Origin of the sequence: Halegenticoccus tardaugens (assembly GCF_004116405.1) — an archaeon.
GTDB lineage: Archaea > Halobacteriota > Halobacteria > Halobacteriales > Haloferacaceae > Halegenticoccus > Halegenticoccus tardaugens.
This window is the reverse complement of sequence record NZ_SDIC01000007.1, coordinates 114698-230040: the sequence shown is the minus strand read 5'-3', so window position 1 is coordinate 230040 and position 115343 is coordinate 114698. Positions and strand designations below refer to the sequence as shown.

General features: G+C 57.8%; 91 protein-coding genes and 9 pseudogenes (2 of these 100 running past the window's edge). 49 read left to right on the top strand and 51 right to left on the bottom strand.

The window, feature by feature from the left end; genetic code table 11:
• From C3L37_RS18435 to C3L37_RS18420, 4 genes are all read left to right on the top strand, one after another.
• Positions 1-1612: the 3' portion of a PEP-utilizing enzyme gene (locus C3L37_RS18435; protein WP_129116042.1), read on the top strand. 260 nt of this gene lie to the left of the window's left edge; only the last 1612 of its 1872 coding nucleotides appear in the window; the start codon falls outside the window, past its left edge; it ends in the stop codon at positions 1610-1612.
• A gap of 32 nt (positions 1613-1644) precedes the next feature.
• Complete coding sequence (locus C3L37_RS18430) at positions 1645-2715, top strand: PEP/pyruvate-binding domain-containing protein (RefSeq protein ID WP_129116041.1); 1071 nt, start codon at positions 1645-1647, stop codon at positions 2713-2715.
• A 347-nt stretch (positions 2716-3062) separates the two neighbouring features.
• Positions 3063-3350 (top strand): acetate--CoA ligase family protein, encoded by a 288-nt coding sequence (locus C3L37_RS25850; protein WP_129116040.1) that lies wholly within the window; start codon positions 3063-3065, stop codon positions 3348-3350.
• 1873 nt (positions 3351-5223) lie between these two features.
• Positions 5224-6771 (top strand): class I adenylate-forming enzyme family protein, encoded by a 1548-nt coding sequence (locus tag C3L37_RS18420; RefSeq protein WP_129116108.1) that lies wholly within the window; start codon positions 5224-5226, stop codon positions 6769-6771.
• Positions 6772-7024: 253 nt separating this feature from the next.
• Here C3L37_RS18420 and C3L37_RS18415 read toward each other — a convergent pair whose 3' ends face one another.
• The 3 genes from C3L37_RS18415 to C3L37_RS18405 all read right to left on the bottom strand — a co-directional run bounded on the left by C3L37_RS18415 (position 7025) and on the right by C3L37_RS18405 (position 9414).
• Positions 7025-7900 carry a fumarylacetoacetate hydrolase family protein gene (locus C3L37_RS18415; protein WP_129116039.1) on the bottom strand — a complete coding sequence of 292 codons (876 nt, stop codon included), beginning with the start codon at positions 7898-7900 and terminating at the stop codon, positions 7025-7027.
• Between the two features lie 90 nt (positions 7901-7990).
• The gene (locus C3L37_RS18410) at positions 7991-8173 is read right to left on the bottom strand and encodes a hypothetical protein (RefSeq protein WP_129116038.1); all 183 of its coding nucleotides are present in this window, start codon (positions 8171-8173) and stop codon (positions 7991-7993) included.
• A 155-nt stretch (positions 8174-8328) separates the two neighbouring features.
• Positions 8329-9414 carry a cupin domain-containing protein gene (locus C3L37_RS18405; RefSeq protein ID WP_129116107.1) on the bottom strand — a complete coding sequence of 362 codons (1086 nt, stop codon included), beginning with the start codon at positions 9412-9414 and terminating at the stop codon, positions 8329-8331.
• A 150-nt stretch (positions 9415-9564) separates the two neighbouring features.
• On the opposite strand from C3L37_RS18405, the gene C3L37_RS18400 reads away from it, so the two are divergent.
• Together C3L37_RS18400 and C3L37_RS18395 are read left to right on the top strand one after the other, a co-directional pair.
• Positions 9565-11064: an aldehyde dehydrogenase family protein gene (locus tag C3L37_RS18400; RefSeq protein ID WP_129116037.1), complete on the top strand. Its 1500-nt coding sequence runs from the start codon at positions 9565-9567 to the stop codon at positions 11062-11064.
• A gap of 114 nt (positions 11065-11178) precedes the next feature.
• A complete protein-coding gene (locus tag C3L37_RS18395; protein WP_228546337.1) occupies positions 11179-11541 on the top strand; it encodes a hypothetical protein in 363 nt (120 codons plus the stop codon).
• 96 nt (positions 11542-11637) lie between these two features.
• Here the strand turns inward: C3L37_RS18395 and C3L37_RS18390 are convergent, their stop codons facing one another.
• Positions 11638-12873: an FAD-dependent monooxygenase gene (locus C3L37_RS18390; RefSeq protein WP_129116036.1), complete on the bottom strand. Its 1236-nt coding sequence runs from the start codon at positions 12871-12873 to the stop codon at positions 11638-11640.
• Between the two features lie 282 nt (positions 12874-13155).
• Here C3L37_RS18390 and C3L37_RS18385 point away from each other — a divergent pair, with 282 nt between their 5' ends.
• The 3 genes from C3L37_RS18385 to C3L37_RS18375 all read left to right on the top strand — a co-directional run bounded on the left by C3L37_RS18385 (position 13156) and on the right by C3L37_RS18375 (position 15726).
• Positions 13156-13962 carry an IclR family transcriptional regulator gene (locus tag C3L37_RS18385; protein ID WP_129116035.1) on the top strand — a complete coding sequence of 269 codons (807 nt, stop codon included), beginning with the start codon at positions 13156-13158 and terminating at the stop codon, positions 13960-13962.
• 271 nt (positions 13963-14233) lie between these two features.
• The gene (locus C3L37_RS18380; protein ID WP_129116034.1) at positions 14234-15352 is read left to right on the top strand and encodes an amidohydrolase family protein; all 1119 of its coding nucleotides are present in this window, start codon (positions 14234-14236) and stop codon (positions 15350-15352) included.
• Positions 15349-15726 (top strand): Rieske (2Fe-2S) protein, encoded by a 378-nt coding sequence (locus C3L37_RS18375; RefSeq protein WP_129116033.1) that lies wholly within the window; start codon positions 15349-15351, stop codon positions 15724-15726. The genes C3L37_RS18380 and C3L37_RS18375 overlap by 4 nt, the downstream gene beginning before the upstream one ends.
• 119 nt (positions 15727-15845) lie before the next feature.
• Here the strand turns inward: C3L37_RS18375 and C3L37_RS18370 are convergent, their stop codons facing one another.
• Both C3L37_RS18370 and C3L37_RS18365 read right to left on the bottom strand, forming a co-directional pair.
• Positions 15846-17306: a YjiH family protein gene (locus C3L37_RS18370; protein ID WP_129116032.1), complete on the bottom strand. Its 1461-nt coding sequence runs from the start codon at positions 17304-17306 to the stop codon at positions 15846-15848.
• A gap of 287 nt (positions 17307-17593) precedes the next feature.
• A complete protein-coding gene (locus C3L37_RS18365; RefSeq protein ID WP_129116031.1) occupies positions 17594-17983 on the bottom strand; it encodes a universal stress protein in 390 nt (129 codons plus the stop codon).
• A 266-nt stretch (positions 17984-18249) separates the two neighbouring features.
• On the opposite strand from C3L37_RS18365, the gene C3L37_RS18360 reads away from it, so the two are divergent.
• Positions 18250-19713: a DUF3179 domain-containing (seleno)protein gene (locus C3L37_RS18360; RefSeq protein WP_164974805.1), complete on the top strand. Its 1464-nt coding sequence runs from the start codon at positions 18250-18252 to the stop codon at positions 19711-19713.
• Between the two features lie 51 nt (positions 19714-19764).
• On the opposite strand, the gene C3L37_RS18355 is transcribed toward C3L37_RS18360, so the two are convergent.
• A complete protein-coding gene (locus tag C3L37_RS18355) occupies positions 19765-20172 on the bottom strand; it encodes an acyl-CoA thioesterase (protein WP_129116029.1) in 408 nt (135 codons plus the stop codon).
• Positions 20173-20598: 426 nt separating this feature from the next.
• On the opposite strand from C3L37_RS18355, the gene C3L37_RS18350 reads away from it, so the two are divergent.
• From C3L37_RS18350 to C3L37_RS18335, 4 genes and pseudogenes are all read left to right on the top strand, one after another.
• Positions 20599-23682 carry an FAD-binding and (Fe-S)-binding domain-containing protein gene (locus C3L37_RS18350; RefSeq protein ID WP_129116028.1) on the top strand — a complete coding sequence of 1028 codons (3084 nt, stop codon included), beginning with the start codon at positions 20599-20601 and terminating at the stop codon, positions 23680-23682.
• An 81-nt stretch (positions 23683-23763) separates the two neighbouring features.
• Positions 23764-24069, top strand: a pseudogene (locus C3L37_RS18345) (zinc ribbon domain-containing protein); the annotation flags it as partial.
• 165 nt (positions 24070-24234) lie between these two features.
• Positions 24235-24780, top strand: coding sequence for a helix-turn-helix domain-containing protein (locus tag C3L37_RS18340; RefSeq protein WP_129116027.1), 546 nt, complete (start codon positions 24235-24237; stop codon positions 24778-24780).
• Between the two features lie 89 nt (positions 24781-24869).
• The gene (locus C3L37_RS18335) at positions 24870-26204 is read left to right on the top strand and encodes a CoA-binding protein (RefSeq protein ID WP_129116026.1); all 1335 of its coding nucleotides are present in this window, start codon (positions 24870-24872) and stop codon (positions 26202-26204) included.
• A 471-nt stretch (positions 26205-26675) separates the two neighbouring features.
• On the opposite strand, the gene C3L37_RS18330 is transcribed toward C3L37_RS18335, so the two are convergent.
• Positions 26676-28070 (bottom strand): SLC13 family permease, encoded by a 1395-nt coding sequence (locus C3L37_RS18330; RefSeq protein WP_129116025.1) that lies wholly within the window; start codon positions 28068-28070, stop codon positions 26676-26678.
• Positions 28071-28431: 361 nt separating this feature from the next.
• On the bottom strand, positions 28432-28872 hold the full coding sequence (locus C3L37_RS18325; protein ID WP_129116024.1) for a gamma carbonic anhydrase family protein: 441 nt from the start codon (positions 28870-28872) through the stop codon (positions 28432-28434).
• Between the two features lie 209 nt (positions 28873-29081).
• On the opposite strand from C3L37_RS18325, the gene C3L37_RS18320 reads away from it, so the two are divergent.
• A complete protein-coding gene (locus tag C3L37_RS18320; RefSeq protein WP_129116023.1) occupies positions 29082-30545 on the top strand; it encodes a YjiH family protein in 1464 nt (487 codons plus the stop codon).
• A 31-nt stretch (positions 30546-30576) separates the two neighbouring features.
• On the opposite strand, the gene C3L37_RS18315 is transcribed toward C3L37_RS18320, so the two are convergent.
• The 3 genes from C3L37_RS18315 to C3L37_RS18305 form a co-directional block, all read right to left on the bottom strand.
• The gene (locus tag C3L37_RS18315; protein WP_129116022.1) at positions 30577-31542 is read right to left on the bottom strand and encodes an alpha-ketoacid dehydrogenase subunit beta; all 966 of its coding nucleotides are present in this window, start codon (positions 31540-31542) and stop codon (positions 30577-30579) included.
• A 2-nt stretch (positions 31543-31544) separates the two neighbouring features.
• Positions 31545-32696 carry a thiamine pyrophosphate-dependent dehydrogenase E1 component subunit alpha gene (locus C3L37_RS18310; RefSeq protein WP_129116021.1) on the bottom strand — a complete coding sequence of 384 codons (1152 nt, stop codon included), beginning with the start codon at positions 32694-32696 and terminating at the stop codon, positions 31545-31547.
• A gap of 619 nt (positions 32697-33315) precedes the next feature.
• Entirely contained in the window at positions 33316-34080 is a 765-nt protein-coding gene (locus C3L37_RS18305; RefSeq protein ID WP_129116020.1) for an IclR family transcriptional regulator, read from the bottom strand.
• A 298-nt stretch (positions 34081-34378) separates the two neighbouring features.
• On the opposite strand from C3L37_RS18305, the pseudogene C3L37_RS25055 reads away from it, so the two are divergent.
• The 3 genes and pseudogenes from C3L37_RS25055 to C3L37_RS18295 form a co-directional block, all read left to right on the top strand.
• Positions 34379-34522: pseudogene (locus tag C3L37_RS25055) on the top strand (IS6 family transposase); the annotation flags it as partial.
• Between the two features lie 1148 nt (positions 34523-35670).
• Complete coding sequence (locus C3L37_RS18300; protein ID WP_129116019.1) at positions 35671-36654, top strand: ParA family protein; 984 nt, start codon at positions 35671-35673, stop codon at positions 36652-36654.
• A complete protein-coding gene (locus tag C3L37_RS18295; protein ID WP_129116018.1) occupies positions 36647-37069 on the top strand; it encodes a hypothetical protein in 423 nt (140 codons plus the stop codon). Before C3L37_RS18300 ends, C3L37_RS18295 begins: the two co-directional genes overlap by 8 nt.
• A gap of 18 nt (positions 37070-37087) precedes the next feature.
• Here the strand turns inward: C3L37_RS18295 and C3L37_RS18290 are convergent.
• Positions 37088-37559 (bottom strand): annotated as a pseudogene (locus tag C3L37_RS18290) (transposase); the annotation flags it as partial.
• 57 nt (positions 37560-37616) lie between these two features.
• Between C3L37_RS18290 and C3L37_RS18285 the strand changes: the two are divergent.
• Positions 37617-38255 carry a LysE family translocator gene (locus C3L37_RS18285; RefSeq protein ID WP_129116016.1) on the top strand — a complete coding sequence of 213 codons (639 nt, stop codon included), beginning with the start codon at positions 37617-37619 and terminating at the stop codon, positions 38253-38255.
• Positions 38256-38739: 484 nt separating this feature from the next.
• Positions 38740-40023: a cytosine deaminase gene (locus C3L37_RS18280; RefSeq protein ID WP_129116015.1), complete on the top strand. Its 1284-nt coding sequence runs from the start codon at positions 38740-38742 to the stop codon at positions 40021-40023.
• A gap of 359 nt (positions 40024-40382) precedes the next feature.
• On the opposite strand, the pseudogene C3L37_RS18275 reads toward C3L37_RS18280, so the two are convergent.
• Both C3L37_RS18275 and C3L37_RS18270 read right to left on the bottom strand, forming a co-directional pair.
• Positions 40383-40528, bottom strand: a pseudogene (locus C3L37_RS18275) (transposase); the annotation flags it as partial.
• A gap of 111 nt (positions 40529-40639) precedes the next feature.
• Positions 40640-40822, bottom strand: a complete 183-nt coding sequence (locus C3L37_RS18270; RefSeq protein WP_164974804.1) for a MoaD/ThiS family protein — start codon at positions 40820-40822, stop codon at positions 40640-40642.
• Between the two features lie 146 nt (positions 40823-40968).
• Between C3L37_RS18270 and C3L37_RS18265 the strand changes: the two genes are divergently transcribed.
• The gene (locus tag C3L37_RS18265) at positions 40969-41247 is read left to right on the top strand and encodes a ubiquitin-like small modifier protein 1 (RefSeq protein ID WP_129116013.1); all 279 of its coding nucleotides are present in this window, start codon (positions 40969-40971) and stop codon (positions 41245-41247) included.
• Here the strand turns inward: C3L37_RS18265 and C3L37_RS18260 are convergent, their stop codons facing one another.
• Positions 41248-42915, bottom strand: a complete 1668-nt coding sequence (locus tag C3L37_RS18260; RefSeq protein WP_129116012.1) for an aldehyde ferredoxin oxidoreductase family protein — start codon at positions 42913-42915, stop codon at positions 41248-41250. It lies immediately after the preceding gene.
• 219 nt (positions 42916-43134) lie between these two features.
• Here C3L37_RS18260 and C3L37_RS25845 point away from each other — a divergent pair.
• The 4 genes and pseudogenes from C3L37_RS25845 to C3L37_RS18245 all read left to right on the top strand — a co-directional run bounded on the left by C3L37_RS25845 (position 43135) and on the right by C3L37_RS18245 (position 46624).
• A pseudogene (locus C3L37_RS25845) lies at positions 43135-44301 on the top strand (IS701 family transposase).
• Between the two features lie 402 nt (positions 44302-44703).
• Positions 44704-45774: a glucose 1-dehydrogenase gene (locus tag C3L37_RS18250; protein WP_129116011.1), complete on the top strand. Its 1071-nt coding sequence runs from the start codon at positions 44704-44706 to the stop codon at positions 45772-45774.
• Between the two features lie 100 nt (positions 45775-45874).
• Positions 45875-46045 (top strand): hypothetical protein, encoded by a 171-nt coding sequence (locus C3L37_RS24515; protein WP_164974803.1) that lies wholly within the window; start codon positions 45875-45877, stop codon positions 46043-46045.
• A 6-nt stretch (positions 46046-46051) separates the two neighbouring features.
• The gene (locus C3L37_RS18245) at positions 46052-46624 is read left to right on the top strand and encodes an MFS transporter (protein ID WP_164974802.1); all 573 of its coding nucleotides are present in this window, start codon (positions 46052-46054) and stop codon (positions 46622-46624) included.
• 116 nt (positions 46625-46740) lie between these two features.
• Here the strand turns inward: C3L37_RS18245 and C3L37_RS18240 are convergent, their stop codons facing one another.
• From C3L37_RS18240 to C3L37_RS18210, 7 genes are all read right to left on the bottom strand, one after another.
• Positions 46741-48192 carry a M81 family metallopeptidase gene (locus tag C3L37_RS18240; protein WP_129116009.1) on the bottom strand — a complete coding sequence of 484 codons (1452 nt, stop codon included), beginning with the start codon at positions 48190-48192 and terminating at the stop codon, positions 46741-46743.
• A gap of 139 nt (positions 48193-48331) precedes the next feature.
• Positions 48332-48559, bottom strand: a complete 228-nt coding sequence (locus C3L37_RS18235; RefSeq protein WP_129116008.1) for a hypothetical protein — start codon at positions 48557-48559, stop codon at positions 48332-48334.
• Positions 48560-49450 (bottom strand): carbohydrate ABC transporter permease, encoded by an 891-nt coding sequence (locus C3L37_RS18230; protein WP_129116007.1) that lies wholly within the window; start codon positions 49448-49450, stop codon positions 48560-48562.
• The gene (locus tag C3L37_RS18225; RefSeq protein WP_228546335.1) at positions 49431-50309 is read right to left on the bottom strand and encodes a carbohydrate ABC transporter permease; all 879 of its coding nucleotides are present in this window, start codon (positions 50307-50309) and stop codon (positions 49431-49433) included. Before C3L37_RS18225 ends, C3L37_RS18230 begins: the two co-directional genes overlap by 20 nt.
• Before the next feature lie 62 nt (positions 50310-50371).
• Positions 50372-51655 (bottom strand): extracellular solute-binding protein, encoded by a 1284-nt coding sequence (locus C3L37_RS18220; protein ID WP_129116005.1) that lies wholly within the window; start codon positions 51653-51655, stop codon positions 50372-50374.
• A gap of 117 nt (positions 51656-51772) precedes the next feature.
• On the bottom strand, positions 51773-52912 hold the full coding sequence (locus C3L37_RS18215; RefSeq protein ID WP_129116004.1) for an ABC transporter ATP-binding protein: 1140 nt from the start codon (positions 52910-52912) through the stop codon (positions 51773-51775).
• Positions 52913-52993: 81 nt separating this feature from the next.
• Positions 52994-54028, bottom strand: coding sequence for a Gfo/Idh/MocA family protein (locus C3L37_RS18210; protein WP_129116003.1), 1035 nt, complete (start codon positions 54026-54028; stop codon positions 52994-52996).
• 117 nt (positions 54029-54145) lie between these two features.
• Between C3L37_RS18210 and C3L37_RS18205 the strand changes: the two genes are divergently transcribed.
• From C3L37_RS18205 to C3L37_RS18185, 5 genes are all read left to right on the top strand, one after another.
• Positions 54146-54949, top strand: coding sequence for a sugar phosphate isomerase/epimerase family protein (locus tag C3L37_RS18205; RefSeq protein ID WP_129116002.1), 804 nt, complete (start codon positions 54146-54148; stop codon positions 54947-54949).
• A 115-nt stretch (positions 54950-55064) separates the two neighbouring features.
• Entirely contained in the window at positions 55065-55763 is a 699-nt protein-coding gene (locus C3L37_RS18200; protein ID WP_129116001.1) for a PIG-L deacetylase family protein, read from the top strand.
• Positions 55764-56092: 329 nt separating this feature from the next.
• A complete protein-coding gene (locus C3L37_RS18195; RefSeq protein WP_129116000.1) occupies positions 56093-57370 on the top strand; it encodes a Cdc6/Cdc18 family protein in 1278 nt (425 codons plus the stop codon).
• A 55-nt stretch (positions 57371-57425) separates the two neighbouring features.
• Entirely contained in the window at positions 57426-58424 is a 999-nt protein-coding gene (locus C3L37_RS18190) for a Gfo/Idh/MocA family protein (protein ID WP_129115999.1), read from the top strand.
• Entirely contained in the window at positions 58421-59434 is a 1014-nt protein-coding gene (locus C3L37_RS18185; protein WP_129115998.1) for a Gfo/Idh/MocA family protein, read from the top strand. The genes C3L37_RS18190 and C3L37_RS18185 overlap by 4 nt, the downstream gene beginning before the upstream one ends.
• A gap of 64 nt (positions 59435-59498) precedes the next feature.
• Here the strand turns inward: C3L37_RS18185 and C3L37_RS18180 are convergent, their stop codons facing one another.
• The 4 genes from C3L37_RS18180 to C3L37_RS18165 all read right to left on the bottom strand — a co-directional run bounded on the left by C3L37_RS18180 (position 59499) and on the right by C3L37_RS18165 (position 63099).
• Positions 59499-60485, bottom strand: a complete 987-nt coding sequence (locus C3L37_RS18180; RefSeq protein WP_129115997.1) for a Gfo/Idh/MocA family protein — start codon at positions 60483-60485, stop codon at positions 59499-59501.
• Positions 60482-61537, bottom strand: a complete 1056-nt coding sequence (locus C3L37_RS18175; RefSeq protein ID WP_129115996.1) for a Gfo/Idh/MocA family protein — start codon at positions 61535-61537, stop codon at positions 60482-60484. Before C3L37_RS18175 ends, C3L37_RS18180 begins: the two co-directional genes overlap by 4 nt.
• 99 nt (positions 61538-61636) lie before the next feature.
• Positions 61637-62395, bottom strand: a complete 759-nt coding sequence (locus C3L37_RS18170) for a sugar phosphate isomerase/epimerase family protein (protein WP_129115995.1) — start codon at positions 62393-62395, stop codon at positions 61637-61639.
• A gap of 110 nt (positions 62396-62505) precedes the next feature.
• Positions 62506-63099 (bottom strand): NUDIX hydrolase N-terminal domain-containing protein, encoded by a 594-nt coding sequence (locus C3L37_RS18165; protein WP_129115994.1) that lies wholly within the window; start codon positions 63097-63099, stop codon positions 62506-62508.
• 142 nt (positions 63100-63241) lie between these two features.
• Between C3L37_RS18165 and C3L37_RS18160 the strand changes: the two genes are divergently transcribed.
• Positions 63242-63541 carry a Rid family hydrolase gene (locus tag C3L37_RS18160; RefSeq protein WP_129115993.1) on the top strand — a complete coding sequence of 100 codons (300 nt, stop codon included), beginning with the start codon at positions 63242-63244 and terminating at the stop codon, positions 63539-63541.
• A gap of 91 nt (positions 63542-63632) precedes the next feature.
• Here C3L37_RS18160 and C3L37_RS18155 read toward each other — a convergent pair whose 3' ends face one another.
• On the bottom strand, positions 63633-64214 hold the full coding sequence (locus tag C3L37_RS18155; protein WP_129115992.1) for a carboxymuconolactone decarboxylase family protein: 582 nt from the start codon (positions 64212-64214) through the stop codon (positions 63633-63635).
• 40 nt (positions 64215-64254) lie between these two features.
• Here C3L37_RS18155 and C3L37_RS18150 point away from each other — a divergent pair.
• Positions 64255-64479 (top strand): annotated as a pseudogene (locus C3L37_RS18150) (transposase); the annotation flags it as partial.
• A 304-nt stretch (positions 64480-64783) separates the two neighbouring features.
• On the opposite strand, the gene C3L37_RS18145 reads toward C3L37_RS18150, so the two are convergent.
• A complete protein-coding gene (locus tag C3L37_RS18145; protein ID WP_228546334.1) occupies positions 64784-65416 on the bottom strand; it encodes a LysE family translocator in 633 nt (210 codons plus the stop codon).
• A 159-nt stretch (positions 65417-65575) separates the two neighbouring features.
• Here C3L37_RS18145 and C3L37_RS25840 point away from each other — a divergent pair.
• From C3L37_RS25840 to C3L37_RS18130, 3 genes and pseudogenes are all read left to right on the top strand, one after another.
• Positions 65576-67244: pseudogene (locus C3L37_RS25840) on the top strand (transposase).
• Between the two features lie 1131 nt (positions 67245-68375).
• A complete protein-coding gene (locus tag C3L37_RS18135; RefSeq protein WP_129115990.1) occupies positions 68376-69287 on the top strand; it encodes a ParA family protein in 912 nt (303 codons plus the stop codon).
• Between the two features lie 16 nt (positions 69288-69303).
• Complete coding sequence (locus C3L37_RS18130) at positions 69304-69744, top strand: hypothetical protein (RefSeq protein WP_129116105.1); 441 nt, start codon at positions 69304-69306, stop codon at positions 69742-69744.
• A gap of 1371 nt (positions 69745-71115) precedes the next feature.
• Here the strand turns inward: C3L37_RS18130 and C3L37_RS18115 are convergent.
• Positions 71116-72354, bottom strand: coding sequence for an orc1/cdc6 family replication initiation protein (locus tag C3L37_RS18115; protein ID WP_129115989.1), 1239 nt, complete (start codon positions 72352-72354; stop codon positions 71116-71118).
• 1723 nt (positions 72355-74077) lie between these two features.
• Between C3L37_RS18115 and C3L37_RS18110 the strand changes: the two genes are divergently transcribed.
• Entirely contained in the window at positions 74078-75361 is a 1284-nt protein-coding gene (locus C3L37_RS18110) for a Cdc6/Cdc18 family protein (RefSeq protein ID WP_228546331.1), read from the top strand.
• A gap of 548 nt (positions 75362-75909) precedes the next feature.
• Positions 75910-77202, top strand: coding sequence for a TIGR00341 family protein (locus C3L37_RS18100; RefSeq protein ID WP_164974801.1), 1293 nt, complete (start codon positions 75910-75912; stop codon positions 77200-77202).
• 489 nt (positions 77203-77691) lie between these two features.
• On the opposite strand, the gene C3L37_RS18095 is transcribed toward C3L37_RS18100, so the two are convergent.
• The 4 genes from C3L37_RS18095 to C3L37_RS18080 form a co-directional block, all read right to left on the bottom strand.
• Positions 77692-78387, bottom strand: a complete 696-nt coding sequence (locus C3L37_RS18095) for a helix-turn-helix domain-containing protein (RefSeq protein WP_129115986.1) — start codon at positions 78385-78387, stop codon at positions 77692-77694.
• A gap of 106 nt (positions 78388-78493) precedes the next feature.
• Positions 78494-79804 carry an MmgE/PrpD family protein gene (locus C3L37_RS18090; RefSeq protein ID WP_228546353.1) on the bottom strand — a complete coding sequence of 437 codons (1311 nt, stop codon included), beginning with the start codon at positions 79802-79804 and terminating at the stop codon, positions 78494-78496.
• Positions 79804-80358: a Rieske (2Fe-2S) protein gene (locus tag C3L37_RS18085; protein ID WP_129115984.1), complete on the bottom strand. Its 555-nt coding sequence runs from the start codon at positions 80356-80358 to the stop codon at positions 79804-79806. Before C3L37_RS18085 ends, C3L37_RS18090 begins: the two co-directional genes overlap by 1 nt.
• Positions 80359-80713: 355 nt before the next feature.
• Complete coding sequence (locus C3L37_RS18080; protein WP_129115983.1) at positions 80714-81829, bottom strand: amidohydrolase family protein; 1116 nt, start codon at positions 81827-81829, stop codon at positions 80714-80716.
• 244 nt (positions 81830-82073) lie between these two features.
• Between C3L37_RS18080 and C3L37_RS18075 the strand changes: the two genes are divergently transcribed.
• The 5 genes from C3L37_RS18075 (at position 82074) to C3L37_RS18055 (ending at position 86832) form a co-directional block, all read left to right on the top strand.
• Positions 82074-82859: a carbon-nitrogen hydrolase family protein gene (locus C3L37_RS18075; RefSeq protein ID WP_129115982.1), complete on the top strand. Its 786-nt coding sequence runs from the start codon at positions 82074-82076 to the stop codon at positions 82857-82859.
• Positions 82860-83374: 515 nt separating this feature from the next.
• Entirely contained in the window at positions 83375-84379 is a 1005-nt protein-coding gene (locus C3L37_RS18070) for a glycine betaine ABC transporter substrate-binding protein (RefSeq protein WP_228546330.1), read from the top strand.
• The gene (locus tag C3L37_RS18065) at positions 84379-85104 is read left to right on the top strand and encodes an ABC transporter permease (RefSeq protein WP_129115981.1); all 726 of its coding nucleotides are present in this window, start codon (positions 84379-84381) and stop codon (positions 85102-85104) included. Before C3L37_RS18070 ends, C3L37_RS18065 begins: the two co-directional genes overlap by 1 nt.
• Positions 85105-85148: 44 nt before the next feature.
• A complete protein-coding gene (locus C3L37_RS18060; RefSeq protein ID WP_394345807.1) occupies positions 85149-86156 on the top strand; it encodes an ABC transporter ATP-binding protein in 1008 nt (335 codons plus the stop codon).
• Position 86157: 1 nt separating this feature from the next.
• Positions 86158-86832: an ABC transporter permease gene (locus tag C3L37_RS18055; protein WP_129115979.1), complete on the top strand. Its 675-nt coding sequence runs from the start codon at positions 86158-86160 to the stop codon at positions 86830-86832.
• Between the two features lie 1148 nt (positions 86833-87980).
• Here C3L37_RS18055 and C3L37_RS18050 read toward each other — a convergent pair.
• The 5 genes from C3L37_RS18050 to C3L37_RS18030 all read right to left on the bottom strand — a co-directional run bounded on the left by C3L37_RS18050 (position 87981) and on the right by C3L37_RS18030 (position 95609).
• Positions 87981-88400 (bottom strand): hypothetical protein, encoded by a 420-nt coding sequence (locus C3L37_RS18050; protein WP_228546329.1) that lies wholly within the window; start codon positions 88398-88400, stop codon positions 87981-87983.
• A 1403-nt stretch (positions 88401-89803) separates the two neighbouring features.
• Entirely contained in the window at positions 89804-90070 is a 267-nt protein-coding gene (locus tag C3L37_RS18045) for a hypothetical protein (protein ID WP_129115978.1), read from the bottom strand.
• A gap of 2015 nt (positions 90071-92085) precedes the next feature.
• The gene (gene aceB, locus C3L37_RS18040; RefSeq protein WP_129115977.1) at positions 92086-93390 is read right to left on the bottom strand and encodes a malate synthase AceB; all 1305 of its coding nucleotides are present in this window, start codon (positions 93388-93390) and stop codon (positions 92086-92088) included.
• Between the two features lie 21 nt (positions 93391-93411).
• Positions 93412-94476, bottom strand: a complete 1065-nt coding sequence (gene aceA, locus C3L37_RS18035; RefSeq protein WP_129115976.1) for an isocitrate lyase — start codon at positions 94474-94476, stop codon at positions 93412-93414.
• A 323-nt stretch (positions 94477-94799) separates the two neighbouring features.
• Positions 94800-95609: an alpha/beta fold hydrolase gene (locus C3L37_RS18030; RefSeq protein ID WP_129115975.1), complete on the bottom strand. Its 810-nt coding sequence runs from the start codon at positions 95607-95609 to the stop codon at positions 94800-94802.
• A 260-nt stretch (positions 95610-95869) separates the two neighbouring features.
• On the opposite strand from C3L37_RS18030, the pseudogene C3L37_RS18025 reads away from it, so the two are divergent.
• From C3L37_RS18025 to C3L37_RS18015, 3 genes and pseudogenes are all read left to right on the top strand, one after another.
• Positions 95870-96782, top strand: a pseudogene (locus C3L37_RS18025) (universal stress protein).
• Between the two features lie 379 nt (positions 96783-97161).
• Entirely contained in the window at positions 97162-97920 is a 759-nt protein-coding gene (locus C3L37_RS18020) for a hypothetical protein (protein WP_129115974.1), read from the top strand.
• Positions 97910-99781: a formate/nitrite transporter family protein gene (locus tag C3L37_RS18015; RefSeq protein ID WP_228546328.1), complete on the top strand. Its 1872-nt coding sequence runs from the start codon at positions 97910-97912 to the stop codon at positions 99779-99781. The genes C3L37_RS18020 and C3L37_RS18015 overlap by 11 nt, the downstream gene beginning before the upstream one ends.
• Positions 99782-99823: 42 nt before the next feature.
• On the opposite strand, the gene C3L37_RS25395 is transcribed toward C3L37_RS18015, so the two are convergent.
• The 6 genes from C3L37_RS25395 to C3L37_RS17995 form a co-directional block, all read right to left on the bottom strand.
• A complete protein-coding gene (locus C3L37_RS25395) occupies positions 99824-99958 on the bottom strand; it encodes a hypothetical protein (protein ID WP_267195336.1) in 135 nt (44 codons plus the stop codon).
• 93 nt (positions 99959-100051) lie between these two features.
• Positions 100052-100228, bottom strand: a complete 177-nt coding sequence (locus C3L37_RS24510; protein WP_164974800.1) for a hypothetical protein — start codon at positions 100226-100228, stop codon at positions 100052-100054.
• Between the two features lie 319 nt (positions 100229-100547).
• Positions 100548-100844 (bottom strand): hypothetical protein, encoded by a 297-nt coding sequence (locus C3L37_RS25025; RefSeq protein ID WP_228546327.1) that lies wholly within the window; start codon positions 100842-100844, stop codon positions 100548-100550.
• Positions 100845-101085: 241 nt separating this feature from the next.
• Positions 101086-102552, bottom strand: a complete 1467-nt coding sequence (locus C3L37_RS18005; protein ID WP_394345806.1) for an acetyl-CoA hydrolase/transferase C-terminal domain-containing protein — start codon at positions 102550-102552, stop codon at positions 101086-101088.
• Positions 102549-103127, bottom strand: a complete 579-nt coding sequence (locus C3L37_RS18000; protein WP_129115972.1) for a MaoC family dehydratase — start codon at positions 103125-103127, stop codon at positions 102549-102551. The genes C3L37_RS18005 and C3L37_RS18000 overlap by 4 nt, the downstream gene beginning before the upstream one ends.
• A 493-nt stretch (positions 103128-103620) precedes the next feature.
• Positions 103621-105429, bottom strand: coding sequence for an FAD-binding protein (locus C3L37_RS17995; RefSeq protein ID WP_129115971.1), 1809 nt, complete (start codon positions 105427-105429; stop codon positions 103621-103623).
• Between the two features lie 596 nt (positions 105430-106025).
• Between C3L37_RS17995 and C3L37_RS17990 the strand changes: the two genes are divergently transcribed.
• Positions 106026-106301: a hypothetical protein gene (locus C3L37_RS17990; protein WP_129115970.1), complete on the top strand. Its 276-nt coding sequence runs from the start codon at positions 106026-106028 to the stop codon at positions 106299-106301.
• Positions 106302-106306: 5 nt separating this feature from the next.
• On the opposite strand, the gene C3L37_RS17985 is transcribed toward C3L37_RS17990, so the two are convergent.
• The 3 genes from C3L37_RS17985 to C3L37_RS17975 form a co-directional block, all read right to left on the bottom strand.
• Positions 106307-107827, bottom strand: coding sequence for an aldehyde dehydrogenase (locus C3L37_RS17985; RefSeq protein ID WP_129115969.1), 1521 nt, complete (start codon positions 107825-107827; stop codon positions 106307-106309).
• A 197-nt stretch (positions 107828-108024) separates the two neighbouring features.
• Positions 108025-108969, bottom strand: coding sequence for an alpha/beta fold hydrolase (locus C3L37_RS17980; protein WP_129115968.1), 945 nt, complete (start codon positions 108967-108969; stop codon positions 108025-108027).
• 6 nt (positions 108970-108975) lie between these two features.
• Positions 108976-109398, bottom strand: a complete 423-nt coding sequence (locus tag C3L37_RS17975; protein ID WP_129115967.1) for a hypothetical protein — start codon at positions 109396-109398, stop codon at positions 108976-108978.
• A gap of 307 nt (positions 109399-109705) precedes the next feature.
• Here C3L37_RS17975 and C3L37_RS24505 point away from each other — a divergent pair, with 307 nt between their 5' ends.
• From C3L37_RS24505 to C3L37_RS17965, 3 genes and pseudogenes are all read left to right on the top strand, one after another.
• Positions 109706-109876 (top strand): hypothetical protein, encoded by a 171-nt coding sequence (locus C3L37_RS24505; RefSeq protein ID WP_164974799.1) that lies wholly within the window; start codon positions 109706-109708, stop codon positions 109874-109876.
• 41 nt (positions 109877-109917) lie between these two features.
• A pseudogene (locus C3L37_RS17970) lies at positions 109918-110346 on the top strand (zinc ribbon domain-containing protein); the annotation flags it as partial.
• Between the two features lie 196 nt (positions 110347-110542).
• Positions 110543-111157, top strand: coding sequence for a hypothetical protein (locus C3L37_RS17965; protein ID WP_129115966.1), 615 nt, complete (start codon positions 110543-110545; stop codon positions 111155-111157).
• 458 nt (positions 111158-111615) lie between these two features.
• Here the strand turns inward: C3L37_RS17965 and C3L37_RS17960 are convergent, their stop codons facing one another.
• The 3 genes from C3L37_RS17960 to C3L37_RS17950 form a co-directional block, all read right to left on the bottom strand.
• A complete protein-coding gene (locus tag C3L37_RS17960) occupies positions 111616-112047 on the bottom strand; it encodes a hypothetical protein (RefSeq protein ID WP_129115965.1) in 432 nt (143 codons plus the stop codon).
• Positions 112048-112212: 165 nt separating this feature from the next.
• Entirely contained in the window at positions 112213-113178 is a 966-nt protein-coding gene (locus C3L37_RS17955) for a hypothetical protein (RefSeq protein ID WP_129115964.1), read from the bottom strand.
• Positions 113179-113529: 351 nt separating this feature from the next.
• On the bottom strand, positions 113530-115343 hold the 3' portion of the coding sequence (locus C3L37_RS17950; protein WP_164974798.1) for a PAS domain S-box protein. It continues 1036 nt past the right edge of the window; the window shows 1814 of its 2850 coding nt (coding positions 1037-2850); its start codon lies off the right edge, out of view; it ends in the stop codon at positions 113530-113532.

The window sequence follows — 115343 nt, the reverse complement described above, 5'->3', positions numbered from 1 at the left end:
ATTTGCAGTTCCACCAGCGATGGGTATAGATCTGCGAATCATCGGCGGTTACTCATATGCCTCACCAGTACCATGCACGGATCCAGAGTTACTCGAAGAACGTGGCTCTGTATTTAGCGACCGAAGTGGATTCGTCTATGAGAACTTCGACAAACTCTATGAGGACGAGTGGCTTCCCGCAGTCAAAGAAATCGGTCAAGAGATTCGCGATCTCGAGGTCCCGGAGCAACTTCCCGAATACGCTCCTGACGAAGTAGTCTTCGAAGCAAAGGGCCTCTATCCCGAGTCGGTCAATGTACAGAGCGCTTACAATCGGTTACAGGAGCTGACGCTCCGGGGATGGCAGCGCCACTTCGAGTACCTTAATCTGGTTTATCTGGCGTATCTCTCCTTTAAGCAGACTTGCGATGATCTCTTCCCGGATATCAGCGACAACGCCATCGGAGAGATGGTTACGGGCCTCGAAACGGACCTGTTCTTTGCTGACAAGGTTTTAAATGATCTCGCTCAACAGGCAGTGGAGTTAGGTGACGAGGTTCCGGAAATCTTGGCTTCAGATGGAACCCCCGACGAGAAAATTGCTCGTCTCGAGGAAACTGAAGCAGGTCGTGAGTTCCGCGAAGCCTTTGAGGATGTGAAAGACCCGTGGTTCCACATCACTGTTAGCAGAGGCTATCACAGTGCGGAAGGGTCGTGGCTCGATACGCTCGAACAGCCCTTCGAACACCTTCACGAGAAGGTGACTGCACTCCAAGAGGGTGAAGAAATCCGGCGTGACATCAAGGCCCTTCAGGAAGGGCGCGAGGAGGTCGTCGACGAATATCGGAGCTATCTCACCGATGATGAACGCCCTCAGTTCGATCAGGCCCATCAACTCGTGTTAAAGGTCTACAACCATGCTGAGGATCACCAGTTCTGGATTGAAAACTGGCTCCATACGATTATTTTCCAGAAGCTCGATGAGTTCGGCGAACTCTTAGTCAATCACGGCATACTCGATGAACCCCGTGATATTACGCTATTCGGGCGAAACGAGGTGCCGGAACTCCTCGCAGACCTCGCTCGCGTCTGGTCCCAGGGAAAAGGCGCACACATCCCAAACTACTGGAAAGAGGATGCAGACAAACGAAAACGCATCCTTGGTGCGGCCGAAGAATGGTCGCCACCCCCGGCGATTGGCGATCCGCCCGAAGAGGTCACGGATCCGATGGTGATTATGCTCTGGGGCATTACGACTGAAACTGTCCAGAACTGGCTCGGCTCTACGCAGGAGGAAGACAGCAATAAGATGAGCGGCTTTGCGTCCTCGTCTGGCATAGCCGAAGGGAAAGCACGAGTAGTCACATCGGGGAGTGACCTAAACAAGGTGGAGCGCGACGAAATACTCGTCTCTCCCCTCACGAATCCGGATTGGACACCGGTGTTTTCTAAGGTAGCCGGGGCCGTCACGGATAATGGTGGTGCGACGAGTCACACTGCTATCGTCTGTCGCGAGTACGGTTTGCCGGCTGTCACAGGGGCTGGGACGGCGACGTCCCGCCTCCAGACCGGTGATCGAATCCGCGTAGATGGCAACAAGGGGAGCGTTGAGATCCTTGAGAAGACAGAATAACTATTATAACGAATCAAGAGCAACAATTCACAATGGCTGATCCAACATACACCCTGAATTTCGAGTCGGAAAAGTGCAAGAAAGCGAATATTGGGCTTGTCGGTGGGAAGAATGCCTCGCTTGGCGAACTGATGGAGGCTGGTGATGATGTCCAAGTTCCGCCAGGATTCGCTGTCACCACGGACTTCTACGAAACCTTCCTCGAAAGGCAGTCACTCGATGAATACATTACTGACCGGATATCCGAAGTCGATATCGACGATGACACCGCTGTTGCAGCCGCAAGCAGCGATATCCGCGAGTACATTGAAAACACCTCATTCCCCCCGTTCCTCGCTAGGGAGCTCAAGTCATCATGGGAACAACTACAGGCAAAGACAGGAGCAAATGACTTGCAAGTGGCTGTCCGATCATCAGCAACGGCGGAGGACTTACCTGACGCGAGTTTCGCTGGGCAACAGGACACCTACCTCAATGTGACTGATTTCGAGGCAGTCACACAGCGAACAAAAGAATGTATGGCGAGTCTGTTCACTGCGCGAGCGATCACCTACCGTGAGAAGCAGGGGTTTAACCGAGATGAAGTGCTCATCAGCGTCGGGATTCAGAAAATGGTTGATGCCCGATCGTCAGGCGTGATGTTCACCGTTAATCCCTCGAACGGTGATCGATCGAAAGTTCGGATCGAATCGAATTGGGGGCTGGGTGAAGCTGTCGTAAGCGGAATCGTTACCCCGGATAGTTTCCTCGTGGATAAGCCTGTTTACAAAATTGTTGATCGGAACATTCCGAATAAAGACGTCATGACGGTTCCCACGGATGCCGGTACCGAAGAAGTCAAAATTGCTGATGATAAACGCGACGTTCCATCTGTGACGGCCGATGAACTGATCAAATTGACCGACTTAGCGAAGATGATCGAGCAGCATTACGGCGAACCGCAGGACATTGAGTGGGCCATTGAAGAACAGGGCAATGACAAACAGTTCTTCGTATTGCAAAGTCGTCCGGAGACCACATGGAACAAAGAAGTCAAACAACGAAGTGTCGACAACAGGAGCGACTCGAGTAATACAACCAACCAGATTCTTGACCACCTTTAATATATTAATAATATAATATTTTATATATAAGTGGTGTAACGAATGATAGTGGTAGCTTATCAGGCTATTTTTCTGCAACAATGAGGGGCTTCTCGTGTGCTCTGAAATTCTCTCACGTCATGTTGATCGTCGTCCCATTAACCGTCTCTAAAGAAATTAACGTTTATATCAGGAAATTCCAATATGGTGACGCTGTTCGAATTGACTGATTTTAGCAGAAGGTTTGTGCGAGTAGCCCTGTTTCGGCGATTGCTGGCTCAACGCGCCGGCAGTCAGTTGCGAACTGGCCGGTTCGTCGTTTGACTTCGTAGTAGAGAGTCGATGACATTTTGATTCCCGTATGTTTCATGCTGGAATCAAAGCCCGTGATGACGATACCCTTCTTGGGGCCACCGTGCACCATCGACGAGAAATTCGGCGGACTGCGCGATCCCTCATTCCGACCGGTCGTCTTGGTCGGACTGGGTGGCGTGTTCACCGAAGTGTACAAGGACACGAGTCGGTTACTCGCGTCAATCGATTACGTGGAGGCCCGTTCGGCCATCAACGAATTGACTGCGGCAAGCTTCTCGGAGGCTATCGCGGCGGTGAACCAGCCAACAAATCGGCGCTGGCCGATGTTATCTAGACGGTAATAACTTCGTCGTCGAGTACTACGCTATCACAGAAATTGACGTGGACCTGGTGTTGGTTACCACAGAAGACACCTTGGCACTTGACGCTCTCATCGTCCTCAGCGTGGAAGTTAACTGAAATGACCAACGGGGGTACAAACAAGGACTTGTAAGGTTTGAGGGACACATTATTTAGGATGGAATATTGTTTCTCCGCCACGCCAAGCCACGTCCACAGACCTTCGTCGACAGCCGTAAATACCATCTCTCCCACTCAATTTACAGATACTGAGTCGTACTTCCATTTGGTGATTATTTAATACCTGTTCGATCCACAGCATAAAGACACATGCGGAGTTCTGTCACATGAGGGCCCCACGTGCGTTCGCTGTGGCGGAACGACAGCCTGCGATCTTCTCGTTGATTCTTATCAACTCATTATTATATAGACCCAGATGACCATGGCTAGGTGTCGCACTCGCTTCACAAGCGTATGTTTGTAATGATTCGCACGCAAAGATGATTTTCATTTCCCGGCCCTCCAATAACGTTCTCTAACAGCGAACACCAAGATCTCCTCAATTAAGAATCATACTCGAAATAGTGGAAAATACCGTACGACTAGCCGTAGTATGATGTCATCAAGAAAATAGACTAGCTTGATGATCATTCCATTAAATCGGATAGCACTCTGTTCGCTGTTGTCGAATTAGAAATGGAAACCAGTCAACTCGGAGCGATCGGATTCACCGACCGACTCGGGTTGGTCAAAATTCACTACACATACACTCGTCAGTCTCGAACAAAATCGATACGGTTCCAGGGAAGCCGAGCAGTATCGGTTTGGGCACCGATTCTTCACTTGAAGACGAGGTGAACGAGTTGCTTGAAGCTATAACTGTTTTCGAACTTCAACTCGTCGACGGCTAGCCCGTAACTCGACTTCTTCACTCAGCAGAGAAGGCCGGGACGTACCGCGAGAAACAGCACGACGCCGAACGCATAGGTCACTTTGATGAACAACGAGACAGCACGGTCGGCACCGTACCCGCGACCGAGTCAGACCATCACGGCACCGAGGGGGAGGGGAGTCGCTATGGCGGCACAGTGAAATCGCTACGACGGACGAGATCACTGAGCTTGTCTGCGTTGCATACCCACCCATCGTCGCAAGGGCGATCCCAAATGGATAATCAATAGTCGTGGTGACCGGAGTCGTATCAGGATAGGGGACGTGGAGGAGAGCGAGCACGACAACCGGGACGGTGAGAACGGCTGCGACGACCCAAGATGTTATCCAGAGAAACCCGACACAGCCGAGGAATGTGACAGTTAAGATGATAATGAAACGTGAATCTCGGCAGGAGTAAGAGGATTGTCAGCGTCTTCGCCTCGAATGTAGTGATCGATGTACTCATCCTTGAGATGGGCGACGTACACGGTGCGACAGATCGCAAGACTATGTCCGACACCTGTGGCAACCGAGAGGTCGTCTGCAAGGAGCCCACCGAACTACGACATTGCTACCGCTGGGAGAAGAAAAACGGGTTGGATGTGAATCCAGAGCCCGCTAATCCCTCTGTTGAAGTAAGATCGAACTCGGTCCAAACGATCGTGCACGCGCGATCATCTTATGCCAGGCGTCATATATCGGTCGGATTCCCGTGTACGGAGGTCTAACACCAAGTCTATAGTCGTACTCCTAAAGGCCCAATTGGGGTGAACACACGTAGGGGCCGGCATATTGACCATTTGGTACGTAACCAAAGTGCGAGTTAGAGATTCATGACGCACGGTGGAGAACTCAGGTAGAGTAAGTTGATCGACCGCTGAAATGCGCACCATAATCATTAATGTGTTCGGTAACAGGAAACACACTCAGGCAACCAAACTGATGAAGTACACTGATGCGTTTGAACGAACAGTCCGGTGTCATCCGTCGAAAGCGGCATTCGTCACCTACGATGGCCGGTCACTGACGTACGACGAGCTGGGCGAACGGACGACTCGACTCGCGAACGCACTGAACGAACGAGTAGCTAGTCGACGAATTGCGACGCTCGCGTTGACCGGCTCGACGGCGATTGAAGCGATGCTCGCGAGCCAGAAGCGGGGAATGGGGAATGTACAGCTACCGTTCCGCGATAGTCCTGGAGCCATCGCGTCGATGCTCCGCCCGACGGAAGCTAAGATGCTACTCTTCGATGACGCGAACGCTGAGAAGGCAGTCGAGGTGCTCGACAGAACGGAGATCAACACCGGCATCCACGCGGGAGAGAAAGCGATCAATCGAGACGATGTTGAATCATACGAGGAGATCGTTGCGGAGGCATCCGCCAATCCAGTAGAGACTAACCCAGACCACGAACACGGCGTGTTTTATACAAGCGGAACAACGAGCACGCCGAAAGCGGTGCTGTTCGATCAAAAACAGATGTGGTATGGGAGTACTCAGGTAATTATGGAGATGAATATTGACGAGACAGACACGGCACTCGTCACGACACCGTGGTACCATATGGTGACGACTGATGCCTGGATTCTTCCCCATTTACAAGCCGGTGCAACGCTAGTTCTACAGCCTGATTTCGATCCGGGAGAATCGCTTCGACTTGTGGAGGACTACGACGTGACAGGGCTGCTCGCCGTCCCGACGCAGCTTCACAGGTTGGTTGAGACGCAAGCAATCGAGGAATACGACGTCACTACCCTTTCGTACGTTCGAACTGGCGGATCGATCGTAACTGATCGGCTCGTGCAAAAAGCGTCCAGGCACCTAACCGACGGCATATACAACACGTATGGGTTGACCGAGGGCGGCCCAAATTTAACGTTCGCGCATCCATCCACGCAGGAGAACCACACAGGAACGATTGGAAAGGAATCATTCACGTGGGAGATACGAGTCGTGGAAATTGCCGACTCCAACGAAGCGTTCGATCCGACGGCGATCGTTAGTCCAGGCGAGGCTGGAGAACTAATCGCCCGCGGACCAGGTATGAGTGACGGATACGTGGATAATCCTGAGGCGACCGAGCGAACGTACGTCGACGGCTGGCTTCGAACGGGCGATTGCGCCGAAGTCGATGACGAGGGCTTCCTCTACATCGTCGGACGAACCGACAATATGATCGTCAGCGGCGGGGAGAACATCTATCCGGAGGAAATCGAAGACGTTCTCGAGACCTACGAAGGAATTGAAGAGGCTGCTGTCGTAGGGCTCAAGGACGAAAAGTGGGGGCACCGAGTCGCATGTGTGGTCTCCGCCAATGGCTCGAACACCTTCGACCTCGACGATCTCGATCAATTCTGCAAAGACCATGATCAGCTGGCTGAATTCAAACGCCCGCGGAGGTATGAAGTAACAACCGAACCGCTTCCACGAACTGACACCGGAACCATCGAACGTGAGACGATCCTCGTCAAATTTTTCGACGAGTGAATCCGAAGGAGGCGAGGAGATGACGGAGCGCGATTCGGCTCGGCCCTCTCCGGCCGAAAGAGCGATAATTGACAATCAGATGTAGACGAGTCGTTTACCACAGACCGGTTGGCGACCGAGAACCAGCAGAGGTGGTGGAGCAATTCACTTCAGCGGGTACACGTCGAAAATGATCCCACGCCCTTGTTCACGATTCTCTCTGGATTGTCGTCAACGCTGATGGTGTCCGGATATCTCGACGGTACTCAATTGATCAGTCGCTTTGTTGGCTCTTTTTGACGTCTACGTCCGCAAATTCGAGATCGCGTTCAGTTACCTCGACGGTCATTGATCCGATGTCTTCGATTGTGGCGTTGATTGTGTCGCCACCGGTTATTGCACTAACCCCCTCTGGTGTCCCGGTAGTGACGACATCGCCGGCTTCGATGGTCATTCCGATGGAGGCGTACTCGACGATATCGGCACAGCTGTAAATCATGCCACCCGTGTTCTCCTGCTGTCGAGTCTCACTATTCAATTGGAGTTCCATCTCAAGGTCGTGTGGGTCGTCGAGTTCATCGGGTGTGGCAACGCACGGCCCAATAACTGTGAAGGTGTCGTACGATTTGCGATTCGATCGATCCTGATCTCCCCGAACAGACACGTCGAGAAGGATCGTGTAGCCGAGGATCGCGTCCCAAACGTCGTCACTCTCGATGTCCTTTACGTCCTCACGCATGACGAAGCCGAGTTCGATTTCGTGATCGACACGGCGGTCGTTGAACGGCAGTTCGATACCATCTTCCGGACCAACGACGCTCGAGGGAGCCTTGAGAAAGTAGCCCTTGTCTTCGATGGTGAACCACTCGTCGGTGACGATGTCTTTGTCGGCCAGTGCCTCCTCGACGTGGTTTTCGTAATTCAGCGGCGCCGCGATCACCTTGCCGGGGCGACGGACAGGCGACTCGATTGTGACTTCCTCGCGGCGATAGTCAGGTTCTTCGTCCTCGTACGTGCTCGCGTCAAGGTCTTCGCGAGCGTACTCCTTGAGTGGGTCGTTCGTCTGAAGGCCGAGTCGGTCAGTGACGTCGACGATACTGTCGTCACTCAGCAGACCGAGCCGATTATCGTTGAATCTGACGAGTCGCATGAGGGAACCACCGTGACCTTCCCACATAAATCATCCTTTCTCGGCTATCGAGTTTGAACACCACCCTCGCGGTGACTATAGGATTACAGATTAGTCGCTGGCGCGGATCTGGGCATCGAATACGTCTTTGGACTCGAAGACGCTACGACAGTCTTCGCACACCATCTGTCCGTCGATCGCGTATTCCCATAGTTTACCACCACAGTCCAGACAGTCGAAGTGCGCCTGAACGAACGGATCGTGTTCAGCGTACGGATTCTCGAAATCTGCCATATTGACTCAGTACGGCTACCAGTTTATAAAATATTCCCCCGTTTTCTCATATATGGGTGTAGGAGGCGGCCTCGTTCTTTGCTGAGAAACCAGTGACGAACCACATTCGACGCCCGACAGCTGACAAAAACTCCGTTTGGGAGGGCTGGACTGGGTTACTGATCCGCTGCGGATTCGGCGTAGAAGTTGAACGCCTCGAACACTGGCCGGTCGGTCATGCCGAGGAGAATGGCTTCGTCGTTTTCGGGTTCGTGGCGGTGAGGCTTGTCCGGCGGCACGACGAAGATGTCCCATTGATCCCACTCAAGCGTCTCGTCGTCGACGTGGGTGGTACCCGCACCCTCGATTACGAAGAAGACCTCCGTGGCATTATGGAAGTGCGCCTCCGTCGCCTCGGTGAGCAGTTGGGCGCGGAAGGACATCGTCGGAAACAGTGGCTCTTGGCCCGTTGTCGGGTTGACGTAGGCCAAGCTGTAACCGTCGTACGGGTCAGGGTTGTTGTTTTCGGCACGTTGGCGGAGCGTCTCAAGGGTCTCGGTCCAGCCGAACCGGTACGGCGGCGTCGGCTCGCGGGTGCCCTCAAACGGGCCCGGAATGCCCCCGTCGTTCGACTCGGCGGCGGGACGGGCGTGCCCGTACTGCGAGTCCCAGTAGCCCTGGGTCTTGGTGACGGGCTGGCGCTCGAGTTCATGATTCTCGAAGACGTTCGAGGAGTTCAAAGAGTCAAGAATGAGTGGGAGGTCGAGTACGTCGAGCCACATTGCTGTCTGGTCAGAGTCGTTGACATGGTCGTGCCACTCCCACTGCGGCGTCGTGATGAGGTCGTTGTTCTCCATCGGGAACTCCTCGCCTGCGACGACCGTCTTCATGTCTTCCGAGCCGTCGATGGTAAAGCGCAGTGCGTTAGCCCCGTGGCGGTGCGACGGCGCAGTCTCGCCGGGTGAGACGGTCTGGACGCCGACGTAGATGGTGTTCGAGATAGCGTTCTGCATCCCGGTATTGATGGGGACGGCGACACGCCGCTGGAAGCCCGGTGGGAGCTCCTCTATCGGCATGTCCTCCTCGACGTGATCGATCGCCTGTTTGATATCGTCCCACTTCCAGATATTGGCTTCGAGTTCGTCGTAGACGTGTCCCATCGTGTCCTCAACTTCCCACAGGGGTCGGAGGTCCGTCTCCTCCAGGATACGCCTGGTCTCGGAGGTCAATTCTATGCGCTCTTCAGGCTCTTGTTGCGCCATATCACTTGTTTCCAGAAGAATCAACATAAGTGTGTTGGAGGTTCCCGTGACGGGATCGAACTCGTCCGACTTGTCTTCGCTTTCCAAAACGTGTCTGACTCTCGGTCCCATTTTCCAAACCTTGATTATCGATTCATCCGATAGCACAGTATGGCACGAGGACAGCCAGCAGCATACGGCATCGACGCCGACTGGAGTCGATTATACGTCGACGGCGAGTGGCGGAATTCGGCCAGTGGGAAGACGATAGACGTCGAGGATCCCTCGACACGCGAGACGGTTGCGACGGTGCCGGCCGGGACCGAGGACGACGTCGACACCGCCTATGAAGCGGCCGCCGCGGCACAGGAGGAATGGGGACAAGCGCCACCGGCTCGCCGTCAGGAGGTCGTCCAAGAAGTGCTCGGATTACTGAGCGATCACGAAGAGGAGATAATTGGGCTCTTAACCCACGAAGCCGGTGGCACCCGCGGGATGGGTGAGACATCGCTCCACCTCACGTCCGACCAAGTCGCAGAGGCCGTGACGCTCCCTCGGCGGCTGAAGGGCGAACATGTAGCATCCAACATCCCGGGCAAGGAAAACATCGTCCAGCGTGTACCGCAGGGCGTGGTCACGGTTATTTCGCCGTGGAATTTTCCGCTGAACCTCTCGATGCGAGCGGTCGCGCCGGCAATCGCCGCTGGTAACGCTGTCGTGCTCAAACCGGCGACGAACACCCCTATCGTCGGAGGACTCCTGTTTGCACGCTTGTTCGAAGAGGCGGGACTACCCGGCGGGGTACTGAACGTCGTTACCGGACGTGGTTCCGACATCGGCGACCGCGTCGCCAGCCATCCTGAGAGCGACGTAGTCGCGTTCACTGGGTCGACCACGGTCGGCCGCCGCGTTGCCGCAGCGGCCGGTGAGAATCTTGCGGTCGCCGCGATGGAACTCGGAGGGAACAACGCCCATATCGTCACTGTTGACGCCAACATCGACGCCGCCGTCGACGCTGCCGTGTTCGGGAGTTTCGTCCACCAGGGGCAGGTCTGTATTTCTATCAATAGACATTTAGTCCACGAGGATGTCTATGATGAGTACGTTCAGAAACTCACCGATCGCGCGGAGGGTCTCCCAGTTGGCAGCGCCCACGACGAGGTGGCCGTTGGACCCGTTATTGACGAGTCGCAGCGCGACGAGATGCTCAACTACGTTGAAAAAACCGTGGCCGCTGGAGCGACGCTCGAAACCGGCGGCGAAACGGTCGAATTCGAAGGCATTGACGATTCGCTGGTCGTTGCGCCGACAGTGCTCTCTGACGTGACCAATGAGATGGCGGTCGCATGCAACGAGCACTTCGGTCCGATCGCGCCGGTTATTCCCTTCTCGGATGTCGACGAGGCCGTCGAACTTGCCAATGCGACCGAATACGGTCTTTCTGGGTCGGTCCACGCGGGTGACGTCGGCGCGGGAAAACGCATCGCCGATCGCATCGACACCGGGATGATCCACGTCAACGACCAGCCAATCAACGACGAGGCGCACGTTCCCTTCAGCGGCACCGGTGCCTCTGGCGTCGGCGGCTACAACAGCGAGGACTTCCTAGACGAGGTCACGGAGAAAAAGTGGATCTCTCTCCAGCACGAACCCCGCGAGTTTCCCTTCTGAGTTGCCGGCCCGCACCCATCGAGAACGTCCCGTGAACGAGCAAGGTCGGTACATCCGTCGCCCTTCTAGGGACGTCTCGCTTCGGAAGCGACACGTCGTCACCAACACACGAGGATGAGGTGGATTTACAAGGTATCATCGCCGAACGAGACCATGGTGTTAGACCCGGATATCGAAACGGTCGCCGAGCAGCGTGACACGCTTCCGGAGGCCGGCAACGTCTACGACCATGACGAAACGCTTCTCGTCACCGACCTATTCGACACGGCGTTCGTCAGAGCGCGCACTGAGTTCGAGTCGTTCGACGAGATGGTCGCAGCAAGCCCCAGCGACGCCGATTCCGCCGACGAACTGGAACGGATCCATCACGGGGAATGGGACGAGTTTGTCGCCGAGACGAGCGACTTCGAAAACGAAAAGGGACTGGTGATGGCTGCCCGAGACTACTGGGTCGCTAAAAGATTGAATCTGACCTGAGAAGATCACACTCTTCGCGGTGCTTTACCTGTACGTCTCTCGCCGAGTTGTTTGCTTTGTAACCGATAAAACGAGAGAAGATGTCGGTAGGCCGATTCAGTAGTTTCCAGTCGAGACGATCGGTGGCGCGCCGTGTGGACCGTACGGCGCATCGTCGAGCCACTCGCCGGCGACCTCGAAGTAGTCGGCGAGTTCGGCGGCTGCCTCCTTTCGCAGGATCGTCACGGGGTCTTTGCCCTGGAGATATTCGAGAGCCTGACCAGCCGCATCGAGGTTGTACTCAGCCGCCTTCTCGCGGCGGGCGGCGAACAATTCGACTTCGTCGCGCGCAACCGCCTCCGTGCGCGCATTTAGCGCCACCGCGATCGCTGAGGCGGCCTCGTCGGCATCAGCGATACCGGAGTTCATCCCACGGGCGCCGAACGGTGCCAGCAGATGGGCCGCCTCGCCAGCTAACAGCACCCGACGGTCTTCGTCGACGAACGAGTCTGCCATCACCTGAAGGAAGTGGTATGTCGAGACCCACTGCAGGCTATCGGCGTACTCCTCCCCCATAATATCGCGGACAAACTCTCGCATCCGCTCGGTGCTGCTGAGTTCTTCGGGGTCGTCGCCTTCGATACACTGGATGTCGAGACGCCAACCGCCGGTGAACGGTACGAGCAACACGTTTCTGCCGTCGGCCTCAGGCGCGTCGTAGTGGAACAGCCGTTCGAGGTCTGGGTGGTCGTCGTCGATCCCTTCGTCTTCGATGTCGGCGATGATGAAGGCGTTCTCAGACTGATCGCCCTCGAAGTTCGATCCGATCTCTTTGCGGACGGTCGAACCGCCACCGTCGGCACCAACCAGATAGTCGGTCTCCCACTCCCGACCGTCTGCCGTCTCGACGTGGACGCCGTCTGGTGAGGATGCAACAGAGCTGACTTCTGTCTCCCAGTGAATGTCGACCCCAATGTCGGCAAGCGCCTCCAGCATGTACTGCTCGGTGACGACCTGCGGGACGCTTGTGAAATGTGGGATGTCACCTGACCCACCGGGAGAGTCGTACGTCCGGTTGAACACCTCTTTCCCACGGTACAGCGTTCGGCGAGTCGGCCAGACGAGACCCTCGTCGACGAGATTCGTTCCCAAGCCGGAATGGAGACGTTCGAGCGTCCGAAGAGTCGAACCGTGGACGTAGATGGCCCGACTCCCCGATCGATCTCGGTCTGCGGGTTCCGCCTCGAGAATGGCCGTTTCGACTCCCCGTGCGTGCAACGCGAGCGCCGTTGTCATCCCGACTGGTCCGGCGCCCGCTACAAGTACTGGTACGTTGCTCGGATCACCGCTCATGAGAGACAGTGACGAAATACGATGACATAGTATTTGTGGTCGTTCACCGAACGGCGTGGAAGATATTACAACAAACGATCCAAGGGACGACGGGGTTACAATCCACTGGATTCGTTTTAGCGCGGTCGTACTCGTGGTTCTTCGACGGCTCACAACCGTATTTTGGAGTCGACGCTCTCGCGGGATCACTGCGTCGTAGTGAGCCACTCCGTGAGGGTCGACGCTGACGATGGATTTGAAATGATCAAAAGAGTGTTGCACCTCAAGGACGTCCCCTCGCTCATGAGTTCGGACGACAACCCACGACGGATCCAATCCGCCGATAGGGTCTGTGATATCCTCGCGCACGTGCGAGAGACGGATCGGACGACGGTCTCGGAACTCGCCGAGGCGGTCGGACTGTCGCCGGGGACGGCCCACACTTACCTCACGACGCTCGAATCGCGTGGGTTCATCCGCAAACACGAGGGAACGTACTCACTCGGCCCCGAACTGCTCCCGTACGGCGAACACGTCCGACTCCAGAATGACCTCTACAGGGCCGCCAAGGCGGAACTCCACCGGCTCGCACACAATAGCGACGCCGCTGCCCACCTCATGACCGAGTACGACGGGCGACTGCTCGTGTTACACGAAGCGTTCGGCGAGAACGCCATTGGGACGGAGTTTCACCCGCAAAAACGAGGACGGCCGCAAACGCACCTCCACTGTACGGCAGCCGGGAAGTCGATCCTCGCTCACCTGCCGGATTATCGGATCGCCCAGATCGTCAAGAACCACGGACTCGTTTCCTATACGTCATCGACGATAACGGATGAGACCGAACTCGCCATCGAACTTGAGTCCGTCCGAGAACACGGATTCGCACTGAACAACGAAGAACAGATGCAAGGCATTCGGGCGGTCGGCGCGCCGGTGTACTACGATGGCGATCTCGTCGTCGGTGCGGTCAGCCTCTCGGGATCAGCGAGCAACTGGAGCGGCGAGCGGTTCCGTCGGGAACTCCCGAAGACGGTTATGCGGACCGCCAACGCAGTCGAGGTGAACCTCCACTCGAACCTCGATGGGGGGGCTCGACCGCTGGTTTGAGATGTTTGATTTGCTCAGGAGATTGCGTTTCGCCGCGGTTGCAGAGTCGACTCCCCGTTTCTGGTCCGTTCTTAGCTGGTTGCGCTGTTCGAGTCGATGTAATCCGAACAGAGACAATAGCGGAGTGCTGACGTTCGGTAACCCAAAGCATTTGTTTTGAGCACATCAAGACCGACGCGGAAAGACCACGAATACGTATAATTAGGCGCGGATAGAGGAAAGTGACTCCGTGGGGCGCAAAGATATACGTCAGAATGGATGTTGTACGACCATGCTAGAGTCCATCCAGGACCAACCGAGACAGGAAGCGTTAGACCGGTACTACGTCGTCGACGGCGATTGTCACTACATGGAGTCGTTCCACGACGTCGCCGAGTACATGGAGGAGCCGTGGAAGACGAAGTTCGCGGGCAGCAACTTCGACAAAAAGGGGGCAAAACAGAACCTGAGTTCCTTCTTTCCCTTCTCGACAGGCGACCGACAAGCCTACGGGAAGATCAGCCGCGAGCACTCGTCGTACCCCGACGAACCTGAGACGCCAGAGCGCATCCGCGAGGGAATGGAGTCCATCGGCGTCGACGAGACGCTACTGATCTCGCACCTCATTCTCGCCGGGGCCGGGACGACTGCCGACGACGATCGCCAGAGCGCGTTCGCGAAAGCGTACGTCGAGTACATGCTCGAAGAGGTGCTCGATCCTGACGACGGGATTCACGGTCTCGCTCCGGTGCCGTACGGCGACCTCAATGCGTCGCTAGAGATACTCGAGCGCATCGAGGACGAGGACGCCTACGTCGGCGCGTGTTTCGTTACCGCTGGTGCGACACCGCCTCTCGGTAACCGCAAGTACGATCCTCTCTACGAGCGCTGTGAGGACCTCGGGTTGCCGGCGGTGTTTCATACCGGCGGCGCTGGTCTCGACGAGTACGTCCGCGCGGGCTACCAGGAGATGATCGAGACACACACGCTTGGTTTCCTCGAGTCGAACATGTCTCAGATCGTCAGTCTCGTCTGTCAGGGCATCCCGGAGAAGTTCCCCGACCTGGACATCGTTTTCATGGAGTCGGGAATTACGTACATTCCTGGCCTAGTTTCGCGCCTCGACGAAGAGTATCTCAAGCGCCCTGAGGAAGCGCCGCTGCTCGAGAAAAAACCAGGACAGTACATCACCGACTTCTACTACGGCACCCAGCCGCTGGAGGTCTCCGCCGAGCGCAACTACCTCGAACAGTGTTTCGAGATGGTCGGGACAGACAGCCTGATGTACGCCTCGGACTACCCGCATTGGGACTATGACCGTCCGACGACGGTCACCGACCTCCCCTTCCTCTCAGAAGCCGAAAAGAAGCAGATCCTATCGGAGAACGCGATGGAGGTGTTCGGCCTGTGAGCACGCCGGAACGGGTCAAAGTCAAACCCGATGCGACGTTCGACGACGGCGACAGGGAACTCGTCGAGGTTGACGGCGTTGAGGTCGGCGTCCTCCGGATCGACGGGGAATACTATGCGGTCCGAAATCGCTGTCTCCACGACTGCGGACCGGTCGCTGATGGTGCCGTTGGGCGGAAACTCGTCGGTGAGTTCGTCGAACCCGGTAAACGCATTGAGAAAAAGTACGCTGATGACGAACCGATCATCTCCTGTCCGTGGCACGGCTGGTCCTACGACCTCTCGTCAGGCGAGCAACTCGCCGACGACGATCTGATTCTGCCGACGTACGACGTTATCGTCGAAGATGGCGTTGTCTACGTTGACGGACGGTAATTCAAGCTCGAACTATCGTTCAGCGTATTCGACTCGCTCAGTTAACCAGTAGATGCTCGGGTTTTCGAAACTAGAGAGACTCACCACAGAAGAATCGAACAGCAGTTGACGGCGTTAGATTAGATGAACCCTGCGGCTGCAGCGCCGTGGGTCAGTACGGCAGCGATGGGAATGAGCAGCACCGTTCGGAGGATCAGCAGTGCGGTGAGATCACGGAACCGCATGGGGATGTCGTCAAACATGTCGACCATCATCGGGACCGACGCGGCGAAGAAGATCGCCTGTGCGCTCGTGACGACCACGACGAAGACTTTCGTGATCAGATCGGCTTCGACGACGAGCGTCGCGCCGATGAAATACTCACCGGCACCCGCGAGAATAGCCGTTGCGGCCATCTGCGGGTCCGGGATGCCGAGGACAGTCATCACAGGAACGAGCGGTGTTGCGAGGTACTCGAAAAACGGTGTGTACGCTTCGAGCGCGAGCACGCACGTTCCGATCGTCAGCACCGTTCCGAGGATCATCGCGGTGAGTTTCGTTCCGTCGACGAACCCGTTGTGCGCAGCACGGGGAATCGATTCACCCTCTCGAGCGGTTCTAACACCCTCGTTGAAGGCGAAACGGAGGTAGTCAGCGGGTGTCCCGGTGAACGTCGGTTCAGGGTCCGGCTCGGCGACGTATTCTTCCGGGACCGTCGAGAGCGGTGGAACGCGAACGAGGACCGCGGCGACGATGAGCGTTGCGATGAGGTAGAGCAAGACGAGGACGGGAAAGACATCAAGCAGGTCCAAGATAGCGGCAACCGCGCCGACGGTCCCAAGATTGGCGGTCGCAAAACACGTACAGATCACGAATACGTCGCGCTTGTTGTATCCGCCGCGGTCGAAGACATTGCGGGTGAGGTAGTACCCGATACTGAACGATCCGAGCCACGACGCCGCGCTGTCGAGGGCCGAACGGCCTGGAAGGTCAAATAGCGGACGCATGATCGGTTGAGCTAACGTACCAACGAACTCAAGACCGCCGAGCTCTGCGAGTAGGTTGACGAAAACTCCGCCGAGCGGAATGACGAGTACGATGGTGATCATGAGGACTTCCCAGGCGATGCCCGCGACGGCGTCGCCGAGCAACCAACCTGGACCGACACGGAAGAACATCATGAGTCCCAGGAACATCGCGGTGACGCGAAAGGTCCAGAACAGGTTCGACGTTTGCCAGTAATCGACCTCAAAGAGCCTCTGGGTTCTCTCGCTTAGGGTGATCGTCCCTTGGTAGTGTAGCATCGAGATGGTCGTCAGGATACCGCCAGCGAAGAGAACGAGCAGCGTGAACACCTCAACGACAAAGATCGACGTATCGGTAATAAGCGTCATCAAAACATCAAGGGGGATTGTCGTCTGTCCTTCCCATTGAATTGGGAAGAGGAAAAAGAACGCGCCGGTCGCGAATGCGACGACGAACTTCAACGTCGAGTGTAAATCTTTGTCGACGAAGTGTACCTCGTTGATCGATTTCTCCGTGGGTGTCACTGTCTCACCCGATATGTGATCGTCATCTTCCCAGCTCTGGCTACCGAACATATTCCGACAAACCGTATTATGGGTCATAAAAACACCGATCACATGTCCACTAATATTCTAGTAAAATAATCGTTGAGGAAACTATACTACAACTGAATTCTACGATTGACATCCTGCCGCGCCTAAAGGCGCGGGTATTCTCCTTGTTCTTTATAATTGGTATCATAGGTCTGGTTACCAAGATAACAGGGAGACCAATTGGAACGACCAGTCCTGAAGAAACGGTAGACTCAGTTTCGTAGTTGACTATTCAACCTCATGAAGCTGAGTGGTGGTATTGAACGACGCTACCCGGCTGTACTGAGTATCACTGGTCTCTCAGATTTGAGAATTACGTCTTGCGTGACGCTCCCGAAAAGTGCTTTTCCGGTCGGCGACCGCTTTCTGCCGGCGATGCTTATCACATCGGCGTCAAGTTCGTCGGCCGCATCCAGGATCTTTCGGGTCGCGTCACCGCTCGACTGTCGTACATTGACGACGAAACCTGCCTCCTCAAGCCGCGTGGTGGTTTCTATGACCGATTTGAGTTTCTTTGCATCTGCCTCATCACCGCCACGGAAGACATGGAAGACGATAACTCGGACGCGGTCGGACTCGAGCGGTAGCGTGGTAAGCGACGCGACCTGGTTTTTCGCCCGTTCGACCTCAGTGTCGATGCAGAAGAGTACCGTTTTCATCTACTGATCACCCGATCCATCTGGTTCATTGTGGATTCGACCGATCGATTCGTGATCTCCCATCTGTTGAACATCGTGTTTGTACCCAATTACTTCCGACCGTTATATTATTTTTGTCATTTTGCAGTACAGTTCGGTTGTCTCCGTATCTCACCCACCAAAAAACGGCCCCAATAACGGTCTTGGATGTCAATTTGGAGCGTCGGCGACTGGTAACCTGCAGACGAATGGTGTAGTTTTTGTGCGTGACTACCGCATGGATGGGCGTGTCACAACCTGCCAACGATAGATACGACGACCTCGACGAACTCGTCGCGAATCTCTTAGTTCGTGACGCGGACGTCCATGCAGCGGCACTCGACGAGATCAATACGAAGGGTGATCGACGTGTCGTGCCGCACTTGATCGAGATACTGATGATTCACGAGATAGCCAGCAACTGGGACCAGTTTGGCTTCCCTGAGGTGCTTCGAGAGCACAGTCCACCGCGGTACCTCGAACTGCCGGAAGCACGCTGGCCAGGCGCCCGCGACGCATTGCGGCGCATCGCTGAACCAGACTACGACTCCAAGTACGCTTGGGTCGAGTGGGAGAGCTGGTACTCACAACAGGATATCGACCCGCTTGAAGGATTCGATGAATGGAAACTACAACTCTACCGGTCGTTCCTTCCACCGGTTGGTCGACTACTCGACGCTGAACCGCGAGCGTTCGACCTCCGAGATGTTCGCTGGGGGAACTGTGATCCGTCGTTCCTCGCTGCGTGTAACGAACCAAACTTTGTTCCCGGCGACGCCGTCTCGATAGACATAGAAGGAAACGAGATGGAGGGAGATTACGACCGTTATCTTCGACCAACTGACACCGTCTTCGGCCTCACCGTCGATGACACCGCTTACGCTGTTCCCCGATGGGTGCTGTTTCCCCACGAACTTGCGAACCTCACGCTCGAGGATGAATCGGTGACACTTAGCTTCTGTACGCTCTGTAACGCTCCCATCTGCTACGACCGGAACGTCGGCGACCGAACACTAACATTCAACAATACGGGAATGTTGCTCACAGGGAACAAGATTATGTTCGACGAGCAGACCGAGAGTCTCTGGAGCCAACATCGCGGAGTGCCGATTGCGGGCGAGTATCTCGATGATAAGTCCGACGTCCGTCTCGATATCCGTCCGGTCACGCAGACCACGTGGAGAGAGTGGCGCAAAACGCATCCCGAGAGCTTCGTACTTGACATCGAAACTGGGTACGACTTTGACTATTACTTCTACGAGAACAACATTGGGTTCTTCCGCCACTATTGGAATGACGAGAATGCAGTACAGCCTGGGTTAGGGACCGAAGAAGGGCAGTTACCGGAGAAAACCGACGTCTACGGAGTAGTCACCGACGACGGGGCGACCGTCCACGTCTATCCAATCGAAGAAATCGACGAAAACACCGTCGAGACAGACGTGATCGACGGGCGGGCGATAGTCGTCCTTCGCGATCCCGCAAACGACGTCGCCGTCTATGAGGCCCCACCGACACCGGTTGAGCGCGACAGTGAGACACTCGTCGACGACAATAGCGAACGTTGGAAAGTCGCTCACGACGCGCTTGTGAGTAAGGCGGACAGCCGAGAACTGTCTCGCATTCCCGGCCGCCATGGTCTATTCTTCGCGTTCCGGTCACAGTACGACCACGTCGAAGTTGGGTCGAAGGACCGTCCCCGCTTTCAGTGAATCATCTGTTTGCGCGTCTTCCGGCGATGTTCACTCAGCGCCGAAGGTGGTTCAACTGGTATCAGCACCGCCCTCCAGGGCGTCTCGCAGGTCATCGGGGATCGTAACGCTGTGGTCGCCGCTGACCGGAACACAGACGCGGTGTTCAACTCCGTCGAAGACGACCTCACCGTCGTGGGTCGCGCGGTAGTCGAACCGAACACTAGACTCTCCGACGACCGTCTGCAGTTCGATCTCGACCTCGTCGCCCCCCTTCACTTGTCCATGGAAGTCGAACTCTATCGAGACAAGAGGGAGACCTAGTTCGTGTCGCTCGTGGAGTTCCCAGTAGGGCCAGCCGATTTGCTCCATGAACATATCTGAGGTCTCGTGGAGTGCGTCGATCATTCGCGGATAGTGTGCGATTCCAAACGGGTCCGTATCCGAAAATCGAACGGTCCAAGTACGTGTGAAACTCATGCGTCGATACTCGAAACGAGTCCGGGGATTGTATAAGTCTATTGCCACGCCCATGGGCAGGAGATAATCTCTGATAAAGAGTTGAGTTTAAGTATGATTAAAAACATTTGTCAGGGTTATAATGAGTGAATTTATAACTCTTACCATGCAACACACTGTCATAGATGAACACTAACGCTGGGAGACGACCGACTCAGGCGATGTCTTGTCACCTTCGTTGAGAACGATTTCGAAGGGATTCCAGGATTGGGTTCGGCAGGTCGATTGGGTACCACTGTCCACGAACCGAAACAGCAACGTTGCTTGCTCGTCTCATGAACCGATGACCATGGTGCGACACGGACAGATCGAACCGGTGCACGACAGAACGGAATCCCATCGGTTCGGTGCTACTCTCGTTGGCCGTAGTCGTCATCTGACCGAGTTATGACTACGAACCCTACCATTGCTGGCGACGATACCGATACTGAACCAACGGCGGACGCGCGTGCCGAGTATGACTACGTCTCGGACGATGTCGACCGACCGGGTCTCGTCCGCGATCTCGACTCGTGCGTTGACGGTGACGTGCGCTTCGACCAGTACACCCGGCAGCTGTACGCGACCGACGCCTCCGCCTACGAGGCGGTCCCTATCGGCGTCGTCTTCCCGAGATCGACCGCAGACATCGCGAGTATCGTCTCCTACTGCGCCGAACGAGAAATTCCTGTTCTCCCGCGCGGTGGTGGGACGAGTCTCGCCGGACAGGCAGTCAATGAGGCGGTCGTCCTCGATTTCACCCGGTACATGGACGATATCGTCGACATCGATCCCGATGCCCAGCTGACGCGTGTTCAGACCGGTGTTGTTCTCGCGGACCTCAACGAACAGCTCGCGCCGCACGGTCTGAAGTTTGCGCCGGACCCGGCGGCGGGCGACCGCAGCGTCGTCGGCGGCGCTATCGGAAACAACTCGACAGGTGCGCACTCGCTGATGTACGGAAAGACGGACGCGTATGTCGAAGAGTGCGAAGTCGTGCTCGCCGACGGAACGGTTGCCACGCTCGGCGAGGTAGATGTCGGCGACCTGCGCGAGCAAGCGGATCCGGGAGGGAATATCCTCGAACGCGTCTTCGCGGAACTCGTTCGCCTCCTTGACGATGAGAGCGACGAGATCCGAAACCAATTCCCGAACCTGAAGCGCAACGTCTCCGGCTACAATCTCGACGTACTCGTTAAGGAGGCCGAGACAGGAGCTGTCAACCTTGCACGGTTGCTGGCCGGGAGCGAAGGCACTCTCGCTATCGTCACCGAAGCCGAACTCTCGCTCGAACCCCTTCCCGAGACAAAGGCGGTGTCGCTGTTGTTCTACGAGAGCGTCCTTGAGGCCGTGACCGACGTCCAGTACGTTCTCAAGCACGACCCAGCGGCGGTCGAACTTATCGATGACGTCCTCATCGGTCTCGCTCGCGAAACGGCCGAATTTGAGGAGGTCGCAGCGCTCGTTCCCGACGGTGCCCAAGCCGCTCTGCTAGTCGAGTTCTACGCCGCGGATGACGATCACGGGCGCTCACAGACCGCCAACCTCCTCGCCGACCGCGCCCCCAAGGACGACGGCGAGGCGACTGAATCCACAGATCGTTTGGACGACGACGAGACGCTCTCCTTTGAGGGCCTTGAGGCCCACGAGGCCACCGAGCGAGAGAAGTTCTGGAAGCTACGCAAGGCAGGACTTCCAATACTGCTCTCGCGAACGTCCGACGAGAAGCACATTAGCTTCATCGAGGACTGTGCGATTCCACCTGAGCACCTTCCCACGTTCGTTGAGCGGTTCCAGTCGCTGCTCGTTGAGATGGGTCGCGACATCGACGCGGCGTTCTACGCCCACGCTGGGCCCGGCGTCCTCCACGTTCGCCCGCTGATAAACACAAAAGCCGGACGCGACCGCGAGGACATGGTTACCATCGCCGATGAGATAACCGACATGGTTGTCGAGTTTGGCGGCTCCGTCTCCGGCGAACACGGCGACGGCCGAGCGCGCACCCAGTGGAACCGGAAACTGTACGGCGACGAACTCTGGAAGACGTTCCGCAATCTGAAGACGGCGTTCGACCCCGACTGGCTGCTTAACCCTGGAGCCGTCTGCGGAGACCATGACATGCTCGAGAACCTCCGGTACGACGATGCCTACAGTTACGACGCTGGCTTCGAGCCGACGTTGAACTGGCGAAACGAGAACGGAATGCAGGGGATGGTCGAACTCTGTCACGGGTGCGGTGGCTGCCGGGGTGAACAGGAGACCACCGGCGGCGTCATGTGCCCGACCTATCGCGCAGCCAACGAGGAGATCACGGCCACTCGAGGTCGCGCGAATCTCCTTCGGCGTGCGATGAGCGGCGACCTTCCGGACGACCCCACTGACGACGTGTTCGCCGAGGAGGTACTCGACCTCTGTATCGGCTGTAAGGGCTGTGCGCGTGACTGTCCGAGCGAGGTCGACATGGCGAAACTGAAAACCGAGGTCCAGCACGCCCGCCATCAAGAACAGGGAGCGAGCGTCCGCGACAGGCTTTTCGCCAACTTCGACCGACTCGCCCCTCTTGGCAGTGCACTCGCACCGCTTTCGAACATGGTGAAGTCGCTTCCCGGTGCCGGAGCCATCGCCGAGCGAACCCTAGGTATCGCCCGCGAGCGCTCACTGCCGACATTCCACCGCGAGACGGTCCGAGACTGGTTCGAGGCCCGTGGCGGCTCGCGCGTCCCCGAAGCCGAGGCCAAGCGAACGGCCGTCTTCTTCGTCGACACGTATACCAATTACAGCCACCCCGAGGTCGGCAAAGCGGCGGTCCGCGTCCTCGAAGCCGCCGGCGTACACGTCGACGTGGCCAGCCGAACCGACAGCGGCCGACCAGCGCTCTCGAAGGGGTTCATCGAGAAGGCTCGGGAGACGATGCGCTCGAACGTCGCGGCACTCGCACCCTGCGTTGACGACGGGTGGGACATCGTCCTCGTAGAACCCTCCGACGCAGTGATGTTCCAGTCTGACGCGCTCGACCTCCTAGACGGTCGGTCCGTAGAGTCTGTCGCAGCGAACGCCTATGGAGTCTGTGAGTATCTTGACGCGTTCCGCCTCGACGAGAACATCGACTGGGACGCGCCCACTGAGTCGCTGGCCTATCACGGCCACTGCCACCAGAAGGCCACGAAGAAGGACCACCACGCTGTCGGCGTCCTCCGTCGTGCGGGCTACCAGGTGGACCCGCTCGACTCGGGCTGTTGCGGCATGGCGGGGTCGTTCGGCTACGAGGCCGAACATTACTCGATGAGCCAGTCCATCGGCGATATCCTCGTCGACCAGATCGCAGACAGCGACGCCCACGTCGTCACCGCACCGGGCACGTCCTGTCGGACGCAACTCGGCGACAGACGCCTCGATCCAGTTCCCGAAGATAGTTCGCTGGCTGACAGTAGCATCGACGGTGAGGAACCGCCGACGCCGATCGAACTGCTCGCCCACGCGATCTCGCGGTGATAGGTACATCAGCAGCCGTCTTTGGTGATGCTCCGTCGACCGATGCCGTTGACGCCAGCGTTCAGATTCGAACGGGGGACATCAGAGCGGGATACGTCGAAAACGTGTTCTGCGTGTGGGCGCTCGGATAAGCGTCAACGCGTCGAACGCGGGTTGTACGTCTGCGAGTGCGGGTTCGTCGGAAACGCGCACGGTAACGGTGCGAAGAACATCAGACGAAAAGTACTCCCGTATCTTATCTTCGATTAGAGAGATAGGGATACCGGCTGGATGGTACAGCCACCGGTTCGCCTGTTCGACCGTAGTGAGGGCCGGTTCGCCCCGCGAGAACAGGTTGCTAACTGCGAACCATACTATCCCAACCTGGAGGGAACCCCACGACTTTAGTCGTGGGTGAATGTCAAGTACAGACAACCCGACGATCACCCTTCTCGATCACTCGAATCTCGCCCAACTGTTGTAGACGCTCTGCGTCGGTAGCGTCCCAGTCCGACACATCCAATCTTCCGATTGGAGAAGCTTTTTTATGGTGCCTTTCACAGATTCATCACGATGAACGACAACTCATTCGACGTTTCTCCTCGTGATATTACGATTCTAAAGGCGCGCGTCGCCAATCCCACAGCGTCGACGCGAGAACTCAGCGAGATTCTTGAAGAGGAATACGGAATCTCGCTGTCGCACAATCGTATCAACGAGATCCTCCGGATGATGTCTGAGGAGGAAATCTTCCGTGAAACGATTCTTCCGAACCGAGAGATGTTCCGCCACTACCTGTTCCGTCTCTCGTTTAACTTTCCGAAGTTTGAGGAGAATTGGAGCGAATGTTATGATGTTCTTCAGAACGATCCGCACGTCCTGATGTTTTTCACGGCAGATAGTAACTACCAGTGGCACGTTATCGCGCAGTTCCGGACAGACAACAAAATGGAACGCTGGGTGCACGAGTTCTTCGTCAAGCATGGTGAACTCATCGACCAGTTCCACAACACGATGCTCCACAGCGTCCACAAGTTCAAAACCGAAGCGGCGATCTTCGACAACATCCTTTTGGAAACTGAAGAAGGACAAAAATATCTCGAGTACGAAAAGGAATGAAGTTACAATTATCAGAATAATCGGTTGATCACCGGCCGTCATAATCGTTTCTTCGTAAGCTATATTACAACATTCGCCATTCCACCGATATGGGAGTAGCCGACTTCTTAGATCCGAACGGAATTGCCGTCATCGGCGCGTCGAAGACCCCCGGCAAACTCGGGAACGACGCAATGACTAATATCCAGTCGTATGACGGTGACGTTTACCCGGTCAATCCTTCCAGTTCGGGGAGCGTCTACGGATACGAGTTCGTCGACTCAGTTAGTGAGGTCGATGCCGACTTAGCGTTGTGTTGTGTGCCTAGCCCCATCGTCCCGGAAGTCCTCGAAGAGTGCGGCGAGAGCGGAGTCAGCGCAGCCGTGATATTTGCTGGCGGATTCGCTGAAGTCGACGAGAACGGCCAGAATCTTGAGGAGGAGGTCATTCGGATCGCCACAGAGTACGATATCACAGTTCTCGGACCGAATACAGCAGGGTACTGCATTCCTCATTTGGACCTGTACGGTTCGTTCGTCCCAGAAATCCGCAAGGTTGAGACAGGAAACGTCGCGATCCTCGCCCAAAGCGGCGGCGTCGGCATCACTTCCGCGTTTCAGTTTGACCGCGAAGGCTACGGCGTGTCAGCGATGTTTGGACTCGGTAACCGGGCGACCGCTGACTTTGCAGAACTTATTCCGGTGCTTGATGATGATCCTCGGACCGAGGCGATTGCGGTCCACATCGAGGGTACTGACGATATCGAGAACACGCTCGAAGCCTGTCGAAACGCAGAGACGCCGATCATCGCCTATAAGGTCGGTAGTGAGAATCTCAGCGAGTTCGTCCGGTCTCACACCGCCGCACCGATTCAAAGCCGCGTAAGCTACGAAGATGCACTCACTGAGGAGGGAGTCGTATTTGTCTCGTCGGTGACGGAACTGCTGGACGCCAGTCGCGTTATCGCCAACTCGCCCGTTCCGAATGGCCGGAACGTCGGCGTTGTCACGGCGCAAGCAGGCCCGGGGATCATCATTGCCGACGAACTCGACGAACGCGGCGCCGAATTCCCCAAGCTGACAAGCGAGACCCAAGAACGAGTTGACGACCTCCTACAAGGAATCACCTACACGGGAAACCCGGTCGACACCGGTCGACCGTTACCCAAGTTTGGTCAGGTCATCGACGCTGTCGCCCGTGACGAGAACATCGACATCGTCATCGTTTACGAGATCTACGAGGACTCTCTCGGGTATCCCATTGAAGAACTTGAAGCTCTCGCTGAGGAGGTCGATAAACCCATCCTCTTTACAGTTGCCGGACCAGCGGACTCTCTTGAAGAGGAACGTCTCCAGATGGAGGAACGTGGTATTCCGACGTTCCAAGCGCCCGAACGGGGCGCGCATGCCGTTGCGGCACTGATCGGTTTGATCGACGACGCGTAAGTCGCTGAACGGACTGAAGAGCTGATTTCGGTCCCTTCGCCAATGGTGACTACGGCGCGAACACGCTTAGAAATGGTTCTAAAACGGAATGTGCGACTAGTGAACTACTCCGGCCTCCCGCATTCGGGCCTACCCGGCCCTCGCTTGTTGAGGTCGGAGCTTCCTGTTTCTGCGTCGGAACTTATACCCGAAGACACAGCGGTTCCAGACTCCGCAGGCGACTTTCCGTTACGGGCGGGTCGGGGTGTTCCACTCCTCCCGACTCGACACTCGGCCACACGACCGATGCACGCGTGTGTGTGTGTGCGTTCTTATATCGGACGCATCCTGACCGAGCATCTTACTCCTCCAGACGTCCACAGAGGTAGGAAGCCTGCCGAATTCGTGGATTCAGACGATGACGGTGAGTGTATCCCCTCCCTATCACTCACTTCGCTCGCGAGTGAGGGAGGGGCCTTACCCGCCTGCAATTCAGTAAAGGAGGGTGAAGAACGCAAACTGAAGCGGGAGCAGGACAAGAATCGATGCGATCGAACAGGCGACAGTCGTCCGGATGACTTCCCTCGTATCAGCAGTTCCTTCAGCTAAAATCATAACAAGGACCGCCGACTGGTAGGGGAAGAAGTATGAGCTCAACGCCAGCGCTTCCGACATCAACACAGGTGTCAGCGGCAGTCCCGCATTCTCTGCGTACGGAATAAGGATGGGTGTGAGGACGCTTGCAACGGCCAATCCCTCCATTAAAAATGTGAGCAGGAACGTGATACCGAAGACGACCGCGAAGATGATCGCCAACGATGCATCCGTCGGAATCAACTTGAGTAGGTAATTGGCCGCATCATCGGTAAAGCCCGTATGTGCCAGCCCGTCACCGATTGCAAACACGGCGCCGATGAAAAACAGAATCGAGAAATCGGTGTCGCCCACGCGCTGGAAGTCAGCTACACCAATGCCTGGCAGGAACGCGAGCATGACAACTGTGACCGCACCGACGACCGGGTGGAACCCGTGGAAGAAGTCGGTCGCCCAAATTCCAGAGCCTAGGAGAAGAAAAACGAACATGCGCCGCTCGGTGCTTGCCGCATCGCCTTGGGATAACTTCGGGAGGTCGACGTTCGAGGTGGGGTCAGGTCGGAACAGATAGTAGACGACACCACAGACGACTACTACGCGCGTCAATCCCATAAGAGGGTACATGTGAAACAACCACTCTGTCCAGGAAATGTGATGGTTCGCGATCGAGCTTCCGAATCCGGTGATCATGATGTTTGGTAGGTCCGCGGTGAGAACGCCCGAGGAACCATAGAATGTGGCAAACGCAGGGCCAAGGAATAACCCGACCCGTGCCTCTCGGTCGTCGAAGATCTCACCGATTTCCGTGAGGATCGGCGCAATGATGAGGACGCGAACGAGTGACGAGGGAATGAGAAAGGCAAGAGCGTGACCCCCGATTGAAAGGGCAACCAGAAGCCGCAGATAGGTCCGTTCGGTCTGGCCACTGGCTGATTCAGAGGTGGTATGGGCGGTAATACGAGTCCCTGCCCAGTTGGCGAGACCGCTTCGGCGAGTCGCTTCGCCCATCAACAGTCCGAAACCAATGAGCCATGTGGCTGGTTTTTGAAACCCAATGAGCGCACGATTGGTTGAGAACACAACGGCAATGAGGCCAATACCGATCAATCCAGTGTAAGCGGGCTTAATCGGCGTAGAAATCCAAAGGACAATACAGAATGCCGTAATCGACAGCATCAACGCGACGTTCCCTTTTCTAGGAATCATCGCATAGGTCATCACAGCGATAACCGTCGCAAGGAGGAATGCGATAGGCGGGGATCGAAGTTCCTTGATCAATGTCCAGCGATCCATCAGGGATAATCAGTCATACCAATAGGTTAAATTTGTCGGCATAGCTGCATTCATCTCCGGAAAAAGGCGATACTGACGTCTCTGATCGAGTTGTGTTATTCATCACCCATTGTGGATCCTACCTTTAACTCAGGACGCTCTCCTCGCTCACCAATCGATTGTGGCGTTTACTGGTCGGGACCGCTCAGCTATGCTCATCTTGTTCGGCGTGGCTAAACCTGAGATGTACACGGTCCACTCGGCCACCTTACTCGGTGTTGGGGAGGCGCGTCAGGACTGAATGTGCGCAGGAACTCCTCATGTGGGAGCTATGGTCGGTGCGTTTTCCTTGACCCTGAGGGCTCTCCTAGCAGAGTCGCAACTAGTCGGCCGATTCGATCTCTCGGAACTGCTGACCAAGCGTGACATAATGGTCACGGGTACGCGTAATCTGGTTTCGTTGGTCTTCTGTGAGCGGTCGAGTGTCTGCCGGAGTTCCATACGCCAGATGCCCTGAGGGAATCGTCTGGTCCTGCAGCACCACGGCGTTTGCCGCGACGATAGCGTGTGATTCCACTATTGCACCGCGCATAACGGCGCTTTGCATACCGATCAGCGAGTTGTCTTTGACGGTCGCATAGTCAAGGACCGCACCATGGCCCACGGTTACCCCATTACCCACCTTAGCACCGTGGATCATGCTGAACTCTTGCACGTTTGTTTCATCGCCAACTTCGACGGACCCTGCATCCCCACGGAGACAGACGAACGGCCAGATGCTAGACCGGCGTCCGAGCGACACATCCCCGACGAGGTAGCTCATCTCCGAGATGAATGCATCGTCGGCCGCCGTGGGAGTGGCACCGTGGTATGGGTATGTTGGACACATATCTCAATCTGTGTTCTCGTCTATTCGCCCTAATTCCATCGATAGCGATGGTTCCGTGGAGGCCGAGTGTTCTACTGAGCCAACATATGACGTGCCGATTGTGAACAGATAACATTTATAATCCTCGATTACGATGAACAGCCATGTTCAACTCGAGACCGTGGCAGTCCGAGGAGCAACGCACGTGGCACCCCAGCGATGAGGCTGGTAAAAAAGCGACTATTCATGATGTCGATGTGACGAACATCGAGCCTATTCCCGGACTGCGATTCCTATTTGGGTTCGGACTCGGCGTGTTCTTCTTTCTCGTGCCCATTTCCTGGAACGGTCAATTGACCGTTCCATTCGATGTCGCTGCCAGCGCGATTACCGCACAATTCCCCGTGATTGTTGGCATGGTTGGTCTTGCGGTGCTCACACTGGGTGGTGTCATGACGACCGTCGCACAATTACATCGGAATGGCGTTATTTCACTCTCTGACGATATTGTAGAACGACTTGATCTCCCCTATTGGGAAACCACTCCCTTTTTCTGGATACTTCGACTTTTCGGCATCGGTGTCGGGGCATTGCTATTCTTTAAACTGGGCCCAAGCGTGCTCCACACGGAAACAGTTGGTGGATTGGTGTGGAACGTTATCGTTCTGAGTGTAGTCGTCATCATCCCGCTCGGAGCGGCCTTTGTGAATCTGCTCGTCGAACTCGGCGGGTTGGAATTTATCGGCACTCTCACGCGGCCGTTCATGCGACCGTTATTTCGCCTACCAGGGAGAGCAGCACTTGACTCGGTCGCATCTTGGATTGGGGCGTTCACCGTTGGCTATTACGTGACGTACAACGTCTTCAACCGTGGAGGCTACCACAAGCGCGATGTCTTCGTCATAGCAACTTGTTTCGCACCGGTGAGTATCGGCTTCGTCGGCGTTATCGTCTCGACGGTTGGATTACTACATCTATTCCCAGTGATCATTGTGTCTTGGCTGGTCGCAGTAGGCATCTGCGCCGTAATCCTCGTCCGTATTCCGCCACTCAGTAATGTTCCCGAAGAGTATATTGCCGAACCAGATCCCGAAACTCCCTTCACTGGATCGCCGACCGACTACTTCCGCTTCGCTATCAGCGAAGCCATGGACGAAGCCCAAAACGGACGAATCTTCCAAACAGCCGTTACAGGCTTAATTGACGGGCTGAAAGTCACCGCCGTCATCCTCGGCACGGTCGTCACAATCAGTACAGTCACGCTCTTACTGATCGCCGAGACCAACGTCTTTCAGCTTATTTCTGCCCCACTCGCGCCGCTAATCGCTGTGTTCGGGATTCCCGACGCGAACCTGGTCGCGTCCGCAATCCTCATCAGCGGTGTCGAGCAGGTTTCGGCTGCCGCAGTTGTCGCTCAGGCGAGCGCGACAGCCCGCTTTTTCGTCACAATCATCGCCATTTCGCAGATCATCTTCTTCGCGGCGTCTGCCCCGATGATGGTAGATATGTTCAACAACATTCCAATTCGATTCCGTGATCTCGTCATCGTCTTCTGTCTCCGGACAGCCATTCTAATTCCCATCGCCGCGGCGCTCACCCATGGGGTAGCCTGGTTAGGACTTCTCTGATGGGTGACATTGGCTGTCAGTGCTAGCTGTGTCAGACGTTTAGGACGCGATTGATTCCCTCCTCGATGCGTGGCGGATTTGGCAGGTAATAATCCTCCATCGAAAGCAGTGGGACTGGCACGTCAAACCCAGTGATTCGTTCGATGGGCGCCTCAAGGTACATCAGCGCTCGATCGTTGATGCGCGCGACTAGCTCCGACCCGAATCCGCCAGTCCCGGCCGCCTCATGGACGATCAGCGCTCGCCCGGTCTTCTTGACCGACTCTACGACCGTTTCATCATCAAGTGGCGAGATGGTCCGAAGGTCAATCACCTCTGCATCCACGCCAAGATTCTCAACAGCCTGCAGTGCAGGGTACATCATTGCCCCCCACGAAATAACGCTCAGTTCGGATCCCTTCTGTCGGATGGCAGCTTCGCCAATGGGCTCTTCGTAAGACTCCTCGGGCACTTCACCCCGAAACGACCGATAGATCTGCTTCGGCTCCATGACCAGCACTGGATCAGGATCACGGATAGCGGCTGTCAGGAGCCCTTTTGCATCCCATGGCGTACTCGGAACAATGACCTTCAGCCCTGGCAGGTGTCCATAGACACCCTCTAAGCTCTCCGAGTGGTGTTCAAGTGCCTTGACGCCTGCGCCGTAGGGCGTTCGAATGACCAGCGGTGCGCTCCACTCACCACGCGTCCGCCAACGGATTCGGCTGGCGTGCGTGACCAGTTGGTCGAATGCCGGAGGCAGAAAGCCGGAGAATTGAATTTCAGCCACTGGGCGGTACCCGTACATCGCAAGGCCAGCGGCGCCGCCAACAATAGCGATCTCCGACAAGGGTGTATCAAGAACGCGATCGTCACCGAAGCGCTCTTTCAACCCATCAGTCGCTCGGAAGACACCACCGCTCTCTGCGACATCCTCACCGAAGATGAGCACCCGCTCGTCCGCGTCCATCTCCGAGTGCAGTGCATCGTTAATCGCACCGACGATTGTTTCCTGCATGGTCACCCTTTCGCTCGCTGGTCGATGTGGTCGTACGCATCCGGGCGATCCTCGAGAAACGCCTTGAACTCCACGAGTTGTTGTTGCAGAGATGATGGCAGTTCCGCATAGAGGTAATCAAACATCTCGTCAACATGCCGCGGTTCGTACTCATCTGCTGCTTGCAAGGCAGCATCGAACTCGTTATTAACGTCTTCAAGAATGGCCTCACGATTGATCTCGCTCCAGAGTCCCTCGGACCGGAGGAATGATTCATACCGGTCTAACGGATCACGTCTTTTCCAGTGTGTTTCTTCTGTACGGTCTCGATACCGAGTCGGATCATCGCTTGTCGTGTGTGCTCCTAATCGGTACGTCATAGATTCGACCAACATCGGGTTGCCGGCCTGGGCCGCCTCACGGGCCTCTGCCATAGCCTTATAGACGGCAAGCACGTCGTTTCCGTCGACCCGAAGCCCGTCGATTCCATAACCAACGGCCCGCTGTGCCAAGGAACGCGCTTGTGTCTGCTTCTCAAATGGCGTTGAGATTGCGTACTGATTGTTTTGGCAAAAGAACACTGCAGGCGCACCAAGAACCCCTGCAAAATTCAGTCCTTCGTGGACGGCGCCAGTACTACTCGCACCATCGCCGAAGTATGCCGCGACGACCGAGTCGGCATCGTCTAGTTGCATCCCCCACGCTGCACCGGTCACCAACGGAAGGTGTGAACCAATGGAGATAGCGATCATCTGGTTTCGTTTCGCCATCTCCCGATTGGCGTCCTCAATACCACGCCAAAACAGGATCATATCACGCATCGGTAGTCCCTGAAGGAACATTGCGCCGGCTTCTCGTCCCATCCCGAGGAGCCAATCCTCATCCTTGAGTGCATATCCCGAACCGATGATGCTTGCTTCCTGTCCGTACCCCGAACCAAACGTTCCAAGCTCACCGCGCCGCTGAAGCTTCACCATCCGCTCGTCGAAGGTGCGTTCGAGCAGCATCCACCGATAGAGATCACACAGTTGGTCATCATGGAGGTCAGGAACCTCCTCCGAGGCGTATGAACCATCCGGTTCGACAATTTGGAGGAGCCCAACATCGAAATCGTCCTGTGAGACTCGGCCACTTTGTGGCCCTATTGACGTTTCATACATTCCATCCTTGTCCATGAGCTATTGAACACCTGCTGTCCTGAAAATCGGGAGATCAATATATAAAACCATCGTGTCATAGGACCTATCACCATTCGAGTAAAAAGGGACTGAACAGCGTGGACCTCCCATGAGGAGGCCGTGAAATCACAAGGAAAAATGCGAAATGGCGGAGTTAAAAGGTGACTTACAACTCATGAATTTATCGAGGTATGCCGCTTCGGCATGAATGCTGTCTCATCATCTCATCGCGGCCGATTTGTCCCGATCGATGTATTGTACTTGAAGACAACGTAGAATTCGATAACCGATAAATATGGAGAAAAACTTGGCAGCTATCGACGAATACGTCTGATTGCGTGACAGCGAACGTTATCCCTGCTTATTACATTATTAGTGTTGTAACACTAGATGGCGCTATGAGGTACCTCACCTCACCTACTCATTATTTGTTCGCTGTCAGCGAACAGACGTCAAAGGAAGAAAGGGTACGTTTCGTTGTAGGTGAAGCTCGCATCCCAAACGACGACTGGAAGATACACTCACTTCTCAACAAATGATAAAAGAGCGTCTGCTATCTACATCTTTTCTGTGCGTTAACAATGATCGATGGATCATTGGGAGATTTGTAATCTGTTCATTTATAAGCCAAGTTCAATTCGACATCGTCAGCGGCAGCGAGTAGTTGAGTGGAAATCTCGTTGGCACAACGTTCCTTCGTGAAGCGGTGAGCAGGACCAGCAACAGAAAGCGCACCGTGGACCCTCCCTTCAAAGAGGATGGGAACGCCAACCGCTCGAATGCCTTCAAGGTCCTCGCCCATGTTCAGTGCAAATCCACGATCACGGACTTCTGCCAACTCCTCGAAGAGTTTCTCAGGATCAGCAATTGTTTGTTCTGTCTTTGCTGGTAGACCGCGATTGGCGACGATCTCCTCAACTCTAGAACGAGGCAAATGTGCTAGGATCGCTTTCCCACCTGAGTTGTAGTGCATATATGTCCACGTGCCAACGATTGTATCGACGTTCAACTCCGTGTCACCTCCTGCGCCGTAGAGGTACATCACCATGCCGTTCTCGTGGGTGATTAACCAGGCCATCTCGCCTGTCTCTGCTGCTAACATCTCCACTTGCTGTTTCGATGCGTGATAGACCTCATATTGATTCCGTGCATACTCGCCGTAATTGAGAAATTGAAGTCCAATCTTATACTTCCCTTCCTCATTTACAACGAATCCATGATCTTCCATCGTTTTTAAATGCCTATGGATGGAGCTTTTTGCTAGATTCAATTGTTTCGCTAGTTCCGTTACGCCTGCTCCATTCGATTCCTTGAGTGCTTTCAGGATAGCGAACAGGGTCTCGTCTGATTTGATCCGACGAGGTGCGTTGTTTGTTCCCATACGTCAATTACACGCCCTAAGCCCCTTTCAATACATTGATTCATAACCTATACGTTGAACACCTTCACGAAATACTCTCCCTTATCGTTTAATTATGATATAAGCTCCAATATTAATAAACGAATTCAAGTCATCAGTTGGAATTCATTCACGAACGGGCCGCCCTGATATTCTAGTGTTTTAATGCTAATATCAGGATCCGGGCCACCATTTAAAATTATAGTCCATGGTGCTGTGGTCGCTGTTAGCGAACGAACGAATCCGTAACTACGTAGGCCATTTCTCGGTTGGGTCTGACAGTCGGGCCGACTACGGAGACCGAAAGGTCATCGAAAAGTGGATTCAGACGCTGAAAATGAGGACCAATCGTTTCCACAATTCAAGGAAGGGCAGTCGACTGAACGCCCGTCAGTGGCTTGCACCGTTCGCTCATTCTTATTGATTCCACCAACTGCATTAATCGTTCGACGGACGAACACCAAATCAGGAGGTTATTTAGTCTGTGCTTTAAGCAGTTATTCTTTACGTGTTTGGCTTCAGTTGTACAGATTCTGTATAGCAATATATCCTTTATCGGACTGCGGGGCCTCACAATCCGTGGAGTGGAAGTTCACACGGACCAATAGTGTCTGTATGTATCCAAAACCAGTATGAATAATGATATAACCGCTTCCTCGATCGAAATCAGCCTTCTCAAAATTCCAACTCACACAGCGAGAGTCGTACTCACCCTCCAGCCACGGCAACTCCAGGACAATGTGGGGGCTCGATCGTAACAGACGTCTCGCCTTCACACTGTGACTAAATCACGGAGAACATACAATCTGAGACTCTTCAAGAAACAGGTATATAGATATAATTGTAGAATATAGCACGTCGCAACTACAAAGTATCCTTGTCCGGGGCAAGTGTTGTATTTCAAATTAGCCTACTAATCGGACTGTAATCCACCTGAACGGCCCGATTAGTGAGAATTGATGGGTTAGGTTTTGTTTAATCACGCTATCGTTCAAGGAATCACCGAAACTAACGGATTTATCTGATATATACTTAATATACATGATTCTATGGATGATTACTGAACGAAGTATAGATCATAAACGTCCTTTCTGTACCGACCATCCGATTCATCTCGTCCAATTATTTTTATCACATGGAACTCTAGTGATCTTACGCCATGATAGAAGACGTCATTCAGATGATGATACGGGCTTTATAAGCAGCTACAGTCGGTAGACCATTCATTTAGCCTCAATTAGTGTTCGAAGAACGCTAAGGTAGGTGACAAAGGATACTTAGTGAGCTGTGCTGAGTTAGCCAACTTAGCTAACTTAGTAAACTAAGCAAGGCCAGATGACTTCCTCTACTATGCTAGCTTTGCAAAAGAAGCTGTGTTAATGAGGCTCGCTGTGTATACCTGGTTTGCGGACTTCTCACAGTAAGCTGACTTATGTCTGACAAAGCTTTATCATTCAAACCCAACGAATAGGCGATTATGCAACGAAGGTCATCAGATGGGGTTCCTCGCAATGAACGGATCATATCATTATTATCATATTATTGGATCCGGGGTCCGGAAGATCGTAGTCAGTGCACGAACTCATCCCCATTGAATTCGCTCATCTCGACGCAGCCCCAACCATGACCGCCAATACTTTAGGAACCCAAGAGACCGAAGCAGAACCAATTACCGGCCAAGCTGTGAGCGTAAATATGCTCAAGGGCGGCGTCGGGAAATCTATTCTCGCACTCAACATCGCCGATCGACTAGCCGTACGCGGCCACGATGTTCTCTTCATGGACCTCGATCCAAACGGCCACATTACCGAGAGCCTCGGATATGAGGATGTATTCTCGAATCCAACGCATGATCTAACGAATATTGTCATCCATGAATACGGAGAGTATGATGAGTACATCTATCCCAGTGATTGGGAATGGGACTTCGTCCCTGCATCGGTTAAGCTGAGTACGCTCGAAAGCGAACTGAGCGATACAAGCATCACACTCCTCAAGAAAAACTTCATCCAGCCACTCCTCGACAGTGGCGAATATGATTTCATTATCATGGATGGGGGAGGCGAGTGGAGTCACATTGCCAAAGCTGCATACGGAGCAGCAGCGCGGACGATAATTCCGATCCCTCCAGGGGACATGAATCGGTCAGGATTCAAACGGACCTATGAACGAGTCATCAGTGAGATGCCTGAGGAACTGGATTTCAAAATTCTCGCCATTGTTCCCAATATGATAACCGAGTACATCAAGCACGACAAAGCGGACAGACGACTCCTTGAGAGCTTAAATCGATCAGCAACATTTTCGAAATATCTTCCATCATTTGCCCGTATTCCACCGGAAGAGTGGGATGCTATCGATGCGGGCGAGATGGAAGTCCCGAAACCAGGACTACGGAAGAATTCAAACCTCGAGAACGCCCTCGAAGAAGAGAATATGCCGTTCGGGCGGTACCTTGAGATGCAAGAATCAATGAGTGAAAACGACAAGTTGACTCTTGAGCATGTGGACGAATTAGCCCGCATTATCGAGCGTGGAGGCGTGACCAATGAGTGAGTTCGACGATTTCATCGACGACGAGACAACGGAGAGTAAAACGCATCAACCGAAGAAACCAAAGAGCAACTCAGCGACGCAAGAAGAGCCTCAGAAGCAGTCTCTCCCTTCGAATACTGAAGCCCAGAACACGGATAGGGGGTTACAGTCGGTGCAAAATCAAACCGAGGAGATCGCGAACAGCATACCAACATCATGGGACCGAGAACAGTTCGCGATGTTCTTCAAAGAGAGCGAAGTGTTCCGGTATGAAGATCTAATGCACGATGCTGAGGGGCATCTAAAGCGTGGATACAATGTGAGGAATGACAGACGGTACGAAATTGATCAAGCATTTATCGATCTGGCGCTAGAGCGTGTAACCCCGGAAGAAGTCGCCGCACGCGTCGTTGAAAATCGTGGGTACGATCCGTAACGTCGTAGAGGACAATCGATACGCAGATTCTACATCTTCAACGACATCGCGGATCTGCTTGCCTTTCAAAGGGAATGGCGCGGCCGCGCCATTCCTGTAATTCCGCCGTATCACCAGATTTGCGATCTCCTTCAGCAGCCTCACGAAGTAACCGTCGTTCTCGTCGATCAACGCGAAACGGCGGTACGTAAAGTACGCTAAGTCGAGCAGAAACAGCCGACTACCAAGCCACGACTCTATCCTGAACGACGTGCTGTCATGCGTTTTCTCGTCGGTAACGTTAAGTCGTTCAATCGTCTGATCGGTAGGATTATGGAGCAGGCGGTGCTTCGCTCCAGCCTGCTCCTGGTGACGGGCTTGGAACTGCTCAGAGAGGAACTCGTGCAAACGCAACACGGTTCTATCGGCGATTATCACGTCTGAATCGGTCGATATCAGTGTCAGCAGCATCGGGATCAGGAACATAGTCGAGACTGCGCTCGACGTGGTCGGAGCGGATACGAACACCGGTCAACATAAGTCAGTTACACGGGAATTACGGATAGACATGGTTGAACTTGCCACGCTTGCTGCGTTTGTCCCCGCCGTTCTCGCAATCATAATCGCGCCCGGACCCGACACGGTGTACACCGTGACGCAATCGCTCAGGGGCGGGCGCTCTGCGGGATTCATCGCAGGGCTTGGGACGGCGACCGGGGTATTAGTCCATACGGCTGCGGCTGTGCTCGGTCTGGCCGCGCTCTTACGTACGAGCGTGCTCGCCTATACGGTCGTGAAATACGTCGGTGCCGCGTACCTCCTGTATCTCGGCGTCCAGATGTTTCGGAGCGACGAACGGTTCGAGCTTCAAACCAACCTCGCGGAGCAGGATTACTCACTCGCAGAATCTTACCGGAAGGCGGTCGTCATCAACGTCTCCAACCCAAAGGTCGCGGTGTTCGTCCTCGCGTTCTTCCCCCAGTTCGTCCCAGCGACCGCGAATGCCTCACTCCAAATGTCGATTCTAGGGATGCTCTATGCAGGACTCAGCGTCCTCTACCTCGGTGGCGTCGCACTCTTCGCCAGCCAGGTCCGTCACCGCCTGCTTCACTCCGACGCTATTCGCAAAGCGGTCCAGTACGTCAGTGGGAGCATACTCGTCGGGTTCGGAGTGAAACTCGCACTTGAGAAGCATTCAATTAATTGATAATCTCCGCCCTGACGAGCAAGAATTCCCACGAGCAGAGGCTCGCTGAGTTGGGATATTTCAGGTTCGCACTCCGACGAGCTGCTGGCCATGCCACGTGGCCGGTACTCCTATCCTCGAATCGGCTGCCCCCACTGTTTCCGGCAGGATACGACCGCTTGTCGGCGGATTCGGAGGTACTTGGGTATTTAGCGTCGGTACCGGCACTGCCGAGAGGCTGATCAATCCTTTTCGTTCGTCTTTCGGAACGTAATCGAGCGGATAATTGGGGTCGGGGAGGTCTTGTTGATCAAAGACGATTCACCGCCAGTTGAATTCATCATTATATGTTGACATCATTCACAACAGACCGTACAATCATAATTTATCTTTCGGTCCGGAGTGAACAAGTAATAATATACATCAACTATCGCTCCGAATCAGAAACGTAGTGCTCGAACGGTTGACCCAGAACTATTTATATACTTCTGAGAATACGGTTTGTATGACGAGATATCTCATTATCGATGCAACAACGCGCGATGGCTCATCGGTCGACATTGCGATCGAAGACGGCACGATCAGCCGTCTCGAGGATGCGGGTTCGATCGATCCGTCGATAGTCCCGGACGATCAACGGTACAATGCAGACCGCAGACTCGTGACGTCGCCGCTGATTGAACCTCACCTCCACCTCGACGCGACGCTCACCGCCGGTGAGCCGAATTGGAACGAATCAGGGACTCTCACAGAGGGAATCGGTATCTGGTCTAAGCGAAAGCAGTCGCTCGAGGTAGCCGATGTGAAAGCACGGGCCGAAAAGGCGATCGAATGGCTCGCAGCCAACGGCGTCACACGCGTTCGAACGCACGCAGATACGACCGAGGAATCACTGAGCGGTGTTCGGGCACTACTTGAGCTTCGCGAGGAGGTCGATGATCTGGTCGATCTTCAGGTCGTCGCATTCCCCCAAGACGGGATCTTCACGAACGACACTAACGAAGATCTTCTGCGGGAAGCGCTTGAGATGGGAGCCGACCTCGTGGGTGCAATTCCGCACAACGAACACACGCGCGAAGATGGTGTCGCTTCGGTCGAACTTTCGATGGATCTCGCCGAGGAGTACGACCGACCGGCGGATCTCCACATCGACGAGACGGATGATCCCGGTTCGCGTTTTACTGAAGTACTCGCGAGCGAGGCGATCAAGCGGGGTATCGGTGATCGAGTGACCGCCAGTCACACGACCGCGATGCACTCCTACCCGAACAGTTACGCTGCAAAGGTCATTTCGCTGCTTGCCGAGAGTGAGGTGAGCGTCGTCACTAATCCACCGGACAACTCGGTGTTACAGGGACGGTACGACGACTATCCGCGTCGTCGAGGGCATACCCGCATCGACGAGTTGCGTGAGGCCGGCGTAACCGTTGGACTCGGCCACGACTCCATCATGGACCCTTGGTATCACTACGGACGGGGGGATCCGATTGACGCTGCGTTCGTCTTATTACACTACGCGCATATGAACGGACGAGACGACGTGGGCTCACTCTGGGAACTTCTCACCGGTGCGAACGCGGATATTTTCGGTGTCAGTGAATACGGTCTCGCTGTCGGTCAAGAGGGATCGCTCGTCATCTACGACTCACCGGACCCGTTCAATGCGCTCCGAACGCGCGCATCACGAACACTGGTACTCAAGGACGGCCGTGCAATCGCACGAACCGAGCCCGAGAGTACGACGGTCGTTCGTGACAATGGTGAGCGCTCGATCGATTTCCACCGCTGAGAGCGACGAAGAATCGGGAAGTGTGGGACGGGACTAAGACGGTTGAAACGGATCAGACGGTTAAGTTCCGCCCCGTCGCGTTTTCTTCGCTACCTTATCGTTGTCCTCACCGGTGCTTTCTTACTCGCGGAAGAACCTTCAGACTAGATTATCAAATCGTTTGTGATTGGATTTTACGGCCATTAGCTATCAAAGGTATAGAGCTATCGGTCTTCATGGTACTATACGAGCCTCTCATTATATCCATTAACTCGTCCGACGAAAGCTATCGACTTCCTGAATACCGAAATCAAATCTCATGTAGCGTTTTATATAAACAGTCCAGCCGGGAAATTCAGTGTCAAGGTCAGAATGCATCCACAATCCTTGCAGCGATACCGCTGATACGCTACTCTCAATAGCTGCCGTACTTGATCACCGATGCAGTCCGGCAGCGCGGGCACTGGAGGCCATCGCGCCAGCGAACCTGCTCCAGCAGGTTTGCGGTGCTCACCTCCAAATTCAGAGGTTCAAATGGGAAATTTGCTCCAGATAATGAGTGCGCGTCACCCTTGTTCGCTACGCTTCACAGCGACAGCGCTTCTCAACCAATAATCGCCTTCCTAAGAGCGATCGTTCATTCGTCGATCGTATCGGCTAGGACGAGTCGGTCGCCGTCGTTGAGCCGTCTCGCGTCACGGTCGAGATGTTTGACGTGAGTGCCGTCCTTCATGACGACGAAGTCGTTCGTGGTGACGCCATGGTCGTCGGCCAAGTTCGACAGTACGTCTCCGATGGTTGCTCCATCGTCGACGGCCACCGTGAGTTGTTTATCATCCAACGCGAATCGCGCCATCCCGTATGCTCGCACTTCGATCTGCATGGTCGTACTCCGGGTGGAGGGTCCATGTGTTTTTGGAAAGTCTATCGGTAGTATAACAAGTACTCGTGACTAACTCATAGACAATGCAGGTGCGATGTCACTTTTTTGGGCCGCTCCGAGAGGGGATCGGCGAAAAGACCGTCGAACGTGAAGTTGAGCCGGGGATGACAGTTGACGACTTCCTCGCGATGGTCACCGCTGACCACTCCGAACTCGAAGAGCTGCTGTTCATGAATGGTGAACTACGAGATTCGATAACAATCACTCGGAATGGGAAACACGTGAGTTACCAAAACGGGCTCGATACAGAACTAGAAGCGGACGACGACATTCGCGTCACACCGTCGATCCAAGGCGGGTGATCAGTCGTTCGCGGTCGCGACGTCACTGACGTCACTCTCAGGGACTGTGCCGTCGTCGTTCCAGCCTCGCAGCTCGTAGTACTCCTGGATCGACTCCTCAAGATCCGGCAGGTCGTAGGGAATGCGGTCATCCTCTGCGTCCATACCGCGTTGATTGTTGAAGTGCCGCTCGAGTTCGATTATCCGCGAGCCGACCTCAAGCAACGATTCATAGTCGGCCTCGAAGAGAATCTCCTTTTGCTCCTCGGTGAAGTAGTCTCCTGAGAACGCACAGAAGATTCCGCTATCGCGGATTGCGTGGTGGTTCTCTTGTTCGATTAGGACTTCGGCCTTACCAGCGGTTCCGTCGGGGTTGATCTTGCCGTCATACTCCAGGCTGAGCATCGTCGAGTACATGTGGTCGGCACCGCGATTCGCGACTGCGTAGGACAGGCCCTGGCCGTGGAGAGCACGGCCGTCGTGGGCGGCGAATTCCATGCCCTTCACGGTGAAGTTCTTGACGTCGAGCTCGTCGTGGGATCGATTGACACCCTCCGCGAGCATATCGCCCTCGTCCTCCCGGTAGGCGATCTTCTCGACCAATTCGTGCACGCGCTCTGCATTACCGAACTCGTCGTGGGCCGCGAGATATGCGGCGACGCTGTTGCCACATGAGATGGTGTCCATCCCGTAAATGTCGCATAGCTCGTTGGACTGCATCACATCGACTACGTCGTCGATGCCGCAGTTCGACCCGAATGAGAACACCGTCTCGAACTCGGGTCCCTCGGTCACGAGGCCGCGCTCCTCGTCCTTAGTTGGGAGCTTACATGCGAACGCGCAGACCGAGCACGCTGCCTTCTTGTACTTTTTCTCCTCGACGGCGTCGCCGCCGATGGCTTCGACGTGTTCGAACGACTGCTCGGAGAAGTACCGCGTCGGCAGTGAGAAGTTGTCGTTGATGAACTCAGTCCCCGAGGTGGTGCCCTGCCGCTTCATCATGTCGTCAGTGGTCGCTGCCTCACGATGAAGTTCTGACTGGACATCTTCGTCGATCTCGACTGACGGTTCTGAATCGCCCCGGAAGGACACTGTTTTAACGTTTTTGGAGCCAAGGACGGCACCTAGACCACCACGGCCGAACGCCCGACTGTCATAAGTCATTGGGCAGGCGAACCGAACGAGATTCTCACCGGCAGGACCTATTGTTACAAGGTTCTCGCTCTCAAGTTCGTGGCGTTTGTTCATCGCGTCGGTGACCTCGGGGACAGTCGCTTGCGCGAGATCAGATACTTCCTCGAACTCGACGCCCTCGTCTGTGACATGAATCGCGAGCAGCTCGTCGCTCTGACCAGTGATCTCGACAACACTGTGACCGGACCCGACGAAATTCCGCGAGAGGTAGCCGCCCGCGTTGGTCGATAGTAGGCCGTCAGTTAGCGGTGACAGCCCAGTCATGTTCATTCGGCCGGTGAAGCTCATCTGGGTCTGCTGGAGCGGACCGGCCGAGATGTACACGCGGTTCTCCGGGCCAAACGGGTCAGCGTCGAACGGAATACGGTCGTGGGCGAGTTTCGTCGCTGCACCTCGACCGCCAATGAATTGCGAGAGAACGCCCTCAATGTTGGTCGTCGACGTGGAACGGTCACTCACATCAATGGTGAGGAGAACTCCTCTAGCGTGAAGCATTACAAGATAAAACAATCCACTATGATAAAAAACTAGAGGACGAGGTTCTTGTCGTGGAATCGCCGCGACGTCCTCGTCTACGTTGGACGAGCTAGGGTGGCGCGGTCCGACTGGATGGCATGTTCGAGTTCCACCAGGGAATGCCCTGAACGGCATTATCTAATTACTTAACTTTGCACCTTATGCCAGCTAAGCGCGTAGAGCTAGCGTGAATCGCTGATGCTTTTAATCACGTCGTTCTTGTCGTGTACCGACCCAATCGACCGGCTAGAGTGATTCTTAACGAGACAGAAACACCACGTCAAGCCATACGTTACAGGTCTTGTTGCCGCCGGCAACAAGACCGTTCAGGGCATCTCGAACCACGTTCTTCCCACTAAAAGCGACCGGGCCTTGAACAGGTTTCTCACAGAGTACGACTGGGACGAAGACCAATTCAATAAGAACGGTTGGCGCTTCTTCAACAGATTAACGACACAAAGTGGAGCAGTGAAGGTGGCTTATCATCAATGATACCTTCACGCACAAGACCGGTGAGCAGATCTCTACCGCTGGGAATTATACGACTATACCTCTCCCGGCTACATCTGGGGACAGAATCTGATCTACGCACTCTACGCCGACGAAAAACCACCTCTCCTCTTGGACTTCGACTTTACGAAAAAGGGGCACAGCGACGCGTCGAACTGACCATCGAACTTGTCAATGAACTCATCGAGATAGGTGTCCGCCGGGACACCTATCTTTTCGACATGACCTATGTTTCTGAGGAGTTTGTAATCCACCTCGAAACCTACGGAAAGGAGTGGGTTTCAGCGGTCAAAAGCGACGCACGCGTCACCTATGGAAGTGAGCGAATCCGTGTCGATTCGCTGGCAGAGCGCATCAACACGGTCCCGCGAACGATCGCCGGAGAAACATACCACATCTAGACACAGAACGTGACGTAAGCCGCCTCGGCAGTGTGAAACTGCTCATCACCACGAAAGAATCGAGTGAGGAAAACGAGGAACCAAACGTCAAGTATATCATGTCGAACGAGATCGGCGCGCCGGCAAACCATCTCATCACGTTGTATGCGATGAGATGGCGAGTTGAGACGTTCTTCAGAGACATCAAGCAGAATCTTGGTTTTGGTGGCTGCGAGCTCCGGCATACCGCAGGTGCCAGTGGCGACTGGCACCTGCTGATGCTGGCCTACAATCTCCTGAAGCTCGGTACTGCACACAGCGCTCTTGGAACAATTCTCGCCTGAGCAACGTCGCTTCACAACGACATCAAACGATTCTTCGGTGGAAGTATCGAGAACCTACTTTTCTGGGCGCTCAGCCGTCCTAACCGAAGCACGACGAATTAATGCAAGAAATCGAGACGATCTTCGGCTAACGTGCGAAGTCAAGTATCTAGACAGTGCCCTCCGCTCCATTGCGGCAGCGACGCTTTACGTGGCCGCTGCAGGAACACGAGAGCGCAGGCCGTCGAGTCCGTACGTCTCTATTACCCGACCGACTTTACACTGCCGCGACGATCGACGGGGACCGGACCACTCGTCGACCCCTCCCGTCTCGTTCTCAATTACGACCGAGGAGGCGCGTTCGTCGGTAAAATGGTTAGTCCCGAACCCGTCGGCATCAGGTTCGACTCCTGCTTCACCGGCCCGTCGTCCGACTCCGTCGGTGCGTTTATCACGAGTGCCGAGTAACCAAGGATCATGCCAACGAGTGGCGACGAACGCGATCGCGAGGCAGCGACGGCTGGACTGGCGACTCCGGTCGGGAGGGCCGTCGGATGAAAGCCATCACCGTCGAGGAGGGGAACTCCCACCCGACACTGAGAGACATTCCCGAGCCGACGCCCGGATCGGGTGAGGCGCTCCTGCGGACACTGCGGGTCGGTATCGACGGCACAGATCACGAGGTGATTCGCGGATACCACGGCGGTTACCCCGAAGACGACGACTACCAGATTCTCGGCCACGAGGCTGTCGCCGTCGTCGAGGACGCCAACGGGACCAAACTGGAGGAGGGGACGCTCGTCGTCCCGACGGTCCGGCGACCCCCGGGCGAGACGAACGGCTACTTCGAGCGCGGCGAACCCGACATGGCTCCGGACGGACTATACGTTGAACGCGGTATCGTCGGCGCCCACGGCTACATGTCCGAGTTCTTTGCGAGTTCACCGGAGTTTCTCGTCGCCGTTCCCGACGAGTTCGCCGAGCACGGGTTCCTCATCGAACCGATATCGAATACGGAGAAAGCGTTCGACCACGCGTTTGCCTCCCGTTCGGCGTTCGAGTGGGACCCCGAAAGCGCACTCGTCCTCGGGAACGGACCGCTCGGATTGCTCACACTCGCCGCATTGGGAACGTCGTCGCTTCCCTTTGAGCGGACGTACTGTCTCGGTCGCCGCGACCGACCGGACCCGACCATCGACATCGTCGAACGACTCGGCGCAACGTATGTCGACTCTCGCGAGACGCCAGTCGATACGATAGCCGACGTACACGAGGCGGTCGACTTTGTCTACGAGGCCACCGGTCACGCGAAACACGCCTTCGAGACCGTCGACGCGCTTGCGCCGAACGGCGTCGGTGCCCTCCTCGGCATCCCGAACGACTGGGAGTTCGAGGTCGACGGCGGCCGCCTCCACCGCGAACTCGTGTTGGAGAACAAGGCGCTGTTCGGCAGCGTCAACTCGAACGTCCGGCAGTTCGAGGCCGCAAAGCGGCGACTCGCCGAGTTCCCCGGCTGGTTCACCGACGCGCTCGTCACGGGCGTCTACTCGCCGGAGGAGGCGGAGACGGCGTTCGAGACGGGCGACGACGTCATCAAGACTGTCGTGGAATTCGATACGTTGTGACTGCGGTGCCGGCGGTTTCCCGGTTGCACGCTCCACGAACGCCTCGTGAGACTCGTCTGACGGCGAGCGACTAAACCCGGTCTGCCGTACTCGAATTCAGATGGACGACCACGACTACTTCAAGACGTTTTACTTCCTCTACTTCGCGGCGTGGAGCGGGTTCGTCGTGTTCCGAAACGCGTACTGCGAGGACATCGGACTCACGGGCGTCGAGATGGGGGCCGTCGACTTCCTCCTCCGGACGGCCGGCATCCTCGCGCTGCCCGGGTGAGGGTTGTTGAGCGACCGCTTCGGCGCTCAACAACGAACCCTTCTCGTGAGCGTCGTCGTCGCGGGCGTGCTAGGGTCGTCGTATCCGGCTGTCGCGGCGGTATTTCCGTTCGTCGCCGCCGTTACGGTCGGATTCTCGGTGTTCCGTGCCGCGATTCGGCCGGTAGCGAACGCCATGTTGCTCTCGGCGGGGCTGTCGTACGAGAGTGTCCGTGCGTACGGGAGCATCGACTTCGGCATCTCCGCAGTGGGTGCCGGGGTCGCCAACGCGCGTCTCGGCTCCGTCGTCTTCTGCGTCTTCGGCGTCGGCATGGCAGTTCTCGCGGTCGTCCTCCTGCGGATTCCCGTCGACCGCCGTCCGCCGACCGAGAGTGTCGGTCTCCGTGCGGCGTCGCTCGTGCGAGACCGCAACTTCGCCGCCCTGCTGGTCGTGGCGTCTCTGATGGGGACGCTGTTCCCCGCGATGAGCGCGTCCCTCTCCGTCTATGTTCGGAGTCTCGACGGGAGCGACGCGCTCACTGGACTCTCCGTCGCCGCGAAGACGCTCGGCGAAGCGGCTGTCTTCCTCACCGCGGCATAGTTCTCCGCGTCGTATCGCCCACTCCTCGCATAAAGTCACCAGGGAGGATGACGACCGTAACCACCTGGGCGCCGTCCCGCCCGCTACGCCGACCGGCTCGTTAGGTCCACCACCCGTTATGCCGACCAGGTGGCGTCCTCGTCGAGCGGATAGATAGGCCGCGGTACTCGCTCGTACGGCAGTTCGGAGAGTCGCTGATTCGTCTCGCCGGGCGTCAGCGCGAACAGTCGCTTCGCGGCGACCGCCTTCCACGCCGGGCTCAGGTAGCCGCTCTTCAGCACGACCAGCTCGCGGTCGCTGGGGTCGACGTCAAGTCGCCGAAGGAACGTCGGGTCACGGTGGACGTTCGTTCGGTGCTCGGCGACGACGACGTCCGCACCGTCGACCGTGACGAGTGCGGTTCCGACTCCGTCGTCGGTATCGGTGTCGGTGTCCTCGACGTCCAAACGCTTGACTCGGGCCCCAGGCAACTTCAGCGGCGTCCCGTCCGGGTAGCTGCGTCCGAGTTCGAGCGAGACGGTCGCTTTCTCGCCCGCCGCGCGACAGCGGTCGGCGCTGTCGGCGTCGGCGACGACGGCGACGAGCGGCGTTCCGAGGTCGTCTCGGTCGAGTAGCTCCGCGAGGAGGTTCGCCGTGTTCTCGCTTGCACCCGCGCCGGGGATGTCGCCCGTGTCGGCGACGACGACCGGTTGGACGTCAGTCTGGGTGACCTCGTCCAGCGCCGCGGTCGGCAAGTACGCCTCGGTCGTGAAGTCGAACTCGGCGCGTCGCCGCCAGAACGCCCGCGCGAGGTCGGTTGCCGTCTCGTCGACGACGGCCGCCGAGGAGGCGTCGCCCGTCACGAGCGTGTGACACCCCGCGTGGGGGTTGTCGGCCCATGGGAACCCCAGAAAGTAGTTGGCGTCGTAGACGCCGTCCGCTCGGTCCGCCTCGCGGAGCCGGTCGATGAGGCTGCGCATCGGTTCGGCCTCCGTCTCCGACTGCTCGCCCGCCAACAGTATCGGCAGTCGCCGCCAGCCGAGCGTAAGCGACTTCTCGCCGCGGACGGCGTCGAGCAGCAGTTTCGCCGCCCGGACGCCCGTCTCCGCGACGTCGGTGTGCGGGGCGGTTCGGTAGCCCGCGACGCCGTCGAGGTGTTTAGCCATCTGCTCGGTTATCGTCGCGTGCATGTCGAGCGCCGCTGTTATCGATACTTCGGGACCGACGTGCTCACGAACGCTTGCGAGGAGTTCGCCCTCCGGGTCGGGTTCGCCCGCGACGAACATCGACCCGTGGAGGTCGAGACAGACCCCGTCGACGGATTCGCCGTCCAGCCGGTCGAGGAGTTCGCGTTTCATCCACTCGAACGCCTCCGCTTCGACGGTCGGTGCGGGAAGCGCGCTCGCACCAACCGTCGGCAGTAACTCGACGTCCTCGGCTTCGAGCGTTTCGACGATGCCGCCGAACGACCGCCCGACCTCCGCCTCCAGTAGTTCGTCACCGGTGGCAGTTGCGAAGGTCTCGATGCCGGTCGTCCCTTCGGCGAACGTGTTAGTCTCGTGGCTCACCACACCGACTGCGATTCGCATGCTCCTTACTGAGCAGTGTAGTGTTATGGATGTTACGAGGCGAAAACCCCGCCTTCAGGGTGGAGGGGATGTCAAGAGTGATTCGCCGCCGTGGTCGGCGCGCGAAAAGTGAATCGTTGACGCGGGTGATCTCGCCGGTTCAGTGCGGCCACGGTCGCATCGGCCAGAAGTACGCGAGCAGCGCCATCCCTAGCAAGAGGAAGCCACCGATCTTCATCACCAGTCCAGCGTCCATCTCGTCGCGGACGAACGAGAGGTATAGCACGCCGACGGCGGCGATCAGGAAGACGAGCGCACCGCCGACTACCGGCTCGTTCTGCCCGGCGTAGCCGAGGCGTAACACCACGGTGGGAACGTCGGGCGACATCTACCCTTTCCCCCCTGTGAGCGCGATACCTTCCATGAACGTCCGCTGGGCGAGTAGGTACGCAGCGATGACGGGCAGTGCGGCGAGGATGACCGCCGCCAGCAACTGCCCCCACTGCGACCCGTACCGTCCGGTGAGCAGACCGATACCGACCTGCAGCGGGTACATCGACGAGTCGTTGAGGATGACAAGCGGCCAGAGGAACGCCCCCCAGACGAAGATGAATGTGAACACGCCGAGCGACGACAACGCCGGTTTCGCCAGCGGGAGCATGATACGAGTGTAAATTTGGAACGTGCTACATCCGTCCATCCTCGCGGCCTCGATGAGCGAGTCGGGCACACCGAGGAAGAACTGTCGCATCATGAACGTGCCGAACGGGTTGGCGATGTACAGGACCATGACAGCCCAGTACGTGTTCGACCAATTGATGGCGTTCATCTCGAGGTACAGCGGGACGAGCACCACCTGCGGCGGGATGACGAGCGTCCCGATGACAAGCGTGTAGACGAATGACTTGCCCCTGAAGTCACCCTTCGCGAGCGCGTAGCCCGCGAGCGTGTCCAGAAGCAGCGTGAAGAACACGACGCCGACCGCGAGTATGAGGCTGTTGAGTATCCATCGGTCGAGCGGGTTCTGCATCCAGACGTTGACGTAGTTGACGAGCGTCGGGTCCGACGGGATGATCTGCTTGATGGTGGTGAAAATTTCGTTCTCGGGCTTCAACGAAGTGAGGAACGCCCAGATGAACGGAATCGTCATGATGGCACTCGCGGTGAGCAGGATGACGTGAGCGACGACTTTCGCCAGCGTGTCGTACCACGAGCCCTCGTGCTCGACGCTCGGACGGTCGTCGTCGAACCGGAGTTCGTCAGTACTCAACGTCGTCACCCCACGTCCGCTGTTGGAGGATGCTCAGTCCAAAGACGATGAGGAACAGCACGACGGCGATGGCGCTGGCGTACCCCATCTCGAACTGCTGGAAGCCGGCCTGCCAGAAGTAGTAGACGATGGTATACGTCGACCGCACCGGCCCGCCCTGCGTCATCACGTACACCTGCGTGTAGACGCGGAACGAGAAGATGAGCGTCACGATGAACACGAAGAACGTCGTCGGCTTTAGAAGCGGCAGCGTGATGTACCGGAACCGCTCCCAGCGGTTTGCCCCGTCGATGATGGCCGCCTCATAGTAGTCGTCCGGGATACCCTTCAGTCCGGCCAGGAAGATGACCATATTGAACCCGATGTGCTTCCAGACGCTCATCAGCGCGATCGACGCCAGCGCTGTGCTCGAACTCTGGAGCCACGATAGCTGTGGCAGCCCGATAGAGCCGAGGAAGGTGTTCAACAGCCCGTACTCAGGGTTGTAGAGCCACGTCCAGATGAGCGAGACGACGACCCACGAAGTCACGACGGGGAGGAATATCGCCCCGGAGTAGAACTTCGTCCCGCGAAGGTTCATGTTCAACAGCAGCGCGAGCCCCAGTGCGATGGGTACGTCGAAGACAAGTAGCGCGACGCTGTACCCGGCAGTGTTGATAATCGCGTTGTAGAATATCGGGTCGTTGAATAGCCGCACGTAGTTGTCGAGACCGATGAACGGGTGGTCTTGTGCCAACGGCGCCCACTCGTGGAGACTGATGTAGAACGCGCCGATGAACGGCACGAGCAGAATCGCCGCGAACAGGATCGCCTTCGGTAAGACGAGGGCGTACCACGAGAGGTCGGTTTCGGAGGTATCGACGCCCATATCGGAGACATAGCCACTGAAGCGTCGACGAACGCGCTGTAACTCTTGTGACTGCGCCATGGTTAGAGGAGCGCGTTGATATCCTGCGCCGCCTTATCGAGCGCTTGTTGTGGGTCCGCACCCTGCCACATCGCCTGCGCCTGCGTGTGGACCGTGTCCCACATCTTGGACACCTCGGGGTGGCTCGGGAACGGCTTCGTGTTCTCCATCTCCTGGGCGACTGGTTCGAGTTTCGGGTTGTCTTTGATGAACTGATTGAACTCGTCGGTCTCGTAAGCGTCCTTTCGACCGGGGAACCCGCCCATCGACTTCGTCACGCTCCGCTGGACTTCCATCGAGTTGATGTAGTTCAGCCACTCGAGCCCGATCTCCTGGTTCGCACCGCCGCGACTCGGAACCGTGTAGAAGACGCCAGCACTCCAAGTGTGGCTCGTGTCGATCTGCGGACCACTGGGATAGGGGATGTACTGCCAGTCGAGGCCGCTGTCACGCAGGCGCGGGTAGTGCCACGAGCCGGCGAAACACATCGCCGCCTCTCCGGCGAGGAGATCCTCGATGGCGTCCGTACCGCCGGGGTTGCGCGCAAGAACTGTTCCGTCGTCGACGATCTTCGGCTGCAGGTAGTTCGCCGCCTCGACGGCGGCGTCGTTGTTGATGATAGCCTCGGTACCATCTTCGTTGATGAATCCGCTCCCGTTCGAGAGCGCGAAGCAGTCGAACCCCTCGCCCGCCGACATCGAGAACGCGGCCTTCCCCGACTCTCCGAGCGCGTCGATCCACGACGCGAACTCTTCCCAACTGGAGCGGTGCGTGGGGTCGGGAACCTCCAATCCCGCCTCCTCGAACATCGACGTGTTGATGGCGATGAGGCGGCAGTCCGCGTACCACGGCACGGCCCACAGCGTCCCGTCGTAGCTCGCGTTGCGCCGTGCCGCCGAGACGTAGTCGTCGGGGTTGAACCCGTTCTCTTCGAGGTTCAACGCGACGCCCTGGTCGGCGAAGCGCGGCACCCAAAGCACCGACAGCGCCAGACTGTCCGGGGCGTTCCCGGCTGGAATGGCGGTCGTCGATTTCGCCAGGTAGTTCTCGAAGGGGTAGTACTCCCAACTCGCGTCGGAGATCGTGTCGCTCTGTTCTGCGATTTCGTTGGCTTGTTCCTCGCGAATCGGTGCGAGACCCGGGTCGTTCCACGCCCAGAACGTCGCGGAGCCGTCGCCGGAGCCGCCACCGCCGCCGGAGCCGTTTCCGCCGCCGGCACCACCGCTCGAACAGCCAGCCAGACCCGCCGCGCCCATCGAACCGGTCAGCGCGAGGAGCTTGCGCCGAGTGAGATTTCTGTTGCTCATACTAGCCTCAGAGGAACAAACAGAGGGTATACAATAAATCTTTGGTATACGATACCATAACACACGAGAGACTCACCAGTGATCGAACCGGAGCGAACGCGCCGCAGGGGACTGCACTCAGGCGCGAGCGTTGACGTCGACGTTCGTCGCTGCGGAGACGCTCCGCGATTTGACCGTCTCGCCGGTTTTGGCGTCGAATAGGTGCATCTTCTCCTCGGGGATGACGATGTCGAGCGTTGTCCCCGGTTCAACCACCCGCTCACCGTCGAGCGTCACCGTGTACCGCTCGTCGCCGATGTCGACGTAGACGTACGTCGTCTCGCCCATCGGCTCCGTCACGGAAACGGGGGCTCGAATCGAGTCGTCGCTGCTACCTGCGTCGACGATTTCGATGCTCTCCGGGCGGATGCCGAGCGTCAGCGGTCCCTCGCGTCCGACGAGTTCTTCGCGTGTCGCCTGCGAGAGTTCGTACCGGAACGCGTCATGGACGAGTGCACTGTCGGCGTACTCCACCTCGAAGAAGTTCATCGATGGTGAGCCGATGAACCCGGCGACGAACCGGTTCGCAGGTTCGTAGTAACACTCCAGCGGCGTACCGAGTTGCTGAAGTTCGCCACCGTCGAGGATGGCGATGCGGTCGCCCATCGTCATCGCCTCCGTCTGGTCGTGCGTCACGTAGATGGTCGTGACGCCCAGGTTCTGCTGGAGGTTCTGAAGCTCCGTCCGCATCGTCGTGCGGAGCTTCGCGTCCAGGTTCGAGAGCGGTTCGTCCATCAGGAACACCTCGGGTTCGCGGACGATGGCGCGGCCCAGTGCGACGCGTTGCTGTTGCCCGCCGGAGAGTTCGCCCGGTTTCTTGTCGAGGAGGTCCTCAATGCCCATCATCTCCGCCGTCTGCTGGACCCGGCGCTCGATCTCGTCTTTCGACATGTCCGTCGACATTTTGAGCCCGAAGGCAATGTTTTTTCTAGCCGACATGTGCGGGTAGAGCGCGTAGTTCTGAAACACCATCGCTATGTCGCGCTCGGTCGGCGGTTGTCGCGTGATATCGTCTCCGTTCAGGAGTATCATCCCCTCCGTGGCCGTCTCCAAGCCGGCGATGCACCGAAGTGTCGTCGACTTGCCGCACCCCGAGGGGCCGACGAAGATGAGAAACTCGCCGTCGTCGACGTCGATGTACAGATCGTCGACCGCGACAATCGATCGGTCTCCGTCCGCGAACACCTTCTGTAGGTTGCGGATGTCTAGCTTACCCATGCGAACTCACTGCGTGGTGAATTGTAACAGTCCCTAATAAAATTACAGGGTGATTCGAACCGCTGGAGCTCCGCGAGTCGGTCAGTCCAACTCTGTCCGTTCGCCCGTCTCGGCGGCCTCGCGCGCCGCGAGCGTCAGTTCCAGCGTGTTCACCGCGTCGTCGTACGTCGAACGAACGTCGGCCGAGCGGCCGTCGTCTCCGCCGTGCCGACCGAGCGTCCCCGTGTCACTGGCCGCCGCCCGAAGAAACGCCTCGAACTCGCGGCGGTACCAGTCGCCATCGGCCTCGAAATGGACGCGCTCACCGTCGATAGTCCCCGACAGCGTATACCCGAAGTAATCGAGTTCGAGGAACGCATCTTCGGCGGCGATACGGACGACGAAGCGTGGGTCGGCGGTTCCGCAGGCCGACGAGACGTGCGAGACCGCACTCGATTCGTGGTCGAGCGTTACCGACGTCGCGTCCTGGAAGTCGACGGCGTCGACGAGCACACCGTCGGTCCCGCTGCCCGTCGCGGCGGTCACCTCTCCGAGGAGGTATCGATGGAGGTCGTAGACATGCGTCGACTGCTCGATTATCTGTCCGCCGGAGCGCGCTCGCTCGTACCACCACTGCGTCTCGGGAAGTGGGGCCCAGTAAGTGCTGTCGACGTGGCCGACGCGGCGACCGTCGAGTAGGTCGAGCGCACGCTCGGTTATCCCCGCGTATCGGCAGACGTAGCCTACCTGCGCCAGAATCCCTGTGTCGTCGATGTGACGACCCGTCTCACGTGCCGCGTCGACCGTCAAGTCGACCGGTTTTTCGACAAACAGGTCGACGCCGTGTGCCGCCGCCGCCCGTTCGTACTCGCCGTGAGCGAACGGCGGGACGGCGACGACGAATGCGTCGAGCGACTCCGACTCGACGAGTTCAACGCCGTCGGTGTACGCCTCTGCGCCGCGGGGAACAGCCGCCCCCCGCGCTCGCGTCTCGTCGACATCGGCGACTGCCGCCAGTTCGACGTCGACCACGTTGCCGTCGCTGTCCACGAGTCCCGTCTCAGACGCGTCGTCGAGCGTCTCTAAGTGAACCGATGCGATACCTCCCGCGCCGACGAATCCGACCGAAAGTGGCACGAACTCACGTGAATCACACACCTTGTTAAAGCTATCCGCCCGAACGACGCCGCTCTACCGTCGCTGTGAGGACCGCCACACGAATCTATAAATCACCGCGGAAGGGAACTGCTGTGCATGAGGTTCGCACTCAACCAGATGGGGTTCCCTGAGCAACGCCTCGACGTGAACGTTGACCTGCTCGCTGCGACCGGGTACGACGGTATCGAACCGAATCTGACCGCCGACGGTCCGTTATGGGACGACGAGGCTGTCGACGAACTCGCCGACCGAATCGACGCCGCCGGACTCGACGTCCCGGCCGTCTCGACGACGTTACACTGGGAGCGGACGCTGTCGAGTCCGGACGAAGAGACGCGCGCGGCCGGCATCGAGGCGGGCGAGCGGATGATCGCGCTCGCAGACACGTTTGACGCCGGTGCCGTCCTCATCGTCCCCGCCGTCGTCGACGAGGAGACGCGCTACGACGACGCTTACGAGCGGGCGTTGGAGTCGGTGCGCAGACTCGCGTCGGTCGGCGCGGAGTACGACGTGACCGTCTGCGTCGAGAACGTCTGGAACGATTTCCTGCTCTCGCCGCTGGAGTTCGCCGAATTCGTCGACGAGGCGTCGACGGCCGGTCCGGTCGGGGCGTACTTCGACGTCGGAAACGTCAGGCGGTTCGGCCGCCCCGAGCAGTGGATCCGTATCCTCGGCGACCAAATCGAGCGCGTTCACGTGAAGGATTTCCGAACCGACGTCGATACTATCGACGGCTTCACCTACCCGTTGGAAGGTGATGTCGACTGGAGCGCCGTCGTCGACGCGCTCGTGGCGGTAGGGTACGACGACTGGGTGACCGCTGAGGTACCGCCGTACCGGACCGCGCCGGAGCGGATGCCGCCGCGGGTGCGCAGTGACCTCGAACACATCTTCGCGTAGCCACCCGCGGCTTCCGCGCAGAGAACGGACAGCGGCGGACTTGGCGACCGACCGAACCTCTGACGAGGCGCGCTCGTCGAAACGCTTAATATCGGCTTGCCTTACTGAATTGTGTATGCATCTCACAGCAGTAGTTGCACATCCCGACGACGCCGACGTCTTCTGCGGCGGGACGCTCGCAAAGCACGCCGACCGTGGCGACGACGTCACTATCGTCTACATGACCCATGGCGAGTACGGGGGCTTCGACACGACCGAGGCCGAAATCGCGGCGACACGCGAGCACGAAGCCAAGGCTGCCGCGGAGACGCTCGGCGCGGAGGCGGTTTTCCTCGACTTCGAGGACGGGCGCGTGACCTACTCGATGGAGAACCGACTCCAACTCGTCGACGTTCTGCGCAAACATCGTCCGGACGTCGTCCTCACCCATTACCGAGACGACATGCACCCTGACCACCGGGCCACGTCGAGGCTGGTGACCGACGCGTACTACATGTGCTCACTCCCGCTTCTGGAGACGGAGTACGAGCCGTGGGACCCGCAGAACGTCTACTACTTTGGAAAGCCGACGTCCTCGTTCGAACCCGAGACGTACGTCGATATCGGCGACCACCAGTCGACGAAAGAGGACGCCATCCTCGAACACGAGTCGCAAGTCGAGTGGCTGGAGGAGCACGGCGGTATCGACGCCGAGTTCGACGGACTCGTCGAGGGTATTCGAGCGGAAGCACGAGTACTCGGCCGGACCAGAGGTGCGGAGTTCGCCGAGGGGTTCGTCGCACTCCACAAGAGCGCGACCGAGTACCTCGACTGAGTCGACGCTCCCGGTTCTGCGATACGCTACTGCACCGACGCTCGGCGAGCGGTCGCTTTCGTGCTCGCTCTCGCCAGTAGTTCACCGTAACACGAGTAAATTTCGAGTGAGTAATTGTCCCACAATCCATTACAGATCTATATCTGTAACGGATTTCAGATGAAACGAGGGGGGGCCGAGGTGATATGCAGGAGAGCGAGGCGTCGTCGCGTACGACTCGGTGTTTTGACTACCCTAGTCCACCTCTCCATTCTTCGGGTTCCACCGAACGCCCTCGAACTGCTCTCCTCCCGATGCGTTTATCATTCATGTATTGGTACTGTTAGCGCATGGCACGGCACGACGAATCGGTCGAGAACGCGGGTGCCCTTGAGGACGCCTTCGAGGGTCAAGACAGAATCTTCACGGAGAAGGGGCGGTTGGACGTCGGCTACGTCCCCGGTCCCGACGGTATCGTCGCCCGAAACGACGAGATTCGACGTCTCGCGACTGCACTCAATCCCGCGGTCACGGGTGGAACGCCGAGCAACGTGTTTCTGTACGGGAAGACCGGCACCGGCAAGTCGCTCTGCGCACGGTACACGACGGCGCGAATCGTCGACGCCGCAGCGACGAGCGACGTCTCGGTCGGCCGCGTCGTCGTCGACTGCTCGCAGGACGACACCGAGACTCGGGCGGTCAGGGCGATCGTACGGGCGCTGAACGACCCTGACACGACCGACTTCACCGTTCCGGAGACCGGACTCGGTCGGTCGCGGTACTACCGCCTCCTCTGGCAGGTACTCGACGCTCGCTTTGACGTGGCGCTCGTTGTTCTCGACGAGATAGACCGATTGGCGAACGACGACCTGCTCATGCAGCTATCGCGCGCGGCGGAGACGGGAAAACTCGACCGTTGTTCGGTAGGCGTCGTCGGTATCAGCAACAAGATAAGGTACCGGGACCGGCTGGAAGAGCGGGTCAAAAGCAGCCTACAGGAGCGTGAGATCGTCTTCACGCCCTACGACCGCCGAGCGCTTCGTAAGATAATCCGAAGTCGCGCCGACGCCTTCGTTGGCGACGCGCTCTCAGACGACGTGATCTCGGAATGCGCCTCACTCGCCGCCGAGGAACACGGCGACGCGCGGAGAGCGATCAACCTACTACGTCACGCCGGCGAACTCGCCACGTGCGACGACGCCGACGCCATCACCGTCGACCACGTCCGGCGCGCCGACAGCGTGGCCGAGCGAGACCGAGTCAAGGCGCTGCTGGTGGGTGCGACTACCCAGCAGAAGGCGACGCTGTTGGCCGTCGTCTCGCTGGCGCTCGTCGAGAAGACGCGAACGTTCGAGACTACCGACGTGTACGCCGCGTACGAGAACATCTGCGCCGAGGTCAGTCTCGACGCACTCTCCAAGCGCCGCGTCCACGACCTACTGCGCGAGTGGGAGTTCCTCGAAATGCTCGAAATCACCCGTACCGGCGGCGGCCGCGGCCGCGGGAGCTTTCTGCGCCACCGACTGCTCGAAGACCCCTCGGTCATCCGGTCGGTGTTCGACGAGAGCGACCGATTCGCAGGGGCGGGCTTCACCTCCGGGACGAACACTACGTGGTCGAACATCTAGGACCGTGTTGCCGCTACAGAAGTTTTAATAACTGTAGTTCCGCACCTCTGAGGTGATGCAACGAATCGGGTTAGTGGGAAGTGGTTTCATGGCCACGACTCACGCTAACAGCTACCAAGCGATAGCTAGCGCGGAGGTCGCCGCAGTCGCGTCGCTCGGCGAGAACCGAGCGGAGTTCACGGCAGACCACGCGCCGAATGCCGACGTTTACGCCGACGCCGAAGAGATGATGGACGACGCCGACATCGACGTCGTCGACATCTGTACACCGACGCCGACTCACCGACCGCTCGTCGAGGCCGCCGCCGCTCGCAGTCTCGATACGTTTTGCGAGAAACCGCTCGCCCGCACCGCCGAGGACGCCGACGCCGTCGTCGACGCGGTCGAGGAGGCAGAAATCATCTTCATGACCGGGCACGTCCTGCGGTACTTCCCCGAGTACGCCGAGGCGAAACGACGCATCGACGCGGGCGAGATCGGGACGCCGGGAACATTGCGCACCGAACGGCTATCGTCGCCACCTCGGTACGGGAGCAACTCCTGGTTCGGAGACATAGCCCAGAGCGGGGGCGTCCTGCTCGACATGGCGATTCACGACTTCGACTACCTACGGTGGGTCGCCGGCGAGGTCAAGCGGGTGTTCGCCCGGACCGCCGAGTGGGACGACGGCCACCTCAACCAACACTCCTCGGTTGTTCTGCGCTTCGAGGACGGGACGGTCGGCCACGTCGAGGCCTCGTGGGGGTATCCCGAGGGTTCGCCGTTCATCACCAGCTACGAGCTCGCCGGCGACGAGGGGATGTTGGAGTTCGACGCCCGTGACGAGAACGCCATCCGCATCTCCGGCGGGGCCGAGGGTGCGAACGCCCCCTCGAGTCCGCTGGCGAAGAGTCCCTACACGGCCGAGCTCGAACATTTCCTCGACTGCGTCGAGACCGGCGCGGAACCCGACATCTCGCCAAACGATGCCCGGGAGGCAGTCAAAGTCGCGCTCGCGGCCATCGAATCCAGCGAGTGTGGTGAACCGGTATCGCCCGCGGAGGTGAAAACGTGACCGTCCGTATCGGTCTCTGTTCGGCCGCGCACCTGCACGCTGACTCCTACGCCGCCTGTCTGCACGACCTTCCGAACGCCGAGCTCGTCGGTGTCACCGAGTCGGGCGGACGTGTCGACGAGGGCCGACGGAAGGCAGACGAGTACGGCGTCGACTACCTCGACCCCGACGCGCTGCTCGCCGACGTCGACGGCGTCATCGTCTGCTCGACGAACGCCGACCACCTCGAGTGGGTCCGCCGTGCCGCCGCCGCCGGCGTCGACGTACTCTGCGAGAAACCGCTCGCGCCGAGCGTCGAGGAGGCCCGCGAGATGGTCGACCGCTGTCGCCGCGCCGACATTCACCTTGGCGTCGCGATGCCGCTCCGGTTCAACCAGCCCGTTCGGAACGCGAAGACGGCCGTCGAGAACGGCGTACTCGGCGATATTCGCTTCCTCAGCGGGACGAACCGGGGACAGATGCCCGGCGGCTGGTTCGCCGACGAGGACGAGGCCGGCGGCGGTGCCGTGATGGACCACTCGGTACACATCGTCGACATCGTCCGGTGGATAACCGGCGAAGACGTCCACGAAGTGTACGCCGAGACCGGGACTCGGTTCAACGATATCTCCGTCGAGGATCTCAACCTGCTGTCGATGACGCTCACCGACGGTACGGAGTTCGTTCTCGACGGGTCGTGGAGCAAACCCGAGGAGTGGGACTTCTGGGGCGACGCGACGCTCCGACTCGTTGGCACCGAGGGCATCGTCTCCATCGACTGCTTCGACCAGAAGCTAAAGCAGACGCGAGACACCGGCGACCCCGGCATCCGGTCGGTGTTCTGGGGGTCGAACCCGGACGAGGGACTCGTCGCGGACTTCGTCGAAGCCGTCGCCGAGAACCGTCCGCCGCTGAAGACCGGTGCCGACGCCGTCGACGATGTGGCCGTCGTCGAGGCTGCGTACGAGTCCGCAAATCGCGCCGAACCCGTCGACGTGGAGACGAGCGAGATCACGTCGGCGACGAACTGAGCGCAGGCGGACGCAACAGAGACGGCGGGCGCGGAGAACCGACCGCACACGACGACCGACGCGGTCAGTAGGTCACGTCGACCGGTTCGCCTCGTTCGACCGACTCGTAGGCGGCGGCAATGACGGCGGCGGTTCGAACGGCGTCGTCGAACGACGCCGCGACCGTCGATCCACCCCGTATCGCGTCGACGAACTCCCGAAGCAGTCCGTTGTTCGGGTCCGCACCCCAGTAGACGGACTCGTTGTGTGCCCCGTGGCCGACGTCTCTAACGTGGCTGTAGCGGTAGCCGAAGCAGTCCGCCGACAGCGTCTGTTCGGACCCGACGAGTTCCACTTCGGCGTCGCCCCAGAAGGGGTTCTTCTGCGGCGTGCTCCACGACCCGTCGAGGAGGAACGACGCACCGTTCGAGAGCGTCATCGACAACAGGTTCACGTCTTCGACCGGTATGTCGTAGAATCTCGTGTCGGTCTCGGCGTACACCTCTGTTACCTCCTCGCCGGTTATCCACCGGACGATGTCGACGATATGGTCTGTGTGGTCGGCGACTGCGCCGCCGCCGGCGAGTTCCGGGTCGACGAACCAGCCGCCGGGCATCCGCCCGCGGTTGACCCCCGACACCGCGAGGAGGTCGCCGACCGCTCCCGACGCGTAGCGCTCCTTGAGCCGCTGCATCGGTCGGCTAAACCGTATCGGCATCGCCATCTTCGCCACGACGTCGCGTTCCGCACAGCGGTCCCGAATCGACTTCGCCGCCGGCAGCGACGTCGCGAGCGGCTTCTCACAGAGGATGGCGACGTCGTGTCGGAGCGCGAGGTCTATCAACTCGTCGTGGTCGGCGGTCGGCGAACAGACGACGACGCCGTCGGCCACCTGCATCAGTTCGGAGTGCGACATCGCAGTCGTCCCCACTGCGTCGGCGCGCCGGCGAGTCCGCTCGGCGTTCCGCCCCGAGATGCCGATGAGGTCGGCCGACGGAAGCTTCGAGAGCAACGCCGCGTACACCTCGGCGTTGACGTGAGCCGTCGAACAGATGCCGACATCGACAGTCACGGCGACCCCTCCACGAGCGTAATCGGCCGGCCCTCGGCGGCGGAGCGGCGTGCGGCGACGACGACCCGCGAGGGCGTCGCCGGTGCGACGCCTGTCGGCGGCGCTTCGGTCCCGTCAAGGCGGTCGAGGAACGCCCGGAGCGCGCGCCCCCGACAGTCGTCCTTTGGCGGGTCGACCGCCAGCGGCGTCGTTTCCGACCGGAACGCCGTCAACGCGTCGGCCTCGTCGAAGTCGAGTCGGCCGTGCTTGCCGCTGTACTCGACGCCGACGCGCGGAGCGGGCGTCCCCGTTCGGTGCCACCGTACCTCGACGGTCGCTCGGCCGCCCTCCTGGAACGCAAACACCGCGTGAGCGTGGTCGCATCGCTCGCTCTCTCGCGTCCGGACGAACGTCCGTTCGACGGGCCCAAACGTCCACTCCAAGACGTCGACATCGTGCGCGAGAACGGAACAGAGCGCCTCCGCGTGACTCTCGACGGCACGGACTCCGGCGTACGAGACGTTCCACCGTGGACCGTCGAACGGTGCGGTTCGCCCGACTCTCGCGACGCCAATATCGCCGATCCCACCTGACTCGACGGCCGAATGGAGCCGGTCGTATATCCGCGAGAAGCGGTGCGGAGAGTGGGCGACCAGCCATCCGTCGCTCTCCGTCGCAGTTGAGACGAGGCGGTCGTGTCGCTCCGCGTCGAGGGCGAACGGCGGGTCGCAGCGAACTGGTACCCCCAATTCGAGGGTGGTTTCGAGCGCGTCGGCGTGTGATGCTCCTGACCCACAGATATCGACACCGTCGACGTCTGCACTGCGATCGGTCGTTTCGAGCGCCTCCGGAAGCGACTCGTATCTCGGTGCGTCGGGAGAACCGACAGTGTCTCCTCCCTCGGAGTCGTCAGCGCCGACGGTCCACTTGGAGTCGACATTCGATTCGGCGTCGACGCTCGGTTCGGTGTCGATACCGACGATACCGCAGACGGTCGCGTCGTCGAAGCGGCGGTACCGTTCGGTGTGCGCTCGCACCGCCACCTCGGTTCCAACCACGACGATGCGTTTCATGGGCGCACTTCACACACCGCATAGGATAAACATTGTGACCCAACGACATTGGGGTGTCGGCGGATTCGACTCCGTCGGCCGACTCCGAGCGGAACTCGGTCAGGCCCCGTCGAGGAGTTCTCGGACCCGGTCGGCGCTCGATTCGAGCGTCGCTTCGGGGTCGGTCGTCAGTCCGTTCTCGTGGACGACCCAGTCGACGTCTGTGGAGACGGCGGCGTCGACACAGGCTTCGAGGGCGACGACACCCTCGTCGAGTTCGACGTGGAGCGCATCGTCGTCGCCCGGAACGGTGTCGGTGAGGTGGACAAGCGAGAGACGGTCGGCGTAGCGGTCGAGGTACGTCACTGGGTCGACGCCGCCGTGACGTGCGAGTCCGACGTCGAGCTCCTGACCGAGGCGGTCGTCCGACCGGGTGGCGAAGGCGTCGTAGGCGGTATCGAACGCCACGTCGTCCAGCGCCGCGAACTCGTACGTGTGGTTGTGGTAGTGTGCCTCGAAGCCGTCGTCGGCGAGTCGGGCCGCCAGAGACGACAGGTCGTCGGCCGTCTCGGCGGCCGACGCGGCGGAGTCGAACCCTTCCTCGCCGTACGTGGGGACGACGATTCGGTCACAGTCGAGCGTTCGATACGGTTCGACCGTCGCCTCGTACTCCGTCTGGAGTTTGTCGAGTCCGACGTGTGCGCCGACAGCTACGAGGTCGGTATCGACGAGTACGTCGGCCAATCTCTCAGGCGATTCGTCGCCGAGACCGGCGAATTCGACGCCTTCGTACGTCGTCTCGTCGACGCGGGGGAGGGTTTCCGTCAACGGTTCGTCTAACTCACGAAGTGTATACAACTGAATCGCCGGTCGGACCATCTCTCCGAAAGTTGTGATCCACCCACATAGTCGTTCCGTCCGTTATCGTACCAGACGCCGGTCGCGTCCGTCTCCTGTCCCCGAATCAGTCGTCCGACCCGCTGGTCGTCCTACCGGCTGGACGTCTCTGTTGCCGCGTCGAGCGCGGCTCTGGCGTACGTTTCGTGCGCTTTGTGCCAGACGGGAACGTCGGTTATCTGCCAGTACCCGAGCGCCTCTCCCTCGTGAGAGAGTTCGAGCGACCCACTCTCGACCGCGCAACGGTAGAGTACGTCGACGCGGCCGTGCGGCCCGAACCGCTCGCTCGGCGCATAGTGATAGACGTCGACCAGTTCGATCACCGAGACGTCAAGTCCCGTCTCCTCGCGCGTCTCTCGAACTGCGGCCTCGGCCGGTGATTCGTTCGGGTCGACCCACCCACAGGGAAGACACCACGTCCCGTCATCGGCGCGTCGCATCAGCAGGATGCGGCCCTTCGAGTCGAACACCGCCGCCTCGGCTCCGATTTTCGGCGTTATGTGTCCGAGTTCGGCGGCGAAGCGGTCTCTGACGTCGTCGGACGGGATGTCGAGTGCCTTCCCGTAGTACCGACACGTCAGTTCGAGTATCCGCTCGTACCGCTCCTCGTCGTAGGGGTTGTCGGCGTACTCGAGCCCGTTCTGACTCAGCACGCGCAACTCGTCCAGCAAGCGCATGAGGTCCATCTGTACGTTCGAGCGCGACTTCGAGTGGACGGGTGTTAACTGTCACGGCGGGTGTGCGAGAACGAGGCGGTTCTGGCGAGTGCGATGCGCACGCCGGCGAGAGAAACCACTAAGAGTGCAGCGAGTTTCGTCACCGACGCGCATGGAACAGATACACACGGACGCAGCACCGGCCAGCATCGGTCCGTTCTCGCAAGCGCTTCGAGACAATGACCGTATCTTCGTCTCCGAGCAGGGCCCCGTCGACCCCGACTCCGGCGACGTCGTCAGCGACGACATCGGCGAACAGACCGCACAGACGCTCGACAACATCGCCGCCGTCCTCAAAGCCGCCGGGAGTTCGTGGAACTGTTCCAGTCCCACTACACGAACGTCCGGTGCGAGAAGTCGCTGTCCCGCCAGACGACTACGGGCACTCCCCCCCCACGGTCAGCAGCACTGATCGTCGAGAGCGCGTCGCCTCGCGGTAATCCCACACCGGCCGCGACGTTCGCCTGCCACTTGTGCGAACGCGGGCTCCGATGGTTGTGACGTCAAAGGTTCTCGAGGTCCCAGCCGACGAAATCGGATTCGAGATCGACGTCGAGCGCCTGGAGCACGCGCGCCAGTCCGAGGTAGCACCCGGACAGCATCCCGATGCCGATGATGACCGCTTCGTCATAGTGTTCGGTGAGCCGCTTGTGGGTCTCGTCTGTTACGCGACCGTCGACGAACCGTTCGACGTACGCGTTGATTGCCGCGTGTTCGGGCGGGAGGCGGTCCGTCTCTTCGCGAGAGATGGCGAGGAGCTGCTCCGGTTCCATTCCGGCGTCGAGAGCGACACGGACATGCTGTTGCCACTCGTAGGACGATCCGGCGTGATAGGCGATCGACAGGATGACGACCTCACGATCGTGGGGCGAGAGCCCGCTCTCTCCCCAGGCCACGGAGGCGTACGACCGGAACCCCTCGAGCAAGGGGAGATTCCGACCGATCGCTCGGTAGACGTTCAGAGTGCCACCACACAGCGAGTGCTCTCGTTCGCCCTCCTCCGGGACGTCGTCAGAGAGGGTATCGAGCAGCACCCGCTTGTTGGCCGGTAGGTCCTCTGGATCGACGTACGAGGTTCGAACCATAAGTCGGTATACCGTCCGATTGTAATATACGTGCGGGATCGAACGGACCAAATCTCGATGGTCCACACTGACGAGTTACGCTTTTTCGAAGGACTACCGGGTGCGGCTGTTCTATGATGTGTTCGCAGTGCTGCTCCACATCATCTGGCGGCTCACAGATTTCCTGTTGAAGGCATGTGTCGGCGGTAAGTTGGACTACGCGCCAGTTCTGACAGCTGGTGCGTGTGCCGAATTGGTTTGCTCATCACTGATCCCATCGGATTAGCTCTCTATACCAACTCGGACTGTCTATCGTGGGTTGCAACGCTCTGCGAGATGCCGAATGTTTAGTTTTTGCGCATTTAATGTGTCTTAGCGATTATTTTGGTTTAATCCTGTCGATGTAGTCTATTTTATCCACGTTTATTCGGATATGTCATAAAATATATATCCTCCGAAATTGTGGGGTACTTCGAATTCACGCAAAAGTTGAGACCGGAGTTCTCAATGCATATGGTCATTAGATCGTTCACTGGTCATACTAGTCATTTGCAAAAACTATTTAGGATGGATAGTTGATGTCTCAAAAACTACGATGTGACCCGTCGTTCAAGCGCGAGCTTGAGCCCGAAGCCGATGAGAACGCTTCCGCTTACAGCACGGAGGATCGTCTGCACGAGTTCGCGTTCGGTGATGGCTCGCCGAGCCCGCGCCGAGAAGATTGCTAAAAGTGCTTGATAGCAAAATCCAAGTGTCGCAAAGAGGACTCCGAATGTAAACAGCTGGATAGCAGTCGAACCACTTGGCTGAACGAACTGCGGGAGAAACGCGAGAAAGAATATTGCAACCTTTGGATTCAATACGTTGATCATGAGTGCACTTTTAAACGATTCGTTCGGCGTGAAGCTCGTACTCTCTGGTGTGATCTCGAACTCCTCCGAGCTTCTGAATGTCTGTATGCCAAGGTAGACCAAGTACGCTGCACCGACCAATTTGACGATGGTATATGCAACAGCTGATGTTTTGAGAATAGCTGAGAGCCCGAGAACCGCGGCTGTCGTGTGGACGATGCTTCCAGTTGAGGATCCCAATGCAGCAGTAACGCCGACGGTCCGGCCATCACTTATGCTTCGAGTCAGCGTATAGATGCTGTCAGGCCCCGGTGAGATTATCAGCACCAAGGCGGCTGGGATGAATGCGAGAATGATGTTAAGGTCGAACACGAACCAAAAATCACTGATAAGTGGGATAAAACAACGGGTTGCCGTCATACGTTGCCTCTTTTGTCTATTTAGTTGCAGATTCAACTGTTATATGCCAGTATACTTGATTTTCGTGGACGATTGAACAAATATCATAGAATAAGTCACTAGTATTCAGCAATGCCCTCTACACGAATATCTCGACGCGAGGTTTTCCGAACAATTGCGGTAGCATCCTACTTCGAATGGCCAGCCTACGGTTCACACCACTGTACGACCAGAGTTCACTCGGCGGTCACGAAGAAGACGTTCGAACCGTCGCCAAGGTCTGGTTCGAGCACGATGCTCACGAGTCAGTTGAACACTTTGTGTCTGACATTCCGCTGGCGTACGTCGATTTCCGCCCCCATGATCGGTTCACTGGATCGACACGATACGACATGACCTTGCTGGTGCGGCTGTTTTTGCTCAAAGTACTCCATGGGTGGAATCACGAGACAGCCCTTGTTGAGTTCCTCTACCAGCGCCCGTCACTGTGTTGTCGACTCTATACCAAGTCGGTGCCCGACCAGTCAACGCTATGGCGGAGTTGGCATCGACGGTTCACTACAGATCTTAGAGGCACGATCAAGACGGCTGCGAGGACAATCCTGATCAAGGCCGCTCGAACGGGTGTATCTGTCCCACGAGAGCTACCAGATACGTGTCGTCACCAGCGGAGTGATGAATCGCGACTTGACGAGCAGTCCGTTCTTGAGTGCGCCAGGCAGCTCACGAACCACGTCAGCCAAATCGTTTATCGCGGCTTTTCGTTGGATCGAGGTGAAGGCTGTGAAATTCACGAGCACGCATTCACGGATCTGCAGACCTATCTTGGGTTACGTGAGCGTTTGGCAGCGAATGAGGGTGCTCGAAGCTTCGCCTACGACTCACAGCGAGACCGAACACCGCTGGGACACGCTCATCGCGAGCAGATTCGGGATCTTTCCGTCGAACGGATTCGCGAGATGTATCGCCGGTCCCGTGACCGACTTCTAGACCGGGTGGCTGAAACGACGGTGTTTCATCGAGCGGGAATCGTTGCAATCGACATCATCGAGGCTGATCCATTCACTGGCGACCGTTCTGGTCACGAGGCCGAGATCATCGGCACGAAAGAAGCGAGTGACGAATACGCTTACCAGTGGGCGACGGTGCAGTTGGTCGGCAATGCGGTCCCGCTCGTCCTCGATGCGCGGCCAGTCCGACGGGATGAGTCACGAAAGGGAATCGTCGAGGATCTGCTTGACTCCGTCGAAGACCTCGTTCACGTCGATAACGTGCTGATGGACCGGGAGTTCGACAGCCAGCATATGCTGGAGATGGTCAGCCAGCGCGGGCTCTCGTACGTCGTGCCGAAGAGGATGCGGACGAGTGAGAAAGCCCAGGCCAAGCGGTTGCTCCGGCGTGATCAAGACCGGTACGAGACCGACCGCAGGCTCCATCTCGGCAAGAACGAATGGCACGAGACGACGCTGATCTACCGTCGGAAAGAGGACTTCGCGCACGACGATCACCGGCAGTATTCGGTGTTCATGACGAATCGGGGGAGCGGACATCTCAGGAGTACGGCTACCGGTGGGAAATCGAGAGCGGGTACAGGTCGATAAAGCGGTTCATGGCCGCGACCACGTCGAAGAATTTCGGGCTGCGGTTCTTCTACTTCGCGTTCGCGTGTCTGCTGTACTCGATCTGGCGAGCTGTCGATTTGCTCGTGCAGGTTGAGTTAATCGGTAAGTATGAGCACTCACCGGTGATTACAGCGGACAACACGCTGACGCTGCTGAAGAAGGAGACAAGAATCGGGTAGTGAGGGTACTCTGTTCGGGTTAGCGGGCCGTCTGAGTGGCTACGCTGCTGGAAGTCTCGAACATTCGCCCATATGATTGGTGGTGTAACAAGAATGGTCGTTTGGAGAGCGATCTGAGGTAGTTTCCGCTGACCGAATCGGTCAAATTCACGCATCACAGCCCTGCTAAACCCGCTGTAGTCTCAACTTCCAAATTCATGGATTTAATATATCATTATGTAGTTTATACATGAGTCGAAAGGGGATAGATTGTCTGTAAGCAGCGATATCGTTCAATTCAGCGATTCAAGTATCTACTGTGCGTTACTATGGTAACGCACAGTGAATTCATCTACCTCCACACTGTACCACAACCCAACTCCATGGAACCCACTGATTCCACTGCTACTCCCGGGTCATACCCTCAAAACGGTCATCGACAACTTTCCCGACTCAGGCAACAAAGCGGGATACTACTCCGACGCGCTCGCTCGCGTCCCCACTCAACAGCTGCAGTATCTCCACGAGCGATTTGAGGGTAAGCGGCCGAGTCCGCAGCTCTATCGTCGCTTTTAGTAAGATACCTATAGAGCAGTCATCGAAGGCGTCGACGAGATAGCCGCAGAGCAGGGTAGTAGCGTCCTCGGGTGCTGATGTAAAATTACCGTCTGATTCATGTTCTCGTCGAGTCCGTAGCGAGTTCATGCGAGACTAACTGGACGTAGCCTTCGGAGAGAACACACAGAATCGGGCGGCATATGCGATTCAGAATCTGTCCATTAAAGATATGTGAATCAGAGAATCATGGAATCCAAGAGTAATGGAAATCAAGAAGCCTTGACTCTGTGGCTATTAGATTCTTGATCTCCGAAAGCGATTTGAATACAAGATTCTCGGAATTCTTGAATCATAGAATCATCGAATCTTTGAATTAGTGAACCAAGGAAAATTGTAGTACTGGAATCACTGTATCAGTGATTCAATGAGATAATGAAGCAGTTAATCAGTGAATCCATGAGCCAATGAGGGTTTTTTGAAATCGAATCTTTGCTCTTCGGGTGCCCTATCCCCCCAATTCTAAGTTTCCAGATTAAGACAACACAACCGAACGTCTGACGTAGATTTATGAATCATTGATTCAATGATCGAATTATGACCGAGTCACCTCGTGGCTGGGGCGTCACACCATCGACTGGCATCCCCACGATCGCCTTCGGGAACCAGAAAGGCGGGACCGGGAAGACAACGGCGACGATTAACAGCGCAGCGGCGCTGGCCACTCGCGACCACGATGTTCTTGCGATCGATATGGATCCCCAAGCCGACATGACGAAGGGGCTCGGACTAGGTCCGGGCGACGACAACGACCCGTCAAGTCCGAAAAACGGCCTTCCCAACACACTTGTCACCGATGACGCGAACCTCCTCGACGTTCTCGTCGATAATCCGCGCACGCACGATACCAGACTCTCAGAGATCGTGATTGAGGCCGACGAGTACGACCACCTGCACTTCGATCTGGTTCCCAGTCACAAGGATATGAGCCTTGCGCGAGATTGGATGGACGATGCAAACGCCCGTCTCTCGCTGAAACTCGCCCTCGAGGAGCTGGTTGAAGACGGATACGACTACGATTTCATCTTAATCGACTGTCCTCCGGACCTCTCAGTTCTGACGGACGCGGCGTTCATCGCGGCTCAGAACGTCTTCCTGGCTGCGCAGACTCAAGCAACGTCACGGGATGCGCTGGACGACTTGTGGGACCAACTGGAGTCGATCGAGGACAACCAGCAGATCGAGATTGCAATTGTCGGACTACTGGCGAACATGTACCGGGATGACGGTCAGTCACAAAAGTTCCTCAACGCATTCGACGAGTCCTTCGCGGCGATGGCTCGGATTTTCAAACTCCCGATGCGAGTAGCGATTCAGCGTGCGTGGGATAACGGACGGGACATTTTCGAATGGGAGGACCCGAACGACCAGCAAGTAGAGCGTGACCTCTTCTTGGAAGTTGCAGAGACGATGGAACGGGCGTTCGACAAGACACAGGTGGAGGCGTAAAAGTATGCCTCGGGGAATGGATGAGCGATTCGAGGATCCCTCAGACGAAGGGGAAGACAAGAACGCCAGCACCGAAGAGGAGGCCACGGAGACGTCGGCGGAATCAGAAGCGGAAGGCCGCGATGCTGCAGCGGCTACTGAACATCAGTCGAATCAACAGCGAATCGCATCCACGAGCACCACCGAATCTTCCGCGAGCAGAGCAGGAGTATCAGACGACGAACCGCTGAACATCCGCAAGGATTGGGATTCAGCCACGATATACGTGGAGCCGGAGCAGAGCGAGGACATCGAGATCACATTTACTCGCCTGAAAAAGCGACTGAAACGCGAGGACGTCACGCTGCAGAAGAACAAACACTTCTATCGTGGCATCTTTGAAGTGGCGTTCGGCGAGTACCCAGAGAAAACGAAAGAAAAAATTCGCGAACTCGCAAAGCAAGACGTCGATCAGTGATTCACTGAATCACTGAATCGAGAATGGTATGAGCTAAACGGTAGCGCAGAGCCCCCTTCCTCACCGAGCGCCGATGGCGCGAGGAGGGAGGGGAGGAGCGCGTTTCGCAAAGGGTTAAGCCGGTGTGCCGCCTCTCCTGAGTTACTGCTCTCCCGGCAGAAGTCTGGGTGGGTAGGCGTCGCCAGTAAACCGACGCCTGTGGCGCGAGAGTATCGCGTCCTCTACTCGGGAACTGTGACCGCGAACGTGATGCCACTGGCCTCTCCGTCCCCATCTTGGGGTAGAGCGTGAGAACACCGGGAATGAAATCAGCGGGACAACTTCCGGGTGGGTCCGGTAGGCAGGTCGCAGCAACCACGCCGACCTGTCGTCCACCCGGATGCAGGAAGCCGGGCCGCGTCCATGCATGGGGGTGCAGGGTACACTGTCGGTGCGGTAAAGCCCCACCCTCAAGGAGTGACCGATCGCCGTAAGGCGGGAGGGAGCGAGTAGGGCGGGGTAGTTTACTATCGACACTCCCCTATCCCTTGAAGGCTAAAATAAACCGTCATTCACTATACTATCGAGTCGTTGACGGGGGCCAGGCTGCTCCTCTTGAGCGGAGAACGTGAACCCCATCGAGAGTCAGTTTCGTATACCAATTATCCTGGGAGGTGAGCGCTGCATTCGCAGATTTTGCCCGTCTCGCGATGGTCGAAGAATTGGACCTACTCCAACTTTGGGCAGCAGGTTCCAGCACCAAAGCGGTGAACTACCCTGTCCTACTCGCTCACGGCTTGCGCCGTTCGCTCCGTGAGGGGGGGCTTCCCGCTTCCATAACGCGCTTTGCAGGAACCGAAGTGGTTCCCGTAGGGAGCGCAGTCTCCACAGGCATTGAATCGGAGTGAACCACTTCTACTTTCGTGATACCGCGAGAAAGTCTCACTACGTGCGCGCTATACGTACTAATGCGTATACGTGTTGCAGAACGTGGGCCTGTGGGCCTGCTACCGAACACGTTTGAGAACTGTGCGGGCGTCGCCAGAACGCGGAAGCGTTCTGGCTGCCAACCAGAAGCCTACGGCTTCTGGTGACGTTGACGAGACGCGTAGCGTCTCGTTCGCGCACAAGAGCTTCGCTCTTGTACACGCTGTATCCCCTCCCCGCTCGCGCCTTCGGCGCTCATTGAGGAAGGGGGCAGCGCCTCAATTTAGCTAACAATCAGGTCCGAGACTGGCTGACCGCATTGGATCTTGGTCGTACTCTGTGGATATACGATGAATCCCTCCACACGGAGCTCAAGGATGAATTCAACGACTGGCTTCAAGGATTGCTCGAAATTACACACGAAGAACTCGACAACTGGAACGAGGGATAAGAGGTACTCCTGCGCTACATTGTAGTAAACTCTTCACCGGAGTCAGGAAGGTAATCGATGATACTCCGATGAGCACCGAATTCGCTGATAATCGTTTGTAGCGCATCGACGACAGTCGCGATGTCGCGGTTGAGTTCATGCTCACGGTACGTTCCACCGTCCTGACCACGGTGTTCCATGTGCGAGAGCGTTAGATTGAGAATCTCGAAGTCGGACAGGAAGCTGCGCATCCGGCGGGCAGTACGGGGATCCCGACCCAAGAATTCTGTGAGTTCTTTGTAGCGCTGGTAAACGATCCGCGACCGGGCTGGTGTAGCATCCTCCGCAGCCAGTGTAGTCAGCGCATAGAGTGTGAGTTGCTCGTGTTCGGTGAGGTCGCGCATGATGTCCATGCTCTGCTGTGCTTCAAGTTTCTCCTGGGCACGTTCAACGTGGTCGGTCGTAACTGAATCCGCGTTTTCGGTGCGTGCGAGATCGCCAGCCTTCCGAAGAAGCGTGATTGCTCGTCGGGCGTCTCCACCATCCTGGCGACCGAGGGCAGCACACAACGGAATCACTCCTTCTTCGAGTGCGCTCTGGTGGAATGCGATATCTGCCCGTTGTTCGAGGACCTTTTGAAGCTCTTCCGTGCCGTACGGTGGGAACGAAATCTCGGTTTCACACAGTGATGACTGAACCTTCGCATCGAGTTGCTCTCTGAACGTCGAGTCGTTACTGATTCCGATGAGGCCGAGCTGGATGTTGTCGATGTATCCGTTGTTGTCTGCACGAGTAATCTGGTAGAGGAACGTATCGTCCGTGATATGGTCGATCTCGTCGAGAACAAGGATCACGGTCCCAGAGAGCTTATTGAGTTCATTCCAAAGAAGGCGATAGACTTTGGATTGTGGGTGACCGGTTTCGGCGATATGATGTTCGGGTTCTCGGAGGTTGTTCACCAGACTAATCGCGGCCTGGTAACTCGTACTAAGGCCATCACAATTGACCGAGATGACAGAGAGGTCGACTTCAAAATGTTTCGCTGATTCCTGCAGTTCGTTCAGCAAGAAGTTCGTCACAGCGGTTTTCCCGACGCCGGTCTTGCCGTAGATGAAGATATTGTCGGGGTACTCACCGTTGATGATCGGCTGCAGGGCTGCTTCGTACTCCTCAATCTCGTTATCCCGCCCAACAATATCGTCCGGGACGTATTCGACTTTGAGCGTATTCCGACGCTTGTAGAGCGTGTCGTCAGGCTGGAATCGAGGAGTCATATTGTGCTCGACTGATTCAGGCTAGCCTGATAATTGTTTCGACCGTTGTTTCCGCTATTTCCAGTATAACTACCACAGGGCATTGGTTCCACTATTCGATATTGACCCCGTCGTTTCCAGTGTCAGGTACCCACGACTAAAGTCGTGGGCTCGCTCCGCCGGTGGACCACCCATGGGAGCAATGTAATTGACTGCGAGACTCCGACTCTGCCGTCCAAGGACGGGGGAGCATGGAGCTACCGCTCGCGTTCATCGTCTCGGTCTTCCGGGCCTCCTGACGAGCGACCCAACCCACGAGGAACGCGTCTCTCGGCCGGACGTGGCCACCAGGTCTCCGAAAAACGGATGGAGGGAGCCCAACCGCTTGAGGCTCTGTGGCCCCGTGGTACAATACAGCGTATCCATGCTGGACCTCGGATGCCTCACGAACAGGGCCGACGACCGTCCCACGAAGCGGTTTTCACTCTCACGTCGGGCTGCCCGGAGAGTGTGCCTTTGTCGGACGGGCTTCTCGTTTGGAGCATCCCAATCAGCCGATAGAAAGTTCAACGCGCACGGTAGTAACGCTTCCGGTGCGGTTGGCGGAGTGCCATCGACGGCGGTCCGCTTGCCCATTGTCGTATTTCTCCCACGGCTCAAGCCGTGGGCTTCCTGCTTGAACTACTGTGACCCCACCCCACTATTTCCAGTAAACGCCTCGATTCACGAGTGGTCGAACCCACCCCACCATTTCCAGTAAATCTTGGTGGCTGCAACAGGAGGGGTCACGAGAAGGAAAACCACCAGGTTCCAGTATTACCAGTAAGTGTCTCTTTATATAGTGAACAGACCCCATCGTTTCCAGTATACTCGACAGAAAACAGAATCAGCAGACATCGGAGGGAAACGGTAGACAAGAATGACGCAACACCCCCTCCCCACTATTTCCAGTAAAGCACCACGAAAGAGAATCACATAGCGAAAGACAACTCTAAATATGGGAAAAGTTTATTACAACGGCGTTCGAGCTATTCCGTAGAGTAGCTAAAGCGTAGCCGTTATCAGAGTCAATTCTATCGAAACAAAAAACGCAACAGCTCTATGGACTTCCGTTGCTCGTTTTACTGGAAATAGTGGGGGGAGAGTGGGTGGGTACAATCGCCAACATCCATCGTGTAAGTGTATTAGCGGAAATAGTGGTGTCCGACATACGTCAGATGGGCTGGAGAGGTTAACCAACGTGAGGCGGAATTCCGTTCGTTCGTTGGTTAATCTTCATCCGTAGAAGCAGCCTCCGACTGGCCGAGGTCTCGTTTTCTCCCCTCTCACACAGCGGTTTTCCTGAGTTATCCACGCGAAGGTTGGGGTGGGATGATCCGCACCACCCCCCAGACAGCAGTTTTCCCGAGTTACTCACTGAATTCAACACCATCCATTTCGTGTGGAAGTAGCGCCTATATTATACTAGCCTATAAATGTATTGGTAGTGGTGAATATAGCTGGTTCATGGAAGAAGCAAAAACAAGAGACGTAGAGGTGTCTGACAGCGATTTTCCTGAGTAAAATGTCGTAAATACAACCGTTATTTATATACCACAACCTTCGAGAAGTGGCTTGGCTGGTGAGACTGACGGCTGGAACTCAGGAAAACCGCTGTGTGAGAGGGGCGAGTTCACGGGGACTCAGGAAACTCAGGAAACTCGGGAAAAGATTAATGCCGTTGGACACGGCATTCAATTCTATCATGGACGATGTTGACTCGATCTTCGCGGACGACGTCGAGTTGATCAAGAACGCCGACGTTCTTGAAGAGGATTACACGCCCGAAGAGATTCTCTGCCGGGACGAGGCGCTCAAGCAGTACACCGGTGTTTTCAAACCGATCTACAAGGGTCGCCCGCCGCAGAACGCGTTTCTCTACGGAGATACGGGCGTCGGAAAGACCGCCGCGACGAAGTACCTCCGGGAGAACCTCGAACGCGACATCGAGCGGAAGAACGAAACGCTCCCCGAAGACGAGCAAATCACGCTCAATGTCGTCTGGATCAACTGCGAGAATTTCACCACGGGGGACCACAAGACGTCGTCGTACCAGGTCGCGGTCGGAATCGTGAACCGACTCCGGGACACGGGGAATCGGATCACCGGGACTGGCTACGCCCCGCAGGACGTCTACGACATCATGTACGAGGAACTCGACACCCTCGACGGAACCGTCCTCGTGGTCTTAGACGAGGTCGACAAAATCGGGAACGACGACACGCTCCTCTACGAACTCCCGCGATCCCGTGATATCGGCTACGTCGAAAACGTCCGCGTCGGCGTCATCGGCATCAGTAACGACTACACCTTCCGAAAGAACCTCTCTCCAAAGGTGAAAGACAGCCTCTGCGAGACCGAGATCAAGTTCCCCGCCTACAACGCCGAAGAACTCTCAGAAATCCTCCGCGCCCGCGCGGAGCTAGCTCTCTATGACGACGCCTATACCCAGGAGACGATCTCTCTGTGCTCGGCGCTCGCGTACCAGGAGGCGTCCGGAAGCGCTCGCAGAGCGATTCGACTCCTCCGCCGGGCGGCGGAGATCGCCGAGGAGCACGGCTCGGAGCAGATCGACGAGGGCCACATCCGACAGGCCGACAAGGACCTGGAGTACGGCAACATCGTCGAGTCGATCGTCGACCAGGACGACGAGAAGCTCTACATTCTGAAGGCGCTCGCCCATCTCGACAACGCCGGCCTCACGCCCGCTCGAACGCGGACGATCCACGCCGCGTACGCCCGCGTGGTCCGCGCGTACAACGCCGCGACCGGAAAGGATCCGCTCACGCAACGCGGGATGTTCAACCACCTCTCGAAGCTGGTGATGTTCGGCTTCGTGAACACCATCGACCACAACAAGGGCGTCGGCGGCGGACAGTGGAACGAACACGAGTTCAGCGACGACGTCGACTCCCAGAAGGTGAAGGATGCGTTCGAGGATCGGAACCTCGAGTGGATAACGATCGACCTGCGAGGAGTCGAAGAGTAACTCAGGGAAAATCGAGGTGTAACTCAGGAAAACCGCTGTGGGGTGAGGTCGATGGATCGTTTGTTTTTAATCTCGAGGACATTCTCAGCACCATTCCAATCGATCGCTTTTTCAACGCCCACGGCGTCGGCAAACTCTGCAAGCAATTATGTCGTTATCCAAATACCATTATGGAAGCAATTGAGCACAAGGTTCTCATCGGGTGAGTGGTTGTTCCCGTCTTCGTTCGCGTACGGGATCGTTATCACTGGAAGGTTCAGGCCACACTCAAAGACGGCCGTTGGAAGTGACCCACCGAGTGTCGGCTTGAGGATGGGTTCGGGTCCCCAGGCATCGGCGACGGCAGCTATTACGAAGTCAGCCGATCTGTAAAAACGAGTACGTATTTTTCACCTCGCGTTGATCGCGTAGTATGACAGTTGATACCGTCATCCACAACGCAAGGATCGTAGATGGGGCTGGGGCGCCGTGGTATCGCGGTCTCAACTGGCGTTTGAATGACTACTGGCCAAACGATCTATACAACTGAAGGGTCTTTTCAGATAGAGATGAGAATTGTCCGGACACTCATTCAGGCGGATGAGAAAGAGCACGTATTTCAAATCTTAGACGAGGAGGATATCGATTATATCGCCTCAGAAGACATCAGCGATAGCGAAAATGGAATCGTTGTCGAATTCCCAGTTCCAGAGCAAGCGCTTGAAGTAGTTTTAGAGAAATTCAACGAAAACGGATACGGCGAACACAGATACACCGTGGTCGCTGACGCGACGTCTGCGCTTTCGCAGAATATAGAGGATGTCGAAGATCGATTCATTGTCGGAGAGGAGCAAGACGACAGTATCGCCAGTGAAGAACTCCGGTCAAAGGCGCTTGAACTCCTCCCGAACGCCTTTACATACTATCTCATGACATTTTTAAGCGCAGTAGTCGCGACCGCTGGTCTTCTTCTTGACTCTCCGGCATTGGTCGTTGGCTCAATGGTCATTGCACCATTAGTCGGGTCAGCTCTCACAGCAAGTGTTGGAACAGTACTGAGTAATCGACAAATGATTCAAAATGGGATACAGACGCAAGCCTATGGGCTGGGCATCGCCATTATTGGCGGACTGGCTTTCAGTTTGTTCCTAAAATATGGACAATTTTTCCCTTCGTCATTGCACCCTGCAGCGATCAACCAAATTGCACAGCGTATCTCTCCTGGTCTCCTTTCGGTTATTATTGGGGTCTGTGCTGGTGCTGCAGGCGCAGTTGGCCTTGCCACTGGTATTTCAGTAGCTCTCGTCGGTGTGATGATTGCTGCAGCGCTTATTCCGGCGGCTGCCGCTGTCGGAATTGGTATTGCATGGAACATTCCGGCAATCGCACTCGGAGCGTTTATTCTTCTTGTTGTTAATGCAGTTTCAATTCATGTCGCGGGGGTTGTGGTATTTTGGGCATTAGGCTATAGACCTGAAAAATGGGTGAAATCCAACGTACGGGCAAACCTCTCCGTCGATCGTCTTGGCCCCTCGCTGGGTGTTGCAATTTTTCTCGGAGTCTTACTGCTTACCGCAGGAAGTGCGGTCGGGACTCACGTTTCCTTCGAGCAGTCCGTTAATACTGCTGTTGAGAATGTTCTCAGTCAGGAACAATACCGTGATCTCGAATTGATAGAAATCCAGACGGAATTTAATGAAGGACCAATGTTCGACCAATCTCAAGACGTGACTGTGGTCGTAGAACGACCATCAAATAAGGAGTATCCAACCGTCGCCACTCAACTGAAACGACAGATTACAGCAAAAACAGATCATGGCGTCACCGTGAATGTTGAATTTGTTGAACACCAAACAGCGTGATCGGCCACTGTCTAGATAATCTTGAAGCGACTCTACTGATAAGCAAGGCGAGTGCCTCGGGGCTTGATCCTGAGGGTGAAGCCGACACAGAGTTTATATAACCACTTGGTTCGACGCAGTTGATACAGTCAGAGAACCTCAAAGACGGGGTAAAGACCTTAATCCAATGCTGACTGAGCAAACTATGGAAATGTGGTGTCTCTCAAACCCCGCGTCAGAGACGTGGTGAGACGGACACTATCGGGTCGTGGTGGAGCGACCGACCCTCACGGACGCACCGAGCGTTCGGGTGTTGATTCCAGCCGATCTCATCCGGGGAAGGTCGAGGGGAATTACATTTGCCTGCGGGTGCGGTGCATACCCTAACCGGTGAAGCCTCGGGGCTTAACCCCGAGGTACTTCACTTGGGGCAGATGTCTTTGAGTGGAGGCGCACCCTATCAGTGTGCGCTGACGTCAAGGACGCTGAATCGCCGTCTTCGATTTACTTTCAATCGCCATTCGCGGCGAGATTAATGTACGGAAGCAGAACCTGGATAAGTTTCCGTTCGGCCTTTCGCAGGTGATTCGAGGCGGTCGTTTTCGTGATATCCATCTCGTCGGCGAGGTCTTCGAGCGTGACCTGCCGCGGAATCTCGAAGTACCCACGTTCGGCCGCCACGTTCAGGAACTCGCGTTGGCGAGGCGGAATCGAAGAGAGGAGTTCCTGCCACTCGGCCCGACTCGGCATCACCTCGCGACGGAAATCCTCCGTGATCCGCTCGACGGTGACGTCGCCGAACTCGTCGAGGAGGTCGATGGCTCTCGAAAGTTCACTCCGATCATTCAGCAGGAGATCGAAACACTCGCGTCCGTCAACCAGCTCCGTCGGCCCGATCGGAAGGTACCCCTCGTACATGATCGCCTGCATCGGCGTCACCTCGGTGAGTCGGCCGCGGAGGAGAAAGGTCGCCGCACAACGGCCCTCGTGCGTCTCGTACCGTTCGACGAGGTCGACCGTCTCGACCGTCTTGTGTTCTCGAACGACGTCAAGGACGGTCTCACAGTCTCCGGTCTCCACCGCCAACATTCCAATGTAGCGGTTGTTTCGGAACGTGGATGCGACGAACTCGCCAAAGACGTCGTGATCGGCGAGTTCGGACGTCCAGTCGCCGTCGTACTGGACGCACACCTTCGTTGTGAGCATCGTTCGGGGGGATGCCAACCAGCCGTATAAAAACTCTGTGTTGATACACCACGTCGCACTGGTCGTCGGACGCGGATGGGTATCACTTGGCCGCGAGCGACTCGCGTCAGGATCGCCAGGAGTTAGTCAGTGACGCGACCGATCGCCGTCCGTCGTCCAGCCGCATCTCAAGGCGGTCAATCACCGTCATCGGTAGTGTCGGCGAGACGAGCCGCCGAGCTTTCTCCAGTCGCGCGGCGTCCGAGAGTGGATCGTCGCGTGCCCCGCGCGCCTTGGTAACCCCCGATTCGTACGTGGCCTCTGTGGTTTCGATCTCGACGCGGGCGAGACACTCGTGGGGGAATGCTGCGTCGAGCGCTTCGTCGACGAGTAGCTCGACACGTTCAGCTGTATCGAGTACTTCGGGGTCCGATTGACCCTCTGCAGCGTGCTCTGCCTGGGTGAATTGGCCGCGAACGAGCGCTGCGGTAACGGGATAAGGGTACGAGTACTGTGCATCTTCTGGACTCGTCGGGGCGCACGTCTGTAGATAAGTTACTTCCTCGAACGTCGCGACTCGAATCCGTTCGACCGAGCCTGGATCGAGTTCGTTCTGCGACACGAGGCCTAAGACGGCTTCAACACCGGGCTGTGCCCACCGACAGCACGGGTGTGGTTTGAGGTACCCCCGAGTGACGTGAAACGGACCGTCGAGAGAGTGGCGATCGTTGATGTCGTCGAAGTTCGTTCCGGAACCGGTGAAGCCCGACGCGGCGAGATCTGCAGCAACGACACCGGCGTAGCTTCCCCACCCGATTCCGTCTTTCGTCATGCCGGGACGTTCGACGCCGCGCATGATCGGCGTCCGAGGAGCGTGATATTCCGCAACACCGAGCGCGTGGGCTGTCTGTTCTTCAGAGAGGCCGTTCAGGCGAGCCGCGGCCGCCGCGGCTCCGAGTGCACCCCACGATCCTGTCCCCGTGTAGACACCGTCGAGCTCGTGAATTGCGAGTCCGGCTCGAACGGCGAGTTCGTAGCCGATGTAGACGGCGTCGAGGAAGTCCCGTATCGTGGCGTCCGCCACCTCGGCGGTAGCCATCGCCGCCGGGATGACGACGGCTGCAGGGTGTCCTTTCACCTCACGGTGGCCGTCGTCGACGTCCAGAGCGTTCGCAGCTGTCGCGTTTGCAAGGGTCGCCCCCGCCACGGTCAGCGCGGTCCCAGTTCCGTCTAACAACGTCGCCCCGCGCGAAGCATCCGACTCGGCGTGTCGCTCGATCGCGTAGTCGCGAACGATGTCCACCCCCTCCTGTCTGAAGCCCGCGGTGATCGCGGCGAGCGTGTCGAGCACGCGGATCTTCACGTGCCGTTCGACGTCTGCCGGTGCGTCTCGGATGGTGGCCGAGCGAGCGAATTCGACCGCGCGGTCGGTGTCTATTAGAGATAAACTACGACAAATTCGTCCTCGACCGTGACGTCGTACGTGTCGACCGGCGGCTCCTCACTAGCGAGCCCGACGCCGCAATCACACCCGGATCCGGCGGGCACCTTCGCGTTCGCGACTCCGCTACCTGTCGCGGTTCCGGCGGTGACGTCATTTTCGCTCGGCCCATCCGCGGTCTCGTGCGCATCTGCCTGCTCACTCAACGCTTCGACGGTGGTATCGAATGACCGGGCGCGTACTTTGTGCGGGTTGAAGACGGAGCGTCCAGTTTCGATGTCAAACTCCCAGCCGTGCCACGGGCAGCGGAGAATATGGCCGTCGTCCTCCCAGTTGACTTCATCTGGTACCGTCGCGGTTGTCGTTCCGGTCACCTTTCCCTGACAGAGCGGCGCGCGCTGGTGAGGGCAGTCGTTTTTCAGGGCGTAGTACTCACCGTCGACGTTGAACACGCCGATCGAATAGCCGTTTAGTTCGACGATGGTGCGCTCACCCGGTGAGAGGTCTTCCGCCGGGCAGATTTCGAATCTGTTTTCGCTTCGGTTGGTCATCGATTGACCTCCTGCCGCGCCTGAAGACGCGGGAATCCGACCATCGGATTCGGGCGGTCGACGCCCTTCGGTTCCAACCCGCACTCGGAGGGAACTGGCGACACGCCGGGGGAACTCTCGGTTGTCTCCCTCGGAGGGCTGTGGCCCGGCCACTGAGGCCCCATCGGATTCCATGTCATCGCCGTGCGAACCACCGCTGGTTCGCCGCCCCGTGTGGTTCGGAGACGGCATCTCACCGAATCCGTAGCGTCCGTGCCAATGAGGGCCACAGGCTTAACCGTTCTGTGGCAACCAAACTGAGTGTCGCTCGATCTCCGCCTGAAGACGGAGGTATGCACTTGAATCTCTATCACGCTCACGTAGTTGGAAGTTGACTCGGATCGTTCGGGAGGCCGTACAGTTCCTGCGCGTTGCGCGCCATGACGCCCTGCTCCATCTCCTCGGGCATCGGTGGGAGCGCGTACAGCGGCGAGTCCGTATCCCAGTGGGGGTAGTCGCTCGCGAACATCACCGTCTCTGCGGCGTCCATCATCTCTAGGATCTGCAGAAGCTGGTTTGGATCGTCCGGCTCCTCGATCGGTTGTGTGGTGAACCGGACCTGGTCTTTGACGTACTCGCTCGGTAACTTCTGGAGATAGGGAACCTGCGCGCGAAGCGCCTTCCAGTCTTTGTCCATCCGCCAGAGGAAGTGGGGGACCCAACTGAGGCCGCCCTCGATGACAACGAACGTGAGGTCGGGAAACTTCGCGACCACGCCCTCGGCGATGAGGCTGACGAGTTGGCCCATTGCGTAGGTGCCCAAGAGCGTGTGCCACTCGAAGTACGTGCTCGGATGCCCGGCCCCCGTGGGCGGACGCGTCACACCGTGGCCCTCCGTGTAGGGATGCATCGCGATCGGCAGCCCCATCTCTTCGGCTGCCTCATACATCGGCCAGTAGTACTCGTGTCCGTAGGGGAGCTGCGCCGCCATCGGCATGACGACCTGGACAACACGCGGGTGAGCGCCCAGCTCACGAATCATCTCGGCCATCCGATCGGGCTTCTGCGGGGCCGCTAGCAGCGAGCCGACGAACGGCCCGCCCTCCGACAGCCAGGTATCGATAACCCACTTGTTGTTCGCGACCGCGAGTTCGGCCGCGTAATCGCGGTTCGGCAGCGCTGTGAGGTTGAGATACGAGTTGCCCGTTAGAATCGCATAATCGACTCCGAACTCGTCGAGATGATGGTCTCGCATCTTCTCAACATCAGAGCCGGCGGGACTCCCGTCGTCCGGGATGGCGTCGCGTCGCGAGAATTCCGCGACGTTGTCGTAGAGGATCTCGGGTGCTTGCACGCCGCGGTCTTTGTACCGCTCGGGAAGGTACTGGGCGACTTCCTCTGGGTCCTTCCACTTCTGGTGGATGTCGCAGTCGATTAGGGTCGGCTTCGTCTCGTCCGACGCGGGTGGGGGCTGGGCTTGTCGTCTCGACATCGGCTGTGAAGAATAGAAACGAGTCGTTCGGTTATACTTCAGGGCGAACTTGTAGCGCGTATATATGTGGTAGCCGATTTCGGTCGCCCCTTTCTATCTGGATCGATCCGAGTCCGTAAAGAGCTGAGCCGATGATATTCTCAATCACCGGTGAAAAAGGAAGAGAAATGTTGGTGTCAAAAGCTACCGTCGTGCCACTTGGAATGCCCACTATGCAATCTGCGCGAACCCGAGCGAGGCGACTATGAGTGGTCACCGCGTCGCAGCCTGTCAATTCGAACCGACGGTGGGCGATCCGGAGGCGAATCTTAAACAGATTCGAGAGAGATTGCGCGCACTGCCGACTGCAACCGCCGTCGCCGTCTTTCCGGAGCTGTGCGTGACAGGCTACGATCTAGATGTCGTGTCGGCGACGAAGACGCAGGTTCCTGGGCCTCTCACGGACCAAATTGTTGCGATTGCCGATGAGACGGAGATTGATTTGGTCGTCGGCCTCCCAGAGAAAAATGAGCCGACCATCTATAACTCACTGTGCTACATTTCGTCGTCCGGTGTTGAGGCGACCTATCGAAAGCGCCGACTCTGGGGAGCGGAAGCAGAATCGTTCGTCGCCGGAACCGAACCGGTCACCGTCGAGACATCGGTCGGCCGACTCGGACTATTGCTCTGTTACGATCTGAACTTCCCCGAACTCGCGCAGGCGTACGCGGTAGAAGACTGTGACTTGATCGCCGTGAGTGCCGCGTGGCGACGCGCTTTCGAGCGCGACTGGCGATTACTCTGTCGCGCCCGCGCGCTCGATCAGACCTGTTACGTTATCGGTGTGAACCACAGCGGCTCGCAGTCGGGGCGCCAACACGCAGGTGAGAGCCTCATTGCGGGTCCTCGCGGGGACATCGTCGCCAAGACCACCGCTGGTTGCCCCGTCGCGTCCGTAGAAATCGACTCGGACGCGCTGGTGATGGCGCGAGAACTGAATCCAGTTCGAGGGACGCGCAGGGCTGACGAAGACGCCGAGGGGTGGTACTGAGCCACGTGTGACGGCCTCGACGGTACTCCTCGCAGTGAACAGTACTGCCTGCGGTGAGACACGAGACGATACTGACATGGATCAAGCGGAAGCGCACGACTGTAGTCGTGGGTCTACACGATAGGCACGGCCCCTCTACCGCAAGATTTCGGCCGTCTGGGATCGTGCCGGTAGATAACTCTACAGGGAAAAACTGGGGTTGGATTGGGGCCCCCATCACCAACAAGCAACCCTGCCCAACCGAGTCGGGTCGATGACACCGCCAATAGGGTGTTAGCGGGGCAGTCCGCATCCGCGCGGACTGGCGTCACCATGCGCTCACCGCCCCGACGCACCGCCTACAAACCGTGACCGACCACCACGGTCGGGAAGGTGCCTCCGTCGGGGTGGTCTGCATGACAGACCCCGAGCGCGAGGAATCCCACGACTTCAGTCGTGCGGAGGATGTCAAGAGCACCGTCTGCAGACTGGCTCGTCGAGAAATGTGGTGACTTTCATAATGTGGCTTATAAATGATGTACTATTTTGGGTCAATCATTAGGGTCCTCATTCCAGAAAGACTGGGTATGCCAAGTCCAGACACACGGCGAGCGTTCCTCAAGAGAGGAGGGGGGCTCGCCGCAGCGGGAGGCATCGGTGGGACGACCGGCTGTCTCACCCTCTCCACTCAGTTGCGCAGTGATTCGGTCAAAGTCGGATCGAAACGATTCACTGAACAGGAGATTCTCGGCTACATTGCATACGAAGCGCTGTCGGCGAACACCGACGTCAACGTCAGCGATCAGATCGCGTTGGGCGGAACGACGACGAATTTCAAGGCGCTCCAATCGGGGGAAATACACCTCTACTGGGAGTACACGGGCACGGCTTGGCTAACGCTCCCGCCACAGCACGAGACGGTTATCACGGATTCGCAGAAGCTCTATCAGAAAGTCAAAACGGAGTTCGAGCAAGCGCACGACCTCACGTTCCTCGATCGAGCACCCCTCAACAACACGTACGTCATTATGGCGCATCCCGACTGGGTCGAGAAGACGGGCGTCGAGACGTTATCCGGGTTTGCGACGTATCTCAAGGAGGGACGCAAGAACCCGACCGTCGCGCTGAACGCAGAGTTCCAGAGTCGTTCGGACGGGTGGCCGGGACTCGCCAACCATTACGGGTTCAGCGACGCTGCGAAGGACCTCGAGATAAAGAACATCGAATCCGGGCTGTTATACCAGGTCGTCGGCAATGGCGCCGCCGACATCGGCGTCGGGTTCAACACCGACCCGCGGATTCTGCAGTTCGACCTGGTTGTCCTCGAAGACGAGAAGAAGTTCTTCCCCGTGTACAACGGGGCGCCGATGGTCCGGATGTCGACGCTAGAAGAGAACCCGTCGATTCGAGAGCCGCTAAACCGAGTCAGCAAGGAGCTCACGACCGAGAACATGCGTAAGCTCAACCGGCGGGTCGCGCTCGACAAGGTGAACTCACAGACGGTCGCGAAGGATCACCTCGAACAGACAGGGGCAATCTAATGGCCTCCCCGATTTCTTCGCAGGCGCTCGTACTCGGCGTGGTGGACGGCTTTGTGGAATATTCCTTCAAGAACGACCAGCTCCTCTGGGAGCTCTTGCTCAACCACATACTCGTCGTCGTCGACGCCGTGTGGCTCGCACTCGTGATCGGTGTCCCGCTTGGCGTGCTCTGCACCTATAACGATCGACTCGGAACGGCCATCCTCTGGACCGCTGGCATGCTGATGACCGTCCCGAGTATCGCGCTGTTTGGGCTCCTCATTCCCTTTGTTGGCATCGGCGAGATCCCGGTCGTCATCGCACTTGTCCTCTATGCGCAGTTACCGATCGTCAGGAATACCTACCTTGGACTCACGCAGGTCAGCTCGGCGACCATCGAAGCTGGGCGTGGGATGGGAATGACGCAGCGACAGCGACTCTGGCGGCTCCAGTTCCCGCAGGCGATCCCCGTCATCATGGCGGGTGTCCGTAACGCCGTCGTTCTACTGGTCGGTATCGCCGCCATCGGGGCGTTCATCGGGGCGAACAACCTCGGCGACCCGATCTTCAACGGCATCAGCGAGGCCTACCCGGCCGCGATCGTCGTGTCGACAATACTCGTCTCGCTGCTTGCACTGGCATTCGACTACGGCTTCCGGGTCCTTGAACAGCTTTTCCGGCTACAGAACGGCGAAGACGTCGAACTTACCCTCCTCACGCGACTCGTTCAGGGGTCGATAGCATGACCGACACGAACACCATATCCACGGTGCAAGGCGCATCGACCACGATGATCGAATTCGAGAACGTTACCAAGATCTACGACGACCAGACGGTGGCGATCGAAGACGTCACCTTCTCGGTCGAGCGCGGCACGACGACAGTTTTGGTCGGCCCCTCCGGCTGCGGGAAGACGACGACGATGACGCTCGTCAACCGAATGCAGAACGCCAGCGAAGGGACTGTCTACTACGACGGGACCGACGTCCAAGAGCTCGACAAAGTCGAACTCCGACGGAACATCGGATATGTCATCCAAGAGATCGGCCTCTTCGACCACATGACCGTCGGTGAGAACGTCGCAACCGTCCCGGAGCTGCGCGGGTGGGATCCAGAGCGCATCGACGCCCGCGTCGACGAACTCCTAGACCTGATGAGTCTCCCTGCAGAGACCTACCGCGATCAGTACCCTAGAGAGCTCTCCGGTGGTCAACAGCAGCGCGTCGGCGTCGCCAGAGCGCTTGCGGCGGACCCAGACGTCATCCTGATGGACGAGCCGTTTGGGGCACTCGACCCGATAACGCGGACCGAACTGCAAGACGAGTTCCTACAAATCCAAGAGCGGATCGACACGACGATCCTGTTCGTTACGCACGACATCAATGAAGCGCTGAAGATGGGCGACAAAATCGCCATCTTCGACGTCGGCGAACTCGTCCAATACGGGACACCACGGGAGATTCTCACAAACCCGAACAGCGAGTTTGTCGCGGAGTTCATTGGTGACGACCGCACACTCAAGGAACTCCAGATTACGCCAGTGATGGATGTCATGCAGGCGAGAGCAGCCGACGAGGGACAGCAAGTCGCCGCCGTCGACGGGGGTGGGGCCGACGGTGCTGCACTTGGGAGCGATGACAAAGCGCGCGTCGCTCCGACAGACACCGTTGACGTCGCGCTCTCAAAGATGATTCAGACCGACACCGAACAGGTCGCGGTCGTCGAGGGCAGCAACATGGTCGGCGTCCTCACGGAAGCCGACATCCGCGCACACCAGGCTGCGAAGGAGCGTGTCTAACATGAACGTGCTCGGTCCGTTCGGTGCCGCGTACCGGTACCTTGGTACGCACTTCGACGAGTTTCTGAACCTCCTTGTCGAGCACCTGACGCTCGTGTTGGTCGCGGTCGGATTGGCGATCGTCGTCGCCGTTCCCTTGGGCATCCTTGCAACGCGGAACGAGCGAGCCAAGAACGTGGTGATAGGCTTCGGAAACGTCTCACAGACGATTCCGACGCTCGCCATTATCGCGCTCGTGTTTCCACTTCTCGGTCTTGGGTTCCTTCCAGCCCTTGTCGGCCTCTTCACCTACGCGCTGCTCCCCATCTTGACGAACACGGTCGCCGGCCTCGAGAACGTCGACGAGAGTACGGTCGAGGCAGCGCGCGGTATGGGGATGACCGACACACAGATCCTCCGGCAGATACAGCTCCCGCTGGCGCTGCCGGTCATCTTCGCGGGGATTCGAACGAGCGCGGTTCTCAGCGTCGGGACGGCGTATCTCGCCTTCTTCATCGGTGGTGGCGGACTCGGCGTCTGGGTCATCACGGGGATTTCGTTATTCGACACCGCCCAACTCCTTGCTGGCGCGGTTCCGGGAGCATTGTTGGCGATCGGTCTTGACTCGCTGTTCGCGCTCGCAGAGAAGCACCTGAGCACTGAGCGGCACAGTCAGCAGTCGTCGGCAGTCAACTAATCGAAACTAAGTGAATGGTTCGGGCCGGTGCCATTTCGGGAGCAATCACTTCCGGCTATCCCACGAAGCGACAACAGAGCACCGTTGTGGGTTAGCCCTGAGTATCACCTTAACCGCTTCCACGTAGCTCATGAAAAGCGGGGGGCGACACGTCCCTGTTAGCGTCGGTAATCCGTGCACCGAGCTTCTCTCGCGATTCTCATCCAACCTTTTTGCCGTTGGGAACACAAGTAGAGCGCGTGTACGACGATATTTTAGTGCCGACAGACGAGTGATTGAGCGTCTCCTCACCCTCCATCCATGGGTCAAAAGCTACCGCTCCGGTGCTGGAGACATATCCGCAGCCATGTAACGGGATGACAATTCCGAGTGCGATTGCCCGGTGAGGAACTGGCGACGTGACAATGCGACTGTGGTGGTCTCTTCGGGTTGTCCTCGCAGTTCCTCAAACATGTTCTATGAATAGCTATACCTACCGTGCCCTTTATTATCTTTTCTGATACTACACAAGTGCTCACGTAGGTAATTATGAGAGCATAATGTAAAATCATTTATCTAAAAATTTAATTGATAAATATAGATAATACGATCTTTCCTTTCAGTGATCTCTTAGACTATACTCTGGACAGTAGGTGATTTACACATTTGGCACGACACTCTCGCCATATGCACCTCTGTTGACCTCCTCTCACGACTACAGTCGTGGGATTCCCACGAGCGAACCCCGTCTGGGGTGAGCGAAGTAGGGTAGTTTACCTGAATTGCAGGCGGGTAAGGCGCCTTCCTCACTGAGCGCCGACGGCGCGAGGAGGGAGGGGATACGCCCGCCGTCATCGTCTTTCTGACGTGTGCGATAGCGTGATGTACTATCTCACCGTAGTGGTTTTCGTGCGTAATAGTAGAACGGGTTGGAACCCCCAACCCGTTCGACGCACTGCGCAGTGCGGTCAGATAGGCATGGGACGGGCCGAATCCACACCTCCGGAGACTGCGACCGCTGTGGATTCCGTGTGAATCTGCACGTCGCGTCACTGAACGAGGAAGCCCCCACCTCACCACGCGAAGGGTGAGTAATCCCGAGTGCGGTAGGTGAGGGTAGTTCACAACTGCTAATCCCTCCGATAACCGCGAATTGAGAGCTGTCGCCGTCAGCCGGTAGGCTGGAACCAATCGGTTATAGCGGCCCATAACACGACGAGATCGAGAATCATGGGCAGCACCTTCGTGGCTCCGAAGAATCCCACCATCAGTAAGAGCGACAAGATAGCTCCTCCTCCAGCCAGCACCCTCCACCAGCTGAACGGAACCCAGATTCCAACCACTGCTAGGGCTGCAAAGAAAAAGAACGTCGCCGCGAACCCGGCGAGGAATATCCCCGAGAGCGGTATGCCAGAAGCCACCGTGACCTGGCCCAGCAGCCCACTGTCACCGCCGCTCCAAGGCCAGACCCACCGCAAGAGGCCGCCAAACTCTCCTTGAGACTTTCTGTCCAAGGGTACGTAGTACGAAGCCGCGAAGTGGGCCTGTAATATTAGAAGCGCCGTGAAGAGCCATTTTCCCGCCGCCATACCCACATGTTTGCCGTCAGACTACAAATTTCTACCTGCGCTGGCACAACAGCACCACTGCGATGATCAGTCCGAACACCGCTTTTCAGGTCGTGTCGTCGGTTGTTGTCGTTTTAGCGAGATGGGCGTACGACCGCTTGGTGGGCCAAATCATCATGTTGATTACTTGTTTTAAATCCATGATCATTGGTAATACTGCCATGCACGTTATGCGACCTCTTTTCAAGAGGGCGATGAAAACATAATTTTTAAATATTATATATTTCTAGATATATTTTAGTCGATGAAAACACTCTCCTTCGAGTGAATGGCTCCGATTTGAGCTTGTTTTCAGTGATTTGGGAGCAATTTGCTTCTTAATCGTCAAATCGAACTGAGCGAAACCTATTTATTTCACAAACAGTAATTTTGCGGTGTACAAAGGGTTCTGTCCCGTCTCTCTTCGTCCGCCCATCGGATCGCCGCCATTGCGGGGGCATCCTTCAATGCCACACGCAGCGGGATGCCACATCGGATGGTGAGCTGTCTGCGGTTCCCGTGGGTCTCCCTGATGAGACGGGGCACGACCCGATCATCCACCTATGAATGAAGTAGACATCCCTTGTTCGGACTGCGGTATGGAGCTTGTTGAGCGGACGGTCCATGTGCAGGACTTACCCGTCTCGACAAGTTGGAAAGGACACGTCCAAATTGCCCAGTGTCCCTCCTGTAATGCCCGGTATTATCCGAACCAGACAGTGTCACTGCTGGCCGGATCGGCAAGCAATCCTCGCCCGCGTAGGGATAGCTGAGAATTTGCCGGACGTTTCAACGGGCGGTAGCGAGGAATTATCTTCCTCACCGAGCGGCGACGAAGGAGCCGTGAGGAGGGAAGGGAGGAATCGAGTTGCAAAGCAGGGTGAAACAGTGAGTATCTGCTGGCCCGTCGTCTTCTGTAGTCCATACCGGGCTTCAGACAGCCCTGCAAAGGGTGCCGATACCGATAGTGCGGGAGGCAAAGGGACGGTATCTCGGGATGGACGGGCCGCCGTCAACCGACCCCAAAGGACGGACCGACGACGCGACCGCTCCGAGCCGGCTCGGCCGGCCGCGAAGTCGCCGAGGTCACGTCCAATTAAATTGTCTCTGCCGACTGACCGCATCGGCACACAAGTCGGTCCGGGACCACAACTTCCGACCGACGCCACGCAAGCCCTGTCCTCAGAACGCCGAAGGCGTTCAGGGCGGGGGAGTTGACCAATGCCGTCGACTCAGAGACCTTGCAGGCCGATCTGCTCCCTGCCAGTCTGAACGAGAGATGCGCTTTCATTGGTTGTACAAAATGTGTGAGGGGTAAACTCGGGGAAATTCTGCGGTATTCCCCGCAGTCGAATTCACGTACTGGCTCGTAGCGACTGCCTGCTTTATTTTTTACAAGGCTTATCGCCATGTCCGAGATGCGCCTTGTACGCATTCTTACTACCGACGTGAATCTTCTTTGCGTTGTCAGGGTTGCCCGGGGGCTTGTGGATCACGCAGTACTTCTTTTTTGAGTCTTTGTCGTCTTTGTCGTCTTTGTCGTCCTTGTCATCTTTGCCGTCATCGTAATCTCCGGCAGATACGGCACCGACACCACCGAAGGTTAATCCAATAACGACGAGTAGGGTAAGTATTGCTACTTTACGTTTCATGTTTCTTCTCCCTTTTGGTGATTCCTCTCTCCGAGAGGTAAACGCGGTGAGACCACGCTCGATGGGCGTGTTAGCGCCTTTTGGGTTACTTCGCGAACCGAACTAACCCGCATCAACAGACACCACGGTCCTATTTCAACCCCGACCTCTGTTACCATTGTTCGAGACGTCCTCAGGCAGTCTAAACCGGAGATAAAAAACGGAGCGATTTCGATTTTCCCTCGTGGGAGAGGCTTAAGAGAGGAAAAGGATGTTCCACCACCCATTGTCAAAAACACAACATTAATGTTTATTTGGGAATCTCCGTTTCATCCGATCTCATTGACTGTTTATACTGTTTCGGGAAAGATGATAGACTGCGCTTCATCCAAGGTGTAGCGCAAACTGCGCATTAACCGTTATTATTCACGGTTATTTGTCCGCTATCAGCAAATACTCATTTTCATCCTTTATTTTAGAAGGAATTTAGCACCTATAGTATATGTTATAATCATGTATATATGCGCAATATGGTGCTTTCTGTGACTACTTAACGTACTCCACTTGCACCGAAGATACACATTCTCGAGGATAGGACTTTAACTTCCCACGTCAAGACATGCAGGAGTGCTCTCCGCTGCGTTCTCCACTCTTTGCGGAATTACACATAATCGAGCGCATGCCCCCGCCTTCAGGCGGGGGTCGAGAGGACACGAAACCCTTCCGACCGCGAGAATTAGGCCCCTGGGGTTGGTTTAGACGGCAAACACAACGGGAAAAGTTGGCGGCTGGTTCGGGGTCTGCCCGGCCGACGAAGGATCCCAAACCGTTCCCCTAAAGGCGTCGCCGGGGCTGTCGAAAGACGGCAGACAAAAAGCGAACCCATCCCGAGTGTGCTGTCCACCGTGGTCGTTCGAAAGACGCGAAGCGTCTTTCGTGATGACGAGACGGCGAAGCCGTCTCGAACCACCACGCTACCAGCACTCCTATCATTGGTGTGTTCAGAATCCGTGTTTCGGGTCCGACTGCCACGAAACACGGTGTCGGTGGATTCGGAGGTACGTGCTTTGGATCGCACTCGGATGCGCCAGCAGGGGTCTACCTTCCGTTCGTTTGTTTGGGTTGGTGGTTGTGTTCGTCCGAGACACTGGGGACGGCGGGTATCGACCTAGCTGTTTCGCACCCAAAGACGGCGTTGTATCCCCGTCCTAAAGAACGGGGCTTTAGTGCCTGTAATAACGGGTGTTACCGTCGGCACAGATTGATAAGTATTAATAGTGATGATTGCGTGAGAATAAGTGTACTATGTATACGATACGGTGTGAAACCTGTGGAAAGATTGGCTTTCATCCGTCACGAATAGGGGCCGAATCACAAGCAGAATCGCATGTCAACGAAACCAGCCACAGATGTACCGTTGAGGCTTTGTAGTTTGAGTGACTCCTCCCCGCCCTAAAGGGTGGAGTTTCCTGTTTCTACGACGCGATTTGCAGACACCACGGTGTCCATGACATCCTCCTCGACGTTTACGGCGAGGTTTCCCCATCCGTACGCTCGGGGTCGAACCGGCCATCGCACCTCGCAAAACGGTGCATGGGACCCAGTCCGTCCGACGGGGGCAAATCAACCTGCTTGCGCGGGGTGTCTCGGTTCGTGCGCCGTACGTGAGTCCCGTGAGGGATGTGGCGGGTTACGCGTCCACCCGGACGCGGTATCTCCTTGCACCGTACGTGCGTCCCTCCCACGAGGGGAGTCCGTGGATGCACGCCCCCGATCGACGCATTTCTCGTCGGTCGGGCACAGGCCGTGCCATTAGCCTGCCTGTCCTTCATATGGTTCGAGAGATCGAAGGTCTTTCGTCATCACGAAAGACGCGGAGCGTCTTTTCGAACGACACTGTCAGCTGTCCCCAGCCCCCTCGTAGGACTGCACTCGGAGATTCTACCTCCGACTGCGGTGATGGAGTGCAACCCTATAACCACCCAACCCAGCACGCCTGGCGTGTGGGAAGCCCGCTGTTTACGCTTGGGAGGATGTCACCCGACGTTCATTGCTCGTTCCACGACGTTCCTCCCGTACATCTTCTTCAATTCCTCATGTTGATCTAAACGGTTTTCGTACACGTCCTGGAACAGGGTGATGGGTGTTTGAGCTGCTTGGTAGGTCGCTTCGTCCCACATCCGATCTTTCGTGATGTTAATCTCGGTCCTGTCGATGAGCAGTGTCACCGACTGCTCCATCGCGATGGCACCTTTCCCAGCTTCCTTAGCCGCCTGGAACTTTTCCATCGAGTCGACGATATCGTTCATACTTGGAACGTATTCGATCAGGTCCAGAAGCTCCTCGCGTAGCTCGTCTGCGTTGAGTTCTCGCTCGTCACCGTCGACCCGCAGCCTGTACCGTCCGTCACTTGTCTCCTCGAGTTCCAGCGCACTTCCCTCGTAAACATAGCGGGTGTCTTCCTCTTTGAGTTCGGCAGCGTGGTCGTTTGTATCGAGGAGCCAGCTCCCAGTTTTCGGTGGTAGCGGAGCCTTGTTTGCTTCTACCACCTGTCCGGGCGTCAGTGACCAGATACCGAGCATTCCCTTGGCCTGGTTGTCGGTCATGCGCCCGTGGTATCCTTCGACGTCCCGGATATCGTCGTACGGGCCGTCAACCGCGATGAGCCCATTAGCACTCGCGCCCCGAGAGGTGTTGTGTCGAAGTTCCGGCCACGATGGTAACTCTCCTGTCGGGGTAATAGCCCGCATGTCCTTGGTGTAGTCGACTTCACCATCTACGAGGAGGAACAGACGTCCGAGGTTATTCGTAGGCTTGCTTATTTCGTCGCGGAGATCAGCGAGGGCTAGTTCGGCCTGTGCGCTCTCGACAATGACCGACATGGCCAGGCTTCCCTCCTCTAGGCCGTGCTCTTCTTCGACGATGGTGATAAACTCGTCAGCTTTCTTCCAATCGTCGATGTCACCCACTTCTGGAATTACAAAGCCATCGATGAACTCGACGGCCCTCTTCTCGGGGTCGGTGATTTGTAGCATGTGCTGGAACCCCCGATATCGGGTATTGGGGTCGTTCCGATGCCAGACAACGCGAGGGTGAATCTGGCCGGGGAAATCGGACCCGTGCTCCGAAACGACGTCGACAATATTCTCGGCGCCTTCGTCGCGCATCGAGGGTGCTGTCGCGTCCTCGTTGTCCGGGACCCAGACGTCTGGTGCTTCCATGCCACGAAGTTGGGCGGCACGCCGCAGCATCTTCGCAGAGTCGTCCTCTCCCTCCACTGCTGTCGGGGAGGTAAAGAACGTTCGTACGAACTCTCGGTAGTGTTGGCCTTGAACACTCATATATTATATTTGATATTTTAATCAGTCGTTATCCGACGTCAGCGGATCGGACTCTTCCTCAGTGAACCCTGCCGATCCCTCGATACGGGATTCTGCCGTGGGATCGAATTGCGTCTCGATGTCTTGGAACCGCGAAACGAAGGAGAGCTCGTGGTGGCTTTCCGTCTCGTGGCCCAAGTAGCGGTTCTCAAGGTCAAATTGACCCTGCTCGTCGTTCTCCGCAATGTTCTTGAAGTCCTCGTAAACGGCGTGTGCCCCGCTGTGAAGTCCATATAGCGTTATGAAGATGTACTTGTAGCCGAGATCAGCCAACTCTTCGAACGTGATTGGATTCTCTTCTTCGCTCCACGCAAAGCTGGAAGAGTAGTTGAAGGCGAGGTCAGCTTCAGGATGGGTCTCGTGGAGCTGCTCAGCGTACTCAGTTGCGTCTTCGCGCGACGGATCCGGCATCTCCGGCCAGACAAGGTCGACACCACAGTCCAGATACAGTCGACCACGCGCGAGATGTTCTTCCCAATCACCGTTCGCGGATCCATAAGCGTCCGTCCGTGCGATGATGATCGTGTCCTCGCACTGCTTAGCATCGACCGCTGCGGAAAAGCGCGCTTCTGCTTCCTCACGGGAGACAATCTGCTTGCCCGCGATATGTCCGCACCGCTTGGGTGTCGTCTGATCCTCGATGTGGACGGCTGCGACACCAGCCTTTTCGTACTCGCGGACCGCACGGCGAACGTTGTGGACGCCACCGTAGCCAGTGTCACAGTCGGCGATAACTGGCAGATTCGTCGCCTCGACGATGCGCTTTGCATTCTCAACCATCTCTGTCATCGTCACCATTTCAAGGTCCGGAAAGCCGAACTGGCCCAACACTGTCGAATAGCCCGACATGTACGCCGCATCTAACCCAGCCATCTCCGCAAGCCGCGCATCAAGCGCATGGTAGAGACCCGGCGCGAATACAAAGTCTTGCTCCTCAAGCTTCTTCCGCAGGAAGCGGGCAGCGGGGTTGTCAATATCTCGCGTCAGTGCTTCCGTGTTGTGAACCCGGTTCGCAACCGGATCCTCTCTAATGTTCTCCTGTGTCATAGTTGGTTTCCGCGTGGCGAACTACGCACGCATTTCTCGCTCTACAGAGGAGGCACAAAATTGTTATGAATTATAATGATAATATTCATTAATGGATAATACTCCTTTATTTCTCGTTTATTCGTATTATTGATTGGTAATCTCTGACACGGATCACAAAATTCGGTAGTTTACAGAGGTTCGAGGAGAAAACCCACGACTGTAGTCGTGGGAGACTATCACAGAATTCAAGGAGGATGCCCCGAGACGATCCACCACGCCAGATCCCATCATACATCTTAGCGAGGAAGAATCCAAACCTGGGGTGAACGATCGTCAATCCGTTAGCTCGATTCATGGATGAACGCGAGCACTTCGTCGATGAAGAGTTCCGGCGCGGTATTCATCGCGGCGTGTCCGTGCCCAGCAAAGATAGCAGTCTGGCTGTTCGGAAGTGCGTCGTTGAGCACGGCAGCCGCGTCCGTGAGAAACGGAGCGCTCTCGTTCCCGGACAACAGCAACGTCGGGAGGGTCAACCCTGCGAACTGCGCAGCATCGAACTCGTATCCCTTACGCGCCTGTTCCTCCCGGATGACCGTATGGACCGCGTCCACTCGGGCTGGCCAGTCCTGTGCTGACCTGTATGCGTCGAGTTCTGTGGGGGAGGAGCCGACGACCTCGCGGAAAAACCGTATGAGTGCCTGCTCGTTCTTACCTTGGTCCACGAGGGCCGTCATCTCGTCGAGAACGTCCTCGGTGTCGGGGTCGTGGTCACTGACCGGCAGTGGCGGTTCGTACAGGATGAGGTTGCGCAGATTGTTGGTTCGCAGGGCCGCCTCCAGCGAACAGAGCGCACCATAGGAATGGCTGAGCAGGACCACTGATTCGTCGATCGAATCGACGACAGCAGCGACGTCCTCGGCCTCCCGTTCCAGCGCGTACTCGGCAGCGTCGCCGCTCTCGCCGCGGCCACGTCGGTCGATCGCATAGACTGTCGCATGTTCCTCGAACGCAGGGCGAATCGATTCCCATCGGGTTCGATCCGCCGTCGTTCCATGAACCAGTACGAGCGGTGGTCCGCTTCCCGCTCGATCGAATGCTATCTTCGTTCCGTCTGCTGACGTCACTGTGCCCAGGGTTGTTGTGGATACCATGGTCTCTTCCCGTCGTAGCGCTGCACTCGACATATCTCGTCACCAGCGACCAACGAATCCGCGTCGTGAACGCTCTGTACTATACGTCACGCGACGAAATGACCGTGTCTATTGTCACCAAGTAATAGTATATGAGTTCATACCCGATTTAATACCATTGTATCGTCATATTCTCAGTAGATTGATAATATAACTACTCGTCCGCTGCAGTCGCTCTGGCAACGGTGAAGGGAGCGGGACTGGAATGGAAATGTAGGAGAATGTTTGACCGAATCGTTATCGCGGTCGATGGAAGCGACGAAGCCAAACACGCCGCAACACATGGTCTTGACCTCGCAAAGATACTCAACGCAACCGTCGATGTCCTTCACGTTGTCCCACAGAAGGCACTCCGGCTTACGCAGACCGCTGACGAGCAGACACGGCTTCGAGACCGCGGTGAAGCAGCTCTCTCTGAAATCGAAGAACTGGCGTCAGAACGCGACTATCCCATTATGTCAACACTGTCTGAAGGCAAACCGGCTGCAGAGATCAATGAGTACACAGCCGAACAGAACGCTGACCTCATCATCATCGAGCGTCAGGGGATGACAGGGCTGGGTAAGCGTCTCCTCGGCGGCGTCACCGAGCAGGTTCTCCACCAGAGTGATGTGCCAGTGTTTGTGGTTCCTGATGCTGATCAGATGATCGAGGGGACGACCGAATACGGTCGGATTCTCATCTCGACGGACGGGAGCGAAAATGCCGAGGTAGCGACGCAATACGGTACGGCGATTGCCCAGCCCTACGATTCAGACATTCACGTTCTGAACATCGTCGACTTACAGGCTGCAGGTGGTGCGTTTAACGCAGGTGGCCTCGAAAAGGAGTTCCTCGAACGACTCGAAACGAGAGGCCAGGAGGCTGTCGAGCGGGGTGAAAACGAAATCGAGGACACTGCACCTGACCTTGATGTGGTGACTGCTGTCGAGCGGACCACGTCATTCGAAGGGGGCTGCTGCCGGCGTCCGTGAATACGCCGAGAACAATGATATCGACCTTATCGTTATGGGATCCCATGGCCGGTCGAATCTTCGCCGTCAACTGCTCGGGAGTGTCGCCTCGTCCGTACTTCGGACGGTTGACGTTCCAGTGTTGATTGTGAAAAGGGATACACGAGAGAACGACCTGTGAGGCGACTTTCGTCTTAGAATTGGTCACTTGGTCTGCCTTCGTCAATCGTGCGGTAATGACATGGATCAAGCGGAAGCGCACGACTGTAGTCGTGGGTCTACGCGATAGGCACGGCCCCTTTACCGCAATATTTCGGCCGTCTGGGGTTGTTTGTGAATCTGACTCGACAGGGAAAAACTGGGGTTGGATTGGGGTCCCCATCACCAACAAGCAACCCTGCCCAACCGAGTCGGGCAGATGGCACCGCCAATAGGGTGTTAGCGGGGCAGTCCGCATCCGCGCGGACTGGCGTCACCATGCGCTCACCGCCCCGACGCTCCGCGTACAAACCGGGACCGACCACCACGGTCGGAAAGGTGCCTCCGTCGGGGTAGTCGGCGTGACCGACACCGAGCGCGAGGAATCCCACGACTTCACTCGTGTGGAGGATGTCAATTCGCGCCCTGTATTCAGCACGACCGCCGGGTTCTGTCACCAGGAGAGGATTTCAACGGAGCCAAATATCCGACTTTATGGGATAACTCAAACAGTCCGATCTGTCCTCCTCGCGAACGACTCACTCAGTATCCACGAAACCGTCCCAAAGGCGGTACATCTCCAACGCGAGGCACTACTTGGGACAGAGCGCGTCGACGATCTCGACACAGAGAACGAAATCCTTCGCGACGAACTCGAAGCGTACCGCGAACAGAACGAGAAAGGACAGGCCGATATCCGACGGTGGATCGCCGGGCTAGAGGACTTACTCGGCGAGACGGCCCGTGTCGAGACGGAAGCGGATGCATCTCGATCCGCTTCCCTCAGCCTACCGGTAGAGCAGATCGGTGCCCTGCACGATACGATGGCTGACGAGGAGTTGACGGCAAACCAAGAGCACGCATGGTTCGTCGCGAGGGACGGTTTCGATGTGCCACGCCACCTTTCGATGGAGGAGGTAGGCGACCATTTCAGGATTTCTGGCCAGACTGCCTCAGAACGGGTTCGACGAGGAATCAAAACACTCGTCATGAACACCCTCGGTGAAGCAGAAAGCTGCTCAACTCGCGATATCGCCACAGATCACAAACATACTTACGCTTTCTCGGGAGGACATGTATACGAAGATGGCCAGCTCGCACTCCGACTCCATGTCCGCTGACGAGCCTGGACCCGACGAGGAGCAGGAGGACGACGTGCTCACCGACCAGTTCTCCACCGACGAGGTCTACCAGCGGGTGGTCGCTGACGCCGACCATGAGGTCACCTCTGGGACGCGGGAGCTGTTCTTCAGTGCGCTGGCTGCCGGCTTCGCGATCACCGTCACCTTCCTGCTGTACGCTTCGATGACGGCGACCACCGAGACAAAAATTGGTGGCGTCCTGCTGTACCCGCTGGGGTTCATTTACATCATCATCGGCGGCTACCAGCTGTACACGGAGAACACGCTGCCGCCGGTGGCGCTGACTCTGGAACGGTTGGCCTCGGTCCCTACGCTGCTCCACCACTGGCTGATCGTGCTCTCGGGCAACTTCTTGGGGGGTGGGCTCGGGGCGCTGGCACTGGCCTACGGTGGGGTGTTCGACGACGCCACCACGGTGGTCGCGGTCGGCTTCGCGGAGAAGGGGATTGCCACCCCTGCCTCCACCCTGTTCGTCAAGGCCGCCTTCGCCGGACTTATCGTCGCCGGCGTGGTCTGGATCAACTTCGCCGCCCGGGACACCATCTCCCGGCTGGTAGTCGTGTACTTGGCCTTCCTGGCCATCCCCATGGGCAACTTGCACCACGTCGTGGTTTCGTTCACCGAAGTGGTCTACCTGACGCTGGTCGCTGGCACCAACCCGGTGCCCGCGCTGGGTGGATTCGTACTGCCGGTACTGCTGGGTAATACGCTCGGCGGGGTAGTGCTGGTGACGGTGGTCAACTACTACCAGACCTCCGGCCGGCGCCTGGAGATCGACCGCTTCCAGAACGTCCGTCGGCTCTCGGTCCGGGAGTGGCTGGCGGGCTCGCTGGCAGGTCGCTCGTACGTCCCGGTGATAGACACCGTCGAGGAGATCGTCCGCGATCCAGAGACCTACCGCATCCTCGTCCCCATCGCTAACCCCCGGACTGAAGCCGGGGTTGTGCGGCTGGCTTGCCAGCTGGCCAGCAGTCACAAGAAGGGGAAGGTTCACGTTGTCCATGTCGTCCAGGCGCCCCGGCGGTGGTCTCCGGACACCGATCGCCCACAGTGGGACCAGATCACGCACGAGTCCAAGCGGCTTCTGGAAAACACCCGCCAGATCGGTACCACGTACGAAGTCACCCTTGAGACCTCGACCGTGGTCAGCCCACGGTCGTTCGAAGAGATTTTCATCCTGGCCAGACGGACCAGTCCCGACCTGGTGGTGATGGGCTGGGACCAGGAGGGCCTGTGGAGTTCGGCCCGCGCGGAACGCCCATTGGACGAACTGACTAACCGACTGCCCTGTGACTTCCTGATAGCCAACGACCGCGGACTCGACCCCTCGCGGATTCTCCTGCCGACTGCCGGCGGCCCCGACTCCGACCTGAACGCGGAGGTCGCCAAAGTGCTCCGGCAAGTCGCGAACGCGGAGGTCGAATTGCTCCACGTCGTCGCCGACGAGGCCGACGAACGCGCCGGGGAGGCGTTCCTCCGGAACTGGGCCGAAAAGCGCGGCCTTGAGGACGCAGCGATCACCGTCGACTCCGGCGACATCGAGCACGCCATCGCCCGGGCGGCCTCCGACAGCACGATGCTCATGATGGGCGCAACCGAGAAGGGCCTACTTTCCCGACTGGTCTACGACTCGCTCCACCTGGAGGTCATCAACGACGTGGATTGCTCGGTGCTGTTGGCCGAACGACCCTCCGCGCGGTCGATCCGCGAACGACTGCTCGGTTCTTCAACCCGGAAGCGCCACCCTGCACGGGCGTTCCGGAACCGTGTCGAGGAGGCCGTCGGCTCCGAGTCTCCCGAGGCCGCCGAGCCTGCCGAGAACACGGCCGAGCAGGATTAGAAAGCCAGGTGGAACTCCCCGCTTGCTTCCGATCGGATACCCTCAGAAGGGCGATGTCGATATCTCCACTGTCTGATCGACCTCCTCCCGCGCCTCAAGTCGCGGGAGGAGGTCAATAGAGAGTAGCAGTAGAGAAATAAACGAGGTGAGGACGAAGAAGTCGATTTCTCGGATCACACACGCTGTGATGAGTGTTTAGCGCGAAGTCGGTGAGCCCCGGCGATGGATCCGTCGAGCGACAGTGGCATGTCGACGAAGACGGCGCCTATGCTACTTCGCACCCCCGGCTTCATCGTTCAGGAACCCTACGAGACGGTTCAGGGTCTGGTTGGCAGCTTCGACGCCGTCGAATTCCTCCAACGTCTTGCGGTCCGAAGAGGAGTCAAAATCCATCCGGAACGCAAGGTCCGTCCCACCGTTGGCCCCCTCGTCGAAGGTAACCGTCACGTAAACTACCCCGCCCTACTCGCTCCCTCCCGCCTTGCGGCGGTCGGTCACTCGGTGAAGTGAGGGCGGGGCTTTACCACACCGACATTGTGCCCCGCGACCCCATGCATGGACGCGGCACGGCTTCCTATCACCGTCCACGCTTCGGGCGGGGGCTTTTGGGCCTTCCTTCGACCGTCCGCGTGGATTGTCCCGCCGATTTAATTCCCGGTGTTCTCGCGCTCTATCCCAAACGTGGGGACGGGAGTCGAACCCGTTCGCGGTCACAGTCCCCGAGTGCAGGGTGCGAACACCACGTCCTCGCACCACGGGAGCCAGTTTACTGGTGGCTCCTACCGACCCCGGCTTGTGCGAGGACGGCAGTAGCCGATATATGGGGGTGAGAGGGGCTAAGCCTTGCGGTTTCGCCCAACTTCGCAACGCGCTCCTCCCCTCCCTCCCGCTCGCTTCGCTCGCGCTTGAGGAAGGGGGCTCCGCGCTCTCCGCTAAAGCTGAAAAGTTGTTCTAGATCCTCGTCGTTGTAGTTGACCAGCAGGCGATCCTCGTCCTTGAACGTCCGTAACACGATATTCGTGGTCGAGTTCTCGACTCCTTCCGTCTGAATGCTCTCCTCCATGAGCGTCTGGAGGTGCTCTGGTCTCGGACGCGAGAAATAACGTAGAACGACAACTCACCGAGCATCACGATCAAACCGCTGAACGCCCGATAGCTCACTGAGACGCTCAGCAATCTCCTCGTAGCTGGGACTATCGTAGTCCGCATCGATCTCAGTGATGATCGTGAGCCCAAGCCCAAGCGATCGGGCGTGGTGCTTGGTGCCGATCCAGTGACATCTTTCAGTCATATAACAGGGACGATTATTCCGCTGAGCGCCAGTCGAACGCAGTCTCCAGGTCGTGTGGAATATGGCCGCCAGTCCGCTCTGCGCGTTCGACGTACGCTCTGAGGTCCTCACGAAACGACGGGTGAGCGCACTCCGTTATGAGTTCCGCCGCGCGTTCTCGCGGCGCCAATCCCCGGAGGTCAGCGACGCCCTGCTCGGTGACGACCACTGACACGTCGTGCTCGGTCAGGTCGACGTGCGTCGCCATCGGAACTATCCGGGAGACGTCGCCGCCCGCCGCAGTCGACGGCAGCGCGATCACGGAGACGGCGGCGTGTCGGCTGAAGTCACTGCTCCCGCCGATGCCATTCACGACGTTCGTGCCGCGGACGTGCGTGGCGTTCACGTGCCCGTAGAGGTCAACCTCGACGGCGCTGTTCACCGCAAGCACGCCCAGCCGTCGGATGATCGACGGCGCGTTCGAGACGTTCGCTGGGCGAACGACTACCTGGTCGGCGTACGCGTTGAGGTCCGCGAACAGACGGTCCTGTCCTTCGACGGTCAACGCGAGCGATGTTGCGCTAGCCGACGAGAGAAGGCCGGCGTCCAACATGTTCAAGAGTCCGTCCTGGATGACTTCACCGTAGTAGACGAGATCTCGTCCGCCGACGTCGATCGACTCAAGTTCGCCCATTAGCGCGTTGCCGATGCTGCCGACGCCGAACTGCAGGTGGACAACGTCCTCGCAGACTGGATTGCGGCGGACTTCATCGCTGAGGAACGCCCCGAGGTTCGCAGCGAGGTCACGCACCTCTGGCGTCGGTTCCCTGAACGTGTACGTCGCGTCCCGTGTATCCGTCCGGACGACCGCGGTGAGCGCGTCGGCATCGAACGGAATTCGCGGCGTCCCGATCCGCTCGTCCGCTCGTCTGAGCGGGATCGGCTCGCGGTGCGGCGGCATCGCCGGGAGATAGACATCGTGGAGTCGTCGGAGGTCCAGTGGCTGTGCGTCGTTCACTTCGACGACGAGGCGGTCCGCGTTCCGGACGAACGACGGCGTCTGCCCGATCGATGTCGACGGGACGAACCAATCCTCGCCAACGGAGACGGCCTCGACGACCGCGACGTCCGGCGTCGGAAGGGTACCGAACGCGACATCGTCGCCGAGTCCCGCGATGTGGCGGTCGTGGAACGCAATCGAATCCTCGTTGATCGCGGCGCGGGACGCCGCCCGCGTCTGAAACGGGTACCGGCGCGCGATCGCACCCGCCTCGACGAGTTCAGTGTCGATCTCGTCGCCAACGCTGCCGCCGGAGATGATTGTGAGTGAGAGGTCGCGCCCGCTCGCCGCCAACGCTTGCGGGACCGCTTTCGGGTAGCCGACGCTCCCGAATCCGCTGACAGCGACGGCCGCGTCTTCCGCGATTGAGTCGGCCGCTGCCGCGGCGGTCACCACCCGCACGTCGCCCGCGATCCGATCGGCGTCACTAGGCACGGTCACGTGAGGTCGTTCGGCTGTACGCCGACGCCCTCCGGCCACCCGGTCGGCCGCGCGGCGCTCGGTCGGGCGTACTCGCGTTTCAATACCATCAGCGTCCGCTTCAGCGAGAGCACTTTCTCGCCCTCCTGGTTGTACGCCCGGAGTTCCGTCTCGACGATGCCGACGTGCTCGCGCGACTCACTCCCGCGTTTCGACAGCACTTCACTCTCCGCGAACACCGTGTCCCCGTGAAAGACCGGTGCGTGGTGACGGACCTCGTCGTACCCGAGGTTCGCGGTGGCGTTCATCGATACGTCGATCACGCTCATTCCGACTGCGAGTGCGATGACGAAGGTCCCGTCGACGAGCCGTTCGCCGAACTCTGTCTCCGCCGCGTACGGCTCGTTGAAGTGCATCGGATTCACGTTCATCGTCAGGTTCGTGAGCCAGACGTTGTCGGTCTCCGTCACCGTTCGCCCGTACGGGTGCTTGTACACGTCGCCGACCTGGAAGTCCTCGTAGTACCGGCCCTGCCATCCTGCGACAAGCCGTCGCTCGGACGGGTCGTCGTGCTCTCTGTCGGTCACGTCCGTCATGATAATAGTTGTGGTATCGCTGACGGTCGGCAAAATCGTTTGGATTAGACTGACGGGAGGGGAGTCGGGCGACAGCGAGAGTCCGTCCGTCGCGATCGACTCTGGTATGCCGACATCGCGGGACGCCTCGCTTGACATCCTCCCTCCGCGTTCACGCGAAGGAATCCTCGCGCTAAGGGGTCGGTCATGCCGACCACCCCGACGAAGGCAGCTTTCCGGCCACGGCAGCCGGTCCGGGTTTGTAGGCGGTGGGCGCATGGTAACGCCAGTCCGTGCGGATGCGGTCTTCCCAGTTAACACCCTACGGGCGGTGCCATCACCCCGACTCAATCGGGCAGGGTTGCTTTTTGGTGACGGAGACCCCACGCCACCTCCAGTTTCCCTGTCGAGTTATCTACCGGTACGATCATAGAGGGCCTACTTCTTGCGGTCGGACAGGTTTCGTGTCCGCTCGACCCCCGCCTGAAGGCGGGGGCATGCGCTCGATTATGCATCAATACTGACGGACTTTCGGGTGGTACGTCCCCACACGACCCTCGAGGATCACCGGCCGATACCACTGGTCGGGTTCGCCGTCGTTCCACGACAGCATCGTGTGCTTGAGCCAGTTCTCGTCGTCCCGTTCGGGATAATCTACGCGCCAGTGGGCGCCCCGCGACTCGGTTCGGGCGCGAGCGCCGAGCGCGATCGCCTCTGCCACGTCGATGAGGTTCCGCGTTTCGAGTGTACACACGAGGTCGGTGTTGAACGTCCGCGAAGGGTCCGAGACGCTTACGTCCCGGTATCGGTCGCGGCAGTCGGCGAGCACGTCGAGCACCGCCGCGATTTCGGCGTCAGTCCGGAAGACGTTCAGGTGGTCGCTTACAGCTGTCTGAAGCTCTCGTCGGACCGTCTCGTGGCGTTCGCCGCCGTCGCCGTCGAGCAGCCGCTCGACGCGTGTTCGCTCCGACTCCCAGGCTCGACGGATCGTCTTGACCGCGACGTCCGTGTCCCCTCCACCGGTCGCGGTGGAGGTGTCCCCGCGGGTCGTCGCAGCCGTCGTCCGTCCCGTCCGAATGTTCGCCTCGCCGAGATCCGTGCCCGCGGCGTGCTGGCCCGCGCGCTTGCCGAACACGATGAGCTCCGGCAGCGCGTTCCCGCCGAGGCGATTCGCGCCGTGGACGCTCACACAGGCGCACTCGCCGGCCGCGTAGAGTCCCGAGATACACGTTTCGCCGTTCTCATTCGTCTCGATGCCGCCCATCGCGAAGTGTTGGCCGGGGACCACTGGCATCGGGTCCTCCAGCGCGTCGACCCCTTCGAAGTCCTCCGCGAGGTGGAGGATGTTTTCGAGACGGTCGATGATGCGCTTTTCGCCGAGGTGGCGCATGTCGAGGTGGACATACTCGTCCTCGATGCCGCGCCCCTCGTTGACCTCGGTGAGCTCCGCGCGCGAAACCACGTCGCGGCTGGCGAGCTCGCCGTCGTTGTTCGCGTAGCCGTGTTCGAACATGAAGCGCTCGCCCTCGACGTTGTAGAGGATGCCGCCCTCGCCGCGGACGCCCTCGGAGATGAGCACGCCCGTGGAGGGGAGCGTTGTCGGGTGGAACTGGACGAACTCCATATCCTCCAGCGGGACGCCCGCGCGGTAGGCCATCGCCTGTCCGTCGCCCGTGCAGGAGACAGCATTCGTTGTGTGGTCGTACGCCTGTCCAGGACCGCCAGTGGCGAGGATGACGCCCCTGCGCGCGCGGAAGCACGCGACCTCGCCCGTCTGAATGTCTATCGCAACGATCCCGTGACACGTCCGGTCCTCCGGACGCTCCTCGCCACTCACCGCCAGTCGTGTCACGTACCACTCATCGTATACCTGGATGCCCCGTTTGAGCAGTTGCTGGTAGAGCGCGTGTAGCAGCTGATGGCCGGTCTCCGCGCCGGCATACGTCGTCCGCGGGGCCGAGTGGCCGGCGAGCGGCCGCATCGCGACAGTCCCATCGTTGGCACGCGCAAACGCCAGTCCCCAGTGTTCCAGCTGAATGACCTCGCGCGGTATCTCGCGGCAGAGCGCCTCAACGCCCGGCGCGTCTCCGAGGTAATCTGCTCCTTTCATCGTGTCAGACGCGTGTGATTCCCACGTCCCCCCCTCGTGAAGCGCGGCGTTGATCCCACCTTCGGCCGATCCCGTGTGGCTCCGGACAGGGTGGAGTTTCGTGACGATGGCGGCGTCTGCCCCCTCCTCGTGCGCCGCGATCGCCGCGCGAATGCCGGCTCCCCCGGCGCCGACCACGACAACATCGTGCGTCGCTTTGATGTGTTCTCCCATACCACACATACCCCCGGCTGTGACTTGACTTTGCGTCCGTGCAACGAGAATCGACCGCCGGTCATTCAATCCAGCGGTTAGAATCGTTCCGGCGAAACAGTTAACCGATACGAATACTCTTCTTCCCAGTAATCGTCTGGAACAACTCCATGAATGTACTGCCAGCCACACCGAGATCGACGTGAACAAACCGCCATCCCTTGCGTCTGAATCCAGTACCGTGATTGACCTCCTCGCGCGCCTGAAGACGCGGGAATCCGACCATCGGATTCGAGCGGTCGACGCCCTTCGGTTCCAACCCGCACTCGGAGGGAACCGGCGACACGCCGGGGGAACTCTCGGTTGTCTCCCTCGGAGGGCTGTGGCCCGGCCACTGAGGCCCCATCGGATTCCATGTCATCGCCGTGCGGACCACCGCTGGGTCGCCACCCCGTGTGGTTCGGGGACGGCATCTCACCGAATCCGTAGCAGTTCGTGCTTTATGGGGCCACAACAAAGAAATTCCGGTGAAAGAACGAGGCCGAGTGTCGCTCGACCCCGCCTGAAGACGGGGGTATGCGCTTGAATCTCTATCATTTCCTCACTCCCGAGTGTTGATGCGCGAACCAAACATCCAGATCACGGAGCGTCACCGCCAGCAGATGCGGGCGCCGCGCGTCGAAGTCCTCGCGTGGTGGTCGCTTTCGGACTACGATAGGTACGTCTTCGTCGAAACATCGCCCGCGTGGAGGGTGCTCGAATTCCACGACGGGCTCAGGACGTATGAGACCGAGTACGGGCTGCTCACTGAACGCATCAGCAGGAAGGACGTGCCGCCTTCCATCCATCAACGACTAGCGGAGAAAGGATACACAGTTGGCGTTGACGGGTGATGAGATCACCCGAGCTTGAACGGCGAGGACACCTCGCCGGCCGTGTCGATCCAGACGCTCTTCGTCTGGACGTACTCTTCGAGTCCTTCCTCACCGTTTTCTCGACCGAGTCCGCTCGCCTTGTATCCGCCGAACGGCGAACTGTACGTGAGCGTACGGTACTCGTTCACCCACACGGTACCTGCTTCGAGGGCCTCGATCAAGCGGAACGCCTGCGGCATGTCGTTCGTCCAGACGCCCGCGGCGAGGCCGAACTCCGAGTCGTTCGCCTGCTCGATCACGGTTTCCTCGTCCGGGAACGTGATCACCGACGCGACCGGGCCGAAAATCTCCTCGCGCGCGACGCGCATGTCGTTGTCGACGTCGGTGAGCACCGTCGGTCTGATGAAGCACTCGCCAGGGAGATCTTCCGGCTGATCGCCGCCGAAGGCGACCGTTGCGCCCTTGTCCTCGGCGAGGTCAACGTAGTAGTTCACCTTCTCCCACTGGTCGCGAAACGCGACCGGTCCCATCTCGGTTTTCGGATCCATCGGATCGCCGAGTTTTACGGCGGCTGCTCGCTCGACAAGTCGATCGACAAACTCCTCGACGACCTCCTCGTGGACGAACACGCGCGATCCCGCGAGGCATGTCTGGCCCGTCGCGGCGAAGATTCCCTTGATGACGCCGTTGATTGCGTTATCGAGATCGGCGCTCGGGAAGACGATGTTGGGGCTCTTTCCCCCGAGTTCCAGCGACACCGGCACCGGTTTGCTCATCGCCTGCTGTCCGATCTGTCGGCCGACTTCCGTGCTGCCCGTGAACGCCAGTTTGTCTACATCATCGTGTTCCGCGAGAGCGCGCCCCGTCTCCTCACCGTACCCGGGTACGACGTTGTACACGCCCGGGGGGAGGTCAGCTTCCGCCGAAAGCAACTCTGCGAACCGCAGCGCACTCACCGGCGTCAGCTCGCTCGGTTTGTGTACGAAGGTGTTACCCGCCGCGAGCGCGGGCGCGAGTTTGAACGTCAGGAGGAGCAGCGGTGAATTCCACGGCGTAATCGCTCCGACGACGCCCAGCGGTTCCTTGCGGGTGTAATTAATCATCTTCCCGTCCTTATTTTCGACCGGGATCACCCGTCCTTCGATCTTGTCGCAGAATCCGGCGTAGTACCGGTACCACTCGCCAAGTCCCCGCATCTGCGAGTCCATCTCCCGAATGAGTTTTCCGTTCTGCCTCGTCTCGAGTTTTCCGAGTTCCTCTGCGTGGTCATCGAGCACGTCGGCGACGTTTCGAAGGACTGCGGCGCGTTCGCTCGGCTGTAAGCCGCCCCATGCGTCGCTCTCGAACGCTCGCCGGGCGGCCCGAACGGCGTCGTCCACGTCCTCGGTGGTTCCATTCGGAACGGACGCCCAGACCGTCCCATCGTACGGGTATTCGACTTCAATGCGGTCTTCGGTCGACGATTCCCGGAACTCGCCGTCGATGAACGAGTTGTACTCCCGAAGCTCCGGTTCCGTTCGATCGCTGCTTTCATCGGGCACCATGGTGGTGGATGGGCGCCCCACGGCGATTAACTGTGCTGTCGTGTAGCATGGACAATCGCCCAGACTAATTGGTCGAGACAGCGACGGTGAGTATCAACGAAATGATGGTAAGTCGCACGCCCGGTGTCACAATGGGGACCAGAAACCAGGTGGTGTACGCCGAATCGACCACAAAAAATCGTGCGCGGAGTGGGCCCTTAACTTGGCTTCGTTCCGGCTATGTCGACGCCGACATCCGCCGGCGTGAGCCGCTCCGGCAGCTCGACATCCTCGCCTTTGATATCGTTCAGGACGGGTTTGATGTACTGGTTGAACAGTTCCGGGTTCTCCGACATCGGGAAGTGTCCGATTTCGCTCATCTCGATCGCCGTCGCCATGTCGCCGAGACCGTCAGCAACTTCTCGCGCGTCGTCCGGATCGGTCGCGAAATCGTACTCGCCGTTCATCACGTACACCGGACACTGCGGCTCGACCTGGTCGAGCTTCCCGCGATAATCGTGGTCGACGGAATAGTAGTACAGGTCGCCCCGGAACAGTCCGTTCGACCCCTGCTCGTAGAGGTGCATCGTCTCCCTTCGCGCCGACTCAGGTCCCTGTGGCGCCATGAGCCCCCAGCAGGCGTACGCGCTCACCTCCGCAATGTTGACCTGGGGATGATTAAACCAGTCGAGGAAGTATCCTGGACTGTAGACGCCGGACTCGAGGCCGATGAGCGCCCGGAACCGCTCGGGGTACCACTCGGCGAGTTCCATGATTATGTTCCCGCCGATGCTCGACCCCATGTACACTGGATCCTCGAGCTCCAGCGCATCCGTGACCTTGACGATGCTCTCGGCGAACCGCTTCGAGTCGAGCATGTAGTCCTCCTTCCACCACTCGTGAGCCGTCGGTGGGAGGGATTTGCCGTGGAATGGTAGGTCGTGTGCGATCACTCGGAAGTCCTTCGTGATCTCTTCGTCGGCGAGCAGATGCCGCCATTCCTGTCCGTGATTTCCCGCCGTGTGCTGACAGAGCAGCGGGATTCCGTCCTCCGGACCGTTCTCCTCGTAGTAGACGCGGTAGGTCGTTCCCTGGATCTCGACGCCGACATAGTGGCCGGTGATGTCTTCGACCACGCCGTGTTCTGGTTGTGCTGCGCTCATGTTGAATTACCCCGTGTTGTGTGCGACCCGCATCAGATCCAGCGACCGCTGGAACGGCCGTAGGTTCTGGAAAACTTTCTTGTTGTTCCCTGTCAGTTCGAGATGTCCTTCCTCGTTCTTGATCTTCGTTCGGTAGTCGGAAGCGATGATCTCGTTGTTGTGTGCCGGCGGGATCTCCTGGACGAATTCCTCCCAGGCCTCGCGCGACCCCTCGACGCCGAACTCCCACCAATGATTCAGGCTCGGATTGGGGATGACGTCGCGAACCCGCCCCCCGTCCATCTGGATCAAGAACCGCTCGTCGCCGATCTCGACGTAGAAGTTCGCGTCGAACTTATCATGTCCACGAACCCGCATCTCGGGGTCCTCGTTCACCGTCTCCTTGTACCGTTCCCACCATTCGTGACTCGCTAGCTCCGTGTCGTTCATTCTGACCAGCTCCCAATGCTAACTCGACTCGCATGGTAATGAATCTCAATTCACGTGTGACTGAATAGCAAAATCGATGGACATCTTCGCTGGACAGTCGCCTCACTACCGTCGGACGTTCACCGGCTTTCTGACCGAGACAAACGACTCGTCGGACTCACGGCGAAAAGCGAGAGTCGGCGTCCCTCGTCGCGTCACGCCAGCCAGACCGGTAGTCTCGGAATCTTGTAGTCCGCGGGCTCTCAATAGCGAGACACCAGCGTCCACTCGCGCGTCCGCATCACCGCCTCTCCCCGTCGTACCGCCCGTGAGCCCGTCACCCTCGGCACTCACTCAACTCCTGTGTGACGGACGCATCGGAATCACGCAGGACGGCCAAACTCAACAGACCTGGCCCGTCCTCGTCTCGCCCACCATCATCGAGACCACCCGCCGAACGCACGTCACCTACCAGTCAGTCCAGGAGATGCCCGAGTGAGCGCTCACTCTTCCAGAGGTCACTCGAACGCGTACGGCAAAGAAGATCTCGACGCGAAAGAGGCGATGGAACTCCCGTCGAACAGCTGAAGCCGTGCCGGCGCGGCGTGAGGGACGTTCCTGCGGATGCTCGAATACGAGTGCGAACGCGAAGGGACGCACTTCGTCGCCGTGAATCCGCGCGGAACGACGAAAGAATGCACGTCATGCGGCGTTTCGACGGAGAAACCGTTGTGGGTGCGCGAACACTCCTGTCCGGCGTGTGGTTTCGAGGCGGATAGAGATGCGAACGCGGCGTGGAGCATTCTTTCTCGCGGTGTCAAGAAGCGGTTAGGAGCGGGACGCTCCAAATCACTGCCTGTGGAGACTGCGCTCCCTGTGGACACCTCGGTGTCTGCAAAGCGCGTCGTTGAAACAGGAAGCCCCACCCTCATGCGCGAGGGCGCCAGCCCGAGCGGTAGGGCGGGGTAGTTCACTAATAGGCGACAGAGGGAAACGTCCGGCCAGCGTACGTTGAGTAGGAGAGAAACACCGCCGAAACCAGTAGCTACCCAGTGCGGTGGCCGAAGTGTTAGCCGACATTCATCAATTACCGATCATATGTGCGGGCGGCAAAGTAAGCACTGCGTTGCTCGGTCTCGGATCTAATGACACATAGAACGTTATCATGAGTAGAGAAAATTTCAACCAGACGGTAGTGGTTCAGACGATCGATGGAGTCGATGCACTGGTTAATACGGACCCAGGAGAGATCTTCATCGACCTCCCAGCGTCGAATCCGCGCTACATTCGTGTTCAAGAGGGTGACCATATTCAAGAAGGTGATGTTCGCACAAGAACGTCTTCGGAGATGAATGGCCCACGGCTCACGAAGTGGCGCGTCGAGTCGATCTCAACTGAGACCGTCACGGGAACAAATACCAACACGGGTGAGACGAGGGAATGGGAGAGAGACTGGTTGGTCCAGCGCCTCGGTGCCGGCGAATTCAGCGCCGAACTAACGACATTCGACCGGGTGAGTGTGACTGAAATCGATGAGTGGCGCGAGAGGCATTCAGTCGAAGATATCGACGAGGTAAAACCGTACGTGATTGTCATCGCGTATGGAAATAACGGAGAGAAATTCACGAATCTGTACGCCGCAACTGAACCCGGCGATTGGGACTCGTTAGAACTAGTACAGCAGGATCAGAGCGTCCAGAACTTCAGCGGAGAGTTGCGAGAACGGTTCGATGAGGCCGTGCACAAGACTCTCAAGGTCGAACAGCGGTATCAAACATAATTCAAAACGGGAACCCACAACTTTAGCTTCTGCGGTGAGGTCGCTAAGCCCCCTTCCTCTACGGAGCGAGTGGAGCGACCGGAGTAGGGAAGGGATACAGCGCCCGCACGGGTCACGTTCACTGTCTGCGGCATCTTTACTACCTGTGCGGTAAACTGGAGAGTAAGACGCTCACCGCGCTTCCACTGGTGTTCAAACGTGGTTCGAAACGGCGAGCCGTTTCGTCATCACGAAAGGCGCGTCGCGCCTTTCGAGCGACGACAAGACGCGTGCTCGGCGGGTGTGGCCCGAGTGTCGCACCCGGGAGAAGTGGGACACTCCGAACCACCCAGCGAGGGAAACGCCTGCGGAGTCTGGAACCGCTACGCCCGTCCGTGCGACGGATGCAAGTCCTGTCGCAGAACCAGGAAGCCCCGACCGCACCGAAGGCGCGAAGCGCCGGAGGAGGGCGGGGTAGTTCACAGCGGCATTTCATCGAAGAACCGACGTTGAAGGTGCTCATACAATGCACCACACGTCGGACAGCGGACAATGATCAGGTATTCCGTCTCTATTTCGAAGAGAGGGAGACCTCTGTCATCGCACTCCCGACAGACCCAATTTCTTGTATGAGCTACCGGTGTGACTAAGCTTGCATTGACGAGCTGATACACTTCGCCATTTTCGACGAGTTTACGGAGGGTTCGGGTATCCTCATGGGACGGGTTCGCAGAGGTGTCGAACGGTACGATAGCTAGATTGCCAGTGCTTTCTGTCACCCAGATTCCGTCCTCGTTTACGTTCTCGACCTGGAGACGATTCTCGTAGACGAGATCGATCGCTGGGATCTCGTAGACGTTCCCCTGTTCGAACTCCTCGACGAGGTGGATTACCCGTCTGTTGGTGGTCATGTCTCTCTCTCCAGCGCTTCGAAGCGCAGTCCCCACCTCTGGCTTGCACAGAATGTCAGCGTCGCACTGAGCGGGGGGATGTCGGATCCAACTCACACCGCGCGAGCGGGTTCCGACGCATTCGCCGGTTCTGCCGTATCTGGTTTTCGATCGGAGGGTGCCGTATCAGTTACCGGTCTCCTCGACCTCGACGAGGTCGCCGTCACCTTCGACTTGGAAGCCGTCGCGGCCTTCGACATCAAGCTGGCCATCGGTATTCTGCTCGATGTCGTGGTCGGCGTCTTCGAATTCGACGTCACCGTCGGAGTTCTCGAAGTCGAGATCGTTGTCCGTGTTTTCGACTTCCAGGTCGTCCTCGTCGTCCTCGATGTCGTTCACGCCGTCGTCGAATTCGACCTCACCATCGGAGCTCGAGTAGTCAACGTCGTCATCCGCATTCTCGAACGAGAGACCAGCATCGTCCTCTTCGAGTTCGCCGCCATCGGTTTCGATATCAACCGTTCCGTCGGAGTCGATCTCGATTTCAACAGGACCGTCGGTGCTTTCGAAATCGAGGCTGCCGTCATCGGCCCGTTCGTAGTCGACGTCGTCGCTACTGACCGAAGAATCGTCGTCGCTCTCCTCAATCTCGTAAGCGCCACTTTCGACGTCACTACCGTCGTCGGACGTTTCGTAGTCGAGGTCGCTGGCCTTGTCCTCGACCTCGGTGTCACCGTCGGCCTGCTCGATCTCGTGATCGCCGTCGGCGCTCTCGACGTCAACACTGCTACCGTCGTCGGCGGTCTGGTAGTCCAGGCCGGTGTCGGCGTCTTCGACCTCGAGGTCACCGCCGACGCGTTCGACCTCCTGGCCGTCGGAGCTTTCGATGTCTAGATCGTCGCCGTCAGTATCGACGTCGGTGGTGCCATCGCCGTCGCCACTATCGCCGTCGCCGTTGTCGTTGCTATCGCCGTCTCCGGCATCGTCGCTGTCGCCGCCGTTGTCCGATCCGTTTCCGTTGTCATTAGACATCTGCGCGGGGCCGGCCACTTGCGCAGCGCCTGCTGCCGCGAACCCGACGATGAGAGCTACCACGAGGAAGCCCACCAGCGCGGGTCGGAGTGTTTCTCGTATACTGGTTTTTCCGGTCATATCAGTTTATCCTGCCCCGCTCGACTTTGTACCCGGTTCGAACGGAGACAGTTTAAGCTTGAACCGCTACGCATGAGTAGTGGTTACCTACCACCCTAGGAGAGCGGAAGCCTACGTCGCTAGGACGAACAAACGGTACATTCTCTCTCAAATGATGTCTGCCTAATTCTGAGATGGATGACGACCTAAGAAATCGCTAAAACACGAGTAGTTACAGAATGGCAGGCAAGAAAGCCCACGGCTTTAGTCGTGAAAGGAGGTCAACACCACATTGTCAGTTCGTCTCGGTTGCAGTTCGATCCGCTCCGTTCCGTTGGAGCGCGCTACATCGTGCGTGGGCGAGCGTACTCGTCACACGCCGTTGATGAACGTTTCAAGGAGCTTGCGCTCGGCGTGTCGGAGGTGCTGGTGGAGCGTCGGTGCCGAAATCCCGAGGGTGGCGGCGAGTTCCGTGGCCGTGTTTTTCCGCGGCCAGTCGAAGTACCCGGAGGCGTAGGCCGACTCGATCGCGGCTATCTGTTTGTCCGTGAGCCGGTCCTCGAGATCGTCGCGGAACTCGGCGACCGTCTTGACGGGGTGGTCGACCTCACGCTTCGCGAGCAGGTTCGATTCGGGGTGAATCACCCGGAACGTTTCGACGATCTCCCGGACGTTCGCGGTTTGCGGCGCTTCTGCGACGAGGCGGCCCTCGCCGTCGTCCGCGACCACCGTTCTGACGCTCGCTCCGACCTCCATCAACGTCTGGGCCACCGATTCGGCCTGGATCAGTTCCAGCAGGATCTCGCTGTCGTGTTCGCTGACGATTCGGCCGCTTTCGACGAGGTCCGTCGACTCGGCCACTTCCAACGCGTCGTCGGCGGACGCGCCTTCCAGTCTGAGATACGAGAGGAACTTTCCGTCCCCCAGCGGAGCGGTTTGCTTGAGCTGGCATCGGCAGCCGAGCCGCTGGGAGAACAGCACGGGAACGCAGCGCGGATCGGTGACCTCGAATTCGAGTTCGACGACCGAGTCCGAAAGGAGCAGATCCCTGTTCAGGACGGCGTAAATGGCGAAGCCGATGGTGTCTCCCAGCACCTCGAACCCGGTCTGCGCGGTCCTGCTGAACGCGTCTTCGCAGGTCGCATTCACGACCAGCACGCCGTAGATTCGCTCGTCGTATTTGAGCGGGATGGCGGCGACCGCCTCCACCTCTTCGGGAGGGAGGGTTCCGTCCTCGATGGTTTCGTTGAGTCCAGGGTTTGTGACCTGGTACTGACGAAGGACTTGAAACTCGCCGGTCTGGAACGCTCGGGCCACGATGCCATTTTCGATGTAGGAAAGCGGCATCGTGGCGAGCGCCTCGAGGTATCCGTCGTCGACGCCAGCGCCCGTCTGAGGAGTGATATTCTCACTGGCTACGTCAGTTGTCCCAACCCAGGCACTCTCGTAGAAATCAGACGCCACTAGGCGATCGCAAATGATCTGATTGATCTCTTCGCGTGTCGTTGCGCCGACGAGCCGGTGAATGAGTTCTTCGATGAGGCTGTTGATCTGATTCAGCGTGTCGAGCTGGTCGCGCTGTTGGCGGAGTTCGCGCTCGTTTCGCCGGAGCACCTTCTCACGTTCATCACGTTCGAGTGCCGCCCTGATAGCCGCCGCTAGGAGTTCCGCCCGATGGATGTCCAGCTCCTCAAACCTGATGTTCGCCCGGCTAAAGATAGTTAGCGTGCCGTACTCGCCGAGTGAAAGGTGAAGACTCGCTCGATACGTCCCGTTCGAACGAGACCCGTCTTCGTCGACCTCGGTGCTCACCGTCTCTCCTCGACGATACGCGTGACCGGCGAGCGTGGCTTCCAAATCGAACGCCGGACAGGAGTCGATGAGCGCCTCCGCTCCGGGCGTCATCGCGATCGGCTCGAGCGTGTTCGTCTCCGAATCGAACAGTCGAACGCAGCTGATGTCGAACCCGAGGACGCGGTCGACGGCTTCGAGCGAACGGCGAGTGATCGTCCCGGTGGTCTCGGCGGTCACGAGCTCTCGGCTCGCCTCGTTGAGGATTTCGAGCTTTCGCTCGATGATCTTGCGGTCTGTGATATCTCGGACGGCGTAGACCCATCCATTGTCTTCGAGTTCGGTCAACACCAACTCTTGAGGGAAAGTGCTTCCATCTCTGTGTTGTCCGGTGG

What these genes read in the sequence shown, in the direction of transcription:
- C3L37_RS18430 (WP_129116041.1), top strand. Translation starts at nt 1,645, where the DNA reads ATGGCTGATCCAACATACACCCTGAATTTCGAGTCGGAAAAGTGCAAG.
- C3L37_RS25850 (WP_129116040.1), top strand. Translation starts at nt 3,063, where the DNA reads ATGCTGGAATCAAAGCCCGTGATGACGATACCCTTCTTGGGGCCACCG.
- C3L37_RS18420 (WP_129116108.1), top strand. Translation starts at nt 5,224, where the DNA reads ATGAAGTACACTGATGCGTTTGAACGAACAGTCCGGTGTCATCCGTCG.
- C3L37_RS18415 (WP_129116039.1), bottom strand. Translation starts at nt 7,900, where the DNA reads ATGCGACTCGTCAGATTCAACGATAATCGGCTCGGTCTGCTGAGTGAC.
- C3L37_RS18410 (WP_129116038.1), bottom strand. Translation starts at nt 8,173, where the DNA reads ATGGCAGATTTCGAGAATCCGTACGCTGAACACGATCCGTTCGTTCAG.
- C3L37_RS18405 (WP_129116107.1), bottom strand. Translation starts at nt 9,414, where the DNA reads ATGGCGCAACAAGAGCCTGAAGAGCGCATAGAATTGACCTCCGAGACC.
- C3L37_RS18400 (WP_129116037.1), top strand. Translation starts at nt 9,565, where the DNA reads ATGGCACGAGGACAGCCAGCAGCATACGGCATCGACGCCGACTGGAGT.
- C3L37_RS18395 (WP_228546337.1), top strand. Translation starts at nt 11,179, where the DNA reads ATGAGGTGGATTTACAAGGTATCATCGCCGAACGAGACCATGGTGTTA.
- C3L37_RS18390 (WP_129116036.1), bottom strand. Translation starts at nt 12,873, where the DNA reads ATGAGCGGTGATCCGAGCAACGTACCAGTACTTGTAGCGGGCGCCGGA.
- C3L37_RS18385 (WP_129116035.1), top strand. Translation starts at nt 13,156, where the DNA reads ATGAGTTCGGACGACAACCCACGACGGATCCAATCCGCCGATAGGGTC.
- C3L37_RS18380 (WP_129116034.1), top strand. Translation starts at nt 14,234, where the DNA reads ATGCTAGAGTCCATCCAGGACCAACCGAGACAGGAAGCGTTAGACCGG.
- C3L37_RS18370 (WP_129116032.1), bottom strand. Translation starts at nt 17,306, where the DNA reads ATGTTCGGTAGCCAGAGCTGGGAAGATGACGATCACATATCGGGTGAG.
- C3L37_RS18365 (WP_129116031.1), bottom strand. Translation starts at nt 17,983, where the DNA reads ATGAAAACGGTACTCTTCTGCATCGACACTGAGGTCGAACGGGCGAAA.
- C3L37_RS18355 (WP_129116029.1), bottom strand. Translation starts at nt 20,172, where the DNA reads ATGAGTTTCACACGTACTTGGACCGTTCGATTTTCGGATACGGACCCG.
- C3L37_RS18350 (WP_129116028.1), top strand. Translation starts at nt 20,599, where the DNA reads ATGACTACGAACCCTACCATTGCTGGCGACGATACCGATACTGAACCA.
- C3L37_RS18340 (WP_129116027.1), top strand. Translation starts at nt 24,235, where the DNA reads ATGAACGACAACTCATTCGACGTTTCTCCTCGTGATATTACGATTCTA.
- C3L37_RS18335 (WP_129116026.1), top strand. Translation starts at nt 24,870, where the DNA reads ATGGGAGTAGCCGACTTCTTAGATCCGAACGGAATTGCCGTCATCGGC.
- C3L37_RS18330 (WP_129116025.1), bottom strand. Translation starts at nt 28,070, where the DNA reads ATGGATCGCTGGACATTGATCAAGGAACTTCGATCCCCGCCTATCGCA.
- C3L37_RS18325 (WP_129116024.1), bottom strand. Translation starts at nt 28,872, where the DNA reads ATGAGCTACCTCGTCGGGGATGTGTCGCTCGGACGCCGGTCTAGCATC.
- C3L37_RS18320 (WP_129116023.1), top strand. Translation starts at nt 29,082, where the DNA reads ATGTTCAACTCGAGACCGTGGCAGTCCGAGGAGCAACGCACGTGGCAC.
- C3L37_RS18315 (WP_129116022.1), bottom strand. Translation starts at nt 31,542, where the DNA reads ATGCAGGAAACAATCGTCGGTGCGATTAACGATGCACTGCACTCGGAG.
- C3L37_RS18310 (WP_129116021.1), bottom strand. Translation starts at nt 32,696, where the DNA reads ATGGACAAGGATGGAATGTATGAAACGTCAATAGGGCCACAAAGTGGC.
- C3L37_RS18305 (WP_129116020.1), bottom strand. Translation starts at nt 34,080, where the DNA reads ATGGGAACAAACAACGCACCTCGTCGGATCAAATCAGACGAGACCCTG.
- C3L37_RS18295 (WP_129116018.1), top strand. Translation starts at nt 36,647, where the DNA reads ATGAGTGAGTTCGACGATTTCATCGACGACGAGACAACGGAGAGTAAA.
- C3L37_RS18285 (WP_129116016.1), top strand. Translation starts at nt 37,617, where the DNA reads ATGGTTGAACTTGCCACGCTTGCTGCGTTTGTCCCCGCCGTTCTCGCA.
- C3L37_RS18280 (WP_129116015.1), top strand. Translation starts at nt 38,740, where the DNA reads ATGACGAGATATCTCATTATCGATGCAACAACGCGCGATGGCTCATCG.
- C3L37_RS18265 (WP_129116013.1), top strand. Translation starts at nt 40,969, where the DNA reads ATGCAGGTGCGATGTCACTTTTTTGGGCCGCTCCGAGAGGGGATCGGC.
- C3L37_RS18260 (WP_129116012.1), bottom strand. Translation starts at nt 42,915, where the DNA reads ATGCTTCACGCTAGAGGAGTTCTCCTCACCATTGATGTGAGTGACCGT.
- C3L37_RS18250 (WP_129116011.1), top strand. Translation starts at nt 44,704, where the DNA reads ATGAAAGCCATCACCGTCGAGGAGGGGAACTCCCACCCGACACTGAGA.
- C3L37_RS24515 (WP_164974803.1), top strand. Translation starts at nt 45,875, where the DNA reads ATGGACGACCACGACTACTTCAAGACGTTTTACTTCCTCTACTTCGCG.
- C3L37_RS18240 (WP_129116009.1), bottom strand. Translation starts at nt 48,192, where the DNA reads ATGCGAATCGCAGTCGGTGTGGTGAGCCACGAGACTAACACGTTCGCC.
- C3L37_RS18235 (WP_129116008.1), bottom strand. Translation starts at nt 48,559, where the DNA reads ATGTCGCCCGACGTTCCCACCGTGGTGTTACGCCTCGGCTACGCCGGG.
- C3L37_RS18225 (WP_228546335.1), bottom strand. Translation starts at nt 50,309, where the DNA reads ATGGGCGTCGATACCTCCGAAACCGACCTCTCGTGGTACGCCCTCGTC.
- C3L37_RS18220 (WP_129116005.1), bottom strand. Translation starts at nt 51,655, where the DNA reads ATGAGCAACAGAAATCTCACTCGGCGCAAGCTCCTCGCGCTGACCGGT.
- C3L37_RS18215 (WP_129116004.1), bottom strand. Translation starts at nt 52,912, where the DNA reads ATGGGTAAGCTAGACATCCGCAACCTACAGAAGGTGTTCGCGGACGGA.
- C3L37_RS18205 (WP_129116002.1), top strand. Translation starts at nt 54,146, where the DNA reads ATGAGGTTCGCACTCAACCAGATGGGGTTCCCTGAGCAACGCCTCGAC.
- C3L37_RS18200 (WP_129116001.1), top strand. Translation starts at nt 55,065, where the DNA reads ATGCATCTCACAGCAGTAGTTGCACATCCCGACGACGCCGACGTCTTC.
- C3L37_RS18195 (WP_129116000.1), top strand. Translation starts at nt 56,093, where the DNA reads ATGGCACGGCACGACGAATCGGTCGAGAACGCGGGTGCCCTTGAGGAC.
- C3L37_RS18190 (WP_129115999.1), top strand. Translation starts at nt 57,426, where the DNA reads ATGCAACGAATCGGGTTAGTGGGAAGTGGTTTCATGGCCACGACTCAC.
- C3L37_RS18175 (WP_129115996.1), bottom strand. Translation starts at nt 61,537, where the DNA reads ATGAAACGCATCGTCGTGGTTGGAACCGAGGTGGCGGTGCGAGCGCAC.
- C3L37_RS18170 (WP_129115995.1), bottom strand. Translation starts at nt 62,395, where the DNA reads ATGGTCCGACCGGCGATTCAGTTGTATACACTTCGTGAGTTAGACGAA.
- C3L37_RS18165 (WP_129115994.1), bottom strand. Translation starts at nt 63,099, where the DNA reads ATGGACCTCATGCGCTTGCTGGACGAGTTGCGCGTGCTGAGTCAGAAC.
- C3L37_RS18160 (WP_129115993.1), top strand. Translation starts at nt 63,242, where the DNA reads ATGGAACAGATACACACGGACGCAGCACCGGCCAGCATCGGTCCGTTC.
- C3L37_RS18155 (WP_129115992.1), bottom strand. Translation starts at nt 64,214, where the DNA reads ATGGTTCGAACCTCGTACGTCGATCCAGAGGACCTACCGGCCAACAAG.
- C3L37_RS18135 (WP_129115990.1), top strand. Translation starts at nt 68,376, where the DNA reads ATGACCGAGTCACCTCGTGGCTGGGGCGTCACACCATCGACTGGCATC.
- C3L37_RS18130 (WP_129116105.1), top strand. Translation starts at nt 69,304, where the DNA reads ATGGATGAGCGATTCGAGGATCCCTCAGACGAAGGGGAAGACAAGAAC.
- C3L37_RS18115 (WP_129115989.1), bottom strand. Translation starts at nt 72,354, where the DNA reads ATGACTCCTCGATTCCAGCCTGACGACACGCTCTACAAGCGTCGGAAT.
- C3L37_RS18110 (WP_228546331.1), top strand. Translation starts at nt 74,078, where the DNA reads ATGGACGATGTTGACTCGATCTTCGCGGACGACGTCGAGTTGATCAAG.
- C3L37_RS18100 (WP_164974801.1), top strand. Translation starts at nt 75,910, where the DNA reads ATGAGAATTGTCCGGACACTCATTCAGGCGGATGAGAAAGAGCACGTA.
- C3L37_RS18095 (WP_129115986.1), bottom strand. Translation starts at nt 78,387, where the DNA reads ATGCTCACAACGAAGGTGTGCGTCCAGTACGACGGCGACTGGACGTCC.
- C3L37_RS18085 (WP_129115984.1), bottom strand. Translation starts at nt 80,358, where the DNA reads ATGACCAACCGAAGCGAAAACAGATTCGAAATCTGCCCGGCGGAAGAC.
- C3L37_RS18080 (WP_129115983.1), bottom strand. Translation starts at nt 81,829, where the DNA reads ATGTCGAGACGACAAGCCCAGCCCCCACCCGCGTCGGACGAGACGAAG.
- C3L37_RS18075 (WP_129115982.1), top strand. Translation starts at nt 82,074, where the DNA reads ATGAGTGGTCACCGCGTCGCAGCCTGTCAATTCGAACCGACGGTGGGC.
- C3L37_RS18070 (WP_228546330.1), top strand. Translation starts at nt 83,375, where the DNA reads ATGTACTATTTTGGGTCAATCATTAGGGTCCTCATTCCAGAAAGACTG.
- C3L37_RS18065 (WP_129115981.1), top strand. Translation starts at nt 84,379, where the DNA reads ATGGCCTCCCCGATTTCTTCGCAGGCGCTCGTACTCGGCGTGGTGGAC.
- C3L37_RS18060 (WP_394345807.1), top strand. Translation starts at nt 85,149, where the DNA reads ATGATCGAATTCGAGAACGTTACCAAGATCTACGACGACCAGACGGTG.
- C3L37_RS18055 (WP_129115979.1), top strand. Translation starts at nt 86,158, where the DNA reads ATGAACGTGCTCGGTCCGTTCGGTGCCGCGTACCGGTACCTTGGTACG.
- C3L37_RS18050 (WP_228546329.1), bottom strand. Translation starts at nt 88,400, where the DNA reads ATGGCGGCGGGAAAATGGCTCTTCACGGCGCTTCTAATATTACAGGCC.
- C3L37_RS18045 (WP_129115978.1), bottom strand. Translation starts at nt 90,070, where the DNA reads ATGAAACGTAAAGTAGCAATACTTACCCTACTCGTCGTTATTGGATTA.
- aceB (WP_129115977.1), bottom strand. Translation starts at nt 93,390, where the DNA reads ATGAGTGTTCAAGGCCAACACTACCGAGAGTTCGTACGAACGTTCTTT.
- aceA (WP_129115976.1), bottom strand. Translation starts at nt 94,476, where the DNA reads ATGACACAGGAGAACATTAGAGAGGATCCGGTTGCGAACCGGGTTCAC.
- C3L37_RS18030 (WP_129115975.1), bottom strand. Translation starts at nt 95,609, where the DNA reads ATGGTATCCACAACAACCCTGGGCACAGTGACGTCAGCAGACGGAACG.
- C3L37_RS18015 (WP_228546328.1), top strand. Translation starts at nt 97,910, where the DNA reads ATGTCCGCTGACGAGCCTGGACCCGACGAGGAGCAGGAGGACGACGTG.
- C3L37_RS25025 (WP_228546327.1), bottom strand. Translation starts at nt 100,844, where the DNA reads ATGGAGGAGAGCATTCAGACGGAAGGAGTCGAGAACTCGACCACGAAT.
- C3L37_RS18000 (WP_129115972.1), bottom strand. Translation starts at nt 103,127, where the DNA reads ATGACGGACGTGACCGACAGAGAGCACGACGACCCGTCCGAGCGACGG.
- C3L37_RS17995 (WP_129115971.1), bottom strand. Translation starts at nt 105,429, where the DNA reads ATGGGAGAACACATCAAAGCGACGCACGATGTTGTCGTGGTCGGCGCC.
- C3L37_RS17990 (WP_129115970.1), top strand. Translation starts at nt 106,026, where the DNA reads ATGCGCGAACCAAACATCCAGATCACGGAGCGTCACCGCCAGCAGATG.
- C3L37_RS17985 (WP_129115969.1), bottom strand. Translation starts at nt 107,827, where the DNA reads ATGGTGCCCGATGAAAGCAGCGATCGAACGGAACCGGAGCTTCGGGAG.
- C3L37_RS17980 (WP_129115968.1), bottom strand. Translation starts at nt 108,969, where the DNA reads ATGAGCGCAGCACAACCAGAACACGGCGTGGTCGAAGACATCACCGGC.
- C3L37_RS17975 (WP_129115967.1), bottom strand. Translation starts at nt 109,398, where the DNA reads ATGAACGACACGGAGCTAGCGAGTCACGAATGGTGGGAACGGTACAAG.
- C3L37_RS17965 (WP_129115966.1), top strand. Translation starts at nt 110,543, where the DNA reads ATGAGTAGAGAAAATTTCAACCAGACGGTAGTGGTTCAGACGATCGAT.
- C3L37_RS17960 (WP_129115965.1), bottom strand. Translation starts at nt 112,047, where the DNA reads ATGACCACCAACAGACGGGTAATCCACCTCGTCGAGGAGTTCGAACAG.
- C3L37_RS17955 (WP_129115964.1), bottom strand. Translation starts at nt 113,178, where the DNA reads ATGACCGGAAAAACCAGTATACGAGAAACACTCCGACCCGCGCTGGTG.